General features: G+C 64.1%; 109 protein-coding genes and 2 tRNA genes (1 of these 111 only partly in view). 66 read left to right on the forward strand and 45 right to left on the reverse strand.

Translation table 11 applies throughout. The features are described from left to right. The first annotated feature begins 346 nt into the window (after positions 1-346). From JL811_RS10160 to JL811_RS10170, 3 genes are all read left to right on the forward strand, one after another. Positions 347-1561: a hypothetical protein gene (locus JL811_RS10160; RefSeq protein WP_202688533.1), complete on the forward strand. Its 1215-nt coding sequence runs from the start codon at positions 347-349 to the stop codon at positions 1559-1561. A 189-nt stretch (positions 1562-1750) separates the two neighbouring features. Further along, complete coding sequence (locus JL811_RS10165) at positions 1751-3418, forward strand: hypothetical protein (protein WP_202688534.1); 1668 nt, start codon at positions 1751-1753, stop codon at positions 3416-3418. A gap of 323 nt (positions 3419-3741) precedes the next feature. Beyond that, positions 3742-4632, forward strand: a complete 891-nt coding sequence (locus JL811_RS10170; RefSeq protein ID WP_202688535.1) for an alpha/beta fold hydrolase — start codon at positions 3742-3744, stop codon at positions 4630-4632. A 262-nt stretch (positions 4633-4894) separates the two neighbouring features. Here the strand turns inward: JL811_RS10170 and JL811_RS10175 are convergent, their stop codons facing one another. Then, positions 4895-5107 carry a ribbon-helix-helix protein, CopG family gene (locus JL811_RS10175; RefSeq protein ID WP_237684918.1) on the reverse strand — a complete coding sequence of 71 codons (213 nt, stop codon included), beginning with the start codon at positions 5105-5107 and terminating at the stop codon, positions 4895-4897. A 76-nt stretch (positions 5108-5183) separates the two neighbouring features. Here JL811_RS10175 and JL811_RS10180 point away from each other — a divergent pair, with 76 nt between their 5' ends. The 3 genes from JL811_RS10180 (at position 5184) to JL811_RS10190 (ending at position 8657) form a co-directional block, all read left to right on the forward strand. Beyond that, the gene (locus tag JL811_RS10180) at positions 5184-5717 is read left to right on the forward strand and encodes a hypothetical protein (protein ID WP_202688536.1); all 534 of its coding nucleotides are present in this window, start codon (positions 5184-5186) and stop codon (positions 5715-5717) included. Positions 5718-5840: 123 nt separating this feature from the next. After that, a complete protein-coding gene (locus JL811_RS10185; protein ID WP_202688537.1) occupies positions 5841-6404 on the forward strand; it encodes a PDDEXK-like family protein in 564 nt (187 codons plus the stop codon). A gap of 96 nt (positions 6405-6500) precedes the next feature. Then, the gene (locus tag JL811_RS10190; protein WP_202688538.1) at positions 6501-8657 is read left to right on the forward strand and encodes an AAA family ATPase; all 2157 of its coding nucleotides are present in this window, start codon (positions 6501-6503) and stop codon (positions 8655-8657) included. A gap of 170 nt (positions 8658-8827) precedes the next feature. On the opposite strand, the gene JL811_RS10195 is transcribed toward JL811_RS10190, so the two are convergent. Both JL811_RS10195 and JL811_RS10200 read right to left on the reverse strand, forming a co-directional pair. Beyond that, on the reverse strand, positions 8828-9079 hold the full coding sequence (locus JL811_RS10195) for a hypothetical protein (RefSeq protein ID WP_202688539.1): 252 nt from the start codon (positions 9077-9079) through the stop codon (positions 8828-8830). Between the two features lie 103 nt (positions 9080-9182). Next, positions 9183-9638 carry a hypothetical protein gene (locus JL811_RS10200; RefSeq protein WP_202688540.1) on the reverse strand — a complete coding sequence of 152 codons (456 nt, stop codon included), beginning with the start codon at positions 9636-9638 and terminating at the stop codon, positions 9183-9185. On the opposite strand from JL811_RS10200, the gene JL811_RS10205 reads away from it, so the two are divergent. The 6 genes from JL811_RS10205 to JL811_RS10225 all read left to right on the forward strand — a co-directional run bounded on the left by JL811_RS10205 (position 9637) and on the right by JL811_RS10225 (position 12237). Then, positions 9637-10227, forward strand: a complete 591-nt coding sequence (locus JL811_RS10205) for a hypothetical protein (RefSeq protein WP_202688541.1) — start codon at positions 9637-9639, stop codon at positions 10225-10227. The genes JL811_RS10200 and JL811_RS10205 overlap by 2 nt on opposite strands. After that, a complete protein-coding gene (locus JL811_RS10210; RefSeq protein ID WP_202688542.1) occupies positions 10197-10373 on the forward strand; it encodes a hypothetical protein in 177 nt (58 codons plus the stop codon). The genes JL811_RS10205 and JL811_RS10210 overlap by 31 nt, the downstream gene beginning before the upstream one ends. Further along, positions 10373-10657 (forward strand): hypothetical protein, encoded by a 285-nt coding sequence (locus JL811_RS10215; protein ID WP_202688543.1) that lies wholly within the window; start codon positions 10373-10375, stop codon positions 10655-10657. Before JL811_RS10210 ends, JL811_RS10215 begins: the two co-directional genes overlap by 1 nt. Before the next feature lie 23 nt (positions 10658-10680). Next, complete coding sequence (locus JL811_RS19950) at positions 10681-10938, forward strand: hypothetical protein (RefSeq protein WP_237684919.1); 258 nt, start codon at positions 10681-10683, stop codon at positions 10936-10938. Further along, positions 10939-11415, forward strand: a complete 477-nt coding sequence (locus tag JL811_RS19955) for a lysozyme (RefSeq protein WP_237684920.1) — start codon at positions 10939-10941, stop codon at positions 11413-11415. A gap of 237 nt (positions 11416-11652) precedes the next feature. Beyond that, a complete protein-coding gene (locus tag JL811_RS10225; RefSeq protein WP_202688544.1) occupies positions 11653-12237 on the forward strand; it encodes an HNH endonuclease in 585 nt (194 codons plus the stop codon). Positions 12238-12673: 436 nt separating this feature from the next. On the opposite strand, the gene glnA is transcribed toward JL811_RS10225, so the two are convergent. Together glnA and JL811_RS10235 are read right to left on the reverse strand one after the other, a co-directional pair. Then, entirely contained in the window at positions 12674-14083 is a 1410-nt protein-coding gene (gene glnA / locus JL811_RS10230) for a type I glutamate--ammonia ligase (RefSeq protein ID WP_202688545.1), read from the reverse strand. Between the two features lie 68 nt (positions 14084-14151). Next, positions 14152-14490, reverse strand: coding sequence for a P-II family nitrogen regulator (locus JL811_RS10235; RefSeq protein WP_202688546.1), 339 nt, complete (start codon positions 14488-14490; stop codon positions 14152-14154). A 175-nt stretch (positions 14491-14665) separates the two neighbouring features. On the opposite strand from JL811_RS10235, the gene JL811_RS20260 reads away from it, so the two are divergent. Continuing rightward, positions 14666-15448, forward strand: coding sequence for an NAD(P)H-hydrate epimerase (locus tag JL811_RS20260; protein WP_202688547.1), 783 nt, complete (start codon positions 14666-14668; stop codon positions 15446-15448). Positions 15449-15588: 140 nt separating this feature from the next. Then, positions 15589-16305, forward strand: a complete 717-nt coding sequence (locus JL811_RS20265; RefSeq protein ID WP_337924745.1) for an ADP-dependent NAD(P)H-hydrate dehydratase — start codon at positions 15589-15591, stop codon at positions 16303-16305. Between the two features lie 79 nt (positions 16306-16384). Here the strand turns inward: JL811_RS20265 and JL811_RS10250 are convergent, their stop codons facing one another. Next, the gene (locus JL811_RS10250; protein ID WP_202688548.1) at positions 16385-16963 is read right to left on the reverse strand and encodes a Hint domain-containing protein; all 579 of its coding nucleotides are present in this window, start codon (positions 16961-16963) and stop codon (positions 16385-16387) included. A 203-nt stretch (positions 16964-17166) separates the two neighbouring features. After that, positions 17167-17251 (reverse strand) — tRNA-Leu (locus JL811_RS10255). A 207-nt stretch (positions 17252-17458) separates the two neighbouring features. Between JL811_RS10255 and tig the strand changes: the two genes are divergently transcribed. Together tig and JL811_RS10265 are read left to right on the forward strand one after the other, a co-directional pair. Continuing rightward, positions 17459-18793, forward strand: coding sequence for a trigger factor (gene tig, locus JL811_RS10260; RefSeq protein WP_202688549.1), 1335 nt, complete (start codon positions 17459-17461; stop codon positions 18791-18793). A 178-nt stretch (positions 18794-18971) separates the two neighbouring features. After that, positions 18972-19598: an NYN domain-containing protein gene (locus JL811_RS10265; RefSeq protein ID WP_202688550.1), complete on the forward strand. Its 627-nt coding sequence runs from the start codon at positions 18972-18974 to the stop codon at positions 19596-19598. Between the two features lie 190 nt (positions 19599-19788). Here JL811_RS10265 and rplI read toward each other — a convergent pair whose 3' ends face one another. Genes rplI through rpsF form a run of 3 tightly spaced genes read right to left on the reverse strand, consistent with a single transcriptional unit; the run spans position 19789 to position 21089 of the window. Then, the gene (gene rplI, locus JL811_RS10270) at positions 19789-20364 is read right to left on the reverse strand and encodes a 50S ribosomal protein L9 (RefSeq protein ID WP_202688551.1); all 576 of its coding nucleotides are present in this window, start codon (positions 20362-20364) and stop codon (positions 19789-19791) included. Positions 20365-20376: 12 nt separating this feature from the next. Next, positions 20377-20604: a 30S ribosomal protein S18 gene (rpsR, locus tag JL811_RS10275; RefSeq protein WP_189410033.1), complete on the reverse strand. Its 228-nt coding sequence runs from the start codon at positions 20602-20604 to the stop codon at positions 20377-20379. 26 nt (positions 20605-20630) lie between these two features. After that, positions 20631-21089: a 30S ribosomal protein S6 gene (gene rpsF / locus JL811_RS10280; RefSeq protein ID WP_202688552.1), complete on the reverse strand. Its 459-nt coding sequence runs from the start codon at positions 21087-21089 to the stop codon at positions 20631-20633. Positions 21090-21460: 371 nt separating this feature from the next. On the opposite strand from rpsF, the gene JL811_RS10285 reads away from it, so the two are divergent. The 8 genes from JL811_RS10285 to JL811_RS10320 all read left to right on the forward strand — a co-directional run bounded on the left by JL811_RS10285 (position 21461) and on the right by JL811_RS10320 (position 28781). Next, positions 21461-22045 carry a YceI family protein gene (locus JL811_RS10285; RefSeq protein WP_202688553.1) on the forward strand — a complete coding sequence of 195 codons (585 nt, stop codon included), beginning with the start codon at positions 21461-21463 and terminating at the stop codon, positions 22043-22045. A 287-nt stretch (positions 22046-22332) separates the two neighbouring features. Then, a complete protein-coding gene (locus tag JL811_RS10290; protein ID WP_202688554.1) occupies positions 22333-23220 on the forward strand; it encodes an SPOR domain-containing protein in 888 nt (295 codons plus the stop codon). A gap of 22 nt (positions 23221-23242) precedes the next feature. Further along, complete coding sequence (locus JL811_RS10295) at positions 23243-24421, forward strand: D-alanyl-D-alanine carboxypeptidase family protein (protein WP_202688555.1); 1179 nt, start codon at positions 23243-23245, stop codon at positions 24419-24421. A gap of 1 nt (position 24422) precedes the next feature. Continuing rightward, the gene (gene tmk / locus JL811_RS10300; protein ID WP_202688556.1) at positions 24423-25070 is read left to right on the forward strand and encodes a dTMP kinase; all 648 of its coding nucleotides are present in this window, start codon (positions 24423-24425) and stop codon (positions 25068-25070) included. Further along, a complete protein-coding gene (locus JL811_RS10305) occupies positions 25067-26209 on the forward strand; it encodes a DNA polymerase III subunit delta' (RefSeq protein ID WP_202688557.1) in 1143 nt (380 codons plus the stop codon). The genes tmk and JL811_RS10305 overlap by 4 nt, the downstream gene beginning before the upstream one ends. Before the next feature lie 9 nt (positions 26210-26218). Continuing rightward, positions 26219-27028 (forward strand): TatD family hydrolase, encoded by an 810-nt coding sequence (locus tag JL811_RS10310; RefSeq protein WP_202688558.1) that lies wholly within the window; start codon positions 26219-26221, stop codon positions 27026-27028. Then, positions 27028-27846, forward strand: a complete 819-nt coding sequence (locus tag JL811_RS10315; RefSeq protein ID WP_237684921.1) for an MBL fold metallo-hydrolase — start codon at positions 27028-27030, stop codon at positions 27844-27846. Before JL811_RS10310 ends, JL811_RS10315 begins: the two co-directional genes overlap by 1 nt. Further along, positions 27843-28781 carry an AEC family transporter gene (locus tag JL811_RS10320; protein ID WP_202688559.1) on the forward strand — a complete coding sequence of 313 codons (939 nt, stop codon included), beginning with the start codon at positions 27843-27845 and terminating at the stop codon, positions 28779-28781. Before JL811_RS10315 ends, JL811_RS10320 begins: the two co-directional genes overlap by 4 nt. A 242-nt stretch (positions 28782-29023) precedes the next feature. Here JL811_RS10320 and JL811_RS10325 read toward each other — a convergent pair. Both JL811_RS10325 and JL811_RS10330 read right to left on the reverse strand, forming a co-directional pair. Then, a tRNA-Leu gene (locus JL811_RS10325) sits at positions 29024-29110 on the reverse strand. Between the two features lie 214 nt (positions 29111-29324). Continuing rightward, a complete protein-coding gene (locus JL811_RS10330; RefSeq protein ID WP_202688560.1) occupies positions 29325-30701 on the reverse strand; it encodes a peptidoglycan-binding domain-containing protein in 1377 nt (458 codons plus the stop codon). 137 nt (positions 30702-30838) lie between these two features. Between JL811_RS10330 and lipB the strand changes: the two genes are divergently transcribed. From lipB to JL811_RS10355, 5 genes are all read left to right on the forward strand, one after another. Beyond that, entirely contained in the window at positions 30839-31501 is a 663-nt protein-coding gene (lipB, locus tag JL811_RS10335; protein ID WP_202688561.1) for a lipoyl(octanoyl) transferase LipB, read from the forward strand. A 118-nt stretch (positions 31502-31619) separates the two neighbouring features. Next, positions 31620-32030, forward strand: a complete 411-nt coding sequence (locus tag JL811_RS10340) for a c-type cytochrome (protein WP_202688562.1) — start codon at positions 31620-31622, stop codon at positions 32028-32030. A 246-nt stretch (positions 32031-32276) separates the two neighbouring features. After that, on the forward strand, positions 32277-33947 hold the full coding sequence (gene ctaD / locus JL811_RS10345) for a cytochrome c oxidase subunit I (protein WP_202688563.1): 1671 nt from the start codon (positions 32277-32279) through the stop codon (positions 33945-33947). 124 nt (positions 33948-34071) lie between these two features. Continuing rightward, positions 34072-34659: a hypothetical protein gene (locus JL811_RS10350; RefSeq protein ID WP_202688564.1), complete on the forward strand. Its 588-nt coding sequence runs from the start codon at positions 34072-34074 to the stop codon at positions 34657-34659. A gap of 12 nt (positions 34660-34671) precedes the next feature. Then, a complete protein-coding gene (locus JL811_RS10355) occupies positions 34672-35169 on the forward strand; it encodes a DUF2244 domain-containing protein (protein ID WP_202688565.1) in 498 nt (165 codons plus the stop codon). Positions 35170-35287: 118 nt separating this feature from the next. Here JL811_RS10355 and JL811_RS10360 read toward each other — a convergent pair whose 3' ends face one another. Beyond that, complete coding sequence (locus tag JL811_RS10360) at positions 35288-35767, reverse strand: GatB/YqeY domain-containing protein (protein ID WP_202688566.1); 480 nt, start codon at positions 35765-35767, stop codon at positions 35288-35290. A 234-nt stretch (positions 35768-36001) separates the two neighbouring features. Between JL811_RS10360 and carA the strand changes: the two genes are divergently transcribed. Further along, on the forward strand, positions 36002-37168 hold the full coding sequence (gene carA, locus JL811_RS10365) for a glutamine-hydrolyzing carbamoyl-phosphate synthase small subunit (protein ID WP_202688567.1): 1167 nt from the start codon (positions 36002-36004) through the stop codon (positions 37166-37168). Positions 37169-37474: 306 nt separating this feature from the next. Beyond that, positions 37475-39337, forward strand: coding sequence for a glycosyltransferase (locus JL811_RS10370; RefSeq protein ID WP_237684922.1), 1863 nt, complete (start codon positions 37475-37477; stop codon positions 39335-39337). 74 nt (positions 39338-39411) lie between these two features. Here the strand turns inward: JL811_RS10370 and JL811_RS10375 are convergent, their stop codons facing one another. Continuing rightward, on the reverse strand, positions 39412-40047 hold the full coding sequence (locus tag JL811_RS10375) for an FCD domain-containing protein (protein ID WP_202688926.1): 636 nt from the start codon (positions 40045-40047) through the stop codon (positions 39412-39414). Positions 40048-40153: 106 nt separating this feature from the next. Here JL811_RS10375 and JL811_RS10380 point away from each other — a divergent pair, with 106 nt between their 5' ends. Next, on the forward strand, positions 40154-40810 hold the full coding sequence (locus JL811_RS10380) for a pyrimidine 5'-nucleotidase (protein ID WP_202688568.1): 657 nt from the start codon (positions 40154-40156) through the stop codon (positions 40808-40810). A 222-nt stretch (positions 40811-41032) separates the two neighbouring features. Beyond that, the gene (locus tag JL811_RS10385; RefSeq protein ID WP_202688569.1) at positions 41033-42247 is read left to right on the forward strand and encodes a UbiH/UbiF family hydroxylase; all 1215 of its coding nucleotides are present in this window, start codon (positions 41033-41035) and stop codon (positions 42245-42247) included. A 66-nt stretch (positions 42248-42313) separates the two neighbouring features. Here JL811_RS10385 and JL811_RS10390 read toward each other — a convergent pair whose 3' ends face one another. The 3 genes from JL811_RS10390 to purQ all read right to left on the reverse strand — a co-directional run bounded on the left by JL811_RS10390 (position 42314) and on the right by purQ (position 46409). Further along, entirely contained in the window at positions 42314-43645 is a 1332-nt protein-coding gene (locus JL811_RS10390) for a sigma-54-dependent transcriptional regulator (RefSeq protein WP_202688570.1), read from the reverse strand. A 7-nt stretch (positions 43646-43652) separates the two neighbouring features. Next, positions 43653-45458 (reverse strand): ATP-binding protein, encoded by a 1806-nt coding sequence (locus JL811_RS10395; RefSeq protein WP_202688928.1) that lies wholly within the window; start codon positions 45456-45458, stop codon positions 43653-43655. Between the two features lie 282 nt (positions 45459-45740). Then, positions 45741-46409, reverse strand: coding sequence for a phosphoribosylformylglycinamidine synthase subunit PurQ (gene purQ / locus JL811_RS10400; protein ID WP_202688571.1), 669 nt, complete (start codon positions 46407-46409; stop codon positions 45741-45743). A gap of 215 nt (positions 46410-46624) precedes the next feature. Between purQ and JL811_RS10405 the strand changes: the two genes are divergently transcribed. The 3 genes from JL811_RS10405 (at position 46625) to JL811_RS10415 (ending at position 48446) form a co-directional block, all read left to right on the forward strand. Next, entirely contained in the window at positions 46625-47245 is a 621-nt protein-coding gene (locus tag JL811_RS10405) for an FMN-binding negative transcriptional regulator (protein WP_202688572.1), read from the forward strand. 176 nt (positions 47246-47421) lie between these two features. Next, complete coding sequence (locus JL811_RS10410; RefSeq protein ID WP_202688930.1) at positions 47422-47940, forward strand: flavin reductase family protein; 519 nt, start codon at positions 47422-47424, stop codon at positions 47938-47940. A gap of 227 nt (positions 47941-48167) precedes the next feature. Further along, positions 48168-48446 (forward strand): ArsR/SmtB family transcription factor, encoded by a 279-nt coding sequence (locus JL811_RS10415; protein WP_237684936.1) that lies wholly within the window; start codon positions 48168-48170, stop codon positions 48444-48446. Positions 48447-48486: 40 nt separating this feature from the next. Here the strand turns inward: JL811_RS10415 and JL811_RS10420 are convergent, their stop codons facing one another. From JL811_RS10420 to guaB, 3 genes are all read right to left on the reverse strand, one after another. Continuing rightward, the gene (locus JL811_RS10420; protein WP_202688932.1) at positions 48487-50829 is read right to left on the reverse strand and encodes a hybrid sensor histidine kinase/response regulator; all 2343 of its coding nucleotides are present in this window, start codon (positions 50827-50829) and stop codon (positions 48487-48489) included. Between the two features lie 154 nt (positions 50830-50983). Continuing rightward, a complete protein-coding gene (locus JL811_RS10425; RefSeq protein WP_202688574.1) occupies positions 50984-52165 on the reverse strand; it encodes an RsmB/NOP family class I SAM-dependent RNA methyltransferase in 1182 nt (393 codons plus the stop codon). A 34-nt stretch (positions 52166-52199) separates the two neighbouring features. Continuing rightward, a complete protein-coding gene (guaB, locus tag JL811_RS10430; protein ID WP_202688575.1) occupies positions 52200-53648 on the reverse strand; it encodes an IMP dehydrogenase in 1449 nt (482 codons plus the stop codon). A 176-nt stretch (positions 53649-53824) separates the two neighbouring features. On the opposite strand from guaB, the gene JL811_RS10435 reads away from it, so the two are divergent. After that, positions 53825-54529, forward strand: coding sequence for a type 1 glutamine amidotransferase (locus JL811_RS10435; protein WP_202688576.1), 705 nt, complete (start codon positions 53825-53827; stop codon positions 54527-54529). A 38-nt stretch (positions 54530-54567) separates the two neighbouring features. Here JL811_RS10435 and JL811_RS10440 read toward each other — a convergent pair whose 3' ends face one another. The 3 genes from JL811_RS10440 to JL811_RS10450 form a co-directional block, all read right to left on the reverse strand. Beyond that, positions 54568-55551: a TDT family transporter gene (locus JL811_RS10440; RefSeq protein ID WP_202688577.1), complete on the reverse strand. Its 984-nt coding sequence runs from the start codon at positions 55549-55551 to the stop codon at positions 54568-54570. A gap of 109 nt (positions 55552-55660) precedes the next feature. Next, positions 55661-56449, reverse strand: a complete 789-nt coding sequence (locus JL811_RS10445) for a phytanoyl-CoA dioxygenase family protein (protein ID WP_202688578.1) — start codon at positions 56447-56449, stop codon at positions 55661-55663. Positions 56450-56710: 261 nt separating this feature from the next. Further along, positions 56711-57229, reverse strand: a complete 519-nt coding sequence (locus tag JL811_RS10450; RefSeq protein ID WP_202688579.1) for a BA14K family protein — start codon at positions 57227-57229, stop codon at positions 56711-56713. A 203-nt stretch (positions 57230-57432) separates the two neighbouring features. Between JL811_RS10450 and mobA the strand changes: the two genes are divergently transcribed. The 3 genes from mobA (at position 57433) to JL811_RS10465 (ending at position 60823) form a co-directional block, all read left to right on the forward strand. Next, positions 57433-58062, forward strand: coding sequence for a molybdenum cofactor guanylyltransferase MobA (gene mobA, locus JL811_RS10455; protein WP_202688580.1), 630 nt, complete (start codon positions 57433-57435; stop codon positions 58060-58062). A gap of 195 nt (positions 58063-58257) precedes the next feature. Then, positions 58258-60204: a threonine--tRNA ligase gene (thrS, locus tag JL811_RS10460; protein ID WP_202688935.1), complete on the forward strand. Its 1947-nt coding sequence runs from the start codon at positions 58258-58260 to the stop codon at positions 60202-60204. A gap of 412 nt (positions 60205-60616) precedes the next feature. Beyond that, positions 60617-60823 (forward strand): cold-shock protein, encoded by a 207-nt coding sequence (locus tag JL811_RS10465; protein WP_202688581.1) that lies wholly within the window; start codon positions 60617-60619, stop codon positions 60821-60823. Positions 60824-60893: 70 nt separating this feature from the next. Here the strand turns inward: JL811_RS10465 and JL811_RS10470 are convergent, their stop codons facing one another. From JL811_RS10470 to JL811_RS10500, 7 genes are all read right to left on the reverse strand, one after another. Beyond that, entirely contained in the window at positions 60894-61223 is a 330-nt protein-coding gene (locus JL811_RS10470) for an arsenate reductase family protein (RefSeq protein ID WP_202688582.1), read from the reverse strand. 98 nt (positions 61224-61321) lie between these two features. After that, entirely contained in the window at positions 61322-61723 is a 402-nt protein-coding gene (locus JL811_RS10475) for a DUF2177 family protein (RefSeq protein ID WP_202688583.1), read from the reverse strand. Positions 61724-61826: 103 nt separating this feature from the next. Further along, a complete protein-coding gene (locus JL811_RS10480) occupies positions 61827-62309 on the reverse strand; it encodes a dihydrofolate reductase (RefSeq protein WP_202688584.1) in 483 nt (160 codons plus the stop codon). After that, positions 62309-63124: a thymidylate synthase gene (locus JL811_RS10485; RefSeq protein WP_202688585.1), complete on the reverse strand. Its 816-nt coding sequence runs from the start codon at positions 63122-63124 to the stop codon at positions 62309-62311. The genes JL811_RS10480 and JL811_RS10485 overlap by 1 nt, the downstream gene beginning before the upstream one ends. 216 nt (positions 63125-63340) lie before the next feature. After that, positions 63341-63769: a VOC family protein gene (locus JL811_RS10490; protein WP_202688586.1), complete on the reverse strand. Its 429-nt coding sequence runs from the start codon at positions 63767-63769 to the stop codon at positions 63341-63343. A 104-nt stretch (positions 63770-63873) separates the two neighbouring features. After that, on the reverse strand, positions 63874-64704 hold the full coding sequence (locus tag JL811_RS10495; protein ID WP_202688587.1) for an inositol monophosphatase family protein: 831 nt from the start codon (positions 64702-64704) through the stop codon (positions 63874-63876). A gap of 161 nt (positions 64705-64865) precedes the next feature. Beyond that, a complete protein-coding gene (locus JL811_RS10500) occupies positions 64866-65228 on the reverse strand; it encodes a helix-turn-helix domain-containing protein (protein WP_202688588.1) in 363 nt (120 codons plus the stop codon). A gap of 352 nt (positions 65229-65580) precedes the next feature. Between JL811_RS10500 and JL811_RS10505 the strand changes: the two genes are divergently transcribed. Then, on the forward strand, positions 65581-66549 hold the full coding sequence (locus JL811_RS10505; protein ID WP_202688589.1) for an NADPH:quinone oxidoreductase family protein: 969 nt from the start codon (positions 65581-65583) through the stop codon (positions 66547-66549). Between the two features lie 6 nt (positions 66550-66555). On the opposite strand, the gene JL811_RS10510 is transcribed toward JL811_RS10505, so the two are convergent. After that, positions 66556-68820: a hypothetical protein gene (locus tag JL811_RS10510; protein WP_202688590.1), complete on the reverse strand. Its 2265-nt coding sequence runs from the start codon at positions 68818-68820 to the stop codon at positions 66556-66558. A 205-nt stretch (positions 68821-69025) separates the two neighbouring features. Here JL811_RS10510 and JL811_RS10515 point away from each other — a divergent pair, with 205 nt between their 5' ends. The 5 genes from JL811_RS10515 to rarD all read left to right on the forward strand — a co-directional run bounded on the left by JL811_RS10515 (position 69026) and on the right by rarD (position 75391). Continuing rightward, complete coding sequence (locus JL811_RS10515) at positions 69026-71476, forward strand: glycosyltransferase family 2 protein (RefSeq protein WP_202688591.1); 2451 nt, start codon at positions 69026-69028, stop codon at positions 71474-71476. A 124-nt stretch (positions 71477-71600) separates the two neighbouring features. Next, positions 71601-72020 (forward strand): Fur family transcriptional regulator, encoded by a 420-nt coding sequence (locus JL811_RS10520; RefSeq protein ID WP_202688592.1) that lies wholly within the window; start codon positions 71601-71603, stop codon positions 72018-72020. Further along, positions 72017-72913, forward strand: coding sequence for a DMT family transporter (locus JL811_RS10525; protein ID WP_337924740.1), 897 nt, complete (start codon positions 72017-72019; stop codon positions 72911-72913). The genes JL811_RS10520 and JL811_RS10525 overlap by 4 nt, the downstream gene beginning before the upstream one ends. A 47-nt stretch (positions 72914-72960) precedes the next feature. Then, positions 72961-74238: a phosphopyruvate hydratase gene (eno, locus tag JL811_RS10530; RefSeq protein WP_202688593.1), complete on the forward strand. Its 1278-nt coding sequence runs from the start codon at positions 72961-72963 to the stop codon at positions 74236-74238. 253 nt (positions 74239-74491) lie between these two features. Beyond that, entirely contained in the window at positions 74492-75391 is a 900-nt protein-coding gene (gene rarD / locus JL811_RS10535) for an EamA family transporter RarD (protein ID WP_202688594.1), read from the forward strand. Here the strand turns inward: rarD and JL811_RS10540 are convergent. Next, a complete protein-coding gene (locus JL811_RS10540) occupies positions 75372-76472 on the reverse strand; it encodes an anhydro-N-acetylmuramic acid kinase (RefSeq protein ID WP_202688595.1) in 1101 nt (366 codons plus the stop codon). The two genes, rarD and JL811_RS10540, sit on opposite strands and share 20 nt — an antisense overlap. Positions 76473-76553: 81 nt before the next feature. Between JL811_RS10540 and tyrS the strand changes: the two genes are divergently transcribed. Further along, entirely contained in the window at positions 76554-77810 is a 1257-nt protein-coding gene (gene tyrS, locus JL811_RS10545) for a tyrosine--tRNA ligase (protein WP_202688596.1), read from the forward strand. A 116-nt stretch (positions 77811-77926) separates the two neighbouring features. Here tyrS and JL811_RS10550 read toward each other — a convergent pair whose 3' ends face one another. Further along, complete coding sequence (locus tag JL811_RS10550; protein WP_202688597.1) at positions 77927-78502, reverse strand: peptidylprolyl isomerase; 576 nt, start codon at positions 78500-78502, stop codon at positions 77927-77929. Beyond that, a complete protein-coding gene (locus JL811_RS10555; protein WP_202688598.1) occupies positions 78495-79001 on the reverse strand; it encodes a peptidylprolyl isomerase in 507 nt (168 codons plus the stop codon). Before JL811_RS10555 ends, JL811_RS10550 begins: the two co-directional genes overlap by 8 nt. A 126-nt stretch (positions 79002-79127) precedes the next feature. Here JL811_RS10555 and JL811_RS10560 point away from each other — a divergent pair, with 126 nt between their 5' ends. From JL811_RS10560 to JL811_RS10590, 7 genes are all read left to right on the forward strand, one after another. Next, positions 79128-80321 (forward strand): phosphoglycerate kinase, encoded by a 1194-nt coding sequence (locus JL811_RS10560; RefSeq protein ID WP_202688599.1) that lies wholly within the window; start codon positions 79128-79130, stop codon positions 80319-80321. Positions 80322-80324: 3 nt separating this feature from the next. After that, positions 80325-81110: an SDR family NAD(P)-dependent oxidoreductase gene (locus tag JL811_RS10565; RefSeq protein ID WP_202688600.1), complete on the forward strand. Its 786-nt coding sequence runs from the start codon at positions 80325-80327 to the stop codon at positions 81108-81110. Between the two features lie 73 nt (positions 81111-81183). Next, a complete protein-coding gene (locus JL811_RS10570) occupies positions 81184-82074 on the forward strand; it encodes a fructose bisphosphate aldolase (RefSeq protein WP_202688601.1) in 891 nt (296 codons plus the stop codon). A gap of 180 nt (positions 82075-82254) precedes the next feature. Next, a complete protein-coding gene (locus JL811_RS10575) occupies positions 82255-82557 on the forward strand; it encodes an FtsB family cell division protein (protein WP_202688602.1) in 303 nt (100 codons plus the stop codon). Positions 82558-82704: 147 nt separating this feature from the next. Beyond that, entirely contained in the window at positions 82705-83694 is a 990-nt protein-coding gene (pdhA, locus tag JL811_RS10580; protein ID WP_202688603.1) for a pyruvate dehydrogenase (acetyl-transferring) E1 component subunit alpha, read from the forward strand. Positions 83695-83708: 14 nt separating this feature from the next. Next, positions 83709-85094: a pyruvate dehydrogenase complex E1 component subunit beta gene (locus JL811_RS10585; RefSeq protein ID WP_202688604.1), complete on the forward strand. Its 1386-nt coding sequence runs from the start codon at positions 83709-83711 to the stop codon at positions 85092-85094. Between the two features lie 12 nt (positions 85095-85106). After that, positions 85107-86420 (forward strand): pyruvate dehydrogenase complex dihydrolipoamide acetyltransferase, encoded by a 1314-nt coding sequence (locus JL811_RS10590; protein WP_202688605.1) that lies wholly within the window; start codon positions 85107-85109, stop codon positions 86418-86420. Between the two features lie 102 nt (positions 86421-86522). Here the strand turns inward: JL811_RS10590 and JL811_RS10595 are convergent, their stop codons facing one another. Genes JL811_RS10595 through JL811_RS10605 form a run of 3 tightly spaced genes read right to left on the reverse strand, consistent with a single transcriptional unit; the run spans position 86523 to position 89417 of the window. Continuing rightward, positions 86523-87584, reverse strand: coding sequence for an Ldh family oxidoreductase (locus tag JL811_RS10595; protein WP_202688606.1), 1062 nt, complete (start codon positions 87582-87584; stop codon positions 86523-86525). 15 nt (positions 87585-87599) lie between these two features. Further along, complete coding sequence (locus tag JL811_RS10600) at positions 87600-88379, reverse strand: SDR family NAD(P)-dependent oxidoreductase (RefSeq protein ID WP_202688607.1); 780 nt, start codon at positions 88377-88379, stop codon at positions 87600-87602. Positions 88380-88397: 18 nt separating this feature from the next. After that, on the reverse strand, positions 88398-89417 hold the full coding sequence (locus JL811_RS10605) for a Gfo/Idh/MocA family protein (RefSeq protein WP_202688608.1): 1020 nt from the start codon (positions 89415-89417) through the stop codon (positions 88398-88400). Positions 89418-89578: 161 nt separating this feature from the next. On the opposite strand from JL811_RS10605, the gene JL811_RS10610 reads away from it, so the two are divergent. From JL811_RS10610 to JL811_RS10645, 8 genes are all read left to right on the forward strand, one after another. Then, the gene (locus JL811_RS10610) at positions 89579-90550 is read left to right on the forward strand and encodes a TRAP transporter substrate-binding protein (protein ID WP_202688609.1); all 972 of its coding nucleotides are present in this window, start codon (positions 89579-89581) and stop codon (positions 90548-90550) included. Between the two features lie 94 nt (positions 90551-90644). Continuing rightward, the gene (locus tag JL811_RS10615; protein WP_202688610.1) at positions 90645-91127 is read left to right on the forward strand and encodes a TRAP transporter small permease; all 483 of its coding nucleotides are present in this window, start codon (positions 90645-90647) and stop codon (positions 91125-91127) included. Next, positions 91127-92431: a TRAP transporter large permease gene (locus tag JL811_RS10620; RefSeq protein ID WP_202688611.1), complete on the forward strand. Its 1305-nt coding sequence runs from the start codon at positions 91127-91129 to the stop codon at positions 92429-92431. Before JL811_RS10615 ends, JL811_RS10620 begins: the two co-directional genes overlap by 1 nt. Before the next feature lie 61 nt (positions 92432-92492). After that, on the forward strand, positions 92493-93188 hold the full coding sequence (locus tag JL811_RS10625) for a GntR family transcriptional regulator (protein WP_237684925.1): 696 nt from the start codon (positions 92493-92495) through the stop codon (positions 93186-93188). 182 nt (positions 93189-93370) lie between these two features. Continuing rightward, on the forward strand, positions 93371-94675 hold the full coding sequence (gene purB, locus JL811_RS10630; RefSeq protein WP_202688612.1) for an adenylosuccinate lyase: 1305 nt from the start codon (positions 93371-93373) through the stop codon (positions 94673-94675). A gap of 206 nt (positions 94676-94881) precedes the next feature. Next, positions 94882-95037, forward strand: coding sequence for a hypothetical protein (locus tag JL811_RS10635; RefSeq protein ID WP_202688990.1), 156 nt, complete (start codon positions 94882-94884; stop codon positions 95035-95037). Positions 95038-95109: 72 nt separating this feature from the next. Then, on the forward strand, positions 95110-96201 hold the full coding sequence (locus JL811_RS10640; RefSeq protein WP_202688613.1) for a flagellar motor switch protein FliG: 1092 nt from the start codon (positions 95110-95112) through the stop codon (positions 96199-96201). Positions 96202-96583: 382 nt separating this feature from the next. After that, positions 96584-97453 carry a lysophospholipid acyltransferase family protein gene (locus tag JL811_RS10645; protein ID WP_237684926.1) on the forward strand — a complete coding sequence of 290 codons (870 nt, stop codon included), beginning with the start codon at positions 96584-96586 and terminating at the stop codon, positions 97451-97453. A gap of 84 nt (positions 97454-97537) precedes the next feature. On the opposite strand, the gene JL811_RS10650 is transcribed toward JL811_RS10645, so the two are convergent. Continuing rightward, the gene (locus tag JL811_RS10650) at positions 97538-98305 is read right to left on the reverse strand and encodes a DUF1223 domain-containing protein (protein WP_420496777.1); all 768 of its coding nucleotides are present in this window, start codon (positions 98303-98305) and stop codon (positions 97538-97540) included. Positions 98306-98549: 244 nt separating this feature from the next. Between JL811_RS10650 and acnA the strand changes: the two genes are divergently transcribed. Further along, positions 98550-101321 carry an aconitate hydratase AcnA gene (gene acnA, locus JL811_RS10655; protein ID WP_202688615.1) on the forward strand — a complete coding sequence of 924 codons (2772 nt, stop codon included), beginning with the start codon at positions 98550-98552 and terminating at the stop codon, positions 101319-101321. Positions 101322-101390: 69 nt separating this feature from the next. Here acnA and yghU read toward each other — a convergent pair whose 3' ends face one another. Then, on the reverse strand, positions 101391-102248 hold the full coding sequence (gene yghU, locus JL811_RS10660) for a glutathione-dependent disulfide-bond oxidoreductase (RefSeq protein WP_202688616.1): 858 nt from the start codon (positions 102246-102248) through the stop codon (positions 101391-101393). Positions 102249-102437: 189 nt separating this feature from the next. Between yghU and JL811_RS10665 the strand changes: the two genes are divergently transcribed. Next, positions 102438-103028 carry a nucleotidyltransferase family protein gene (locus JL811_RS10665; protein ID WP_202688617.1) on the forward strand — a complete coding sequence of 197 codons (591 nt, stop codon included), beginning with the start codon at positions 102438-102440 and terminating at the stop codon, positions 103026-103028. 91 nt (positions 103029-103119) lie between these two features. Here the strand turns inward: JL811_RS10665 and JL811_RS10670 are convergent, their stop codons facing one another. Beyond that, positions 103120-106107: a Hint domain-containing protein gene (locus JL811_RS10670; protein WP_202688618.1), complete on the reverse strand. Its 2988-nt coding sequence runs from the start codon at positions 106105-106107 to the stop codon at positions 103120-103122. Positions 106108-107103: 996 nt separating this feature from the next. Then, positions 107104-107592 carry a GNAT family N-acetyltransferase gene (locus JL811_RS10675; protein ID WP_202688619.1) on the reverse strand — a complete coding sequence of 163 codons (489 nt, stop codon included), beginning with the start codon at positions 107590-107592 and terminating at the stop codon, positions 107104-107106. Positions 107593-107738: 146 nt separating this feature from the next. On the opposite strand from JL811_RS10675, the gene JL811_RS10680 reads away from it, so the two are divergent. Next, positions 107739-108602, forward strand: coding sequence for an S-methyl-5'-thioadenosine phosphorylase (locus JL811_RS10680; RefSeq protein WP_202688620.1), 864 nt, complete (start codon positions 107739-107741; stop codon positions 108600-108602). A 16-nt stretch (positions 108603-108618) separates the two neighbouring features. Further along, entirely contained in the window at positions 108619-109149 is a 531-nt protein-coding gene (locus JL811_RS10685) for an adenine phosphoribosyltransferase (RefSeq protein ID WP_202688621.1), read from the forward strand. A 19-nt stretch (positions 109150-109168) separates the two neighbouring features. On the opposite strand, the gene JL811_RS10690 is transcribed toward JL811_RS10685, so the two are convergent. From JL811_RS10690 to JL811_RS10705, 4 genes are all read right to left on the reverse strand, one after another. Beyond that, positions 109169-110584: an FAD-binding oxidoreductase gene (locus JL811_RS10690; RefSeq protein ID WP_202688622.1), complete on the reverse strand. Its 1416-nt coding sequence runs from the start codon at positions 110582-110584 to the stop codon at positions 109169-109171. A gap of 82 nt (positions 110585-110666) precedes the next feature. Then, positions 110667-111470 carry an MBL fold metallo-hydrolase gene (locus tag JL811_RS10695; RefSeq protein WP_202688623.1) on the reverse strand — a complete coding sequence of 268 codons (804 nt, stop codon included), beginning with the start codon at positions 111468-111470 and terminating at the stop codon, positions 110667-110669. A gap of 164 nt (positions 111471-111634) precedes the next feature. Continuing rightward, positions 111635-112219, reverse strand: coding sequence for a GNAT family N-acetyltransferase (locus JL811_RS10700; RefSeq protein ID WP_202688624.1), 585 nt, complete (start codon positions 112217-112219; stop codon positions 111635-111637). Further along, positions 112219-112254, reverse strand: partial view of a M16 family metallopeptidase gene (locus tag JL811_RS10705; protein ID WP_202688625.1) — the 3' end only. The gene runs 1224 nt beyond the window's last position; 36 of the gene's 1260 nt are visible here — the last part of the coding sequence; the start codon falls outside the window, past its right edge; the stop codon is at positions 112219-112221. Before JL811_RS10705 ends, JL811_RS10700 begins: the two co-directional genes overlap by 1 nt.

Consider the following 112254-nt stretch of genomic DNA (forward strand, 5'->3'; position numbering starts at 1 on the left):
CCCGCTGGTCAGTGCAATTCGCACCGCGTCTTTGCGAAATTCATCCGTTCTTCCCGTGCCCATAGTTCGTCTCCTTTGCTGCACATTATGCTATCAAAGGAGCGGCACCAAACCGCGACAGGTCCAGTCCACGCGGTTCTCCCCTCGGTGCGACTCGGTCTCTGGCATTTCTGGTCAGTAGTCCATGCACTTTCAATGCAGGCCATCCGCCAGCCTGGGGTCGAGATTAGTAACGAGACTACCCAGGACCTAAATAGCAGTCACGAACTGATCATTGTGGGTGCTGTCTCTGGGCTGGGACTTGCCGCAGAGGAATCGTCGGGTCCATATTGGAGACGATATCGCAATGTCGCTGTCCGACGTCGACGGGAAACGCCTTGAGGGATGTATGCAGAAGTCAATTAGAGTGGCGCTTAACAAGTTTCCGACCGTGCCGCCTTCACTCCAAAATCCAGCAAATCCGGCAAGTCCCGTACTGGAAATCATGGTCAATCTAGCCGACTTGTATCACTACTATTATCTGCAGAGCTACGACAGGGCCCCGCCGAATCCTGACCCCGCCGAGTTCGAGCACGTTCGCTATCTGGAGCCATGCACCACTTTTCGGTTCCAGCGGAACGGCCTCGGCGCCAACAAGACGAAGAAGCAAAACAACTCGAATGAGCTCGGCGAGGCTTTCTGTCGTTGGTTCCTGGCGGAGCACCTTGAAATCACGCACGTCGCCCGGATCGAAGACGTGCGAAATCACGGCGCGCTTTCTTGGGCGCATGGCGTCACAGTCGAATACAATCCCAGCACCGAAGGAGATGCGCCCGACTATTTCTGCGTGGAGCCGACTGGCCAAGTGTCTCTCGCGGAGGCGAAGGGTACGATCCAGGCAGTCGGTTTCAAGGCTAAGAAATTCGCAACCTGGCGCAATCAGTTCAATCGGGTGCGCGTTCTTGATCGGCTCGGAAACGCGATGAGCGTAAAGGGCTACATCGTAGCGATGCGATGGGCAGTCCACACTCACAGCCGCGCCATCTTCACGACTCTTTCCGCTGAGGACCCACAAACCCCAGGTGAGCGCCCCTTTTTCGATGAAAGCGGGGCGTTCGCGGCCGCAGTGCGCTCCGTCCATTATGCGTCGAGCCTTGCGAAGATCCGCCAGCCCGTCCTCTCGGCCGCGCTCGCGACAGGTACGACGATCGCTGACGATCTGAGCTTCCAGATCATAATATGGGAATGCCTGCTACCGGCGCTGAAGGGACTGCGGTTTGTGGGAGGCTATTTCCCGACCGATCCCGAGGGCGTTCAGCCCTTCAGGTTCCATGCCGGAAAGTTGGTCGCCGTGCCGAACGATCCCTTGAGACTTGATCGGAGCTCAGGCACATTTATCGGCATTGAAGAGAAGACGTTTCGACACCTTGTCGGCACCGCACGAAACGGACCGATGACGATCAACGATCTGCCGCGCCTCGAGCGCCGGATCGCTGGATTCAGTGGCGCAAGCTATCTTCCGGACGGCCATGTACTGGGTTCGATCGATCTGTTCCGCCCGATTGACGCCGATCTGGTCTGATCGACGGCGAGCGTTGGGATTGTTGGCAGGACATAGCTAAACCGGTGCCGCCAGTCTCTTCGCTTAGCTACGTACACAGGCGAACTAGCGGCTAAGGGCATTCGTTTTCATGAATGGCAATCAGATTGTATCGTGGCGTCGCCCTCTCGCAATGGCCAGCCGCGAACTTTACGAGCGAGGATTAGCCCTATGCTTAAGTTTTCCGATCTGAACCCGGAACTGCTCAATCCTGGCAGCGATCAGACGGTGTTCGAGGCGACCATCGACGCGCACGGTACATACACGACGGAGCATTTCGTGCTGCGTTTGAGCCCACGCGCGCACGAGCTGGTCGATGCCATCACCCGGCAGGAAACAGACGGCTATGAAACAGCGGAACTGTATCAGGCCTATTCCACCTATCTGCATGAAACGATCCACTGGTGGCAGCACGTCGGATCGACGGCAGGCTTGATCCTGAGCCTATCATATCCTGCGCAGGTGTACGGCAGCATGCAATTCCTTCGGGATTTTGCACGAGAGGTCGGTGCAGTGAAGCCGGTAAAGGCATGGGCAGATCGCGCACTGATCGATGGCACGCCGACCCTCGATCCAAGGCTTATTGCCGGCAATGTCGCTGTCAACAATGCCCTCGATATCAAGTACTACAAGCAACTCGCCTTGTCTCCCAAGTCGGTGCTCGAACATGAGCGCTCGCCCTTTTTCCTCGGTGTGGGCCACAGCTATCTGAAGGCCTATGGCGACACCATCAGCGCCATTAACGGCTCATGCGACTTCGTTGACGGCCAGTTTCCCGATCCCGAGAGGTGGGATGCGGACACCCGTCGGCTGCATGCCGGACGCAACGAAGGCTTCCCTTATGGTCCGCGGCCGCCCTATGCCGAGATCGGCCTGCACCACATCTTTGAAGGTCAGGCCCGCTTCTGTCAGATCCAGTTTCTGGCATCGGCCGGCGGCCCCGAACTGCTTCAGACTTATCGCGACGATGGCTATTTCTCGCCGCTCTACGGGAATGCCTTCGAGCTGTTTCTCAAGCTGACGGCCAAAGAATGGCCGGAGCGCTATGACGACCCGCTGGTCGGCCTCTTCCTCCTCATCTGCGATCTGGCGATCAACCCCACGCGCGGTTTTCCGCTGGATATTGAGCATTTCGACTACCTCATCAGCGACGTGGATGCCGGGGCTCGGTTCACGCTTCTGTGTCTGGCAGCGGCAGAGGCGCCGGAACTTGCGAAAGGCGTGCAGACCTATTCCGCCCTCGAGTATGATTATATCGCGGGTCGGCTGACCGACCGTTGCGGCTATGATCATCCGCATGCCGCCCTAGAAGCGGTCGTGGGTCTTTTGGGAGATGGTGGTCCAGTCGATGCGCTAATGGAGGAACATCGCACATTTAGCTTTCAGGCCGTGAACACGCCGGTGCGCGTCATGGTCGCGCACTATATCGCCTTCTGCCGCGACAAGCTGAAGCGGCCCGAATTCTTCTGCTGGCCCGGCATGTGGCTGGCCGGGGAGAAGGCAACGCCGGAGGGGAGCGCTCTCTTTGTCGATCATCTGTCCCTCTTTCAGGACCGAGCCGATACTGAGCAGATCTTTCCGCGCGCTATGCCCGGTCGCAGCGATCAGAACACCAAGATGCTCGTGCAGACCTTTTTCACTAGCATGCTCGTATATGATCTTGCGCTGCAATGGACCTTGCAATCGGGACCTTTCCGCTACGACTTCAAATGGCTCACCGGGAAGAGCGAGAATGGCGCACTCATCGCGCTCGCAAAGCGTCAGTTCAGACAATATTACGGGATCGATCCTGATACCTGCGACCTGATCGATCCGCCGGAGATCGGGGCGCAGGCCTAGACCATGATCGCGCGTTTGCGGTGGCGATGAGAGGCTGAGTGCTGTTTCTGCATACTCGCCTGAGACGAACGGCAGTTTCGTACTGCATCGCTACGATACCTCCCCGAGTTTGCTGCAGCACCCGCCGAAGGGCGGCTTTGGAGAATACGGCTATGCAGCATTCTAAGCAGGTGACCGGCGGCTTTAGGCCGAGTGCGCTGGTCAAGGGGCTGCCGCACGCCCGTGCCGTCGCTAGGGGAGGCAGATCGACGCGAGGAGCCTATTGCAGCCATTTGGCCCGCTGGCTTAGTCTTCCAGTTCGCGCAATCCGGAGGAAGCATCGGGTGAAATCGATCAAAGCGGGATACCTCAATATCCACTACCATGAGACCGGGCCGGAATGCGGAGATCCGGTGATCCTGCTGCATGGCTTTCCCTATGACGCCCGCGCTTACGATGCAGTCGCCTCCACCCTCGCCGGGCGTGGGTATCGCTGTCTTGTCCCGTATCTGCGTGGCTTTGGCCCCACCAGTTTTCTTTCTCCCGACACGATGCGCTCAGGCCAGCAGGCCGCCCTCGGGGCCGATCTTCTGGCCTTCATGGATGCGCTCTCCATTGGCACTGCCTTGCTGGGTGGATACGATTGGGGTGGTCGTGCTGCATGCATCGCCGCTGCGCTTTGGCCGGAACGCGTGCGCGGCCTTGTAAGCTGCGGACAGGGCTACAATATCCAAAACATTGCGAATGCCTCCACCCCTGCTCCAGCAGTCGAGGAAGCCCGTTACTGGTATATGTATTACTTCCATACCGAGCGCGGTCGGGCCGGATTGACTCATAACAGGCGTGATATCTGTCGCTACATCTGGTCGCTCTGGTCGCCAAGCTGGCGGTTTGACGATGTGGCATGGGACGCAACGGCCCCCTCCTTCGACAACCCCGACTTCGTGGAGATCGTGCTCCATTCCTATCGCCACCGTTTTGGCGGTATAATCGGTGATTCAGCCTATGACGGTATCGAGGCGTGGCTGGCCTCCCAGCCCAACATAGCCGTCCCTACCATTGTGCTTCAGGGTCGCGATGATGGGGTAGACCCGCCTATAGCAGAAGATCTTGACCGCCCACATTTCACCGGGTTCTATGAGCGCCGGATCATCGACGGAACGGGCCACAATCTGCCGCAAGAAGCGCCTGAGGACTTTGCCGCTGCGATGCTGACTTTGGCAAAGAACCAGTAGGCCATCCGAGCGGCAACGTCAGCAATGTCCCGCATAGCAGACTGTGACCCGACGATCTCGCTGCGCCAAGCACAAACGTCCGGTCTGGGGACGCTGCAAGGCAGCGACAGATAGGAGCCGAGCGGCAACAATGGGCCGATCAGGTCAACTCGGGTGTCAGCCTCTCCCAGTACAGGGAGCAGATAGGCTAGCTCAGGCACCTCGCAACGCCGGCCGGAGCAGGAAACTCCCGCCGACGGCGCTTCAAGACACCCCCGGCACATCAGCCTTCATCATCAATCTTCAGATGCGACACGAGGATCCGCCGGATCATCTCAGGCCGGGAGGGGATGTCCTTCTCCTGCCGTCGCAGGTCGTCAAGGGTCTCGATCATCTGCCGAGGCAAGCGAAGCGTAACCGGCTCTGTATCGGTTTTTGGTCGGCCGACTCGGGGCATGGCAATTTCTCCATTGACATTATGGATTTTCAGTGCCATAATTATCGGACGGAAGCAAGAGCGGCAACTCCCACCTCCGTCCTGACCACCGAAATTCCTGTCGAGAGGAACTCCCATGGCTACCACGACCCTTACCACGCCCCTCTGGGCGATGGAAACTGCGTCTTTCGACGCCCGTTTCACCCCCGCAAGCGCGATCCCCCCTCTTTTCCAGCAGTTGGTCGAAAGGCTGGCGGATCTCCTGCGCGCCGAGCGGGCGCTGGTCGATGAATGGACCTATTTCCCGGCGGTCAACATCGATCCCGACGAGATCACCCATGCCTTCGCCGCCACCGATGCCGCTGCCCAGATGGTGCTCAGCACCCCGCCGGCCTCGCCGGGGGACAGGGCGTTGCAGATCGGCGCGCTTCTCGTGCGCCTGGCGATCGGGATGGAGGATGCGGTGGATCGCGCCGGCGTGCATCAGATGATCGGCGAGGCCCGGGCGCGGCTCTTGCTGGAGCCGGGCCATCCTGAAGCGGGTCCGGTCAATCGGCTGCTGTCCATCGCGTTTGCCCGGCTGGACTCGCTGGCAACGCTGGAGGCCGAGGTGGCGGAGCTCCCCGACGAGGCGGAGACCGCCGGCGACGCGCTGGCCGCCTATCTCTGAGCCCCGTTCTCAACCCTTTTTCCTGATCCGGAGCGACCCCGGGCGCGCGCCATGCGTCCGGGCCGCGACGCCGCGCGCGTCCTCACCCCCGCGCCCCGGATCCATCCATCTGAAGGATGCCCAATGACGTCTCAGCCCCTTCTTTCCGGCCTGCGCCTGCCGCCCGTCGACCTTCCGGCGCCCGCCGCGCATGACCTGCGGCACTGGCCCAACCTCACTTCCGCAGCTGTCTGTCATCACGCAAAGCAGCTCGGCGCCGCGGGCGAGGCGCTCTTCGATGCCCAGACGCTCTGCTTCGGTGAACTTTCCCTTGCCGTGGGCGAGTTCTTTCCTTTCGACCGCCTCATTCTGCGCGCGCCGCGGCCGCTACGGGTGCAGGTCAAGACCGTCACCTTGCCATCGCCCCGGGGGTATTCTGTCGAGCCGCGCAAGGGCTACCGCGGAAGCCCCCAAGGTATGCGGCGTTACGAAGACGATGATTTCGACCTCCTCGCCATCGTCATCCTGCGCGAGTCTGTCATTGCCTATACCGCCGACATGGCCCCGCGGCATCATGTGCCCCTGTCCGCCATCACCCACCTGCGGCGCGATCCGCGGGCGAGTTTCGACGCCGCCCTCGCGGCAATCGAAGAGGCCGCTCTCGGCAGCACGCTCCCGGCAGCGCCATCGATATCGGCTGAGGCCTGACCCCGGCACGCCTGCTCTTTGCAGAACTCCTCCCAGCCCCGGCGCCGGGCCTTCCGGCGCCGAACGCCCCCAATTTCGCTCCGCGAGGCCCCCGACATGACCCATTCCAGTCTCCCTGCGCAGTTTTCTGCGCCCTCCCTCCCTGACCCCAAATCCGTCCCGGGCTTCAGCCTGGCCCAGCACTGGCTCGACCGGCACCGGCCCGACACCGCCGCGCTCCTGGCCGCGGCCGGCGGCCCGCCCCCCGACGAGGACGAGCCCCAGGATGCGCTGGCCGAGGCCGCCGCCGCGGAAACCCTGCGCTGGCCGCGCATCGGCGCGCTACCGTCGCAGGCGCTCCTGATCCTGACCCTTGCCGCCGCCATTGAGCGCCAGGGCGGCGCGAAACCGGGGGCGCCGGCACAACTGGCGCTGATCCATGGTTGGTGCGGGGCCGAGCTTGCCGCGGCGCAAGGGCTCTGGGACCGTCTGGAGATCCTCAGGGCGCTGTTTCACAGCGAGAGCGAAGCGCCCCTGCGCCAGACCGGCTCACCCGCGGGCGCCTTGGCCGATCAGCGTCGCAAGCTCTGCAAGCAGATTGAGGACAGCCTGATGACGGGCCGCGGCGTGGTGGCGATCAACCTCACGCCGGCAGATCTACCGTCCGCCCTGCAGCCTCTCTGCACGCACGAGCTGCGCCTGCCGCGGCCGGACCGGAGCCGGGTTGCGGCGCTGATGAGGCTGCTCTTCCCGCAAGCGCGGGACCTTGCGGGCGTGCTTGCTCAGCTCCCGGGCGAGGAGGCGCTCGCCCGCCTGATGCCGCTCGAACTCGTTACCGCACTGCATGCCGCCACCCCGGGTGCGGCGCTCGACATCCTGCGCCGGCGGGCCATGCCAGCACCCGTCACCGCCGGGCAGGTTGCCGGGCTGGAAACCGTGGCCGGGCAGCCGCAGGCCGTCGCGGCCTTCCGCCAGCTGGCCGCCGATATGAGCGCCTGGCGCGACGGCAAACTGGCCTGGTCGGCAGTGCCGCGCAGCTTGATCCTGCACGGCCCGCCGGGCACCGGAAAGACCCTGCTCGCCGGAGCCTTTGCCGCGGAAGCCGGGCTGCCGCTGATCGCCACCGGCTTCAGCGAGTGCCAGAAGGCCGGGCATCTCGGCGACATGCTGGCCGCTCTCGAAGCCGCGGTGGCCGAGGCGATCAGCCGGGCGCCCGCAATTTTCTTCCTCGACGAACTCGACGGCTTCAGCTCGCGGGAAGCCGGCGCGGGATCGCGCAATGGCACCTACATGCGCGCGGTGATCACCGGCTTGTTGCGGCAGCTTGACCGGCTGATGTCCACGCCTGGAGTCGTCCTGATTGGTGCCACGAATGACCTGCGCGCCATCGACGGGGCGATCCGCCGCCCGGGCCGCTTCGACCGGCTTCTGCGCCTCAACGCGCCCAACCGGGCGGGGATCGCGCAGATCCTGCGGCACCATCTCGACGCGGCGGAACCGGGGCAGGATCCGGTCCTCGATGAGGCCATTGCCGAGGCCGCCGGCCGACTGGTCGGCACCAGCGGCGCCGCGGCGGCAGCCCTGGCCCGCGCGGCGCTCGCCCGGGCGCGGGGCGACGCTCTGCCCCTCGCCGCCGCCCTCGCCGCCGAAGCCGAGGCCCGCCATCAGGCGCTGACCCTTGCCGAACAGCGCCGGGTGGCGCTGCACGAAGCCGGGCATGTGCTGGTCGGCGTCCTAGGGGGCATGCCGGACCCGGTAGCCATGCGGCTCACGCCCTCCTGCGGGCAGGTGGAATGGCGCCCGCGGGCCATGCACACCCGCGAGAGCGCGCTGGCCGAACTGCGCATGAACCTCGGTGGACGCGCGGCGGAAGAAGTGCTGTGCGGAACCATCTCCACCGGCGCCGGGGCCGGCCCCAGCTCAGACCTCGCGCATTCGACGCGGCTCGTCCTGGCGATGGAGCTCGAATGGGGCTTTGGCGACGGCGGCCTCCTCTGGCACCCGGGCCTGCCAACCGGCCTGCAGGCGCCGAATTGGCTCCGCGCGAAGCTTGACCACCTGCTGACCACCGCCGCCGCCGAAGCCCGCGCGCTGGTGGCCACGCATCGCGGGACCGTGGAGGCGCTGGCCGAGGCGCTGATCGTCGAGCGCGAGATCGAGGGCGAGGCGCTGAGCGCCTGGGTCACCCGTATTCGTGACCTTGGTCAGCAAAGAGAAGACCGGGACTATTGCACCGAGGATGTCGGGGACGTCCTCACCCTCAAGCCCAAGTAGAGACGCTCACAATTGCCGGCCGCGTTCTCCGCAGCTTTCAGCTTGCAAGCCGCGCCGGCGATGCTACCGTTGTGACACCCGCACAAAAGACTGAAACAATCGGATTTCCGCCGCGAAAATTCTTGTTGAAAAACAACGGCCTGAAAGCTCGGCGCTCGGAGCCTCGCTCCCTACCGCCGGAGCCATAAGATCCTGAAACCATTAGGTTTCTTTAGTATCCCTTGGCATACCGTCCGCGCGTCCACCGCGGACGCGGGCTTTTTGCTGCACAGGCCCTGCCGCCTTGTCTGGCGTTGTGCCATCAGGGCCTGTTGCGGGGTCATTTCGCGGCCGCTGATCGTGTGACTGGCCCGGGCGGGCATCACGCGGGCGGAGAGCGGGCGCAGCAGATCGGCCAGCGGGGGCAGCGGCTTGTCGGTCATGCCTGCCCCCTGCATGGATCGCACAGGCGGTTGTGCCGCCCTGCGGACAGGAAGCGCGCGCCGCAGCAGAGGCAGGGCCGTGGACCGCGCCGGGTGCGTGCTGTCAGCGGATCCAGGCGGGACGCAAGCCAAGCCTCGGCCGCGTGGCGATCGGGGAATATCGGATCCTCGATGTCGTGCGGCAGGCCGACGATCTGCATGTTGCCATTGGATAGGCGCGGCCCACGCGTTCCTCGATCAGGAGCGGGCTGTCATCGCCGCGCGGGGCCTTGGCGCTGCCGGTTTCGGCCAGGGCGGCGCGCAGGGCCGGGATGATTTCGGCATGGAGCGGCAGCAGGCCTGCGGTCTGGCGCTGGCCGGCATAAAGCGCCAGCAGGATCGCCAGCGCCATCAAGGGCAGGCCTGCATCGCGCGCCGCCTGCAGCATGGCGTTGATTTCATCCCATGTCGCCACGCGGTCGCGCGGGTGCGGGGACTGGACGCCCAGCCGCAGGCAGGGGTTGGAATTGTTCAGCCGCCAGCCGAGTTTTTCCGCCCGTTCAAACAGGATCGACATCATGCGGATCACCATCAATGCCCGGATGCCCGAGCGGCGGCATCCGCTGGACGGGGTGATCAGGCCGAGGGTGACCGGATGTGATCCGGACCGGGACCGGCAAACGATGATCCGCGATGAGGTGACGGGCGATTTCGTCATCATCGTGGTCCCACCCGATCTGAAACCCGAACCCACCCCCGAACCCGAATTACCCTCCGAAGCAGACGCCCCCGAAAAGGGTGCGGAGGGTCAAAGTTGGCAGCCCGGCCCGGTCGATCCCCTCCCCGGCGATGATCCTGTGCAGGACGATGCCGGGGAGGGTGACATTGTTCTGATCGAGCCTTTGGCCGAGGCCGCGCCGGATGCTGCCGGCGCGAATGGCGATGCTTCCGCCCAGCCGGCCGAGGCCCCCGCCGGGGCGTCCGAGGCGCGCCCCGGCGGGGAGCCGGATGCCGAGGCGCCCGCCAAGTCCGCGCGCTGGACGGATGAGGAAGATACCCGCGCGGTGGTGCTGGTCACCAATGGGGTGATGAATGGCCAGACCAAGGCGGCGGCCATTCCTATGCCGGCGATCTGGATTTGTTCGCCACCGATTTCGGCTTTTCCCTGACGGCCTTCGATCCCGAGGAAAAGAACTGGAATGTGATTGGCGCGCCGTTCCGATCCGCGCTGAACGCCCTGCTGATGGTCGCAAACTACCCGAATTTCTGGGCGCATGCTTGGGATCTGTATGACGCAAGGATAGGAGTGGCCTGATGCCAGTGCCGGAAGTCGATAATCGCATCAGCTTTGGCAATGTGATCGTGATCGCCACGATCCTCTTCAGTGGCGGTATCGCCTGGGCGACCATGGGCGTGACCGGCCGGCAGAATGCCGAGGACCTGCGCAAATCGATCGGGGTGAGTGAGCAGCACGAGGCGCGGATCCACGCGCTGGAGATGCGCGAGGCCGCGCAGATCGCCCGGATCGAGACGCAGCTTTTGCAGATCAACCGCACGCTGGACGGGCTGGCGCGCAGATTGGAAGGAGGCAGGGGATGAACTTGATACCGGAATGAAAGACGGTGCTGCTGCGCGCGCATAGCAGTTGGGCGTTTTTCCTGTCGCTCGGGCTGCTGTTGGCGCCCGATCTGATTTACTGGCTGTGGCTGGTGGACACAAACCCCCGCTTGTGGTGGGTGGCGGGCGTGGCGGCGCTGGTCTACGGATTGATCGGTCGCATCATCAATCAGGGCATCTCCCGCGACCGGACACATAGCCCCTGGGCGGTTGCATTGCTGGCAGTGCTGGCGGTCGGCTGGGGTGCCGCGCAGGACGTCTGATTGCCACCACCGCAGCAGCAGGTGCAGGCCTCGCATGATCCTGCGGCCGCAACCATGCAGATCGCCGTGCCGCTGGTCGCGAAATGGGAAGGGCTTGAGCTGTTGGCCTATCGCGACCCGGTCGGGATCTGGACGGTCTGCTATGGCGAGACGCGCAATGTGAAGCCGGGAGACCGCCATACCGAGGCGGAATGCAGGATCATGCTGGCACGGCGGCTGCTGGAATTTCACGCGGCGCTGCATCGCTATTTCACGGCTGAAACCAGAACCGCCCGCCTGCCGCCGACGCGTGACGCTGCCTATGTCAGCTTTGCCTATAACGTCGGCGTGTCTGGCGCGGGAAGATCGACCGCTGTTCGACGGTTGAACGCTGGCGATATCCGTGGCGGATGCGAGGCTCTTGGCTGGTGGAATAAAGCAGGCGGCAGAGTGTTGCGCGGGCTGGTCAATCGCCCGGGTCGCATTGTTGCCCCATGAACAGGTCGCCGTCGGCCTTCGCGCGGGCCGCGTCTATCCGCGTCTATCCGCGCGGCGGACCTTCAGTTGCGGCATGCGTCATCCTTTTGTCACCAGCCATTGGTAGCGACAGTCAGCATCTCCATAGATCGGGGGGCTTGCCAGATGGAGAACGCGATATATAGTCGGGGCAATCGGGGCGGGACTCCCCGCCGCGCTGCCGCATCGGCCAACGGGGTGGAACGGGAGTCTCTGATCATGGATGGCGATTTCAGGACAAGTTTCGTGCGGGATCCGGGCGCGCTGAAGCAGTTTCCTGCGCTTGTGCTGAACGCCGATTATCGCCCGCTATCCTATTACCCGCTCAGTCTCTGGCCCTGGCAGGAGGCGGTGAAGGCCGCCTATCTGGACCGGGTGACGATCGTGGCGGAATATGACCAGATCGTCCGAAGCCAGAGGTCCGGGATCCGCATCCCTTCGGTTGTGGTGCTGAAAGACTTCGTAAAACCCCAGAAGCGCGTGGCCTTCACGCGCTTCAATCTTTTTCTGCGGGACGAATTCTGCTGCCAGTATTGCGGATCCCGCGGGGATCTGACCTTTGACCATGTGGTGCCGCGCGCCCGGGGCGGGATCACCAGCTGGGAAAACGTCGTTGCGGCCTGTTCCCCCTGCAATTTGCGCAAAGGGTCACGCTCCTTGCGGCAATCAGGCCTGCATCTGGCCCGGACCCCGCGTGCGCCGACTGCCGTGGAAATGCAGTCGCATGGCCGCCGCTTTCCACCGAATTATCTGCATGAAAGCTGGACGGACTACCTGTATTGGGACGCCGAACTGGAGGCCTGACCGCCAAAGCTGTCCCCCTGTCTTGTGAGACGATGCCGGGCTATGGGCTGGGACTGGCCATCGAGGCCAACCGCGCTGCGGCCCATCAGGGTGCGCTGGAGCTTGGACCGGTGCCTGCGGGCGGGTTCTGCCCCTGGTGCGCCTGCCCACGCGCGCATGCGGTCAGTCCCGGCCTGCGGTCCCCGGGACCCCAAGTCTTTCCACCGCAAGCTGAACGGACCCGACCAGCACGGTCCTGATCAGCATGGGCCTGATCAGCACGGGCCTGATCAGCACACGGGCCCGGGCCGCACAGGACCGCCCTGCCCCGGCATCCCCGGACGGCTTTCACCGCAGGCAGTCTTGGGCCTGCGGGGGCTTGCGGGCGGTTCAGTCCTGAAAAATGAATGAACCCGGCCTGAAAGGCCGGGTCCGGGCAGATCGGATCAACCTTCGATCAGCAGGAGTAATACATCTGGTATTCAACCGGATGCGGCGTGTGTTCATAGGCGTAAACCTCTTCCCACTTCAGCGCCATGTAGCCTTCAAGCTGGTCCTTGGTGAAGACGTCGCCTGCCAGCAGATAGTCGTGATCGGCCTCCATTGCCTCCAGCGCCTCGCGCAGCGAACCACAGACGGTCGGGATCGCGGCCAGTTCCTCGGGCGGCAGATCGTAAAGATCCTTGTCCGAGGCAGGACCCGGGTCGATCTTGTTCTTGATGCCGTCCAGACCGGCCATCAGCAGCGCCGCGAAGGCCAGATAGGGGTTGGCCGCCGGATCGGGGAAACGGGCCTCGACGCGCTTGGCCTTCGGGCTTTCGGTCCACGGGATCCGGACACAGCCCGAGCGGTTGCGCGCGGAATAGGCGCGCAGAACCGGAGCCTCGAAGCCCGGGATCAGACGCTTGTAGCTGTTGGTCGCGGGGTTCGTCAGCGCGTTCAGCGATTTCGCATGTTTCAGGATGCCGCCGATGAAATAGAGCGCCTCTTGCGACAGATCCGCATATTTGTCGCCTGCGAAGAGCGGCTTGCCGTCCTTCCAGATCGACATGTTCACATGCATCCCCGACCCGTTATCGCCCTTCATGGGCTTGGGCATGAAGGTGACGGTCTTGCCATAGGCATGCGCCACATTGTGGATGACATATTTGTATTTCTGGATGTTGTCGGCCTGTTCGACCAGACCGCCAAAGATCATGCCCAGTTCGTGCTGGCAGGTCGCGACCTCATGGTGGTGCTTGTCGACCTTGATGCCCATGCGCTTCATGGTGGACAGCATTTCACCGCGAATGTCCTGCGCCTCATCCACCGGATTGACGGGGAAATAGCCGCCCTTGTGACCGGCGCGATGCGCAAGGTTGCCGGATTCGAATTCGGCATCCGTGTTCCAGGCCGCCGCTTCGGCGTCAATCTGATAGGACACTTTGGCCGGCGTCACCGAATAGCGCACATCGTCAAACAGGAAGAATTCGGCTTCGGGGCCGAAATAGGCCGTATCGCCGATGCCTGAGGCTTTCAGATAGGCCTCGGCCTTGCCGGCCGTGCCGCGCGGGTCACGGCTATAGGCCTCACCGGTGTCGGGCTCAACCACGTTGCAATGCACGCAAAGCGTCTTTTCGGCATAGAACGGGTCGATATAGACCGAACCCGCATCGGGGATCAGCTTCATGTCGGACTGGTCGATGGATTTCCATCCGGCGATGGAAGACCCGTCAAACATGAATCCTTCCTCGAAGAAGTCTTCATCGACCAGATCGGCCACCAGCGTCACATGCTGAAGCTTGCCTTTCGGGTCGGTGAAGCGGATGTCGACGTATTCGACCTCCTCATCCTTCATCAGTTTAAGGGCGTCCTTGACCTTGCTCATGAAGCGTCATTCCTTCTGCTGCTGTGGCTTGCGGTCCGGTCGCGCGGGTCACGCGCGGGGACCGGTTCTCAGATCGCGTCCTCGCCGGTCTCACCGGTGCGGATGCGAATGGCTTGTTCGACGGGCGAGACGAAGATCTTGCCGTCCCCGATCTTGTCGGTGCGCGCGGCCGAGATGATGGCTTCGATTGCAGCCTCGACCATATCGTCGGACAGCACGACCTCGATCTTCACCTTGGGCAGGAAATCCACGACATATTCCGCGCCGCGATAGAGTTCGGTATGGCCTTTCTGGCGGCCGAACCCCTTGACCTCGGTGACCGAAAGACCTTGAATTCCGGCCTCCTGAAGCGCCTCCTTCACCTCGTCGAGCTTGAAGGGCTTGATGATCGCTTCAATCTTCTTCATGGGCCGAGTCTCCCCCGTCTTCACCGTTCCTTTGGCCAGTGACCATTTCCGGCGCGCGGGAACAATCGGTTAGGGTGGGCGGCAGGGCTGCAGTCAGGGGGATTCGGCATGTATGCCTATTTTTTAGGCATAATGTCCTCTGAATGTGCAGATGGAGAACGGTATGGGCGCGAAAATGCAGCAAGTGATCTCATCTGCCCAAATGCGCGCCATTGAGCACGCCGCAATCACCAGCGGGCAGTTGACCGGGCTGGCATTGATGGAACGCGCGGCTCAGGGCGCGGTCGCGGCGATGCTGGCGGAATGGCCAGAGCTTGACGTAACGCGGGAGCCTGTGACGGATCCGGGCGGGGGCGCTGCCCCCGCACCCCCGAGGTATTTCGGCCAAGATGAAGGAACACCGCAGGCATTGGTGCTTTGCGGGCCCGGCAATAATGGCGGCGACGGGTTTGCCATGGCGCGGATCCTGCAGGGTCTGGGCTGGAGCGTGCGGGTAATGTTTTTCGGCACCGAGGCAAGCCTGCCCGCCGATGCGCGAAACATGTGGCGCCAGTGGCGGGCAATCGGGGCAGTGCCGGACTGGACGACCGGGACCGCGGCCCGGATTGCCGCCCATCTGTCCCCCGGCCGGCCGCTGGTCGTGGTCGATGCACTGTTCGGGATCGGACTGTCGCGGCCTTTGGGGGCCGAGGTGACCGGGGTCTGGCGGGCCTTCTGCAAGGCCGCCGCCCCGTTGATGGCACCGGGCGCGCGCTATCTTTGTGCGGTCGATACGCCTTCGGGCCGTTCGGACAATTGCCCCGAGGCACCAAGGCTGGACTGGTTCGACGACCCCGCCCTGCCCCGGCTGACCGTCACCTTTCACGCCGCCAAAACCGCGCATCGCGCGATGATCGCGGCGGCCGAGCGGTTGCGCGTGGTCGATATCGGGCTGGATGGCTGGCAGGGGGACGCGTGATGAACGGGCGCGCAGCGAGGGAGATCACCCCGGGGCCTCGGCTGCTGGAAACCCTGCGCAAGGCGGCGGATGCCCATTAAGACCGGCATGGGCATCTTCTGGTTCTGGCAGGCGACAGCGGCGCGGGCGGCGCGGCGCGACTGGCCGCGCGGGGCGCCTTGCGGATTGGTGCGGGTCTGGTGACGCTGGCCCCGCCGCCCGAGGCGCTGGCCGAGAATGCGGCGCGGCTGGATGCCATCATGCTGCGCGCCCTGCCCGATGCGACGGCACTGGCCGACCTGCTGCAGGATACGCGGTTCACGGCACTTTGCCTTGGGCCGGGCCTTGGGCTGCAGCGCGCGCAGGCCCTTGTGCCGCTCGCCTGCCGGTCGGGGCGCGCCGTGGTGCTGGATGCAGATGCGTTCTCGGCCTATGGCGGTGCGCCCGCCGCGCTGACGGATCTGTGCCATGCGCGTTGCGTCCTGACCCCGCATGACGGCGAATTCGCGCGGATCTTTCCCGATCTGGCGGCGGCCCCGGCGGTCGCCCGTGAGGATAGGGTGCGCGAGGCCGCGCGGCGCAGCGGTGCGGTGGTTCTGCTGAAAGGTCCCGACAGCCTGATCGCCTGCCCTGCGGGCCGTCTTGCCGTGAATCGCGCCACTGGTGCCAAGGCCGCGCCCTGGCTGGCGACAGCCGGATCGGGCGATGTGCTGGCGGGGTTCATCGCCGGGTTGCTGGCCCGGGGGGCCGATCCGTTCGACGCGGCCTGCAGCGGGGCATGGCTTCATGCCGAGGCTGCGCGCCGCTTTGGCCCCGGGCTGATTGCCGAGGATCTGCCCGACGAACTGCCGGGACTGTTTCGCACATTGGGGGTCTGATGCTGGAGGTCTGAGCGGGATGATCAGAATAAAGCGGACCGGACGGCCCGCTTGTTTCTGTCAAGTGATGGGCGGATGCTCAGCCCTCAACCGAGGCGAGTTCCAACCCGCCTGCATAGAGAACGACCGGACCGTCGAATTCCAGACGGAAGATGCGCTGCCCGACCACGGTCACCGGGCGGATGTATTCCCCGTCAATCAGCGCGCCGACGGGAATCACCGCCTGTGGCTGACCTTTCAGCGCCTGCGCGCGCCAGTCACGGACCAGAACCGGCTGCTCGGGCGACAGGTACAAATCCTCCTCGGGCTGGTCGACGCCAAGGGCCGAGGCGCTGACGCGGATCATCTCGGCCCGAAGGATCACTTCGCTTTGAACCGCGCGCAGCGCCCTTGTGCCGGCGCGGGTAATGACCCGGTCGCCTGCAACCAGATCACCAACCGGCACCGTGCCGCGCAATGTCAGCACTGTCATCCCCGCAAGCAGCCCACCGGTGCTGGTGACGGGCAGCACCCGTTCGGCCGCATCCGGCGCCAGCAGAACTGCGGGATCAAACCGCCGCCCCCCTTCCGGAAGACCGTCCGCTAGACCGCTGGTCAGACCACCGCTGGCCTGAAACCCGTCGGACTGTTTGAATTCTGTGCTGAAAGCCGGACCCATCGGAAACCCTTTCGCTGTCTCAAGAGCAGCCTTCCGCTGAATTGTGGCAGGATTACGGTCGGCTCCAGTCGAATTTGCGACCAGTGCGGGAAAAAGTCTACTGAATTCACGCATAGGGCGAGTTAAAACTGCCTGGCGGTCCTGCCCCGTGACCCCGGAAACGGCCATCAGGCTCGTTTATACGGGGGGTTACGGACCGGCTCTGGTGCGGGCGAAGGGACTCGAACCCCCAAACCTTGCGGCGGCAGGACCTAAACCTGCTGTGTCTACCAATTCCACCACGCCCGCACCCTGCCCGGATATCCTGTGGCGCGGCCCGGGTCAACGCGGCTGCAGCCCTGTCACGCACCGCTTTCGTTTTCCCTTTCATCCCCTTTGTTTCTTGGTTAGAAGCCAGCCCCAGAGATTGCGGGCCGGACTGCATGCTCCGGCGTCGCGAGGCCCGGGGGAGGCAGAACTTTCCCCGGCGGCGAGGACAAGGAAAAGGACGGATACATGCAGGTCAACGAGACCCTGAACGAAGGTCTGAAGCGCGGCTATACCATCACGGTGACCGCGGCCGAACTTGATGCGAAAGTGCAGGAAAAGCTGGTCGAGGCGCAACCCGAGATCGAGATGAAGGGCTTTCGCAAAGGCAAGGTCCCGATGGCGATGCTGCGCAAGCAGTTCGGTCCGCGCCTGATGGGCGATGCGATGCAGGAAGCCATCGACGGCGCCATGAAGTCGCATTTCGACGCTTCCGGCGACCGTCCGGCCATGCAGCCCGACGTCAAGATGGTCGGGGGCGAGAACTGGCAGGAAGGTCAGGATGTCGTTGTCGAGATGTCCTATGAAGCGCTGCCCGAGATCCCCGAGATCGACGCAAGCGCCGTCACGCTGGACCGTCTGGTCGTGAAGGCCGATGAGGCTGCGGTGGATGAGGCGCTGAAGAACCTTGCCGAAAGCGCGCAGAATTTCGAGGACCGCAAGAAGGGCACCAAGGCCAAGGATGGCGATCAGGTCGTGATCGACTTCAAGGGTTCGGTCGATGGTGACTATTTCGAAGGCGGCACTGCCGAGGATTATCCGCTGGTGCTGGGATCGAATTCCTTCATTCCGGGCTTTGAGGAACAACTTGTCGGCGCCAAGGCTGGTGAGGAAAAGAAGGTCGAAGTGACCTTCCCCGAATCCTATGGCGCGGCGCATCTGGCCGGCAAGTCGGCGGTGTTCGAATGCACGGTCAAGGCCGTCAAGGAACCGAAACCCGCCGAACTGAACGATGAACTGGCCAAGAAATACGGGGCCGAGGATCTGGCCGCGTTGAAAGGCCAGATCGCCGAGCGTCTGGAAGCCGAATATCAGGGCGCCGCACGGGCCGTGATGAAACGCGCGCTCTTGGATCAACTGGACGGTATGGTGAAATTCGACCTGCCGCCCTCGCTGGTCGAGGCCGAAGCCGGGCAGATCGCGCATCAGCTCTGGCATGAGGAAAACCCCGAGGTCGAGGGCCATAACCACGACGCCATCGAGCCGACCGAGGAACACAAGACCCTGGCCGAGCGTCGCGTCCGTCTGGGCCTTCTGCTGGCCGAAGTGGGCCGCAAGGCCGATGTGACGGTAACCGATCAGGAAATGACCCAGGCCGTGCTGACGCAGGCCCGTCAATATCCGGGTCAGGAGCGCCAGTTCTTCGAATTCGTGCAGAAGAATCCGCAGATGCAACAGCAACTGCGGGCGCCGATCTTCGAAGACAAGGTTGTCGATTTCATCGTTGCGGGCGCCAAGGTGACCGACAAGGAAATTGACAAGGACGAACTTCAGAAGGCCATCGAGGCGCTGGACGAAATCTGATCAGAAACTCCCTGACGGGGCCGAAACGGGGGCCGCGCCTTGCAAGGCGCGGCCCCTTGCATTTTCTGCAGACTGCGTTTCGGGTCGTGCACAACAAGGGCGTTTCGCCATTCTTCCGCCCGGATCGCACCCTATGCTTTCGGCATTTCGCGATCGCAGCTGCCCTGCCGGAGGACCGATGTCCACCCCCCTTTCCCTGACAGTGACCTGCCTCGCGGGCCTCTTTGCCACGATGATCCTGCCCGGATTACAGGATTATGCCCTGATTGCCGCTTCGGCCCTGTCCGCCGCGCTCTGGCTGTTGGTCACGGATTTCCGGCGCAGACCTGCCAGAAACCGCCGCGAACACCGCACCCGGCCGCCTGTCGTCGTGGATGGTTCCAATGTCCTGCATTGGCGGGATGGAACACCCCAGTTGGACAGCTTGAAAACCGTACTGCGGGAACTTGAACTGAGCGGCTATCAGCCCGGTGTCGTTTTTGATGCAAATGCCGGATATCAGATCGCCGGGCGCTATCTGCATGACGGCGCGCTGGGACGGAAACTGGGATTGCCGAAGGACAGGGTGATGGTGGTGGACAAGGGAATGCCTGCCGATCCGGTCATTCTGCGCGCCGCGCGGGACATGAATGCAATCATCGTGACGAATGACCGCTATCGCGACTGGGCGGCGGACTGGCCCGAAGTGCGCCAGCCTGAACGCTTCATCCGGGGCCGGTTCTCGGAGGACGGCAAGGCATTGCACCTGCATTTGCCCGAACAGAGGCCAAACCAGATGCAAGGGCAACCGCAGTTGGCCGGATGATCCCTATGCACCTGGCCCGCCCCTTTCTTCTTTTCCCAAATATCCTTAGGGTCGAATATCCTTAGCGAGCGGTCCCCCCTGCCTGTCCGTTCCATCCCTGCCCATCAGGATCCGTCCCGCCGTTACCGGCATGAAAAAACGCGCGGAGTTTCCTCCGCGCGTTTCAATTTCCGGCCATTGGCCCCGAAGATCAGAGGTCTTCGCCATCCTGGGCTGCGCCCATTTCGTCGAAAAGCTCGGAGATTTCGAATTCGGCCTCGGCTTCGGCTTCGGCGGCAAGCTCCTGAATGGACTTGCCCGAGGCCTGCAATTCGGCCTCTTCGTTCGAGCGCGCCACGTTCAGCGTGATCTTCACGCTGACCTCGGGGTGCAGAACGACCGTCACCACATGCAGACCAAGATCCTTGATCGGCTTGTCCAGCACGATCTGACCCCGGTTGACGGTGAATCCGGCCTCGGTTGCCACATCGGCCGCGTCCCGCGTGGTGACCGAGCCATAAAGTGCGCCCGAATCCGAAGCGGAGCGGATGATGACAAAGCTTTGCCCGTCAAGCTTGGCACCCACGGTTTCGGCTTCCTTGCGGGTCTCGAGGTTTTCGGCCTCAAGATGCGCCTTGCGCGACTCGAACGACTTGATGTTCGTGTCATTGGCGCGCAGCGCCTTGCCCTGCGGCAGCAGGAAGTTGCGCGCATAGCCGTCCTTGACGTTGACGACTTCGCCCATCTGGCCCAGCTTGGCCACGCGCTGAAGAAGGATCACTTGCATGTCATGTGCTCCTTATTTCACGGCATAGGGCAACAGCGCGAGAAAGCGGGCGCGTTTGATCGCGGTCGCCAGTTCACGCTGCTTTTTCGCCGAAACGGCGGTGATACGCGAGGGAACGATCTTGCCGCGCTCAGAGATGTAGCGCTGCAGAAGACGCGTGTCCTTGTAGTCGATTGCCGGTGCATTGTCGCCCGAGAAGGGGCAGACCTTGCGGCGGCGGAAAAACGGTTTGGTCGCCATGATATTCGGTCCTTTCCTGTCTCAGATCAACGCCGACGGTCGCCGCCGCGGTCACCACCACGGTCGCCGCCCCGGTCACCGCGGTCACCACCACGATCGCCCCGGTCACCACGATCGCCCCGGTCACCACCACGATCACCCCGGTCGCCACGCTCACGGTCGTCGCGCTTTTGCATCTGCACCGACGGGCCTTCGCCATGGGCATCGACCTTGATGGTCAGGACGCGCATCACATCGTCATGCAGGCGCATCAGGCGTTCCATTTCCTGAACGGCAGCGGCGGGCGCATCCGTTTTCAGAAAGGCATAATGGCCCTTGCGGTTCTTGTTGATCTTGTAGGCCATCGTCTTGACGCCCCAGTACTCGTGCTCGACGACCTTGCCGCCGTTATCCCCGAGAACCGTGGAGAAATGTTCGATCAGCCCTTCGGCCTGCGTGTTGGACAAGTCCTGACGCGCAATCATGACATGCTCGTAAAGCGGCATGTGAACTCCGTATCCGGGTGCATTTCATAGGCCGGCCCATCCTGTCCGCGGGCCGTCCACGAGAGTCTGCACCGATGAAAAGGGGGGTGCGGCAGGAAGGCTGCCTTATAGAGGCGCTTTACACGCCCTGCAAGCCCGGATGCTGGGCCGGTTCGGACGTGTCGCGCGGCCCTTTCACCGGCCCGGACTGCCCGGCTTCGCGACGCTTGCGCTGCGCCCCGCCCGCCCTGCCCCCGGCAATGGTCCGTCAGGACGCCGGACACCCGCATGTGATGTGCATCTCCACTCAACCCTTGTTGGATTTTGCCGGATTGCCCCTGTTTCGCGGTCGCAGCATAGGAAGGCACATATATGATTTCAAAGGAGTCTCCATGAAACCCTTCGCCCTGTCCGCCCCGGTCCTTGCGCTTTCCGCGCTTCTGGCCAGCCCCGCCCTTGCCGCGCCCGAGGCTTGGGTGATCGACCCCAGCCACAGCCAGATCGTCTTTTCCTACAGCCATCTGGGCTATTCCACGAACTGGGGCATGTTCGGCGGTTTCGAAGGCGAAATCGCGTTCGATCAGGAAGATCCGGCGGCATCCTCGGTTTCGGTCGCCTTCCCGGTGCGGTCCATGCTGACCGGATGGGAAGGCCGGTTCGAGCATTTCATGTCGGCGGATTTCTTCGGGGCCGATGAGAATGATACGGTCAGTTTCTCCTCGACCACCATCGAGGTGACGGGTGACAATACCGCGATGATCACCGGTGATCTGACGATGAACGGCATCACCAAGCCGGTCGTGCTGGACGCTGTGATGAACCAGCTGGGCGATCACCCGATGGAAAACAAGCCCTGGGCCGGGTTCAGCGCGACCACCACGCTGCTGCGTTCGGATTTCGACATGGGCGCCTTTGCGCCCTTCGTGTCGGATGAGGTCGAGGTGCAACTCTCGATCGAGGCCACCAAGGCCGAGTGACGCCATCCGCCCTGTCCGCAGGGAGACAGCGACACAACTGCAAAGGCCGCCCGGCAGGGGCGGCCTTTCGTCCAGAAAGGACCAGGCAGATCGGGAAGACGGGCCGGAAAGCGGCGGCTGCATGATCTCGCCGGGCGGATGTCCGGCCGCTGCCCTTGGTCTTTCCTCTGCGCGGTGTTGCCGGTATGATAGATGCAATCCGGGGGAAACAAACCCGGGCCGGTCCTTGCGGGACCATCGGGCAAAAACGGGGCGCGGCACAGAATTCGCGCAGGCATGGGGCGAGAATGAAACGGGTGAACCATAGCGGGCTGATCGTCGCGGCATTGGCGGGGCTGATGCTTTCGGCATGCAATACAGAGAATAACCCCTTCACATCAAACGCAGATTCCGCTGATAGCGAAGGGGCGACAGCCGCCACTTCGGTGCGGCTGGTGGATCGCGATGTCGAGGCACCGCAGGTGTTTCAGGTCACCGATCAGGCGCTTTGGGACGGACGCCCCTCGCTTGGCGGCGTCTGGGTCGCGTCACCCGACGCGGTCGATCCCGAGCGGGTGATCCTGCGCAACCCGGCCAATGGCAAATTTGTGATCGGCGCACTGTTCCGGCGTGAACGGGTCAATCCCGGCCCGCCCTTGCAGATTTCATCGGATGCGGCGGCGGCCCTGGATATGCTGGCAGGCCAGCCCGCAAGCCTGAATGTCACCGCTTTGCGGCGTGAGGAAGTGCCGGTCGAGGCGCCTGACGCCTCGCGCCCGATCCTCGATGCGGCCGAAACGGTCGAAACCGCCTCGCTGGACGCGCCCGCCGCCGCCTCGGCGGCGCTGAACCGGGTCGAGGCGCAACAGGGCGTGACAGCAGAGGCGCCCACAACACCGGCTGCCCCGACGGTGACGGCTGCAGCCCCGGCCCGCCCGGCGGCCCCTGCCGCTGCCCCCACCAACGGCGCGCGCAGCCTGATCCAGATCGGCATTTTCAGCGTCGAGGCCAATGCCAAACGCGCCGCCGACACCCTGTCCAAGGCCGGGATCGCCGGGAACGTCCTGCGCGAAACCAGTCAGGGCAAGACCTTTTGGCGCGTAACTGCCGGGCCTGCAACGGCAGGCGGACGCGATGCCATGCTGACACAGGTAAAGGGGCTCGGCTTCACCGATGCCTATTTCGTCTCACGCTGACCGCGACAGAAAGGACCAATCCATGTTCAACCGTCTGCGCGCCCCTTTCGCGGCCACCACCCTTGCGGCCCTTCTGGCCAGTCTTGCGCTGCCGCCTGCGGCGCTGGCCTTCGAGACCAATGCCAGTGCCGCATGGGTCTATGACATGACCACCGGCACCGTGCTGATGGACAAGAATGCCGATGAGGCCCTGCCGCCTGCGTCGATGTCCAAGCTGATGACGCTGAACATGCTGTTCGAGGCGCTGCGCGACGGGCGGGTGACGATGGAAACCGAGTTTTCCGTCTCGTCCAATGCCCGCGCCATGGGTGGCTCGACCATGTTCCTGAATGAACGCGACCGCCCCACGGTGCGCGATCTGATCTACGGCATTATCGTTAATTCCGGCAATGATGCCTGTGTCGTCGTGGCCGAAGGTCTGGCGGGGACCGAGGCCGCCTTTGCCCAGCAGATGACCGAACGCGCGCGCGCGCTTGGGATGTCAAACTCGGTCTTTGCCAATGCCTCAGGCTGGCCGCATCCCGATCACCGCATGTCGATGCGCGATCTGGGCATCCTGTCGCGCCGCCTGATCGCGGAGTTCCCCGAATATTACCCGATCTTTGCCGAAACCGAATTCAACTATGCCGACCGCGCCCCGGCGAACCGCTTCAACCGCAACCCGCTGCTGACGCTTGGCGGCGGGGCGGACGGGCTCAAGACCGGGCATACGAACGAAGCGGGCTATGGGCTGGCGGGATCGGCCAAACAGGGCGACCGGCGGGTGATCTTCGTCATCACCGGACTGCAAAGCGAGACCGCGCGCGCCGAGGAAAGCGAACGCATCGTCAACTGGGCCTTCCGGCAATTCGTGCTGAAAACCGTCGTCAAGGCCGGGGTGCGGCTGGCCGAGGCCGAGGTCTGGCTGGGTTCCGCCCCGAGCGTCGGACTGGTCGCAGCCGAGGATGTCACGATGCTGGTGCCCGCGCTGGTGCAGGAGGGGGTCGAGGCCGAACTGAGCTATAGCGGCCCCTTGCAGGCACCGATGCGCGCCGGAACGCAAGTGGCCGAACTGGTGGTCCGCGTCCCCGATCTGCCCGAACGGCGGATCCCGTTGTTCACCGAGTCCGATATCGGGGCGGGCAGCTATCTTCAGCGGCTGGGCGCTGCGGCCGAATTGCTGCGCGCGCGCTTTGCCGATGCGGGCGAACCGGCCTCCTGAAATGGCGCAGACTTCGGCCGGGCGCGGCCTGTTCTTCAGCTTCGAAGGCATTGACGGCTCGGGCAAAAGCACGCAGGCGCGGCTTTTGCACAGCGCCCTTGCCGCGCGCGGGCTCGACACCGTCCTGACGCGTGAACCCGGTGGCAGCCCGGGCGCCGAGGAAATCCGCAGGCTGGTGCTGGAGGGCCGGGCCGACCGCTGGTCGCCGCAAAGCGAGATGCTGCTGTTCACCGCCGCGCGCCGCGACCATCTGGAAAAGACCGTCCTGCCCGCGCTGGACCGGGGCGCGGTGGTCATCACCGACCGCTTTGCCGACAGCACCCGCGCCTATCAGGGCATCGCGCGCGACGGGGGCGCGGAACTGCGCGGTCTTGTCGATGACCTGCACCGCCTGATGATCGGGATCGAACCCGACCTGACCTTCCTGATCGACATTCCTGCCGAAACCGGGCTGGCCCGCGCCGTGGCGCGCGAAACGGCGGAACTGCGGTTTGAGGGCATGGGACTGGACCTGCAACGCCGAATGCGCGCCGGGTTCCTTGATCTTGCCGCGCGCGACCCGGACCGCTTTGCCTGTTTCGACGGCGACCGCGACACCGACCGCATTGCCGCCGATGTGCTGGCCCGCGCACTGGAGCGTCTGGCATGAGCCGCGCGCCCAAGGCCGCCCCGCCCGAGGATTTGCCCGAACCCGACCGCGTCACCGGCGCGCCCCATCCGCGCGAAACCCTGCGGCTTTACGGACAGGAGGCCGCCGAAGCGGGCTTTCTGTCCTCCTTCAATTCCGGGCGGCTGCATCATGGCTGGCTGATCACCGGGCCGCGCGGTTTCGGCAAGGCGACACTGGCCTGGCGGATCGCGCGCTTCCTGCTGGCCACACCCGATGATGATGGTGGCATGTTCGCCCCGCCGCCCCCCGACCGGCTGGACATTCCCCCCGACCACCCGGTGATGCGCCGTTCGATGGCCGGGGCTGAGCCGCGCCTGTTTCATCTGCGCCGCGCCTGGGATGACGAGAAGAAAAAGCTCAAGACCGTCATCACCGTTGATGAGGTCCGCAAGATGAAAGGCTTCTTCACCCTCTCGGCCAGTGATGGCGGACGCCGGGCCGCGATCATCGACAGTGTGGATGAGATGAACCCGCAGGCCGCCAATGCGCTGCTGAAACTGCTGGAAGAACCACCCGAAGGCGCAACCCTGCTGCTGGTCTGCCATCAGCCCGCGCGCATCCTGCCCACGATCCGGTCGCGCTGCCGCGAGTTGCGGCTGGCCCCGCTGTCGCCCGGGGCGATGGCCGATGCGCTGGCCGATGCCGGAACTCCGCCAGAAGATCCCGCCGCCCTTGCCCAGCTTTCCGGCGGCTCGGTCGGTGAGGCGATCCGTATCCTGAACCTTGACGGGTTGAACCTTTACCGGGGGCTGGTGCAACTGTTCGCCACCCTGCCCCGGCTGGACCGGATGCGCGCCGCCGCCCTTGCCGATCTGGGCGCGGGCCGGGGTGCAGAGGAAAGCTTTGATTTGATCCTGACGCTGATTGATCTGTTCCTTGCCCGGCTTGCGCGTGCGGGCACTTTGGGCCAAACCGCGCCCGAGGCCGCCCCGGGCGAGGCTGCCCTTCTGGCCCGGCTGGCCCCCGATCCGCGCGCGGCGCGTGGCTGGGCCGATCTCGCGCAGGGGCTGGCCGCCCGGGCCAGACGCGGACGGGCGGTCAACCTTGACCCTGCCGCCCTTCTCATGGATATGGTGCTGAGCATTGACGAGACGGCGGGACAGCTCGCCCGAGGGTAAGCCCGAAGCATGACTGCCGAACCAACGACCCAGCCACCGCACCTGACCGACAGCCATTGCCATCTGGATTTTCCGGATTTCGAGGGTGAGGTCGATGCCGTCATCGCCCGCGCCCATGCCGCAGGCATCCACCGCATGGTCACGATCTGCACCAAACCCGGTCAGGAGCCCGCCGTGCGCGCGCTGGCCGAGGCGCATCCGTCACTGTGGTATGCTTACGGCCTGCATCCGATGCAGGTGGGCAAGCAGCCCCCCGTCTCGGTTGCGGATCTGATCGCCGTCGCGCAGCATCCGAAAATGGTGGGGATTGGCGAAACCGGTCTGGATTACCATTACACCGCCGAGACGGCAGTGGCGCAACGCGACAGCCTGCGCATCCATATCACGGCGGCGCAGGAAACCGGCCTGCCGCTGATCATCCATGCCCGTGCGGCGGATGAGGACATGGCCGAGATCCTGACCGAAGGTTTCCGCGCCGCGCCCTATACTTGCGTCATGCATTGCTTTTCTTCGGGGGAACCGCTGGCCCGCGCCGCGCTTGATCTGGGATTCTACCTCTCGATGTCGGGCATCGCGGCCTTTCCGAAATCGCAGGAGTTGCGCGATATCTTTTCGCGCGCGCCGCTGGACCGGATTCTGCTGGAAACAGACAGCCCCTATCTGGCCCCGCCCCCGCATCGCGGGCGGCGCAATGAACCGGCCTATACCGCCCATACCGCACAGGTGGGTGCTGATATCTTCGGCCTGTCACTCGCGGATTTCGCCGCCGCGACCGAGGCGAATTTTGAACGGCTGTTCACCAGGGTCAGGCCCGCCTGATGGCCCGTCCGTTGGAACGTCTGCGCTTCACCATCCTTGGTTGCGGATCCTCGGGCGGAGTGCCGCGTCTGGGGGGCGACTGGGGCGATTGCGACCCGGCCAATCCCCGCAACCGCCGCCGCCGCTGTTCGATGCTGGTCGAACGGAGCGGGGCAAAAGGCGTGACGCGCGTGCTGATCGACACCTCGCCGGACATGCGTGAGCAACTCCTGACAGCAGGCATCGGCACGCTGGACGGGGTGGCCTTCACCCATGCCCATGCCGACCATACCCATGGCATCGACGATCTGCGCCAGATCGTCTTCAACCGCCGCGCGCGCCTGCCGGTCTGGGCCGATGGCCCGACGCAAGACGCGCTGACGGCGCGGTTCGGCTATGCCTTCGTGCAGCCCGCAGGGTCTTCCTATCCGCCGATCCTCGATCTGCATGCCATCGGGACCGAGCCCTTCACGGTGGACGGGGCCGGAGGCGGGGTGACGCTTGTGCCCTTCGCCGTCGGCCATGGTGCGATCCCCTCGCTGGGGTTCCGCATCGGCGGGCTGGCCTATCTGCCGGATGCCGTGACCATCCCCGAGGAAAGCTGGGCGCTGCTGGAAGGGCTGGACTGCTGGGTGGTCGATGCGCTGCGCCGCAAACCGCATCCGACCCATGCCCATCTGGCGATGACGCTGGACTGGATTGCCCGGGCGCGCCCCGCCCGCGCGGTGCTGACCAATATGCACAATGATCTGGACCACGATGCAGTGATGGCCGAAACGCCCGATCACATCATCCCGGCCCATGACGGCATGGTGATCGAACTGGCAGCCCCGCAATGAACGCGCTGCTGGATGTCATCCTGCCGGTTTTCCTGATCATCGGCGCAGGCTATTTCGCGGCGTGGAAAGGTATCGTGTCCGAGGCCGCCGTCGACGGGGTGATGAAATTCGCGCAGAATTTCGCGATCCCCTGCCTGCTTTTCTCGTCTATGAGCCGTCTGGAACTGGGCACCGCCTTCGTGCCCGGACTGATCATCAGCTTTTATGCCGGGGCACTGGGGTCAGGGGCCATCGCCTTTGTTCTGGCGCGGCAGTTTTTCGGGCGCAGCGCGGTCGATGCGCTGTCCATCGCCTTTGTGGCCAGCTTCTCGAACACGCTGCTGATCGGCCTGCCGATCACCGAACGCGCCTATGGCGCCGAGGCGCTGGCGGGCAATTATGCGATCATCGCAGTGCATTCGCCGTTTCTTTATGCCGTGGGTATCACGCTGATGGAACTGCTGCGCGCCCGGGGGCATGGGCTGTCAAAGCCGGCCCTGCTGCGCCAGATCCTGCGCGCGATCTTCACCCAGCCGCTGGTTCTGGGCATCACGGCGGGGCTGATCGTCAATCTGACCGGCCTGCCCCTTCCCGGCGTCGCCTGGAACGCGCTGGACATGATGGTGCGCGCGGCAATTCCGGCGGCGCTGTTCGGGCTGGGGGGGGTGCTGCTGCGCTACCGCCCCGAGGGGGATATGCGCATGATCGCCGTGGTCTGCGCCCTGTCGCTGATCGTCCATCCCGCGATCACCTGGGGGCTGGGGCGCTTCGGTTTCGGGCTGACCACCGATCAGATGCGCTCGGCCGTCATTACGGCGGCGATGGCGCCGGGGGTCAATGCCTATCTCTTTGCCGATGTCTATGGCGCCGCGCGGCGGGTTGCAGCCTCGTCAGTGCTGCTGGCCACGGCCGGAACGATCCTGACCGCCTGGGTCTGGCTGCATATCCTGCCCTGACGCGCGCGCCCGGTCTTCTCATCGATCATATTCTCGGCGGGAGTGAATAGGGGGGTGAATTGACCGCGCGAGCGGACAAGCGGGGCAGACAGCCCCCTGCGACGCGCGGTCCGGCACACAAGCGCCCTCGGGCCATGCCCGCAGCCGAACACACAGTCACAGACTGCATTCTGCGTTCCTGCCGCTAATTTTCTGGAAAATCTCACCCTCCGCCGGGCGAAGGCTCACCCTCAGGGGGTGAATGGTGCGGTCGAGAAGACTCGAACTTCCACTCCGGTTAAGGAACAGCGACCTCAACGCTGCGCGTCTACCAATTCCGCCACGACCGCACTGTCGGTGACGAGCGGGGTCTTAGCGAAGCGCGGCGCGGAAGGGAAGATCAATTCTGAGCCTCTCCGCATTTTTCCGCAGCCCTGCCCGGCGCAATCAAAAGGGCGCCCGGCGGTTGTGCCGCGGGCGCCCTTTCTGTGGTCGCATCATCAGGTCAGAGCCAGTCGCATGCCGCCCTGTCCTGAGGGGTCAAGCGCCCTGTCCGGCTGACACTCAGGGTGTCGCAGAGGGCGTGGTGACGCCCGGCACCGCAAAACTGGGCAGGCCCGACGAGGCCGGGATCGGCGCATTCGGCACGATGGTGCCCGGCACCTGCCGCCCCGCCGCCGAATAGGCCGCGAGCCGAACAAGCGCTGCGCGATCGGCCATTCCCGGCGCAAAGACCGGGGCTGCGCCAGCCGCCTCGGCATCATGGCCCATATCGAACCACGGCAGCGCCAGATCGGCACGCTGCGCCGCCCCGATGCCCGAGATCAGGTGATGTCCCGGCAATTCGCCATAGCCCTGTTCCCCCAGCACCGAAAGAACCAGCGCCGAACCGATGGCCACATCCATATTGTCGGTCACATAGCCGACCCCAAGGCAGATCTTGGCCGTTCCCGCCAATTGGGCAGGCGCCATGCCCGACCCCAGCACGAATCCCGAAACCCCTTGCATCACCTCTTCGCGGCTTTTGACCGAAACAGCGGCAACATGATCCTTCAGCACCGGGCCCAGACCGGCACATTGCTCGGTAATCTGTTGCGGAGTGAAGCCTGAAATCTTCGCGACCAGATCCTCCCCCTGCGCGATGGCATAGGTGCGCGCCAGACAGAACTGTTCCGACAGGGTGAAGGCGGGATCGGTCATTGTGACCTGCGTCACGAAACCGCCGTTGGAATTGGTGACCAGCGACACCTTGTTGCAATGCGAGGCCAATGAGGCCTGCTGTGCCCCCTGCCCCATGAAGGATGGCAATCCCGTCCCCAATGCCGACGCTGCGGGTGTTGCTGTCGCACCGAATTGCGGGACGGCGGACGCCACCGGACCCGTGCCTGCCGCAGCGAATCCCATCGCGGCCCCCGGGGCCTGCGCTGCCGCCGCCATCTGCCCGGCATTCTGGGTAACCCCCAGCCGTTCATCACGATAACCGATCAGCAGGCCCTTGGCACCGCGCGGGTTCTGCGAGATCTGTGCCATGGTCGCAGCCCCGCCCGCCTGTGCGCGGTAATAGGAACTGACCAGCAGATCCCGCTCAAACGCGTTCAACTGCCCGTTGGGCACGAATCCCAGTGTCGCCTGATATTCCGAGATTGCGGCGCGCGATTTCGGCCCGATGGCCCCGTCGGGCGTCCCGACAGGAAAGCCGAAATAGTTCAGGGCAACCTGAACCTCACGATTCGCGGTGCGGGTCGCACTGCTGGCCGTGGAACGAGTCGAACGCTGCGTCGTCGTGCGGCGCTGGTTCTTGTTGGCATGGTTGACGATCGCCCCGCCGATGATGCCGCCGACGATACCCCCGACCAATCCGCTATCGGCCGCTGCCTGCTGCACCGGCACCACGACAAGTGCCGCCGCGGCACAAAGACTTGCAAATCCCTTGAAAGCCATTTTCAACACTCCGAAGTCAAATGAACTGAATCTGATGCGCGAAAGCGTAGCATGACCCCTTGGCCCTGCGAAGCGCAATTATCACGGGGTGGTGACGACCGCGCCCCCTGAACGGGGCGGGAAGGAAGGAAACGAAAATGGAATGGCGCGTGTTTGAGGGGCTGGCTGATTATCCCGAAACCCTTGCGGCCATGGAGGCCCGGGTTGCCGCAATCGCGGCAGGCACCGCACCCGAGGCGGTCTGGTTGCTGGAACATCCGCCGCTTTACACCGCTGGAACCTCGTCCGATCCGGCCGATCTGGTCTCGCCCGACCGCTTTCCGGTGCATGTCGCCGGGCGTGGCGGGCAATATACCTATCACGGGCCGGGCCAGCGCGTCGCCTATGTCATGCTGGATCTCAACCGGCGCGGCCGCGATGTGCGCCGCTTCGTCTGCGCGCTGGAAAACTGGGTGATCGCGACGCTTGCCGAGTTCAACGTGACGGGGGAACGCCGCTCGGGCCGGGTCGGCGTCTGGGTGGATCGCCCCGACCGCCCCGGCCCCGATGGCCGCCCCGCCGAGGAGAAAATCGCCGCCATCGGGGTGAAACTGCGCCGCTGGGTCAGTTTCCACGGCATTTCCATCAATGTTGAGCCTGATCTGTCGCATTTTGACGGGATCGTGCCCTGCGGTATCCGCGAACACGGGGTTACAAGCCTTGTCGATCTGGGCCTGCCGGTGACGATGGCCGATCTGGATGCGGCGCTGATGCGCTGCTTTGCCGATCACTTTCCCGACCCGCCCCCCGCGACAGATTGAACCCGCATACGAATCGCGCTGGAAAGCGCCGGGTGGCGCGCTTATCTAGCGCGGTGAGAGCCCGTTCCGGCAGCGGCTCTTCTCCCTGTCGTGACGGCCGGTGCCAATGAGGTAAGTGATGTCCAGAGCCCTTGTGATTTCCTGTGTTGTCCTGTCCGCGCTCGGCGCTCCGCTCCATGCCGGTGATCCCGTCGCGGGAGAGAGGGAGTTCGGCAAATGCCGGTCCTGCCATGCCGTCGTCGCCCCCGATGGCACCGAAATCGTCAAGGGCGGGCGCACAGGCCCCAATCTTTACGGTGTGGTAGGCCGGGCCGTCGGCAGCACCGATTTCCGCTATGGGGCCTCGATGGCATCGCTGTCGGGGTCCGGTCTGGTCTGGACCGAGGCCGAGATCGACACCTATATCGTCGACCCGCAGGCCTGGATCGCGGCCAAGACCGGTGATTCCGCTGCCAAATCCTCGATGACCTTCCGCCTGCGCAAGGGCGGTGCCGATGTGGCGGCCTATCTGGCCTCGGTCGCGCGCTAAGGCGCGGCATTTTCCACACTGAAACCCCTCATGACGGGGCCGCCTCCTGCCCGGAGGCGGCCCTTTTGCCGTTTTGCCACGGACGAATCGCCACACGGTCCGCGCAGGGGCGCATCAGCGGTGGATTTTATGGCTCTGCGTCAAAGTCACCGATTGCCGCCGCCGCAGCAGCGAACTAGAACAAGACCATCAGCGGCGGGATCCCCGGATCCCCGCCGCACGGGATCATTGCAACGGGAGGCACGTATGGCCGACGCAGCCATTCATGGCCACGACCATGACCAGCGCGGGTTCTTCACCCGCTGGTTCATGTCCACGAACCACAAGGATATCGGTATCCTTTATCTGTTCACCGGGGGGCTTGTCGGGCTCATCTCGGTGATCTTCACCGTCTATATGCGCATGGAGCTCATGGAGCCGGGCGTCCAGTACATGTGCATGGAAGGCGCGCGCCTGACGGCTGCCGCGCTGGAAGACTGCACGCCCAACGGGCATGTCTGGAACGTGCTGATCACCGCGCATGGCATCCTGATGATGTTCTTCGTCGTGATCCCGGCGCTGTTCGGCGGTTTCGGCAATTATTTCATGCCGCTGCAGATCGGCGCGCCGGATATGGCCTTCCCGCGCATGAACAATCTCAGCTACTGGATGTATGTCGCGGGCACCGCGCTGGCGGTGGCTTCGGTGCTGACCCCGGGCGGTAATGAGCAACTGGGTTCGGGCGTGGGCTGGGTGCTCTATCCACCGCTGTCGACCAATGAGGGCGGCTATTCGATGGATCTCGCGATCTTCGCGGTCCACCTGTCGGGTGCCTCCTCGATCCTCGGCGCGATCAACATGATCACCACCTTCCTGAACATGCGCGCACCGGGCATGACACTGCACAAGGTGCCGCTGTTCGCCTGGTCGATCTTCGTCACCTCATGGCTGATCCTGCTGGCGCTGCCGGTTCTGGCGGGCGCGATCACCATGCTGCTGACCGACCGCAATTTCGGGACGACCTTCTTTGACCCGGCGGGCGGCGGCGACCCGATCCTGTATCAGCACATCCTGTGGTTCTTCGGCCATCCGGAAGTCTATATCATCGTCCTGCCTGCCTTCGGTATCGTCAGCCAGGTCATTGCGACCTTCTCGCGCAAGCCGATCTTCGGCTATCTGCCGATGGTCTATGCGATGGTGGCAATCGGTGTTCTGGGCTTCGTCGTCTGGGCGCACCACATGTATACGGTAGGCATGTCGCTGACCCAGCAAAGCTACTTCATGCTGGCGACCATGGTGATCGCGGTGCCCACCGGCATCAAGATCTTCTCTTGGATCGCCACCATGTGGGGCGGCTCCATCGAGATGAAAACCCCGATGCTCTGGTGCTTCGGCTTCCTGTTCCTGTTCACCGTGGGCGGCGTGACCGGCATCGTGCTCAGCCAGGCGGGCGTCGACCGGGCCTATCACGACACCTATTACGTCGTGGCGCATTTCCACTATGTGATGTCGCTGGGCGCTGTCTTCGGGATCTTCGCCGGGATCTATTACTGGATTGGCAAGATGTCGGGCCGGCAATATCCGGAATGGGCGGGCAAGCTGCATTTCTGGGCCATGTTCATCGGTGCGAACCTGACCTTCTTCCCGCAGCACTTCCTGGGCCGTCAGGGCATGCCGCGCCGCTATATCGACTATCCCGAGGCGTTTGCCTACTGGAACTGGTGGTCGAGCGTCGGGGCTTTCCTGTCCTTCGCGTCCTTCGTGTTCTTCATCGGAATCGTCTTCTACACGCTGAAGGCCGGCAAGCGGGTCGAGCAGAACAACTACTGGAACGAATACGCCGACACGCTGGAATGGACCTTGCCCTCGCCGCCGCCCGAACATACGTTCGAGCAGCTGCCGAAGCAGTCGGACTGGGACAAGGGCCACGCGCACTGATCCCGTGACAGATGCGGAAGGCCCCGGAGCGATCCGGGGCCTTTTGCTTTGGCCTCTTTCCCATCGTCCCGCGATCCGAGGGAACGCCGATCCTGCCCCAAGCTGAAACGGAGCCCCTGCCCCGATGATCCTGTCGCTTTACCTTTCCGTTCCGCTGCTGGCGCTCTGGCTGGTTCTTCCCCTGCTGATGCGCCCGGCCTTCCGCAATGCGGGTCTGCCGCCCATGGCGGCGGCTACGGCCGTTCTGGCGCTGCTGTTCAGCGCGGTGATGGTCCTGCTGTCGGGTGACGGATCCGGGCCAGCCGATCCTGTCGCCGGGATGCCCGACAGCAAGACAACAGACCTGCCTTTTGATCATCGCGGCTCAGGGCCGGGTCTGCTGCTGGATCTGGGGCTGGTCGGGCTGGCCCTGTCGGGAACGGCGCTGCTGGCCAAGGGGTTGATGCAGGGGGCAGCGCCCGGATTCGGCCTGCGGTTGCGGCGCTGGATGGCGGGGCTCGGGGCCTATGCCTTCCATGCCGGAACCGGGCTGATCGCCTTTCTGGCCTTGCGGCCCGCCGATCCTGCTGCGGCAGATGAGGCAGCACTGCAGACGGGTCTTCACTGGACGGATCAGACGGGAACAATTGCCGGGGCGCTGCTGTTCGCAGGGGCGGGGCTGGTGGTGCTGGCGCTGCTTTTGGCATTGCTGCGGCGGCTGCGCCGTAACTGAACAGGTGCTTTGATGCCCTATGAATGGCTTCCCCCCGAACCCGGCCCGGACGGCCCGCATCACCGCCTGCATCTGTGGCCGCACCGGTCCTTGCCCCGGCGCGGTTTCGTGCTGTTCATCGGGGCCACGGCGGCGCTGATCGCGCTGCCGCTGCTGGTGGTCATCGGCTCACCCGTCCTTTGGGGGCTGCTGCCCTTCTTCTGTCTGGCGCTGGCCGGGATCTGGATCGCGCTGAGGCGCAGCTATCGCGATGGTCAGATCCTGGAAGAGCTGCGCCTGACCGGCGACCGTCTGTTCCTGACCCGCCATGGCCCGCGCGGCGCAAGGCAGGACTGGGAGGCGAACCCCCATTGGGTGCGGATCGAACGCCATGAAAAGGGCGGTCCGGTGCCGCATTACCTGACACTGAGCGGCGGGCCCCGCCGGGTCGAGATCGGCGCCTTCCTGTCCGAAGCGGAACGTCTGCGGCTGGAACCCGAACTGCGACAGGCCCTGTCTGCGCGGCGTTGACCGGACCCTCCGGTATCTGTGCGTCTGCCATGCCTGCACCCCGGCGCGTCTTTGCCGCCTTGGAGAGGCCTTCCTGCGGGAGGCCTTCACCCCGCCGGAAATCAGCCCCGCCCGGGGATCAGCTCAGCCGGGATTTGACCATCGGGCCGACAGCCGCGAAATCCATCTGCCCGGTGTAATGCGATTTCAGCTCACCCATCACCTTGCCCATGTCCCGGATGCCCGAAGCCCCAACGGCCGTGATCGCCTTGCCGATCGCGGCGTCAACCTCTTCGGGGGAAAGCTGCCGGGGCAGGAATTCCTCGATCACCTTGATCTCGTCCAGTTCCTTCTGCGCCAGTTCCAGACGGCCGCCCTCTTCATAGACGCGCGCACTTTCCTGACGCTGCTTGACCATGCGAGACAGGATCGCGGTGATCGCGGCCTCATCGACGCCGCCTTCACCTTCGGCATTTCCGGTGCCACCCTCTTGCCCGCGTAGCGCTATTTCACGGTCCTTGATCGCGGCATTGATCAGCCGCAGCGTCGAGAGCCGGTCCGCCTCCCGCGCGCGCAGGGATTCCTTCAGGGCGATCTGAAGTTTCTCGCGAAGTGTCATTCTGGGACCTCTGGCTGACATCATGATGTGCACCCCGGCAACAGGCCGGGTTTGGGGCCGGACCCGCAGCGGACCCGGAAAGCCATGATCCTATCCGATGCACCGATCCGTCGCAACCATCGGCATTGTCGATAAGGCATTGATTTTTATATATATTCCATTTCACCCCCTGGCCTTGACCCCAGCCGCCCCTGCCCGTAGTGTCCGCGAAATCCGGCCAGAGAGAGTCGTCCCATGCCCCATTCTTCCGATAGTTCTGCAATTCCAACCGCTTGCCTTGCGCTGGCCGATGGCACGCTGTTCTATGGCAAGGGGTTCGGCGCGGTCGGGGAAACGGTGGCCGAACTGGTCTTCAACACCGCGATGACCGGCTATCAGGAAATCATGACCGATCCGTCCTATGCCGGGCAGGTCGTCACCTTCACCTTCCCGCATATCGGCAATACCGGTGTGACCCCCGAGGATGACGAGACGACCGATCCGGTTGCCGCCGGAATGGTCGTGAAATGGGACCCGACCGAGCCGTCGAACTGGCGCGCTGCGGGAGAGTTGACGCAATGGCTGGCCGCCAAGGGCCGTATCGGCATCGGCGGGCTGGACACGCGCCGCCTGACGCGGGCGATCCGGCAGCAGGGCGCGCCGCATGTGGCACTGGCGCATGATCCGTCCGGCAAGTTCGATATCGAGGCGCTTGTGGCCAAAGCACGCGGCTGGAAAGGTCTGGTCGGGCTGGACCTTGCCAAGGATGTGTCCTGCACCCAAAGCTATCGCTGGGATGAAAAACGCTGGGCATGGCCCGAAGGCTATACACGGCGCGAAGGTCCGGGTCTGCGCGTGGTGGCCATTGATTATGGCGCGAAACGCAATATCCTGCGCTGCCTTGCCAGCGCAGGATGTGAGGTGACCGTGCTGCCCGCGACCGCCACGGCGGCCGATGTTCTGGCGCAGAATCCCGAAGGCGTGTTCCTGTCCAATGGTCCCGGCGATCCGGCGGCGACCGGCGATTACGCCGTGCCGATGATCCGCGGTGTGCTGGAGGCCGATCTGCCGGTATTCGGCATCTGTCTGGGCCATCAGATGCTGGCGCTGGCGCTTGGGGCCCGGACCGTCAAGATGAATCACGGTCATCACGGCGCGAACCACCCGGTCAAGGACATGGAGACCGGCAAGGTCGAGATCACCTCGATGAACCACGGTTTCACCGTGGACAGCCAGACCCTGCCCCAAGGCGTTCGCGAAACCCATGTCAGCCTGTTTGACGGGTCGAACTGTGGCATCGCGGTCAATGGCAGGCCGGTGTTTTCGGTGCAGTATCACCCCGAGGCAAGCCCCGGCCCGCAGGACAGCTATTACCTGTTCGAACGATTCGCCGAGGCGATGCGCGCCCGCCGCGCGGCCTGATCCCCGCCGGGACAGACGCGGGCGCCCGTATCACGCAGGCGCGCACCTTTTCACCCTCTTTCCAGATCTGGTGGCCCATTCCGCCCCTTCCGCAACCTGTGGAAGGGGAGCTGGTGGGCCAAACTAAATTCCTGTGGATATCTCTGGGGTTAACTATCCGTTAACTCCGCGCCCCCGAGGCTGGGCCTCTGGCCGGGCTCTCCGGTGTTTGATCCCGGGGATGCCATGGTTGCCCTGAAATACGGTTTCCCGCCTTCTGGCGCGAAGGTCCAGGGTGCCGTTGCCCCGGCGTCCCTGACGGCTCCGATGACAGGAACTGACGCCACGGCGACAGGTGAAACCGCGCGCAGGCTGCGCCGGATGCCGGTTCCCCCGGCGCATGGCTTCGGTGTCTCGCTGCTGAAACAAGGACTTGTTTCCGCGCAAACGCTGGTTCTGGCCCTGACATTGCAGCGGCGTCATGGCGGCAGGCTGGCCGATATCCTGCTGGCGCAGGGTCTGATCGCCCCTGACCTTTTGCATATGGCCATGTCGCGCTACTGGTCGCTGCCTCTGATCGACGCCGATCGCCACCCGCCCGATCCGGGTCTGGTTGAGCGGCTGGGGCCGGTCGATTGCCTGCGTGAGGGGCTATTGCCGATCCGCAGCAACGGACAGGTCACGCTGGTCGCTACCGCCCGGCCCGAGGATTTTGCCAGGCATCACCCCTGGCTGACCGCGCGGCTTGGCCCTGTCATGGCGGCGCTGATGCCGGCCGATCAGATCGAAACCGCGCTGCGGGTCGGTTTCGGCGCAAGGCTGGCGCGGCGGGCCGAGGAACGGGTGCCTGCCGCCGAAAGCTGCCGCAACTGGCGCAGCGGGCCGATGGCGCTGCGGGCCGGGCTGGTCCTTGCGGTTCTGGCGATGGCAGTATGGCTTGCGCCGCTTTCATTGGGGCTTGCCCTTGTGATCTGGGCCAGTGTGACACTGCTTCTGACGACGCTGTTGCGACTGGCGGCCCTGATCGCCGCATTGCGACCGGCCCCATCCGCCCCCCCGCCCGTGCCGATCCTGCGATTGCCTATGGTCTCGGTCATGGTGGCCCTCCATCGCGAGGATGATATCGCCCCGCGCCTGATCCGGCGGCTGGAGCGGATAGATTATCCCCGCGATCTGCTGGATGTGCTGCTGGTGGTTGAGGAAAAGGACAGCGCAACGCGCGCAGCACTGGCCGGGTCAGGCCTGCCGCAATGGATGCGCGTGGTTGTGGTGCCCGACGGGGTGCTCAAGACCAAACCCCGCGCGCTGAACTATGCGCTGGACCTGTGCCGTGGGTCCATCATCGGCGTCTATGATGCCGAGGACGCACCCGAACCCGCGCAGATCCACAAGGTGGTCACGCGGTTTCACCAGCGTGGCCCCGAGGTGGCCTGCCTGCAAGGCGTGCTGGATTTCTACAACAGCCGCACCAACTGGCTGTCGCGCTGTTTTACGCTGGAATATGCGACATGGTTCCGCATCATCCTGCCGGGTCTGGCACGGCTGGGGCTGGTCATTCCGCTGGGCGGCACAACGCTGTTCTTCCGCCGCGCCGCCTTGGAAGGCTTGGGCGGATGGGACGCCCATAACGTAACGGAAGATGCCGATCTGGGCGTGCGGCTGGCCCGGCATGGCTATCGCACCGAATTGCTGGATACCGTGACCGGCGAGGAAGCGAATTGCCGCACCCTGCCCTGGATCCGGCAGCGGTCCCGCTGGCTCAAGGGCTATATGGTGACATGGATGGTGCATATGCGCGATCCGGCCCTGCTGTGGCGGCAATTGGGGGCATGGCGCTTTGCCGGGTTCCAGATCCTGTTTCTGTGCACGCTGTCGCAATTCCTGCTGGCGCCGCTGTTGTGGAGTTTCTGGATCATCGCCTTCGGCATGGATCATCCACTGGCAAACATCATGCCGGGCGGGTCGATGGGTTGGCTGCTGCTGTTCTTTCTTGCAACCGAAGTGATCGGAATGCTTGTCAATCTCGAAGGGCTGCGCCGGATCGGATACCGGATCAGCCCGTTCTGGGTGCCCAGCCTGCATTTCTATTTTCCGCTGGCCGCACTGGCCTCATACAAGGCTTTGTGGGAACTGGTTCTGCGCCCGTTTTATTGGGACAAGACCAGCCACGGGCATTTCGATCCGAAATGACGACGCCCGCTGCCCATGCCAGCGCCCCGCCGCAAGGACCGGCTGCCACGCGGGCCCACCCGACCCCTCCCGGCTCAGCGCGTGCGCAATTCCCCGGCATCAATCCGCAGCCGTGTCTCGAATGCGCGCGAGATATGGGTGCGCAGCGCCTGATAGGCGGCCTCACCGTCGCGCGCCTCGATCGCATCGACGATCGCCTCATGTTCGGCCAGACCGGCCATATCACGTCCCTCGGCGGCAAAGGACGTATTGGCCATCAAGGCCATTGACCGATGCACCAGATCCAGTTGCTGGACCAGAAAGCGGTTATGCGATGCCAGATGGATCTGTTTGTGAAACCGCTTGTTCGCACGGCTCAGCGCGCGGGGATCACCCCCCAGCAGGGCCTTGTCCTCATTGACCATGGCGCGCAGGACGCGCTGTTCCTCATCACTGGCATGGCGGGCGGCCAGACGTGCGGCCAGCCCTTCAAGCTCGGTGCGCACGGCATAAAGTTCGGCCAGCTGGTTATGGTCGAGCGAGGCCACGATCAGGCTGCGCCCGTCCCGCGTCAGCATCGACTGGGTTTCCAGCCGCTGCAGCGCCTCCCGCACCGGCGTGCGCGAAACCCCCAGCCGCTCGGCCAGTTCCGACTCCACCAGCCTGTCGCCGGGCTTGTAGGTGCCCGCGTCAATGGCTTCGAGGATCAGACTATAGGCATCTTTCTGCACGACGCGCATGCTCCCTCCGCTTTGCGCGGAGGTTAGCCCCGCCCTGCCCGCCGCATCAAGCGGCAATCCGTTGCAAGCCAGCCCCGGCCCAGGCTAGGATCGCGCCATGACAATGCCAGAATTCCACAATGTCCGCGCCTGGGTCTTTGATCTGGACAATACGCTTTACCCGCCCTCGGCGCGGCTTTTCGACCAGATCGAGATCCGCATGACCGATTGGGTGATGCAGGCGCTGCGTGTCGAACGCGATGAGGCCGACCGCCTGCGCCGCCATTACTGGCAGCTTTACGGCACCACGCTGGCGGGGCTGATGTCTGAACACGGGGTTGATCCGGCACCCTATCTGACCTCGGTGCATGATATCACGCTGGACCATCTGGAACAGGATCTGCCGCTGGCCCGGGCGATCTCCGCCCTGCCGGGGCGGCGCATCGTCTATACCAACGGATCGCGCCCCTATGCAGAACGCGTGATCGAGGCGCGGGGGCTTTCGGGCCTGTTCGATGCGGTCTACGGCGTCGAACATGCGGGCTTTCGCCCCAAGCCCGAACGCGCGGCCTTTGAGACGATCTTTACCGCCGATGGCATCGACCCCGCCACTGCCGCGATGTTCGAGGATGATCCGCGCAACCTTGCCGCCCCACATGACATGGGGATGCGCACCGTCCATGTCGCTCCGCTGCCAGCCCCCGCCCCGCATATTCATCACCATACCGATGATCTGGCGGGTTTCCTGTCGCGGCTGCTGCCGGGCCCGGGCTGAGACCATCTGCCGCAGCGCATCATCCCGCCGGATGGGGCCGGACTGTGACCCCGCGCGAAAGCGGGGCGAATCGCAATCATGCTTGCCTCGGCAATCCTCGCAGGCCTGAGCCCGATCCTGCCCCCCCTAACTCTGCAGTTGCGTAAATCTGCCGCAACATCGCTTTACCGCTTGGATCTGGCCCCCAGTGGCCGCTAGATGAATGCGGAAAGGTGGTTCGGAATGGTTGAAAAGACCGATATCCTGATCTCGGGCGGTGGTGTGGCCGGGCTGATGGCGGCGGCAGGTTTCGGGGCCAGCGGCTTTCGCGTGATCTGCGTCGATCCCGCCCCCCCGGTGACGGATGCGACGACCGAAGGCGCCGATCTGCGATCCACCGCATTTCTACAACCGGCCGTGGCGCTGCTGGATGATCTGGGCATCTGGCCCCGTCTTGCCCCCCATGCAACCCCGCTTCAGACCATGCGCATCGTCGATGCCGGCGGAGCGGGCAACGCGACCGCCGAGACGACCGAGCCCCGCCTGATCCGCGATTTCGACGCGGCCGAGATATCCGAGGCGCCGTTCGGGCAGAATCTGCCCAACTGGCTGTTGCGGCGGGAACTGGTTGCGCATCTGGCGGGGCTGGAAACCGTCGATTTCCGCCCCGGCATCGCCACCACCGCCCTTGCCACGCGCGAGACCGAGGCGCGGGTGACATTGTCGGACGGCGCGCGCATCTCTGCCCGGCTGCTGATCGCCGCCGACGGGCGCACATCGCCCATGCGCGTGGCGCTTGGCATCGGCGTGCGGACCCGGCGCTATGGGCAGAAGGCGCTGGCCTTTGCCGTGACCCATCCCGAACCGCATCGCAATATCTCAACCGAGGTGCATCGCAGCGGTGGCCCTTTCACATTGGTGCCGCTGCCTGACCATGCGGGCCATCCGGCCTCGGCCGTGGTCTGGATGGAGACGGGCCCTGAGATCGCGCGGCTGATGGCCCTGTCCCGCCCGGAATTCGAGGTGGAAATGACCCGCCGTTCGTCAGGGGTCCTGGGGCCGCTGAAGCTCGCAACCCGCCTGACCGCCTGGCCGATCATCACGCAGGCCGCCGAGCGCATGACCGGACAGCGCGCGGCCCTGATGGCAGAGGCCGCGCATGTGCTGCCGCCCATCGGCGCGCAGGGCCTGAACATGAGCCTTGCCGATCTGGCCTGCCTGCTGACGCTTGCGCGCGAACGGCCCGACACTCTGGGCGATGCCCGGATGCTGGACGACTATCACCGTCGCCGCCATCCCGAGATCACGGCGCGGATCACAGGGATCGACCTTCTGAACCGCGCCTCGATGGCCGGGGCGCAGCCCCTGCGCGACCTGCGGATGGAAGGCTTGCGCGCGCTGCACGGGCTGGCACCGCTGCGGCATCTGCTGATGAAGGCCGGGCTGGGCGCGACCTGAGCAGGGCGGGGGTCCGCCCCCGCACTGCGCAGCCCGCGCCCTTTGACCAAGTCGATGCGCGTCGGATCAGACGTAATCGGCGCGCGTCAGGCCGTATTTCGCCATTTTCTCATTCAATGTGCGGCGCGGCAGGCACAACTCTTCCATCACCGAAACGATCGAGCCGCGATGCCGCCGCATGGTATTGTCGATCAGCATCCGCTCAAACGCCTCGACATAATCCTTCAGCGGTTTGCCTTCGGTGGTCAGGGCCGGTCCCGTCGCCTCATTATCCGCCATCAGAAGGGACGCGATGGAGCCCGTGCCCCGGCGGTTCTGCAGAATCGCCCGTTCGGCGATATTGACCAGCTGGCGCACATTGCCGGGCCAAGGTGCCTGCAACAGTTGCGCAGCCTCCTGTGCGGCGATCTGCGGCGCGTCGCAGCCATATTCCTCGGCAAACTGTTCGCCCAGACGGGTGAACAGCGTCAGGATATCCTCACCGCGCGCGCGCAGCGGCGGGCAGACAATGGTCATGGCACCCAGCCGGTAGAACAGATCGGGGCGCAGGATATCTTCCAGCGTCTTGTCGGGCGCATGTTCGTTGCAGATCGCGATGATGCGGGTTTCGGGCGGGCTGCCCTGTTCGTTGATCATCGTCAGCAGCCGTGACTGCAGCGCGTGGCTCAGGCTTTCGATATCCTCAAGGCACAGAGTGCCGCCGCGCGCCTCTTCGGCCAAGGGCAGGGTGCCGCCCTCTTCCATCGGGCCGAACAGCCGTGCGGCCAGTTGATCCTCGGACCATGCGGCGCAAGAAATGGTGACGAATTTTTTCGACCCGCGCGGCCCCACGGCATGCAGCGCATGGGCGGCAAGCGTCTTGCCCGTGCCGGTCTCACCGTCGATCAGCACATGGCCATCGGCCTGCCCCAGATCGAGGATGTCCTCGCGCAGACGCTCCATCACCGGAGAGGTGCCGATCAGCTTCTTCATCAGGACCGAACCATCCGACAATTCCCGCCGCAGCGCGCGATTGTCCAGCGTCATGCGCCGCAACTGGGTGGCCTTCTTGGTCAGCTCCGTCATCCGGTCCGGATTGAACGGCTTTTCCAGAAAGTCATAGGCCCCGACCCGCATCGCCTCGACCGCCATCGGCACATCGCCATGGCCGGTGATCATGATGACGGGAAGACCGCTGTCGAGGCTCATCAGCCGCTTCAGGAAAGCCATGCCATCCATGCCCGGCATCTTGATATCGCTGACCACGACACCGGGATAATCAGGGGCGATGCCCTTCAGCGCATCTTCGGCCGAGGCGAAGGTTTCCGTCTCGAAACCTGACAGGGCCAGCCATTGGCTGATCGACTGCCGCATATCCGCCTCGTCATCGACGATTGCCACTTTCATCGCTCGCGCCATTCCATTCCTACTCTGCTGCCGCCACTTCGGACCCCAATATGGGAAGCTGCACCTCGAAAACAGCCCCGCCCCCGTCACCATTGCGTGCGGTCAGCCGCCCGCCCAGATCGGTCACGATGCCCGAGGAAATCGCAAGGCCGAGGCCTACACCCTCACCGGGTTTCTTGGTCGTGTAGAAGGGCTCGAACAGGTTATCGAGGTCCGAGATCCCATGCCCGTTGTCGCGCACTGCAAGGCGCACTGCCTGATCCACCGTCACGGTCAGGTCGATGCGCGGCTCTGCCACGCCCTTGGTCGCATCCAGCGCATTTCGAAGGAGGTTGATGAACACCTGTTCCAGCCTGATGCGGTCCGCCATCACCATAACCGGGTTGCGCGGCACGTTTCTCGTTATTTGCACAACGCGCGCCTTGAGTTGTGGTTCCATCATCGACAGCGCCGAGGACAAAGCGGCCCGAAGATCCACAGGTTCAAAGGCCTCGCCCCCCTTTCGGGCATAGGATTTCAGCTGCCGCGTGATCGCCCCCATCCGCTCGATCAGGTCGTCGATCCGCTGGAACGAGGACAGCGCCTCATCGGGGCGACGCCGCTGTACCAGAAGCTGCGCCCCCGCCAGATAGGTTTTCATCGCGGCAAGGGGCTGGTTCAGTTCATGGCTGACCGCCGCCGACATTTCCCCAAGGGCCGCCAGTTTCGACGATTGCGCCAGTGTCAGTTCCGCAACGGCCAGATCCTTCTGCATCTTTTCGCGCTGCGCGATCTCGCGTTGCAGCCGCGCGTTCAACAGCCGCAATTCCGCGCTTTCGCGCTGAAAGGATATGCTTTGCGACCATGCCCGGCGCGACAGGAAATAGAAGGTCAGCGCCAGCAGGATGGCAAAACCCATGATTTCCAGCGCCAGAACGGCATTCACCCGTTCGCGCACCGAATCATAGGCGGTGAAGGTCACAAGCCGCCAGCCGCGAAACGGCACCCGCGTTTCGGTCTGCATCACGGCCTGCCCGCGCAGATAGGCATCGGGCGGCTCCTGCGCCCAGTCGGCGGTCGCCTGAATCGCACGTCGGATCGCCGAAGGCGGGGATTGCACCGCCATCGCCTCGGCCATGGTCAGCCCGCGCCAGCGCGGTTCGGTCGCAAGGATCACCCGTCCCTCGCTGTCGGTGACCAGAACCGCATCGGTCAACCCGGCCCAGGACCGTTCATATTTCATCAGATCGACCGCGACCACGATCACGCCGACCATGCGGTTTTCCGACAGGATGGCGCGGGAATAGGTGAAATCCATAGCGCCGGTCTCGCGCCTTGCGGCAGTGAAGACCGTGTCGCGGTTACGCTGCGCATCGACGAAATACGACGACTGCCGATGGTTTGAGCCCAGAAGATTGCGGTTTGTCGCGCCGACCGCGCGCCCCTCCCGGTCCAGCAGCAGGATCGAGGCCGCGCCGATCTCGGCCTGAAAGGAAATCAGCCGCGCCGAGGTGCTGGAATAATTCCCGTCGGTCAGCGCGCGCACCAATTCGGGATCGCGCGCCAGCAGCAGCGGCACCACCGAATTGCGCTGCAATTCCGAAATCAGGTTGCCGCTGTAAAGCGCCAGCCGGACCTCGGCGCGGTTGCGGGTCGATTCAGAAAAGCGTTCGGTCATCCAGCTGTTGGTGACCAGCACCACCGCCACGGCAAGGATGAACAGCAAAAAGACAAGGATCCGCGTCCACCAGGGCTGCCGCGCGGCAAGGGTGCCGGTCGTGGTTTCCGGCGATGCGGACAGCGGGCGCGGCCTGCTTATCGTTTCAGGACGGGGGAAGCCGCCCATGCCGCTGCGCAGGCGGGTGCGGCCCTGCGACAGTCCCGGCACGGTCGTTTCTACAGCCCCGGACGAAGGCGGCGGCACGGGCGCGCTGCCCGCAGGCGCCAGCCCTTCGGAATTTGGCGTATCGGATGCCGACGGATCGGTCGGCGCTGCGGCCATACCGTTTTCCGCATCCGTCCCGGTTGGGGCGGGTTCATCGGGCCGTGGCATGCGGTCATCCTGCGTCATGGCGCAAGTCTAGGCGGGGTGCCTTGCGATCTCAAGCCAGCGCAGATGCGGCGCGGATCAGGCCGCGACAAGTCCCGCCACCAGCGAGCGGAAAAGCACCGAACCATCGGCGGAACCCTGCGCAGGATCAACCGCGCGTTCGGGATGCGGCATCATGCCCAGAACCCGGCGGTTTTCCGACAGGATCCCTGCGATGTCGCGCGCCGATCCGTTGGGGTTGTCAAGGTAGCGGAAGGCCACGCGCCCCTCGCCCTCAAGCCGGTCCAGCGTCGCGGCATCGGCATTGTAATTGCCGTCATGATGGGCGACCGGAAGGCTGATGCTGTCCCCTTTGCCCCAGCCTGCGGTAAAGGCGCTTTGCGCTTCGGCCACCTCCAGCCCCACCGGCTTGCAGATGAATTTCAAACCTGCATTGCGCATCAGAACGCCGGGCAGCAGCGCCATTTCGGTCAGAACCTGAAATCCGTTGCAGATGCCCAGAACGTAGCCCCCCCGCGCAGCATGGGCGCGCACTGCCGCCCCGATGGGCGATTGCGCGGCAATGGCCCCGCAGCGCAGATAATCACCAAAGGAAAATCCGCCCGGAACCCCGACCAGATCAATGCCTTCGGGCAGCGCACTGTCCTTGTGCCAGACGCGGTGAACCTCGGCCCCCGCCGCGGTCAGCGCAAGCGCAAGGTCGCGGTCGCAATTGGACCCCGGAAAGGTGATTACGGCGGCTTTCATCGGCGCTGTCCCCGGCTGGATCGGATGGCGCATCCCTTAGCGCATGTCGCGCGCGCTTTCCAGCCCGCCGCGCCCGCCTTGGCACATCAATTTGCGGCGCCCGCGCGGCACCCGCCCGGCTCTGGTCTTGCACTGGCGCGGCGGGGCGGGGATAGTCCTTTGCGGGGCCGCCCACGCCCCGGATGCCCCTTGCCCCTGCCCCCGGATCCCGCGCAATGTATATGCCTCCGCATTTTGCCGAAACCGACCCTGACGCGATTGCCGGGCTGATCGCGGCCTATCCGCTGGCCACGGTCATCGCCACAACGCCCGACGGGATTCTGGCCAATCACCTGCCGCTTCTGCGCGCGCCCGATGGTGACCTGATCGGTCATGTCGCACTGGCCAATGACATGCACCGGCTGATCGCGGAGGGACAGCAGGTGCTTGCGATCTTCCGGGGGGAGGATGCCTATGTCACACCGAACGCCTATCCCTCGAAAGCCGAACATCACAAGGCCGTGCCGACGTGGAATTACCGTGTGGCCCATGTTCACGGACCGATCACCTTTTCGCATGCAGAACACGACCGCCGCGTGGCGGTGGCGATGCTGACGCGGGATCATGAACGACGGGTGAACGGCGGGCGGGCCTGGAAGATGGCGGAGGCTCCGGCCGATTTCATCGCCGGCATGCTGCAGGGAATCGTCGCCTTCCGCATCGTGCCATTGCGCGTGATCGCCAAGGCGAAGATGAGCCAGAACCGCAGCGCCGAGGATCGCGAAGGGGTCGCGGCGAATATGCGGGCACGCGGAGAAACGGCCATGGCCGAGGCATTGACGCGCTCTGAACCCTGAGCGCGCAAAAGAGGCTCTGCCCCTCGCGGCAATCACACCGCCGTGAAAACGACCTGAGCCGGTCTGCCCCGGCGGACTCTGCGCCGGCAAAAGGTCGACATGACGCGCCGGACGTGATTTGAGCGGTGTCGCGCCGACCAATGTGCAACCGGATGACAGAAACGATGCCAAAGCGGATGGATGAAAAAACGCCCGACGCCGCCACCGGCCCGCTGCGTGACCCAAGCGATGCGCGTCTGTTCCGCGAAGCGCTGGGGCGTTTTGCGACCGGGGTGACCGTGGTTACGACGGCGGGGCCCGAGGGACCGCTGGGCTTTACGGCCAACAGTTTCGCCTCGGTCTCGCTGGATCCGCCGCTGGTTCTGTGGTCGCCCGCACGGGCCTCGGCGCGCTTCAGGATCTTCGCCACCGCGCAGCATTTCGCCATCCATGTTCTGGCCGAGGAGGACGCAGAGCTTTGCGCCCGCTTCGCCCGCCAAGGGGCGGGATTCACCGGGCTGGACGCCGCGTTCAGCCCCGAAGGGATTCCGCTGATCCCCGGCACGTTGGCGCGCTACGAATGCGTGCAGCATGCCACCCATGACGGCGGCGACCATCTGGTGATTCTGGGCCGGGTGCTGCGCTTTGCGGCACGCGAAGGTGCGCCGCTGCTGTTCAGTCAGGGGCAGTATGGCGGATTTTCCGGCGCGGAGTAAGCAGGGCGCAGGAAGGCCGGGGGCCTGCCGGCGGCAGGCAATTCCGGCAAGATGCGGGGCTTTTGCCGGTTGCGCCCCGGTTTTCTTGTTTCCGCCCCCCCCGCCGACTAAATCAACCTCCTGACCAACCGGATCCGGGGATAAACATGTCTATCGACGGCAAACCGAGCACTTTCAGCGCGCAGATCCTGCCCGCAATCCCCTGCGACGCCCTGCCCCCGGATGAGATGATGCGCAAGGCCGAGGCGGCGGCGGGCTTTCTCAAGACGCTGTCGCATGAAGGGCGGCTGATGATCCTGTGTCATTTGCTGGAGGGGGAGAAATCGGTCGGGGAGCTTGAAACCATGCTGGGGTCGCGTCAGGCCGCCGTAAGCCAGCAACTGGCGCGGTTGCGGCTTGAAGGGCTGGTTTCCTGCCGCCGCGATGGCAAGACGATCCACTATTCCATTCAAGATCCCAAGGTGATCCGCACCATCACCCTTATGCATGAGATGTTCTGCCGCTGACCGCCGCCGCGCCGCGCAATCGGCAAGGAACGGGCCGCCTTCAGGGGCCCGGGGCTGCGGCGGCGACAAGCTGGTTCTGCACGGTCAGTGTCAGATCGTTCAGCGAGAAGGGTTTGGGCAGGAAAACCGAATTCGGAATCGCATCCTGCTCCTCTGTCAGGCAGTCCTCGGAATAGCCCGAGACGAAAACCACGCGCACGTCGGGGCGGTCGCGCCGCGCCTCACGCACCCAGCTTGGCCCGTCCATGCCCGGCATCACAACATCGGTGACAAAGACATCCACCTCCAGCGTGGCATCCCCAAGCGTCTCCAGCGCCTCTTCGGCGGTTCCGGCCTCGATCACCGTATAGCCGCGCAACCGCAACGCGCGGGAGGCGAAGGCCCGCACCGGAGCCTCATCCTCGACCAGCAGGATGACACCCTCGCCGGGGCGGGTTGTGGTGGCGGTGGCGGCGAGGAGCGGATCGGGGGCCGGAAGCAACTCGGCCCGGGGCATTGCAACCTCTGCCCGGCGGAGGCCCGAAGCCGCCTCTTGAGCCGGATCGGACCGATGGGCCGGAAAATAAAGATCAAAGCGGCTGCCCTTGCCCGGAGCACTTTCGACGAAGATGAAGCCGCCCGATTGCTTGACGATGCCGTAAACAGTGGACAGCCCCAGCCCCGTGCCCTTGCCCACACCCTTGGTGGTAAAGAAAGGTTCAAAGATCTTCTCGATCCGGTCAGGCGGGATGCCGCAGCCGGTATCGGTGACGCGGATCACCACATAATCCCCGGCTGGCAATTCGACATGATTGCGTTTCTGCGGCTGGTCCAGACTGGCCGCCTCAGTCTCGATCCGGATCGTGCCGCCCTCGGTCATCGCGTCGCGGGCGTTGACGACAAGGTTCATCACCACCTGTTCCAACTGCCGCCGGTCGGCCCGGATCGGCCCCAGATCGGGCGCATGCGAAAACTGCAGATGCAGCTTTTCCCCCACCAGACGGTTCAGCAGATGGGTCATTTCCGACAGCACATCCTGAAGATCCACGACTTCCGGTTTCAGGGTCTGCTTGCGTGAAAACGCCAGCAGCTGCCCCACCAGACTGGCGGCCCGGTTGGAATTCTGATGGATCTGCACCAGATCGGCATATTCGGGATCGCCGGGCGCGTGGCGCAGCAAAAGCAGATCGCAATGGCCTGAGATCGCGGTCAGAAGATTGTTGAAATCATGCGCGATCCCGCCTGCAAGCTGCCCGATTGCCTGCATTTTCTGACTTTGCACGAATTGCGCCTCAAGGGTTTTCAGCGCCGTCGCGTCCTGCAGCACCGCCAGAACGCCGGGACGGCCGCGCTCCACCACACGGCGCAACGTGACCTGCACAAAGGTTTCTTCATCCTTGCGGCGCAGGCGCAGCACTTCGGCGCGGCATGGCACGCGCTTGGCCAGCACATCCCCCATCCAGTCCGAGATCGAGCGGCCCGGCCCTTCAAACAGCTCATGGATGCGCAGAACCGCGTCACCGGGGCCGATTCCCGTCAGGTCCCGCGCGGCGCCATTGGCGGCGCGGATGCTGCCATCGGCGCGGAACTTGATCAGCGCGACCGGAACATGTTCGAAATCGGCCAGCATTTCCGGCCCGCCTTCCCGCTCGGACATCGGGAGCAGGTAGATTTCGCGACGCTCACCGATCCCCGGCACCTCGGCAAGGATGGCGCGCACCGGACCGTCCACGCCTGCGACCGACACTTCCTCACCCGAATGCAGCGCGGGAGTGGTGAAAACCCGGTCCAGCCGTTTCGGACGTGCGCCCAGCAGGCGTCGCATCGCCTCATTGGTGAACAGGACCACTCCGGCCTTGTTCACGACCAGCATCGGCAGGCTGAGCGTCTCAGCCCCCCGCCCGGCACCCGAGCGTTCGTTGAATTCCTCAAGGCGCCAGAGGAAATAGCCCGGGGCGACCACATGAACCGAAAGGCGGACATGGCCGCGCCGGGTGACGACATCCTCGCGCGCGCTGCCCTGATGGCGGGCGCGCGACTGCAGGCGGAACAGGACTGAGGCGGGGCTGGCAAAGAAATCCTTCAGCGTGGACACCAGCGTTTCCCCGGGTGCCGGGCCAAAGCGTTCTGCCGCAGCGGCGTTCTGAAAGGTGATTTCCCCCAGATCATCGGTCATGAAACAGGCCGAGGCATCAGCACCCGCCATACGGCCCAGCCGTCGCGCAAGCCCATGGCGGCGCAGGCGCTGCAGCAGACCGATGCCGCGGATGACAAGGATCAGCGCGACAAAGGTCGCCCCCGCCACCAAGGCCGCAAGCCGGGTTTCGGGATGGGTTGCAAGTGCTGCCACGACAAGTGCGGCCCCCGCCGCCCCAAGCAAAAGCCAGATCCGGGCCGAAAGCATGCGCGCGGTCTGCGCAACCTCCCCCGCCGAATTCCAGACCTGCCGCACCCGCGCCTCCTGACCAGTCAAGGGACATTGAGAGGCAGAAAAGTTAACCCGGACTTAACCGAAATCGAGACACCGCCCCGAAATCAGCTTCAGGTTGACCCTCTCTTTAGTCAACTCTTCTGAGAATCGCGGCAAAGAAACCGTCCGCCCCGTCCAGCGGCGTGAACTGGCGGCTAAGGTCACAGCGCCAGTCCGGGTGCCTGTCCAGAAAGGCTGCGATACGGTCGGAATTCTCGTCCTCCAGCAGCGAACAGGTCGCATAGGCCAGCACCCCGCCCGGGGCGACAAGGGCTGCGGCGCGGGTCAGTATACTGTCCTGTATCGCGCAAAGCTGGGTCAGCCGTTCAGCGGTCAGTCGCCATTTCGCCTCGGGCGCGCGGCGCCAGCTGCCCGACCCGGAACAGGGTGCATCGGCCAGAACCAGATCGAAGGGCGCCATCCGTTCGGGACCTTCGGCATCATCAAGGAGATGCAGCGGCGCCCCGGCCCGCCCGGCCCGGGCCGGAAGATCCGACAAGCGCCCGGCGTCAATGTCATGGGCAAAGATCTGCAAGGACATCCGGGCGGCCATGGCCAGTGATTTTCCCCCGCCCCCGGCACAAAGATCCAGCACCCGCGCGCCCGCTGTCAGCGGCAGAAGATCCACCACCGCCTGTGACGCGGCATCCTGCAATTCCACCAGCCCTGCGGCAAAGGCCGCACTGGTCTGGACGCGACGCGCATTTCCCGTCACCTCAAGCGCCCTGGGCGAAAGTGGCGCGGGCCGGGTGTCGATGCCTTCCGCCTGCAATGCCGCCACCGCTTGATCCACCGTTGCGCGCAGGCTGTTCACGCGCAGAAAGACCGGGGCGCGGTGACGCAAAGCCTCCAGCACCGCCAGAGCCTGATCGCCAAGCGCACGATCCAGAAGCGGGCGCAGCCAGTCGGGGCAGTCCAGTGCGACATTTCCCGAAGGGGCGGGCGGCAATGCAGTTTCGGTCGCGAATTCGGCGTCGGTCAGCGGGGCCGGTGCGAAGCGGTCACCGGTGAAAACCGTTGCCGGATCGGTCTGCGCCGCCCGAAGCGCGCCAAGGATCAGGCCGCGCCCGGTTTCCGCGCCACTCAGATGCGCGAAGGACCGCCTGCAACGGATTGATTGAAAAACGATATCCCGGATCGCCGCTCGGTCGCCAGATCCGGCATAGCGGTTGGTTCGCGCCCAGTTGGTCAGCGCCTTTTCTGCCGCCTCTCCGGCAAGCCAGCGGTCAAGGATACCGATTGCGGCGGCATGTCGGGCGGCGGGGGTCATCGCCGCCCCATGGGCAAAAGAAACGCCACCCCGGTCACATCACACGGTAATTCGGGCTTTCGCGGGTGATCTGCACATCATGGACATGGCTTTCCTTCAGCCCTGCCCCGGTGATGCGCACGAAAGTGCAGTTGCTGCGCATCTCGGCCACGGTGCCATTGCCGGTATAGCCCATGGCGGCACGCAACCCGCCAACCAGCTGATGCACGACCGCGGCGGCAGACCCTTTGTAAGGCACCTGCCCCTCGATCCCCTCGGGCACCAGCTTGTCGGACGCGGCATCCTTCTGGAAATACCGGTCGGCAGATCCGCGCGCCATGGCGCCCAAAGAGCCCATGCCGCGATAGGATTTGAAGCTGCGTCCCTGATACAGGATCACCTCACCGGGGGATTCGTCCGTGCCCGCGATGGCCGATCCGACCATGGCGCAAGACGCCCCCGCCGCGATGGCCTTGGCGAAATCGCCGGAATACTTGATGCCGCCGTCGGCGATGACGGGAATATCGCCCGCCGCCCCGGCCGCATCCATGATTGCCGTCAGTTGCGGCACGCCCACACCGGCCACGATGCGCGTGGTGCAGATCGACCCCGGGCCGATCCCCACCTTCACCGCATCCGCGCCTGCCCCGATCAGCGCGCGCGTTGCCTCGGCCGTCGCCACATTCCCCGCCACGACCTGCACGGCATTGGACAGTTTCTTGATCCGCTCCACCGCCCGTGCCACGCCTTCGGAATGGCCATGCGCGGTGTCGATCACCACCATGTCCACCCCCGCCTCGATCAGGGCCTGAGACCGCTCAAACCCCGCATCGCCGACGGTCGAGGCCGCCGCCACCCGCAGCCGCCCCAGATCATCCTTGCAGGCATTGGGGTTCAGCACAGCCTTTTCGGTATCTTTCAGGGTCAGAAGCCCTGTCAGCTTGCCCGTCCCGTCGGTCACCAGCAGCTTTTCGATGCGGCGCGCCTTCATCAGGCTGATCGCGGCCTCACGGTCGGCGGGTTCCTGCAGGATGGCCAGATTGTCCCCGGTCATCATCACCCGCACCGGCGTGCGGTCATCCGAGGCAAAGCGCATGTCGCGATTGGTCACGATGCCCAGAACCCGGCCCTTGTCATCGACGACCGGGAAACCGGTGACGTTGTAGCGTTCCTGCAGCGCCTTGGCATCGGCCAGTGTCTGGTCGGGGGTAAGGGTGATTGGCGAATAGACGATACCGGATTCGAAGCGCTTGACGCGGCGCACCTCACGGGCCTGTTCCTCGGTATTCAGGTTGCGGTGGATCACGCCGATCCCGCCTGCCTGCGCCATGGCGATGGCCATGCGCCCCTCCGTCACCGTATCCATCGCCGAGGACAGAAGCGGGATGTTCATGCGGATCGAGCGGGTCACGAAGGTCGATGTATCCGCATCTGCGGGCAGGACCGAACTTGCCGCCGGCACCAGAAGCACATCATCAAAGGTGAGAGCCTCGCGAATCTCCATGGGAACCTCCTTGGACCGCATCGTTTGGCGGTTTGCTGTTTCACGGGGACGCGCCGAAGGCAAGGCAAAACACATCTCTTGCGGGTGGAAGGACGGCATGATCGGATGCGGGCAAAGCCGGGAACGGCCCGGACGGGCGGCCCGGCACCGGATCGCAGCAAAAAGGACAGACCGGAATGCGCGTCGCCCTGATCGAGAACACCGCCGTCACCCATCATGGCCAGATCGGAGTGGCGCTGCATGAACGCGGCGCGCTGGTCGATATCCTGCGCCCGTTCCGGGGTGATGCGCTGCCGCTGGATTTCTCGGGCTGGGACGCGGTCATCGTCTTTGGCGGAGAACAATCGGCGCGGGACGATGCGCGCCACCCCTATCTGCCGCATCTGGCGGATGCGATGCGCAAGGCGGTCGAGGCCGGGCAGCCGGTTCTGGGCATCTGTCTGGGCAGCCAGTTGATGGCGCGCGGCTTCGGCGCGGAAAACCAGTTGGGCACTGCGCCCGAATTCGGCTGGTGCCGGGTCGATCTGACCGGGGATGGTGAGGCCGATCCGGTGCTGTCGGCGGCGGGGTCAGCGTTTCGGGTGTTCCAGTGGCACAGCGACACCTTCACCCTGCCCGCCGGGGCCCTGCATCTGGCGCGCTCGGACCGGGCGGCGCATCAGGCCTTTCGTGTCGGGCGGGCGGGCTATGCCACCCAGTTCCACTTCGAGGCGAACCGCGCCGTTGTCGCCGACTGGGCACGGCGCTTTCCCGATCTGATCGAAGGGATGGAGCCCGGTTGGCTGAGCCGCCATGCAGCGCTTGCCGAACGCGACGGGGCTTTGGCGGATGCGGCGGGGCTGCGGCTGGCCCGCGCCTTTCTGGATCTTGTCCCGCGCTGAGGGGCCGGTGGCCGAACCTGCCCGATCAGGCCGCCCGGTCAGGCCGTGGCCGCGTTGGTCTTTGCTGCCAGCCCGCCCCCGGCCCAGGCCCGCAGCACCTTCACCGCGACATAGGGCACCAGCAGCAGCGCCCCGGCCAGAACCGCAAGGCCCGGCCAGACCCAGCCGCCCCCCAGCAACAGCAAAAGCGACGCATAAGCCGCCAGCGGAAAGGTGAAAGCCCCCCAAAGCGCCGAAAACCCCGCCGCGGTGATCCAGCGCCCAGCCAGCAGCAGCGCCAGCAGGATCGCCCCTCCGATCAACGCCATGACCTGCGCCACACTGACCAGCCCCGCCAGCGCCGCGACAAGGCCCAGCAGGCTGGCCGGAGCCAGATGGATGGCCAGCAAGGGGCGCAGCGGGGCGGGCGGCCTGCCCTGCACCAGTTGATAAAGGCTGACGCCCCAGATGCCCGCCGCAACCGCCCCGGTGCCGATCACCAAGCCGGTTGCCAGCCCGGTCAGCCCAAGCGGGGCCGCGACCAGCCCTGCGATGATGAAACCCACGAAATGCAGATGCCATGCCGGGGTGACGGACTTCGCCTCATCCGGGGCGCGTTGCAGCCACAGGGTGACCAGCAGCGCCAGAACCAGATGCAGAACCAGCCCCGCCAGCATCAGGATCAAGGCCAGCCCCGGCCGGTGGGGCAGGACCGTGGCCGCCAGCAGCAAAAGCCCCAGTGACCCCGCCGCCAGCCCCGTCCGGCCCGGCAGGGCCGCCAGTTCCTGCATCACCACGCCGGGTCGCTGCGCGACCTTCACCAGATAGCCGAAAGCCGCGAAAATCCACAGCAGGCTGACCGCGCCCAGCAGGATCTCACCGAAACCCGGATGGATCAGGCCGCCATCGGCGGCGCGGCGCAAGGCCAGACCCAGCCCGAACAAGCCCATGATCGTGGGAAAGACCGCTGGCGGCATGCGCTGAAACGGGCGCAGCCGGGCAGGCGGAACCGGAGGGGGCGGGTTGGGGGCAGTTTCTGTCATGGCCGATCCATCACCGCCTGCCGCCACAGCGGACCTGTCCCGTGCCCGTCATCCGCACGGCGGCCCGCCGACGGAACTGCCCCGGCTGCGCTTAAAGCGCAGGCGCGGATCATCCGCGCAGCACCGGAAACCAGTCTTCGCGCAGGTGCTGGCCCGCCTGCATCCCGTGGCCCGGAAAGGGCGGCGAGGTCGGCCCCGGACGCTCGACATAGCGCGCATCATCGCCGACCAGCCGCAGCGAGAAGGCGCGGCGGCGGCGATCGGTCACATTGCCGCGCGTGCCATGCAGGGTGCGGTAATGGAAGGCCACGGCATCGCCCGGCTCCATCTCCCATTCAAGGATGCGCATGCCTTCGGCCTCGGGGTCGGGCACGGGAATGTAATCGTGATCGCCCGGATAGAAATCGGTCTCGGACATCCAGCGGGTCGGCAGCACGTCCTTTTCCCAAAGATGGCTGCCCGCGACGCAGCGCAGGGACGCCTCGCGCACCGGATCAAGCGGACACCAGAAACTGACCGTCTGCCGCCCCTCGACAAAGTAATAGGGCCCGTCGGTGTGCCATGGCGTCGGTTTTGACGTTCCGGGTTCCTTGACCAGCACATGATCGTGGAACAGTTGCACCCGGTCACTGCTCATCAGCCGCGCCGCCGCCTCCGCCACGCCCGGATCACGGATCGCAGCCTCGAATTCGGCAATCCGGTTCCAGTTGCAGTAATCGTCGAAAAAGCGCCCGGCCTCACCGGGTTTCAGCGTTGCCATGGGCTGGCCGGGATCGGCCATGTTCTTCTCGACGCCCTGGCGCAACTCCTCAACCCGGTCGGCAAACAGCCCCCGGACCAGCACCGCGCCATCGCGTTGATAGGCCTCTGCCTGTTCCTGCGTCACCTGAACCGTCATCCGCGTCTCCCTGCTGTTGTCGCAGAGCCTGCCGCCTTCTGCCGCGCTTGCCAAGGGGCCAAGTGACCCCCGTGCTGCGGCAATCCGACAGATGGCCGGAGGAAGGTCGCCAGCACTGTGGATCGGAGGAGAGCGTCAGATATCCCTGCCCGTTCGGACGCGCGCGGATATTGCCTTTCCCCGCAGGGCCTGCCGGAAAACCGGCAAGCCCGACGAGGAGGATAGACGGTTGCGGCGCGTCAGGTCACGCCGTCCCTCAGATCACGACGGCCCATAGGGCGAGCTGCAGACACGACGCGGGCCGTTATAGGGCTGATAGCTGTTATCCGACGCGCGATAGGACCGCCAACGGTCGTGGCACCAATTGACATGGTTCTGCGACAGATAGCGCCCGGCATTGCCCTGCGGCACCTGAACCGGTTGCGGGCGGTTGAACTGATCGACCAGCACCCCGCCTATGATCGCCCCGATCAGCGCCGAACCCAGATCGGGACCCCTATCCCGGTCAGCCTCGCGGCGCGGCCGGTGATGCACGGGCGGGCGGCGGTGACGGTTGTCAAAGCCGTGCCGTCCCCGGTCACGGCGGTCAAAGCGTCTGCGGTCGCGATTGTCGCGATAGCCACGCCGTTGCTGGACCTCGACAAGATCCGCCTGCAACGTCAGTTCACCAATGGATCCGGTCAGAGCGAGCGGCGCGACCGGGGCCGCATTGGCAGGCGCGACCGTGATCGGGGTCAGCGACAGGACAACAGCGGCGAGTGTGGATGTGAACAGTTTCATGGTCCTCTCCTCGTCAGATATGCGCGCGGCAGCTTTGCGCGCCTGCAGACCCAACGCATCGGGGGGCAGATTCTGTCGCGCTTTCGTCATAACAAGGGCGTGAGCGGTGCCGGGCCACGGGGCGCTGGCCTTGGCACGGCGGCTGGCATAGCAATCGCAAGACCGGGCGGCCCGCGCGGGGTCGCCAGAGCAGGAGCGGCAGGATGACGGAAGGGCAGATCCTTGGCGTGGTGCTGGCGGGCGGTCAGGCACGGCGCATGGGCGGCGGGGACAAGGGCAGCCTTGATCTGGGCGGAACGCGCCTGATTGATCAGGTGATCCACCGCCTGCACCCGCAATGCGCCGCACTCGTGATCAGTGCCAATGGTGATCCGGCGCGGTTTGCCGGGCTGCGACTGCCGGTGATCGCCGACAGTATCGCAGGCTTTGCCGGGCCTTTGGCCGGGGTTCTGGCCGGGATGGACCATGCAGCCGAATGCGGGCTGTCCCATGTGGTGACGGCCGCAGCCGACAGCCCCTTTCTGCCGCCCGATCTGGTGCTGCGGTTGTGCCGGGCGGCGCAGCGGGACGGCAAGCCGATCGCGCTTGCCGCCTCGGAAACCGCGGCAGGGCTGATCCGGCAGCCGGCCTTCGGCCTATGGCCGGTGGTGCTGCGCGAGGATCTTCGCGCGGCGCTTGGCGAGGGGGTCGCCAAAATCGTGATCTGGGCCGGACGGCACGGGTTCGCGCTGGCCGGTTTCGACGCGACAGGGCGCGATCCGTTCCTCAACGTCAATACGCCCGAAGATCTGGAAACCGCCCGCCATCTGTGGCGGGACCAGCAGCAGGGCTGAACCGCCCTGCCCCGCAATGCGGCCCTGTCCCCGGCGCTGTGGCCCTGACCGCCCGCCCCCGGCGAAATTGCACAACGCCCCCCGGCAGGCGCTTGACGCTGCCACTGCGGCGGTCCACAGACGGGGCCACATAACCCGCAACCGGGCGTTCCGTGGGCGCCGAAACGACGAGGAGCATGGCCGATGAGCCCTGACCTGACCCAGATTTCCCTGACATTTCCCGATGGATCGGTCCGCAGCTACGCCGCAGGCGTGACCCCGGCCGAAGTGGCCGCCTCGATTGCCGTCAGCCTTGCGAAAAAGGCGATCTCGGCACAGGTGAACGGCGTGCATTGGGATCTGCAATGGCCGATCACCACTGACGCGACGCTTGCGATCAACACCATGGCGGATGAGGCGGCGGCGCTGGAACTGATCCGCCATGACCTTGCCCATGTCATGGCCCGCGCGGTGCAGGAACTCTGGCCCGATGTGAAGGTGACCATTGGCCCGGTGCGCGATCATGGCTGGTTCTACGATTTCGACCGCGCCGAACCCTTTACGCCCGAAGATCTGGGGATCATCGAGGCAAAGATGAAACAGATCATCAACGCCCGCGATCCGGTGAAAACCGAACTCTGGAGCCGGGAAGACACGCGCCGGCATTACGAAGAGCGCGGCGAACCCTACAAGGTGGAACTGCTGGACCGGATCCCGGGAGATGAGGATATCCGCATGTACTGGCACGGGCCCTGGCAGGATCTGTGCCGGGGGCCGCATCTTCAGCAGACCGGGCAACTGCCCGCCGATGCTTTCAAGCTGACCCATGTGGCGGGGGCCTATTGGCTGGGCGACAGCAGCCGCCCGATGCTGCAGCGCATCTATGGCGTGGCCTTCCGCAACCGCGACGACCTCAAGGCCCATATGACCATGCTGGAGGAGGCCGCCAAGCGCGACCACCGCAAGCTGGGCCGCGAAATGGGCCTGTTCCACATGCAGGAAGAGGCGCCGGGACAGGTGTTCTGGCATCCGAACGGCTGGACGATCTACACGACCTTGCAGGATTACATGCGCCGCCGCCAGCGCGCCGATGGCTATGTCGAGGTGAACACACCGCAGGTGGTGAACCGCAAGCTGTGGGAGGCATCGGGCCACTGGGAAAGCTATCAGGAGAACATGTTCATCGTCGAGGTGGACGAGGATCATGCGCGGGAAAAGACCGTCAACGCGCTGAAGCCGATGAACTGCCCCTGCCATGTGCAGATCTTTAACGTTGGCCTGAAGTCCTATCGCGATCTGCCGCTGCGGATGGCGGAATTCGGGTCGTGCAACCGCTATGAGCCGTCTGGCGCGTTGCATGGCATCATGCGGGTGCGCGGGTTCACGCAGGATGACGGGCATATCTTCTGCCGCGAGGATCAGATCGAGGCGGAATCGAAGAAGTTCATCGAATTCCTGAGCCGCATCTATGCCGATCTGGGCTTCGACAAATGGCGCGTGAAACTGTCGACCCGGCCGGAAAAGCGGGTGGGGACGGATGCCAGCTGGGATCTGATGGAAACCGCTCTGGCCAATGCCTGCACCGCGGCGGGCTGCGCCTATGAACTATTCCCGGGCGAGGGCGCGTTCTATGCGCCCAAGCTGGAATTCGTGCTGACCGATGCCATCGGGCGGGACTGGCAATGCGGCACCTTGCAGCTGGACCCGAACATTCCGGCGCGGCTGGAGGCCAGCTATATCGGTGAGGATGGCGCCAAACACACGCCCTATATGCTGCACCGCGCCTGTCTGGGCAGTTTCGAGCGGTTCATCGGGATACTGATCGAGAATTGGGCGGGCAAGCTGCCCTTCTGGCTGGCGCCGCGTCAGGTTGTGGTCGCCTCGATCGTGTCGGATGCGGATGATTACGCCCATGAGGTCGCAACCGCCCTTGTCGAGGCCGGGATCCGCGCCGAACTGGACCTGCGCAATGAAAAGATCAACTACAAGGTGCGCGAGCATTCCATGGGGAAAGTGCCTGTAATCCTTGCCCTTGGCATGCGTGAGGTCGAGGAGCGCACGGTTTCCGTGCGTCGTCTGGGCGAGAACCGCACCGAAACGCAGGATCTGGCCACAATCATCGCGGCACTGGCAGCCGAGGCGACACCGCCCGATCTGCGCTGATCGTGGAAAGTGCCACGTATCGGGCCTCATCGCAGGGGGTAACCCGTGCAAACGGGGGGCTTGGCGCGCCCCCGCCCCGCGAGGTATTTTCGCCAAGATGAAAAGGCAACGCAAGAGGCGCCATCCGTGAGGCGCAAACAAGGTTTCTTCCAGGGCCGCTCCTGACGGTTGAGGCTACCCTCTTGCAAGGGAATCGCGTGGGCACGCGCAGGCGATTCCGGCGGTTTTCGGCGGGTCAGTCCGGGATGCAAGCACAAGGTTCTTGATTTTTGTCTGTGATTTGGCATCCTTTGCGCTGTGACGACAGCCTTTCCGACCTGATCCTGACTGCCCGGCAGCCGGACGACTGGAAGACCTGGCAGCACGGCCCGCGGCATGTCGCCCCGGGAGGACAGACTGAAGGAGAGACGGCATGCCGACAGGCACCGTGAAATGGTTCAACGCCACCAAGGGTTACGGCTTCATCGCCCCCGACAATGGCGGCAAGGACGTGTTTGTACATATTTCAGCGGTGGAGCGCGCAGGCCTCACCGGGTTGAGCGATAACCAGAAGATCGGGTTCGAACTGCAATCGGGCCGCGACGGTAAAGAATCTGCCGGCGATCTGCGTCTGCTCTGACAGCCGCGCGCCGGAACCGGCAGCAAAATTCCGATGAGGGGGCCAAGGTCAGGCCCCCTTGTCAACCGCGTTAGAGATAGCGCGCCTGAACCTCGGCATCCCATCCAAGGGTCAGTCCTGTGGGCGAACGGATGACCGGGCGTTTCATCAGGGTGGGTTCAGCCTTCAACTGGGCGTCGGCCTCACTGGCGCGCAGCCAGTCCGAAACACCGCGCCATGTGGTGGATTGCCGGTTGATGATCCGGTCCCCGAATTCCGTGACAAATTCCGCGATTTCAGCCTCGGTCAGCGGGTCGCGGCGGATATCGCGCAACTGCGCCTCATGCCCGGCTTGTTGCAATGATTTCAAGGCCTTCTTGCAAGTATCGCAAGTCGGGATTCCGTAGATGATATGGGTCATTGGGCCTCTCCATGCCGGACTGTACCCGATCTAACGTGCAAAGCGCGGAATGTCACCTGCCCGGTCAGATTGCACGGTCCGATGGCCCGGTCCCCCGGTCAGCCGGTCAGCGCGCGGGTGATCGTGACCCCGGCCCAGGCCGAAACCCCGGTCAGCACCGTGCCCCAGACCAGATCGGTCACCACCATCTGCCAGTGCCAGTCGCGCATCACGGCGTATGAGGTGAATTCATAGGTGCCATAGGCCATCGCCCCCAGAACCGCGCCGCCGATCAGCGCCTGCAACGGCGCGCCGTCACGCAGGGCGGGCAGGGACACCAGCCACAAAAGCCCCGCGATATAGGCCAGATAGAATGCGGCCGCCGGGCCCCAACGCAGGTTTTCCAGCAGTTGGTCACCCAGATGGCGGCGGAACAGCGGACCGATATGCCAGCCCAGCATCAGCGCATCGAGCACAAGGAAGACAAGTGCGGTCGAGAGATAAAGAACAATCAGGGTCATGGGGCAATTTCCGTTCCGACAATCCCTGATTCCACCTAGCACGCCGGATCGCGGCGGCCAGAGCCGAAGCCACGATTATCGGTCGCGGCGGACGAATCAGCCTTCAGCGCCGCCGCAGCCATTCCTGCAGGATACAGGCCGGATCCGCCGCCCGCAGCGGGCGCTGCAGCGTCAGGTGCCACTCGGCAGGGTCGAATTCGGGAAAGAAGGCATCGGCATCGGCGATGTCCAGATCGACCTCGGTCAGCAAGAGCCGGTCAGCCAGCGGCAGCAGCGCGCGATAGATCCCCTCGCCTCCGATCCCGTAAATCCGCGCATGGCCCGCCGCCCCGGCCACGGCAAGCGCGCCGTTCAGAGTCACGGCCTCGGCCCCGTCATCCGCTAAGGGCTGCGAGGTCACGACAAGGTTCAGGCGGCGCGCCAAGGGCCGTTTCGGCAGGCTGTCCCAGGTGCGCCGCCCCATGATGACCGCGCCCCCGGTGGTTTCGCGCTGGAAAAACGCCAGATCCTCATGCGCATGCCAGGGGATCGTGCCCGCCTTGCCGATGGCCCCGTTGCGCGCCCGTCCTGCAATTAGTGTCAGCATCAGACCGCCACCGGCGCGCGGATCGCGGGATGGGGGTCATAGCCGTCCAGCGTGAAGTCCTCATAGCGGAAGGCGAAAAGATCGGTCACGTCGGGGTTGAGCCGCATCACCGGCAGTGCGCGGGGAGCCCGCGAAAGCTGTTCGGTAACCTGATCCATATGGTTGGAATAGATATGTGCATCGCCGATGGAATGGATGAAATGGCCGGGCCGGTAGCCCGTCACCTGCGCCAGCATCTGCGCCAGCAGCGCGTAAGAGGCGATGTTGAACGGCACGCCGAGGAACATGTCCGCCGAGCGCTGGTAAAGCTGCAGATGCAGTTTCCCCCCGAGAATGCGCACCTGCCACAGCGTGTGACAGGGCGGCAGCGCCATCTGGTCCACCTCACCCGGGTTCCAGGCCGAGACGATCAGGCGGCGGCTGTCGGGGCTTTTGCGGATCATCTCCAGCAGTTTGGCGATCTGGTCCACGGAACCGATCACCGGCCCGTCCTCACCGGCCTCGACCGAGGGAAAGCGCCGCCATTGCGCGCCATAGACCGGGCCGAGATCGCCGTTTTCATCGGCCCATTCATCCCAGATCGAGACGCCATTGGCCTTGAGATAGCCGATATTCGTATCGCCCGCGAGAAACCACAGAAGTTCATGGAGAATGGATTTCAGATGCACCTTCTTGGTGGTGACCAGCGGGAATCCCTTCGCCAGATCATAGCGCATCTGAAGCCCGAAATGGCTGATCGTGCCGGTGCCGGTGCGGTCAGATGACGGCACGCCCTGGGCCAGGATCTGCCGCAGCGCATCAAGATAGGTCTGCATCGCGCTGGCCCTCCGTTTCGATTCAGCGGTAACCGCTTTGCCACCCTGACGCAATATCTATGACGCCCCGGCGCATCACCCACGACATGCGGGGTATGGCAGACTGTCTGCCCCCCGTCCTTTGATGAAGAACCCGGGGGGCAGTCTGCCCCCCGGTCTTTTATTGAAGAATCCCGCGCCCCCCGATGATACTTCCGAAGAGAGGAAACGGTAGGCTTACCAATGGCCGATATTGGGGGCGCTTTTCCACGGCTCGGCCGGTTCCAGCGCCGGGCCCATCTGCAGCAGTTCGACCGAAACATTGTCGGGGCTGCGCACGAAGGCCATGTTGCCGTCGCGCGGGGGACGGTTGATCGTCACGCCATTGGCCTGAAGATGGGCGCACATCTCATAGATATTCTCGACCTCATAGGCGAGATGGCCGAAATGGCGGCTGTCGGACGGCAGGCCGTCATCGCCATCCCAGTTCCAGGTCAGTTCGACCGGACATTCCTTCTGGCCCGGAGGCGCAAGGAAGATCAGCGAGAAGCGCCCGCCTTCATTGTCGACGCGGCGTGTCTCCTCAAGCCCCAGAAGCTTGTAGAAAGCCATGGTTTTTTCGAGATCGAGCACCCGGACCATCGTATGCAGGTAACGGATCTTCATTGCGGGTTCCTTTCGGTTTGCTATCGGTGCGGAACCTAGCAAGGCTTGCGCCGGACTGCCATACCAGAGCGGCATCTGGTCTGCGTCTGTCGGCGCTTCCCGCCTCAGCCCGCGTTGAGCAGCGCCAGCGCCTCGGCATGGATCGCGGGATTGGCGGCGGCCAGAACGCGCCCGCCCTGCGGGCAGGGGCGCCCCTGCCAGTCGGTGACGATGCCGCCTGCGGCCTCGATCACCGCGATGGGGGCCTGCACGTCATAAGGCTGCAGGCCGGCCTCGATCACCAGATCGATCTGCCCGGCCGCGATCAGCGCATAGGCATAGCAATCCATCCCGTAGCGCACCAGCCGCGCCCCGGGCGCAACCCGTCGGAAGGCAGCAGCCTCATCCGGGGTTCCGACCTCGGGGAAAGTTGAAAACAGGATCGCCTCGGACAGCGGACGGTGCGCGCGGGTTTTCAGCAAGGCGCGCCCCCTTGGACCGTTGACCTCGGCGCGGCCAAATCCGCCCTCGAACCGCTCACCGATATAGGGCTGGTCGATCAGCCCGTAGACCGGGCCGGTTGCATCGGCGACCGAGATCAGCACGCCCCATGTCGGGGTGCCGGACAGATAGCCGCGCGTGCCGTCGATCGGATCCAGCACCCATGTCAGGCCGGAAGTCCCCGCCACGGGTCCGAATTCCTCACCCAGAATCCCGTCCTGCGGGCGGCGGCGTGCAAGGATCTCACGCATGGCCGCCTCGGAGGCGCGGTCGGCCACGGTAACCGGATCGAAACGGTCGCTTTCCTTGGTCTCGGCACCCAGACCCGCGCTGCGGAAATGCGCCAGCGTTTCACGCCGTGCGGCATCGGCAAGCTCTGCCGCAACCTGCCGCAGGTTGTCCTGTTCGGCCGTACTCAGATGCTGGGGGTCAAGATTCTCGGAGTCGAGATGCATGGGGGGTCGCCTCACTTGTCTGATGATCCGGCGCTACAGGCTTGGCTTGTGCCGGTCAAGCGGGCCGAATGGGAAAGGGCCCCGCACAGGAGGCCCTTCCGTTCAGTCCGTCACGCCGTCCGGGCAGCCGCATCGGGCGGTTGCAGGGAACAGTCTGTCATTCAGGCCGCGTCGCTGAGCACGCGGGCAAGGTCGAAGAGACGACGGCGCTGTGCCTCGGGGATTGCGTAATAGGAGCGCACAAGCTCCAGCGCTTCCTTGTCGGCCATCATGTCGCCAAGAACGGTTGCTTGCGACCCGGCGGCATCTTCCAACCCTTCGAAGAAGAAGGCGATCGACACGTCCAGCGCATCCGCGATTTCCCACAGGCGCGAAGCCGAAACCCTGTTCATGCCGGTTTCATATTTCTGGATCTGCTGGAACTTGATGCCAACATGATCGGCCAGCTGCTGCTGCGTCATGCCGACCATCCAGCGCCGATGACGAATACGTTTGCCGACATGTGCATCTACAGGGTGCTTCATCTTCTACTCCACCAAGATAATCTTCAAAGAGCCGTCATGGCTCCACCCATCAATGAAGCAATTTTCGTGCCAAACACAGTGCAGGTTGAAAAAATCCGATTCGCGCTGGATCAACCGTGGCAACCTGTCTAATTGGACAGGTCAAATTATACGGTCGTACAGATCCGCGGGTGACATTCCGGTATACCCGCGAAAGATGCCGGTGCCCGCTCTAACTCGCGAAATTGGTGTTTTCCGTTATGCATTGCAAATTGCAAACATCGCCGGGAAATCGTTGCGTTTTGCAATTACTTGCAACCCAGAGCGGTTTCACGACACGCAACAATCTCCCTCTATTTGCCGGAACCCCGCTATGAAAGCTTTCCGACTGCACGCTATCGGCGAAATGCCACAACCTGACGACATCGTCCTGCCGCCGCCGGGGCACGGGGAAGTGCGGATTGCGATCCGGGCCTGCGGTCTGAATTTTGCCGATCTTCTGATGATCGACGGCCGGTATCAGGAACGCCCCGCCCTGCCCTTCACCCTTGGGATGGAGGTCGCGGGCGTGGTCGAGGCGACCGGTCCCGGGGTGCAGGGGCTGCAGCAAGGCGCGCGCGTCGCGGTCTTTGCCGGGTCCGGCGGATTGGCCGAATATGGCAATTTTCCCGCCGATGCCTGCCTGCCGATCCCCGAAAGCATGGATTTCGAAACCGCCGCCGCCTTTCAGATCGCCTATGGCACCAGCCATCTGGCGCTTGGACACCGGGCACGGTTGCGGGCCGGTGAAAGGCTGCTGGTTCTGGGGGCTGCGGGCGGTGTCGGGCTGACGGCGGTGGAGATCGGCAAGCTGATGGGGGCCGAGGTTATCGCCTTGGCGCGCGGCCCTGAACGGCTGGCCGTCGCACAAGCGGCAGGGGCCGATCACCTGATCGACAGCGCGGCGCCCGATCTGCGCGGGCTGTTGAAAGCCCTGGGCGGGGTGGATGTGGTCTATGATGCGGTGGGGGGGCCGGCCTTCATGGAGGCGCTGCGCGCCGCCCGGCCCGAGGGGCGGTTGATCCCCATCGGTTTCGCCGGGGGCGAGGTGCCGCAGATCCCGGCCAATCTGCTGCTGGTCAAGAACCTGACGGTGATCGGGCTTTACTGGGGCGCTTATCGCCGCTTTGCGCCGCAGGTGCTGCGCGACAGTCTGGCCGAACTGACGCGCTGGCATGGCGAGGGAAAGCTGCGCCCGCATATCAGCCATGTGCTGCCGCTGGACCGCGCGGCCGAGGCGCTTGCGCTGCTGCGGTCCAGAACGGCGACGGGCAAGGTTGTGGTCACGATGGACCGGTCCTGACCCCGGCTAAAGTGCGGCCAGTTTCTTGCGGATATGGCGGTTGTCGCCGCGCGTCAGTACGAAACGCCCCATCCGGCGGGCCAGCGTGACATGGCCCTTGTCCAGCGCGCGCTGGAAGAGTTCCTTCTGATAGCGCGTGAAGCCTTTGCGCGCGCGCAGAATGCGGTAGAACTCGGCCTCGGTCAGGGTGCCGTTCAGCGCGCCCAGCGTGATCGGCGCAAGGATACCCATCTGCTGCAGGCTTGAACCCAGCCGGTGCCCCAGCAGCGGCGCGCGCAGTTTCAGCACATTCGCACCGGTGAACCGCGCGACATGACCCGCATCCAGTGGCTCATAGGGATCAAAAAGGATCGTGACACGTTCCGCCGCACCGGAAACCTGCGCCGCATCGCCGTAAGGCCCTGAGAAATCCCGTCCCCAGGCGGTGCGATAGCGCGTCTCAAAGGGAACGAGGCTGCGATCCAGCGTCGATTGTGGTGAGATCGCCAGAACCGAGGCCCCCGGACAGGCGCCGGAAAAGGCACAGGCGGCATAGCCCCCCATCGAGGCGCCGTAGAAAACCACGCGGCGGAACCCTTTGAAAAAGCCCGAGGCCGCCAGATCGTCGAACTGATCGGAAACCCAAGCGTCACGATACCATGTCCAGCCATTGGCCATGACGCCCAGCATCGACCAGCCCTGTTTTTCGATGAAGGAAAAGCCCCAGGGGCGGCGATCCTCGCGCTTGGTCATGGCGATGTCGAGATTGTCAAAGGTGACAACCAGCGTGTCGCCGCGCGGGATGTAAAGAAAGGAATGATCGGCGCTTTCCCGGGTCCAGCCGCCGCCTGTGGCCAGCGTGGCGGCAATCGCCCCCCAGGTCTGGCTGTTGTCGCCGGATGCCGGGGCCGGTTCGGCGGCGGGTGCGGCGGTCTTGTCCTTCCCCTGTTCACGCCCCTGCCCCGGCTGGCCGTGAACCGCAACAATGACCCGAGCGATCTCAAGCCCGTTATCGGATCGGGTGGACAGCAACTGCCGCTCCCCCTTGCTGCGAAACAGCGGATAAGCGCCCGAGCCCTTGCGGATATCGGTCAGCAGCCGCGCCCCCGGCCCGATCAGCGGACCGAACAGCGCCTCAAGGGGTGCCAGACGATTGACATCCCCAAAGCCTGACAGATTGGCCACCAGCGACGCCTGCCGGAGGTCTTTTGCAACCGAAACGACGCGGATCGCATCATCCGGCACGCCATTGGACAGCAGGAATTCCCGATAGGGCGCGACCCAGTCCGAGGCCTGTCCGGGCCAGTTGCCCTTGTGGTCGATATCCACAAGGTCGATTTGCGACGACCACCGCCCCCAGGCCGCCAGTGCCACCGATTGCGCATTGCCGCCGATATCAGCCATCACCGGCACCTCGGCCAGATTGACGGCATTGACCAGCCCCGCATCGAAAACCCGCTTGCCGCGCCCGGTGATCGGGGCCGCCTCGGGCCGGATGTCATGGCGCGCCAGCAGATCGGCCAGATAGCTGCCCTTGGGCGGCAGGCCCGCATGGCGCAGCCCCAGTTCGCGCTTGTTCGAGGCCCAGAGATGCAGTGCCGTCGTGTCAGACGTCAGAAGCCGTTCAACCAGCGCCGAGCGCTTCAGGAAGGTCAGCCGGTCGGGAAAGGGAATCGGGTAGAAGGCAGGCAAGGGCTGCACCCGGTCCAGAAGCCTGTGTTCAGCCACGAAATGCGTGATCATCATCGGCCCCCAAACCCCCCAGGGCTGCTGGCTGACATGCACGGGGTGCCCCTCTGCCGCCGCATTGCGATATTCCTCGCGCAGCGATTTCTTCAGAAAGGGCGGGATCGCATGCCGATCCTCCATGAAGGCAATCATGTCCGACAGAATCGCACTGTCTGCTGGCAATCCCAGAACGGCATTGTTGACCCGTCGTGAATCGGGCAGTTCGAACCCCATGACATGGTCGTCATCATAGGTCATCGGACGGTGGCAATAGACATCCGTATCGACCCAGATCATCCCCGGGCAGGCGCGCAGCATATGAATGCGGAACAGATCGGCGAAAAGCGCGAAACTGTCCTTCTTTTCGTATTTTATGAAATCATCCGTGTCATAGATCTCACGCCCGTCCCGACGGATGACTCCGTCGGGGACATTGGGGATGTCCTCATAGGAAAACAGCGTGATTTTCTGGCCCTGATCGACAAAGGATTTGAGACAAAGCTGCTCCAGCCAGCTTAGCGACCCCCCGATCCAGAGTGTGCCCACCTCACGCTGACGTGCCATTTGACTCGTTCCCTTTACACTCGTCTGACGCCCGTTCCGACCGCACCGGTCGCTGGCGTCCGTATCACAGTTCAGGCTGCAATCTGTCCAATTCCTTTCCATTTGCCAATAGATATCGCAGATTGCGGCACGATACGGCGGCAGGGTGACGGCGGGGTGACGGCGGGGCTCCGGTGCGTAAACAGTATGAAAAGGACAGGCAGGCATGACGAAAGCACCGGCAAAGCGCGGCAAAGGGGCCGGGGCCGATGACACGGGCAGTCAAGACACGGGCACTCAGGACAAGGGCACCCATGTCACGGGCACCCAGCTGCAGGCTTTGTCCGCGGCGGTCAGCCTGATCCGCCGCAGCCTGCGCGAGACGGGGCGTCATGCGAGCGGACCCGGCCCGCTGCTGGATTGCCTGCGCATCGCGCCTGACCGGGTTCTGGCCTTTTTCGGCACCGGAACCGATCCGGCGGTCTTTGTCCCGGACGGGGCCGCAGACTGTGCGCTGCCACTGGACCTGCGCGCGATCTCGGGCGGCACGCTGGCGACGTTCGAGGCCCCCGCCCCCGAATCCCCCGAAACCCGGGGCCCCGAAGCGGACCAGATCGGCGTGGCACTGGCCACCGGTGATGTGCTTGAACTGACCGCCGAGCCGACCGAGACAGAACCGCTTGCCGGACGGAACTGCCTCCTGGGATTCCGGCTTGAGGAAAGCGCCGCCCAGACCGCCGAATGGCTGGCCCATCATGCCCGCCATCAGGGCATCGGCGGCGCGGTTCTGGTGAACCGCCTGCCCGATGACAATTTTGCGGGCGCGCTGGAAGCCGCCCTGACCGATGCTTTCGCCGGCACATCCGATGCGGATACGCTGGGAATGCGGGATTTCCGGCTGATCCTGCTGGACAGTCCCCTGCCGCTTGGCAAACCCGGCATGCCGCCCGAGAACCACCCGATCCTTGCCCCCGACGCCCCGGGCAAGGACCGGATGGAGCAGCCCGAGCCCGATCCATGGCGCGCGCCGCTGGGGGAAGGTCTGCTGTATGAACTGGTGAAGTGGCGCTTCCTTGCTGCCGCGCGCACGGTGATGTGCCTTGATCCCAGCGACTACCTGCCTCCGCCGGGCGAGGGACCGACCGCAGCCGACCAGTGCGCGGCCTCCAAAAGCGGTGTGATCTGGCTGGCCGGGCGGCGCGTCTATCCGTGGCGGGTGCGCCCCGGCGCCGAGCCGCGCATGGCCGATCACATCTGCGCGCCCTTCGACCTGGGCCAGCCGATGCTCCGCTGGGCCGTCGCGCCGGAAAAGGCGGGGCTGGTCAATACATGGCGGATGACGCGTATCGCCTATATCCGCCCCGATCCCGGCCCTGCCCCGGTCTTTTTCCGCGCCATGGCGATCCGGGTTCCGGGACGCGCGGCCTCCGAACTGGCCCCCAAGACATCGCTGGTCGAGGATCCCGCGTTGCTGACGCTGTCGGAACAGGTTTTCGGGCATAAACCCGTGCGCCCGCCCGTCTCGAAGCCCCGCAAGGCCCCCAGGGCCGCGACCGAGGCCGGGCGCACCGCCATCGTGACCACGATGAAGAACGAGGGCCCCTTCATTCTGGAATGGCTGGCCTATCACCGTGCCATCGGGGTGGATGATTTCCTGATCTATACCAATGATTGCAGCGACGGCACCGATACGATGCTGGACCTGCTGCAGCGCAAGGGCATCGTTCAGCATCGCGATAACCCGTTCCGCGACAGCGGTCTGAAACCGCAGCATGCCGCCCTTCAGGCCGCAGAATCCGAGCCGGTGATGCATGATTGCGGTTGGGGTATCTGCATGGATGTGGATGAGTTCATCAATATCCGCATCGGCGACGGCACGCTGGCGGCGCTTTATGATGCCATGGGCAATGCCAATATGATCTCGCTCACTTGGCGGCTTTTCGGCAATGCCGAGGTGCATGATTTTCAGGACCGCTTTCTGCTGGACCAGTTCACCCGCTGCGCGCCCGAGGTGATCCGCAAGCCGCATCAGGCCTGGGGCTTCAAGACGCTGTTCCGCAATATCGACATCTACAAGAAACTGGGCGTCCACCGGCCCAAGGGGCTGATCCCCGATCTGTGGGACCGGGTGACATGGCTGAACGGATCCGGGCGTCCGATGCCGCGCACGATGTTCCGCAATGGCTGGCGCTCCAGCCTGGAAACCTATGGCTATGATTGGGTGCAGCTCAATCATTATGCCGTGCGCTCCGCCGAAAGTTTTCTGGTCAAGCGCGACCGGGGCCGGGTCAACCATGTCGACCGCGATCAGGGGCTGAATTACTGGTTCCGCATGAACCACAATCTGGAGGAGGACCGGTCGATCCAGCGCATGATCCCGCGCTTGCAGGTCGAATTCGACCGGTTGATGGCCGACCCGGAAATCCGCGCCGCGCATGAGCACTCCGTGCGTTGTCACTGCGACAAGATCACCGAACTGCGCGCGACCGAGAATTATGAACGCTTCTACGGCGAATTGACCGGCGCGCGGATGGAACGGCTGTGCCGGATGCAGCGCCATTTCGGATCGGCGGTGTTTTCCGCAGGGCCCGGTGTAATCCCGCCCGATTTGCATCTGCAGGACCTGCCCGAGGATTTCTTCTTCACGGTCGAGCATAGCGGCGAGCAGGAGCATTGAACGGACCGGCCGCCGGGATGCCGCAAGGACCCGGCCCCGGCTCCGGCCGCTTGCCGGGGTAAAAGCTCTGGTGCCGCGCGGCCGAAACCCCTAAACCGTCAGAACGCGACGGACGGACCAGACCATGACCAAGGATATTATCGCCCGCTGCGAGGCAAAGGGCTTGCGCATGACCGATCAACGCCGCGTCGTGGCGCGGGTGATCGGCGCTGCCGACGACCATCCGGATGTCGAGGAACTGTTCGCCCGTGCCGCAGCCATCGACCCGAAAATCTCGATCGCGACGGTTTACCGCACGGTCAAGCTGTTTGAGGAATCGGGGATTCTGGAACGGCTGGAATTCGGCGACGGCCGCGCGCGCTATGAGGATGCCGAGCGTGACCATCACGACCATCTGATCGACATGCAGAGCGGCGAGGTGATCGAATTCGTCGATCCCGAGATCGAGGAATTGCAGGAACGCATCGCCACGAGGCTTGGCTATCGCCTCAAGGGGCACCGTCTGGAACTTTATGGCGTTCCCATCAAGAAGCCCGCCTCGTGATCGCCACCGACAATACCCGCGCGACGCTGCTGATGGTCGGCTCGATGCTGGCCTTCGCCTTTGAGGATCTGTTCCTGAAACGCGCGGCCAGCGTCATCCCGCCCGGACAGGTGATCGCGATGATGGGGGCGGCGGGGGCGGCCTGTTTCTGGCTGGTAGCCCTGCGGCGGGGTGAGCCGATCCTGTGCCGGGCGGCGCTCTCGCCCGCGGCCCTGATCCGCGCCCTGTCCGAGGCCGTGGCCACGATGCTGTATGTCACAGCACTGGCGCTGATCCCGCTTTCGGTGAATTCGGCGCTGTTGCAGGCCTCACCGCTGGTCGTGACCATGGGGGCCGCGCTGTTTCTGGGTGAACCTGTGGGCTGGCGGCGCTGGTCGGCGATCCTTGTCGGCTTTGCCGGGGTGATCGTGATCCTGCGCCCCTTCGGCGCGGGATTTGAGGCCGCGGGCCTACTGACGGTGGCCTGTGTCGTGGTGCTGGCGGCGCGCGATCTGGCCACAAGGGTGATGCCCGCCAGTATCGGCACCTTCCAGCTGACGACATGGGCCTATCTGGCCATGGTTCCCGCCGGGATCATCCTGATGGGGATTGCCGGCACCGCGCCGCAAACGATGGAACCTGCGCGCCTGCTGGATCTGACCTTCGCGCTGATGACGGGGCTGGTCGGTTACTGGGCCGTCACCGCCGCGATGCGGCTGGGGGAAGTTTCGGTCGTCGCCCCCTTCCGGTATACAAGGCTGGTCTTTGCAATGATCCTTGCCATGCTGTTTCTGGGAGAGCGCCCGGATTTCCTGACCTATGCCGGATCGGCCCTTGTCATCGGGTCGGGGCTTTACACCTTCTGGCGTGAGACGCGGCGCAAATCGCTTTCAAAGCGGGGCCGTGCGGGGTAAACCGGGCCCGACCGCGCCCAAGGCGCCGCGAACCAACCGGAGGCCCCATGACCACGATCATTGACATCCATGCCCGCGAGATCCTTGACAGCCGGGGCAACCCGACGGTTGAGGTCGATGTTGTGCTTGAAACCGGCGAGATGGGCCGCGCCGCCGTGCCCTCGGGCGCCTCGACCGGCGCGCATGAGGCCAATGAGCGCCGTGACGGCGACAAATCCCGCTACATGGGCAAGGGCGTGCTGGAGGCCGTGGCCGCCGTGAATGGCGAGATCGCCGAGGAACTGGTGGGCTTTGACGCGACCGAACAGGTCGGCATCGACCGCACGATGATCGAGATGGACGGCACCCCGAACAAGTCGCGTCTTGGCGCGAATGCGATCCTGGGCGTGTCGCTGGCCGTGGCCAAGGCCGCCGCCGATGCGACCCAGCAACCGCTGTTCCGCTATGTCGGCGGCACCTCGGCCCGCATCCTGCCGGTGCCGATGATGAATATCATCAATGGCGGCGAACATGCCGACAACCCCATCGACATTCAGGAATTCATGATCATGCCGGTGGGCGCGGAGAATATCCGCGACGCGATCCGCATGGGCGCCGAAGTGTTCCACACGCTGAAAAAGGAACTGTCCGCCGCCGGTCACAACACCAATGTCGGCGATGAGGGTGGCTTCGCACCCAACCTGAACTCTGCGCGTGATGCGCTTGATTTCATTCTTAAATCCATTGAAAAGGCCGGGTATCGTCCGGGTGAGGACATGTTTCTTGCCCTCGACTGCGCCGCGACCGAATATTTCAAGGGTGGCAAGTATGAGATGAAAGGCGAGGGCAAATCGCTGTCCATCGAGGAAAACGTCGATTTCCTTGCAAGCCTTGCCGCCGACTACCCGATCATCTCGATCGAGGATGGCTGTTCCGAGGATGACTGGGATGGCTGGAAACTGCTGACCGACCGCGTGGGATCATCGGTCCAACTGGTCGGGGACGATTTGTTCGTGACCAATCCGCGCCGTCTGGCCGAAGGCATCAAGGCGGGCTGCGCCAATTCCATGCTGGTCAAGGTCAACCAGATCGGCACGCTGACCGAAACGCTGCAGGCCGTCGAGATGGCGCATCGCGCGCGCTATACCAATGTCATGTCGCACCGCTCGGGCGAGACCGAGGATGCGACCATCGCCGATCTGGCCGTGGCGACGAATTGCGGGCAGATCAAGACCGGGTCACTGTCCCGCTCCGACCGGCTGGCGAAATACAATCAACTGATCCGCATCGAGGAAATTCTGGGCGAGACCGCCGAATATGCGGGCCGCTCCGTGCTGCGCGGCTGATTTCATCCTGGCAAGAATTCCGCCGCCGGAGGCATCCTCCGGCGGTCAGGGGCGTGCCATGACGGAAGCGGACCGCAACATCGAAACACTCGGCCTTGCCCCCAGCCCGAGGGCGGCTGCTATCGCCAGAGATGGGCCGCGCCCGCGCCGCCCGCAATCGCCGCCACATCCAATAGACGCACAACCATAAGGCGAATGTAACCGATACAAGTTTTCGATGGCAGCCGCTTTCTTGAGCGGCTAAGCCCGTTTCATGAGCGAGACAGCCCTGCCCCGCAATAATGACAGCCTCAGCGGATTCGGATTCGCGCTCGGGGCCTATCTGCTTTGGGGCTTCCTGCCGCTTTACATGAAGGCGCTTGCCCATATTCCCCCGGTTGAGATCATCGCCCATCGCGCGATCTGGTCGCTGCCTGTGGCAGGGATGGTTCTGATCCTGTCGCGCCGCACCGCCGATCTGAAACGCGCGCTGGCCACCCCTTCGATGATCGGCATGGCTGCCGTCACCGCCACCATCATCTCGCTGAACTGGGGCATCTATATCTGGGCCATCGCCACCGATCACGCGCTGGATGCGGCACTTGGCTATTATATCAACCCGCTGTTCTCGATCTTTCTGGGCGCAATGCTGCTGGGCGAAAGCCTGTCACGCCTGCAGAAAATCGCCATTGCGCTGGCAGCGCTGGCGGTGATCGTGCTGACCGTGCAGGTCGGCCGCCTGCCCCTTGTCGCGCTCAGCCTGACGCTGACATGGGCCGCCTATGCCTATTGCAAGAAACAGCTTCCCATCGGCCCCAATCAGGGCTTCTTTCTGGAAGTGTTGCTGATGACGCCTTTCGCGCTGGCCTTCATTCTTTGGCTGGGCTGGACCGGTCAGGGGCATTTCATGGCCGGTAATGCGATGGACAGCGCGCTTTTGTTCGGATGCGGGCTGGTGACGGCGGTGCCGCTGATCCTTTATGCCAACGGGGCGAAACTGCTGCGGCTTTCGACCATCGGGATCATGCAATATATCGCGCCGACGATGATCTTCCTGACCGCCGTGTTCCTGTTCAATGAACCCTTCGGCACGGCACAGGCGATTGCCTTTGCGATGATCTGGGCGGCGCTGGCGCTTTATTCGGTCTCGATGTTCAGGCGTCGGGGCGGCTGATCTGCCCGCCGCCGACCGCAACCCGCGCCCCCGTCGTCGCAGGGCAGGATGTCGGCAATCCCCGCGCCACCCTCACCGCCAGATAGGCAAAGGCCTGCGCCTCCAGCATGTCACCATCCAGCCCCACCGCCTCGACCGGCTGCACGGGGCAGCCCATGCCTTGCGCGATCATCGCCATCAGCGTCCGGTTGTGCCGCCCGCCGCCCGTGACCAGAAGACGTTCCACCGGGGCGGGGAAATGTTCGGCCCCCCGGATCACCGAGGCTGCCGCCGCCGCCGTCAATGTCGCCGCCGCATCGGCATCGGACAGGCCCGCAACCGCCTTTGGCAAACCCGGAAAATCATTCCGGTCCAGTGATTTGGGGGGCATCCTGAAGAAATAGGGATGGGTCAGGAACGCATCCAGAACCGCCGCATCAACCCGGCCCTCTGCCGCCAGCGCACCGCCCTCATCATGGTCCAGACCCAGACGCGCGCGCATCAGATCATTGACCGGCGCATTGGCAGGCCCGGTATCGAAGGCAAGGCAGGCACCCGGCGTCTCGGGTGCGGGCCGGGACGGATCCAGCCATGTCAGATTGCTCACACCGCCCAGATTCACAAAGGCGAGCGGCGCCTGCGCCCCGATCCATTTCGCGCAAGCAAAATGATAGAAGGGCGCCAGGGGCGCGCCCTGCCCGCCCATGCCGACATCCGCGCTGCGGAAATCCCAGACCACCGGCAGGCCCAGAACCTCGGCCAGCACCGCGCCGGATCCGGCCTGATGCGTGCCCTGCCCGTCCGGGTCATGCGCCAGCGTCTGCCCGTGAAAGCCCACCAGTTCCGCCCCCCGGAACAGCGCCAGAAGGGCGGCATGGGCGGTTTCCACCACCTCCGCCGCCGCCTCCACCCCAACCTCACCGGGCCAGCGGCCAAGGGCTGCGCGGATCACCTCCCGCTCGGCCTCGGAATAGGCGCGATAGGCGGTATGGCCGAAGTCAAAGATCCGCTCCCCATCGGTCAGGATCATCGCCCCGTCCACCCCGTCCAGCGAGGTGCCCGACATCGCGCCAAGCGCCCAGACCGCATCTGTCCTTGCCATCACCCGCCCCCGTCCTTCCGCCTTTGACGCCACCCGCTGCCGCCGCTATACCGGCCCCGTTCCTTAAAGCACGAGACAATCATGACCTACCATGCGAAATCGGACTTCATGCGCGTGATGATGGAGCGCGGCTATCTTGCCGATTGCACCGATTATCAGGCGCTGGATGAGGCTTTGGTCAAGGGGGTCGTGCCCGCCTATATCGGCTATGATGCCACGGCCGCGTCCTTGCATGTCGGGCATCTGCTAAACATCATGATGTTGCGCTGGCTGCAAAAGACCGGGCACAAGCCGATCACCCTGATGGGCGGCGGCACCACCAAGGTGGGCGATCCGTCCTTCCGCGCCGAAGAGCGCCCGCTGCTTTTGCCCGACCAGATCGGCGCGAATATCGCGGGCATGGGCAAGGTCTTTGCGCGCTACCTGTCCTACGGTGAGGGCGCGACCGATGCGGTCATGCTCAACAATGCCGAATGGCTGGACCGGCTGAACTATCTCGAATTCCTGCGTGATATCGGGCGGCATTTCTCGGTCAACCGGATGCTGTCCTTTGAAAGCGTGAAATCGCGGCTGGACCGCGAACAGTCGCTTTCCTTTCTTGAATTCAACTACATGATCCTTCAGGCCTATGACTTTCTTGAGCTTTACCGCCGCCATGGCTGTCTGTTGCAGATGGGCGGATCGGATCAATGGGGCAATATCGTCAACGGGATCGACCTGACGCGCCGGGTGCTGGACCAACAGATTTTCGGGCTGACCTCGCCTTTGCTGACCACATCGGACGGGCGCAAGATGGGCAAATCGGCGGGCGGCGCGGTCTGGCTGGATGGCGGGATGCTGTCGCCCTATGAGTTCTGGCAGTTCTGGCGCAACACGACCGATGCCGATGTGGGCCGGTTCCTGAAGCTTTACACCGAATTGCCGGTCGAGGAATGCGACCGTCTGGGCGCGCTGTCAGGATCCGAGATCAATGCCGCCAAGGTTATCCTTGCGCGCGAGGTGACAACGCTGCTGCATGGGGCCGAGGCTGCCAAGGCCGCCGAGGCCACCGCGCGCGAAGTGTTCGAAAAGGGCGGCATCGGGGACGACCTGCCCACCCATCGCGTCACCCGGGCCGAACTGGCGGCAGGCATCGCCAATACAGCACCATTCGTGGCTTTGGGTCTGGTCGGATCGGGGAAAGAGGCCAAGCGCCTGATGGGCGAAGGGTCGATCCGCCTCAATGATACGCCGGTCACCGCCGCAGCCCATCTGACCGAGACCGATTTCGACGCCGATGGCATCGCGAAACTGGCCGTGGGCCGCAAGAAATTCGGCCGCGTCCAGCTGGCCGACTGAAAAGGCAAAGGGCGCGGACAAATCCCGCGCCCTTTCATCTTGGTCCAAATACCTCGGGGGTCAGGGGGCAGCGCCCCCTGCCTTGATGAGTTCGGAGGGGCAGCGCCCCCACGCCATCATTCCGAAACGGTCACGCGCACCATCCGGTCAGGATCCTGGACAGACCCGTTCTGCCCTTGGCCGCGCTTGATCGCATCGACCACCTCCATGCCCTCGATCACCCGGCCAACGACCGTATATTGGCCGTCCAGAAAGGGTCCGGGCGCGAACATGATGAAGAATTGCGAATTGGCCGAATGCGGATCCTGCGACCGCGCCATGCCGACAACACCGCGGTCGAAACTCACATCCGAGAATTCCGAACGCAGATCGGACCGGTCCGACCCGCCCATTCCGGCGCGGGACAGATTGTCGCCCTTGCCGAAGGCGACATCGCCGGTCTGGGCCATGAACCCTTCCATCACGCGGTGGAAGGCCACGCCGTCATAGGCGCCTTCGCGCGCAAGGGCCGTGATCTGTTCCACATGGTTCGGGGCCAGATCGGGCAGCATGTCGATGACGACCGTGCCATTCGCCTCACCCGCGACCTCGATCACAAGGTTCGGGCCCGGCCCGTCCGTGGCCTGTGCCGAAACCGGAGAGGCCAGCCCCAGTGCCAGAAGTCCGGCCGCGACAATCCCGGCCTTACGCATCGGCAGCCACCTTGACCGAGATCATCCGGTCGGGACTTTGCGGCGGCTCCCCCCGCGTGATCGCATCGACATGTTCCATGCCCGAAATCACCCGGCCATAGACGGTATATTGACCGTTCAGGAAGTGGTTATCCTTGAAATTGATGAAGAACTGGCTGTTGGCGCTGTTCGGGTTGGACGACCGTGCCGCCCCCAGCGTGCCCCGGTCATGCGGCAGTTTGGAAAATTCCGCCGGAACATCCGGCAGGTCCGAACCGCCCGTGCCCGCACGGCGCAGGTTGAATTCCTTTTCCATATTGCCGTTCTCGACATCGCCGGTCTGGGCCATGAAACCGTCGATCACGCGGTGGAAACAGACATTGTCATAGGCGCCCGACCGCGCCAGCGTCTTCATCCGCTCACAATGCTGCGGCGCGACATCTGCCAGCAGTTCGATGGCGACGGTGCCGCCCTTCAGTTCCATCAGGATGGTGTTCTCGGGGTCTTTGATCTCGGCCATCTGGCGCTCCTCGCATTTCACTTCGGGGCGCAACCTAGTGCTTGGGGCCGCGTTTTGAAAGGGCTATGGTGGGCGCGACGCCGCCGATCGGCAGGATCGGCGACCCCAATACCGGAGGCTGTAGACATGGCGTGGAAAACGCTCGACGATCTGAAACTTGATGGCAAGGTGGTGCTGTGCCGTGTCGATCTGAACGTGCCGATGGAGGATGGCCGGGTCACCGATGCGACGCGGATCGAAAAGATCGTGCCCACCATCGAGGATGTGATCGCCAAGGGTGGCAAGCCTGTGCTGATGGCGCATTTCGGCCGCCCCAAGGGCAAGCCCGTGGCAGAGATGAGCCTTGCCGCCGTGGTTCCCGCGCTGACCGCAGCCCTTGGCGGGCGGCGGGTGATCTTTGCCGAGGACTGCATCGGGGCGCCAGCCAAGACGGCCGTATCGTCCATGACACCGGGCGATGTGGTGCTGCTGGAAAACACCCGCTTTCACCCCGGTGAGGAAAAGAACGACCCGATGCTGGCGGCCTCATTGGCGGCCTTGGGCGATGTCTATGTGAATGATGCCTTTTCCGCCGCGCATCGCGCCCATGCCTCGACCGAGGGGATCGCGCGGCTGCTGCCCTCAGGTGCCGGTCGGCTGATGGAGGCGGAACTGAAGGCGCTTGAGGCCGCCCTTGGCACGCCGGAACGCCCCGTCGTGGCCGTGGTCGGCGGGGCCAAGGTTTCAACCAAGCTGGACCTGCTGGGCAATCTGGTGGGCCATGTCGATCATCTGGTGATCGGCGGCGGCATGGCAAACACCTTTCTGGTGGCCCAAGGCATCGAGGTCGGCAAAAGCCTAGCCGAACGGGACATGGCCGATACCGCGCGTGACATCCTTGCCAAGGCCGGGGCAGCAGGCTGCACGATCCATCTGCCGCTGGATCTGGTGGTGGCGCGCGAATTCAAGGCGGGCGCCGCATATGAGGTGGTGGCACAGGATGCCTGCCCCGCCGATGCGATGATCCTTGATGCAGGCCCCGCCACGGTCGCGCATCTGCAAGAGGTCTTTGCAAGCGCGAAAACCCTGATCTGGAACGGCCCGCTGGGGGCGTTCGAGATCGAACCCTTCGACGCCGCGACCAATGCCGCCGCCGAGGCAGCGGCCCGTCTGACCGCTGCCGGTTCGCTGATCTCGGTCGCCGGCGGGGGGGATACGGTGGCCGCGCTGAACAAGGCGGGCGCGGCGGATCGGTTCAGCTTCATCTCGACCGCGGGGGGGGCCTTTCTGGAATGGATGGAAGGCAAGGATCTGCCCGGGGTCGCCGCATTGAAAGGATAGGGCATGGCCATCTGGGCGCTGGTGACCGGGGCCTCCGAGGGGCTGGGGCGCGAATTCGCGATCCTTGCCGCGAAATCGGGCTTCGACGTGATCCTTTCGGCCCGGCAGGAGGAGAAGCTCCAGCGCCTCGCCCATGAGCTTCACCGCGCCTATCATGTCGCGGTGGAGGTCATCCCCGCCGACCTGTCAGACCCGGCCGAGGCCGAACGGCTGTGGACCGAGGTCGTGCAGGGGCGTGAAATCGGGGTTTTCATCAATAATGCCGGGCTGGGCCGCAATGGCGCCTTTGCCGATCCCGAGGGCTGGCCGCGCGAAGCCGCCAGCATTGGTGTCAATGTCGTCGCGGCAACGGCGCTGCTGAAAGGTGCGGTCACCCATATGTCGCAAACGGGATCGGGCCATATCCTGAATGTCGCCTCGCTGGCGGGGGTGATGCCGGGGCCGCAGATGGCGGTCTATCACGCGACCAAGGCCTATCTGCTGTCCCTGTCCGAGGCGCTGTCTTCGGAACTGAAGGGCAGCGGCATCCGGGTGACAGCCCTTTGCCCCGGCGTGACCGATACCGCCTTCTTTGACGCCGATGGCGGGACGGGGGCGACGATCATCAACCGCATCCTGCCGATGGCCAATGCCGAGAAGGTGGCACTGGCGGGATGGCAGGGCATGGAAAAGGGCCGCCGCATCGTGGTGCCGGGCGTTCTGAACAGGATCGCATTTGTCATGCCGCGCGTCCTGCCGCGCCAGATGGTCGCGGCGCTGACAGGAATGCTGCTGCGCCGCCGCTGGTAGCGCAACCATGATTGAGCCTTCTTTGCCAAGCCGCTATGCCCAGAGGCATCAAGGACAAACCCGGGGATCGACCATGCCGAACAAGGACCAGACCGCCCGCATCGCCAAAGGTGCCGGTTTCATCGCAGCGCTGGACCAGAGCGGCGGCTCCACCCCCAAGGCGCTGAAACTTTACGGTCTGACCGAGGCGGACTGGTCCGGCGAAGAGGACATGTTCGACCTGATCCATGCGATGCGCGCACGGATCATCAAATCCCCCGCCTTCACCGGCGACAAGGTGGTGGGCGCGATCCTGTTCGAACAGACCATGGACCGCGCAATCGACGGCATCCCGACCGCGACTTATCTGTGGGAGCAGCGGCAGGTCGTTCCCTTTCTCAAGATCGACAAGGGGCTTGAGGCCGAAGATATGGGCGTGCAGGTGATGAAGCCGATCCCGGGGCTTGAGGCGCTGCTGGCCCGGGCCGTGGCAGCGGGGATTTACGGCACCAAGGAACGCTCGGTCATTTCGGCCGCCAATGCCGAAGGGATCGCGGCCTGTGTCACCCAGCAATTCGATCTGGGCGCGCAGGTTCTCGCGGCCGGTCTGGTGCCGATCCTTGAACCCGAGATCACCATCTCGATCCCCGACAAGGCCGAGGCCGAGGCGCTGCTGCGGGCGGAACTGATCCAGAAACTGGACGCGATGCAGGGCGAGGCGCAGGTGATGCTGAAACTGACCCTGCCCGAGGAGGACGGATTCTATACCCCGCTTGTTGACCATCCGCGTGTCCTGAAAGTGGTGGCCCTGTCGGGCGGCTACAGCCGGGATGAGGCCAATGCCCGCCTGTCGCGCAATCCCGGCATCATCGCCAGCTTCAGCCGTGCGCTGACGGAAGGGCTGAGCGCCGGACAGGATGATGCCGAATTCGACCGGGTGCTGGGACAGGCCATCGACGGCATTCACGCCGCCTCGGTCGCCTGAGACGAGGGCAGCGGCGCGCGGGGCAAGGCGGCCCGATGCGGGCCGGTCACGCCTGCGCGAGATCGCGCCTTTTGCGGAAAAATCGTTGAATCCCCCGGCTTTGGGGGATTCCCTTTCCGAATCGGTTATGTCATCCTGCCGACATGTCCCCGTCAGAGGGATCCGAATGAGGCAGAGGGAATGACCATCCAGAAAACAAGGCCCGCACTGGCCTCCTTACTTCTGGTGACGCTGGCGGTGATGCTGGGCGGCTACTTCACCTTTGCCGCCGTGCAGGGCGATTACGGCGTGTTCCGGCAGGTCGAACTGGCGGTGGAAAAGCGGGAACTGACCGAGACCCGCGACCGCCTGCGCGTAGAACTGGCCGAAATGGAAAATCTGACCCGGCGGCTTTCTGACGAATATCTGGACCTTGATCTGCTGGATGAACAGGCGCGCGATATTCTGGGCTATGTGCGCAGCGATGAAATCGTGATCCGCTGATCCGGCCTTCCCGGCCCTTGCCCCCTGCCCTTTCTCTCTGGTTTTCAGCGCCTTCCGCGCCGCATCCGGATTCCCGGCCTTGTTTTTCCGTATCCCCTTGGATAGTTTAACATTGAACTATTCCACCGTCGGGGAGGGAGACACCCAATGGCCGCAGCCAGAAAAGCCGCCAAATCCAATATATCCAAGGAAGAACTGCTCAAATACTACCGCGAGATGCTGCTGATACGGCGATTCGAGGAAAAGGCCGGGCAGCTTTACGGCATGGGTCTGATCGGCGGCTTCTGCCATCTCTATATCGGACAGGAAGCGGTCGTCGTGGGGCTGGAAGCGGCCGCCAAGGAAGGCGACAAGCGCGTCACCTCCTATCGCGACCATGGGCATATGCTGGCCTGCGGGATGGATCCCAAGGGCGTGATGGCCGAACTGACCGGGCGTGAGGGCGGCTATTCCAAGGGCAAGGGCGGCTCGATGCACATGTTCTCGAAAGAGAAACATTTCTACGGCGGCCATGGCATTGTCGGCGCGCAGGTTCCGCTGGGGGCGGGCCTCGCCTTTGCCGACAAATATCTGGGCAATGACAATGTGACCTTCACCTATTTCGGCGATGGCGCGGCCAATCAGGGCCAGGTCTATGAGACCTATAACATGGCCGAGTTGTGGAACCTGCCGGTGGTTTTCGTGATCGAGAACAACCAGTATGCAATGGGCACATCGGTCAAGCGCTCGACGAAATCGCCCAGCCTGTGGGAACGGGGCGCCGCCTACGGCATCAAGGGTGAGGCCGTGGACGGCATGGACGTTCTGGCCGTGAAGGCCGCAGGCGAAAAGGCGGTTGCCGCCTGCCGTGCGGGCGAAGGCCCCTATATCCTTGAAATGATGACCTATCGCTATCGCGGCCATTCGATGTCGGATCCGGCGAAATACCGCACGCGCGAAGAGGTGCAGAAGATGCGCGATGAAAAAGACGCGATCGAGCATGTCCGCGACCTGCTGATTCAGGGCGGCCATGCGACCGATGAGGACCTGAAGGCCATCGACAAGGACATCAAGGCGGTCGTGAACGAAAGTGCTGAATTCGCCAAGGAGAGCCCCGAGCCCGCGCTTGAGGAACTCTGGACCGATATCTACGCCTGAGGGGGGAACACAGAATGGCTATTCAAGTACTCATGCCCGCGCTGTCTCCCACGATGGAGGAAGGCACGCTTGCGAAATGGCTGGTCAAGGAAGGCGATACCGTCAAATCCGGCCAGATCCTTGCAGAGATCGAAACCGACAAGGCGACGATGGAATTCGAAGCCGTGGATGAAGGCATCATCGGCAAGATCCTTGTCGAGGAAGGCGCCGCCGGGGTGAAGGTGAACACCCCCATCGCGGTGCTGGTCGAGGAAGGCGAGGATGCCTCGGCTGCTGCCGAAGCGCCCGCCGCCGATGCCGGAAAATCCGATGAGGCGCCCGCCGAAACCGAATCCGGCGCGCCCAAGGCCGAGGCGCGCAGCGCCGCCCCGGTAGAGGTGGTGTCCAAAGCCTCGCCCGACTGGCCCGAAGGCACGGCGATGAAGACCATGACCGTGCGTGAGGCCCTGCGTGAGGCCATGGCCGAGGAAATGCGCGGCGATGGCACCGTGTTCCTGATGGGCGAAGAGGTCGGCGAATATCAGGGCGCCTACAAGATCAGTCAGGGCCTGCTGGATGAATTCGGGCCGAAGCGTGTGGTCGACACCCCGATCACCGAACATGGCTTTGCCGGGATCGCGGTTGGCGCAAGCTGGGCCGGATTGCGGCCCATCGTCGAGTTCATGACCTTCAACTTCGCCATGCAGGCCATTGATCACATTATCAATTCGGCGGCAAAGACGCTCTATATGTCGGGCGGGCAGATGGGATCACCCATCGTGTTCCGCGGCCCGAACGGGGCGGCGGCGCGGGTGGGCGCGCAGCACAGTCAGGACTATTCGGCATGGTATTCGGCGATTCCTGGCCTGCGGGTCGTTATCCCCTATTCGGCATCCGACGCGAAGGGCCTGCTCAAATCGGCGATCCGCGATCCGAACCCGGTGATCTTCCTTGAGAATGAAATCCTCTATGGCAAATCCTTCGAGGTGCCGCAGATTGATGATTTCACCATTCCCTTCGGCAAGGCCCGGATCTGGCGCGAAGGGACGGATGTCACCATCGTGTCCTTCGGCATCGGCATGACCTATGCGCTGGAAGCGGCAGACAAACTGGCCGCCGAGGGCATTTCGGCCGAAGTGATCGACCTGCGCACCCTGCGCCCGCTGGATTACGACACGGTTCTGGCATCGGTCCAGAAGACCAACCGCTGCGTCACGGTCGAGGAAGGCTTCCCCGTGGGGTCCATCGGCAACCATCTGTCGGCGGTGATCATGGAACGCGCCTTCGACTATCTGGATGCGCCGGTGATCAACTGCACGGGCAAGGATGTGCCGATGCCCTATGCGGCCAATCTTGAAAAACACGCTTTGGTGACGACCGCCGAGGTGGTCGAGGCCGTCAAATCCGTCTGCTACCGTTAAGGAGGACACGCTATGGCAACGCAGATCCTGATGCCCGCGCTTTCTCCGACGATGGAGGAAGGCACGCTGGCAAAATGGCTGGTCAAGGAGGGGGATGAGGTCAAGTCGGGCCAGATCCTCGCCGAGATCGAGACCGACAAGGCCACGATGGAATTCGAGGCGGTGGATGAGGGGGTCATCGGCAAGATCCTTGTCTCCGAAGGTACCGCCGGCGTGAAGGTCAATGACCCGATCGCCGTGCTGCTGGAGGAAGGCGAGGATGCCTCGGCGGCCGAGGCGGCACCGGCGGCGAAATCCGCCCCCGAAGAAGCCCCGAAGTCCGAGGCCCCCAAGGCCGAAACCAAAAAAACGGGCGATGCGAAACCCGCAAGCCCTGCCCCGAAAGCGGCAGGCGCGCGGGTCTTTGCCTCGCCGCTGGCGCGGCGGATTGCGGCGGAAAAGGGCCTTGATCTGTCCCAGATCACCGGTTCCGGCCCGCATGGCCGCATCGTCAAGGCCGATCTGGAAGGCGCGAAACCGGCAGCCGCCGCCCCGGCCAGGGCCGCCGAGGCCCCTGCGGCCAAACCGGCAAGCCCTGCCCCGGCCATGGCCAGCGGTGCATCTGCCGAAACGGTCATGAAGATGTTCGCCGACCGCAGCTATACCGAGGTGCCGCTGGACGGGATGCGCAAGACCATCGCCGCCCGCCTGACCGAGGCCAAGCAGACCATCCCGCATTTCTATCTGCGCCGTGAGGTGCAGCTTGATACGCTGATGGCCTTCCGTGCCACGCTCAACAAGCAGCTTGAAGGGCGCGGGGTCAAACTGTCGGTCAATGACTTCATTATCAAGGCCTGCGCCAATGCGCTTCAGGCGGTGCCGGATTGCAATGCGGTCTGGGCGGGCGACCGCATTCTGAAGCTGAAACCGTCGGATGTGGCGGTGGCCGTGGCGATCGAGGGCGGGCTTTTCACCCCCGTCCTGCGCGACGCGCATCAGAAATCGCTTTCGACGCTGTCGGCGGAAATGAAGGATTTGGCGACCCGCGCCAAGACCCGCAAACTTGCCCCGCATGAATATCAGGGCGGCAGTTTCGCGATCTCCAATCTGGGCATGATGGGGGTCGAGAACTTCGACGCCGTCATCAACCCGCCGCATGGGTCCATCCTTGCGGTCGGGGCCGGGATCAAGAAGCCGGTCGTCGATGCCACAGGCGAAATCAAGGTCGCCACAATGATGTCGATGACGCTGTCGGTGGATCACCGGGTGATCGACGGCGCCTTGGGGGCAGAGTTCTTGAAGGCGGTGATCGACAATCTGGAAAACCCGATGGCCATGCTGGCCTAAGTCAATCCGAAACAAACAAAGCGCCCGCAATCAAAGGATTGCGGGCGTTTTCTTATGTGATGGGTGAAGTATTCCAAGGCCCCAAACTACAGGGCCTCGGGATCAGAACGGCAGTTTCAGCCCATAGGTCGCGGCCAATGTGCGGAACCCGTCCTGCGTGACCGGATCAAGCGGCAGCCCGTCAACGCGCCGCCGCGCGGCCTCGGCCCATTCGCGATCGCCGGGGGCCATGACGCGGCAATCGGGCCGCGCAGGAGAGTTGCGCAAGAGATCCAGATAGCGCCGCATCCCTGCCTCGACGATCCCCGCCCCGATGAACCCGTCAGGATCCATCGCCAGAACGAATGCCCCCATTTCACGCGGGGTGGACATGTCCGGCCCCCCCATCGGCAGAATCTCGGGCGAGAGCCGCATCCCCGTCAGCACCGCCGAGAAAATCTCGGCCACGCCGCCGATGGCGGCACCCTTGAAGCCAAATTCACCCCCAACCGGGGCCAGCATTTCGGCCAGATGCGGATCGGTGGTGTTCACACCCTTGGCATCCGAGGCAACCCCGACAGGCAGCGTCACACCAAGCGAACGGTACAGCTCGACCCGGTTATAGGGCACGGCACTGGTCGCCATGTCCAGCAGCCACGGATCAGGCCCGCCCGAGGGCGCCGCGACCGAAAACGGGTTGGTGCCGTGAAACCGTTCGGTCCCGTCATGCAGCCGCACGAAACTGTCGGAATTCGCGACGACCAGTGCCAGAAACCCCTTGTCGGCGGCATATTTGGCATAGGCCCCCGCCGGGCCGAAATGCGAGGAGTTGCGGATGCCGACAGCGGCGATGCCGCTTTCGCGGGCCATCTCCATCGCGTGATCCATGGCGCAGTAGGTCGCGCGTGCGCCCTGCGCATGATCGGCTTCCAGCAGGCCCGAACCTGTCTTGATACGCCGAAGCTCGGGCTTGGGCCGTTTGTTCAGCCGCCCGCCTTCCAGCGCGCGGATGTAATGCGCTGTCAAGCGCACGCCATGGCTGTCCACACCATGCACCGAGCCGTGCATCATCGACCGCGTCGCATCGCGCGCGGTTTCCGCATCCGCCCCGCAGGCGGTAAAGGCGCTGACACAGAACGCCTCTACCGCCGCGACAGGCGCGCGGATCACTTCATTTGCCGTCATGTTCCGCTCCCCGCCTTACGGCATCAACTGACCGCCATTGACCTCGATCACCTGTCCGATGACATAGGCCGAAAGGCTTTCGCAGGCGAGGAACAGATAGGCCCCGACGCAATCTTCCGCAACGCCCAGGCGGCCCTGCGGCACGGTCGCCAGCATGGCGTCAAGCTGCGCCTGCGTGGAATAGCGTTCATGGAAGGGCGTGGTGATGACTCCGGGCGCGACACCGTTCACGCGGATGCCTTTGCTGATCCATTCCTTGGCCATGCCGCGTGTGACATTCGAGACGAAGGATTTGGACGAGCCGTAAAGCCCCGCACCGCCGCCCGCACCGTTGCGCGCCGCGATCGAGGTGGTGTTGATGACGAAACCGCCCTGTTTGGCCAGCCAGGGATAGGCGGCCTTGCTTGCGGTGATGACCGACCGCGCGTTCAGGTCCATGATCTCGTCATAGATCTCATCGGTCGCCTCGGCATAGGGGATGCGCGTGACCATGCCACCGGCATTGTTGATCAGCCCGTCCAGCCCGCCGAATGCCTCGGCCACATCCTTGACGGCGGCGATGATCTCATCGGATTTCAACATGTCGGCCTTGACCAGACGGACGGTGCCGCCCGCGGCCTCGATCTCGGCGGCCAGCGCCTCGGCGGCCTCACGGCTGGAATTGTAATGCAGGCCCACCTTGGCGCCCTGTGCGGCAAAGGCACGGGCAAGCTCAGCCCCGATGCCCGTCGATGCGCCGGTGATGAGCACCGATTTTCCCGCAAGCTCGGGCAGTTTGATGGAAGTCAATGACATGGTATCCTCCTCTGGATGTCAGGTGACGGAACAGCGCTGTCCGGTTTCGGATGAGCGCAGGATCGCGTCGATAAGTCTGTGGACATGAAGCGCGCTTTGCCCGTTTGACCGGGGTGCGCGGCCTGTCTGCACCGCGTCGATGAAGTCGGCGATCTGGGCGCGGTGCCATTCATGGGGGAAATCCATGATATTGGCCCCCCCGCCCGAGGCGGTGACCGCCCCGAAGGTTTCGGTCCCGCCGTCAATCCAGTCCACGCGCAACACACCGCCCGCAAAATGCGCAGTGCCCTTTTCGCAGTTCAGCGTCAGAATCTCCTGCCCGCCGGGATAGCTGGCCGTCGTCGCCATGACCGATCCCATCGCCCCGTTTTCAAAGCGGATCGCGGCAGCGGCGAAATCCTCGGTTTCCATGCGGTGACGGGTGGTGGCCGTCATCGCCTGCACCTCGGCTGCAGGGCCGGTGACCGACAGCATCAGATCCAGCATATGGATCGCCTGCGTGATCAGCACCCCGCCCCCGTCACGCGCCTTCGTGCCGCGCCCGGGTTCGTCATAATAGCTTTGCGGCCGCCACCACGGCACCTGCAGCGAGACCGACCCAAGCCGCCCAAGCCCGCCCTTGTCCATCAGATCGCGCAGCGCAAGCGCGCCCTCGCGGAACCGGTGCTGGAAGATCACGCCAAGGGGCAGACCCGCCTGCGCACAAAGATCGACGATTTCACTCGCGGCGGCGGTGTCACGTTCCACCGGCTTTTCCACCAGCAGCGCCTTGCCTGCTGCGACGGCGGCGCGCACGACCTCCATCCGTTGATCGGGCGGGGTCAGAACCAGCAGCGCATCGACCGCCGGATCCTCCAGCAGATCCTCCAGCCGCGACACGACGGGAACTCCATAGCGCTCCTGCGCGGCCTTCCGGCCTGCCTCGGTGCGACAGAAAACCCCGCGCAGATCAACATCCGGAGCCAGATCCGCAAGCGATCGGAAATGCGGCGCTGCGGCCAGTCCCGCGCCCAGAACACCGATTCCGAACTTCGCCATATTTCCCCCTCCGGTCTCCGCGCAATCATCGCGCGATTCGCCTCTTTGCTGCGGCGATCTGCCTTTTGAAAAGGCTTGATTGACAGCAGGCTATAATACCATACTACCATACACAAGCCGGAGATCGGGAGAATCCCCGGCGCAACGTGGAGGAGATACAAATGAAGAGACTCGCACTTGGCGTCAGCCTTGCCGCCCTCATGGCCGCACCGGTCGGCGCGACCGAACTGGTCGGCGCATCGCAATTCAACGAGGACCACGCCTTTACCAAGGCAATGCGCGAATTCGAACGTGTGGCCAGCGAATGCTCTGGCGGCTCGCTGACCTTTGATCTGCACCTGAACTCGGAACTCGGCCTCGAAAAGGACTATTTCGAGAATATGAGCCAGGGCATCGCAGTCGATTACGCCATCGTTTCGCCCTCGCATATGTCCACCTTCTCGCAGCAGGCGCCGCTGATGGACATGCCCTTCCTGTTCCGCGATCTCGATCACTGGAACAAGGTTCTGGACAGCGACGCGATGCAGCCCCTGGCCGATGACGTTCTGGAAAAGGCCAATGTCCGGATTATCGGTTATTCGGGCGGCGGCACGCGCAACATGATCGTGAACAAGCCGATCACGAACATGGCCGAACTTGCGGGCCTTCCGATCCGTGTCATGGGCGCACCGATCCAGATCCAGATTTTCGAGGCGATCACGGCCGCCCCGTCGGTCATCGCCTATGCAGAGGTCTATAACGCCATCCAGACCGGCGTGATTGATGCCGCCGAGAATGAGGCGGCGGGCCTTGAGCAGATGAAGTTCTATGAGGTCGGCCCCCATATCTCGCTGACCAATCACGCGATCACGGTGCGTCCGCTGGCCATTGCGGAAGCCACCTTCCAGCGTCTGACCGAGGCCGAACAGGCCTGTATCATCGAAGCGGGCCGGATCGGTGGCAAGCTTGGCCGTGAGGTCGAAAGCACCGAAGACGCGCAGAAGCTGAAAAGCATGGAGGATGCGGGACTCTTGACGACCCATGTCTTCACCGAGCGTGACCAGTTGCTGGAACTCGCAGCCCCGGTGAAGCGCGCCTATGCCGAAGAACTGGGTGCCACGGCCGTTCTCGACGCGATCGAGGCGGTTCAGTAACCACGGACAAACCGGATCCGGCAGGTGGCGCTCCCGCGCCTGCCGGACCCGGCTTTCCGGGATAATCCAACCCCAAATTCAAGGGTCCGAAGTCATGCGCGTGCTGATCCACGGCTATTACCGGCTGTTGCAGATCATTCTGACAATCCTCATCGCGGTTCTGATCGTCCCTGTGACGATGCAGATCGCAAGCCGCTATTCTGTCATGATCCCCCGCTACATCTGGACAGAAGAGCTTGCGCGCTTCTGCTTCATCTGGATCATCATGATCGGCGCAATGATCGCTGTGCGCGACCGGACACATTTCGACGTGGATCTTCTGCCTCGCAGTGAAAGCCCGAAGGTCAATTTTCTGGCGCAGCTTGTCGTCCATGGCGCAATCATGGTGATGGCGCTGTCTTTCCTGTGGTGGGGCATCGACTTCTACAGGCTTGGCGCAAGACAACTCTCCGAGATTTTCGGCCTGCCGATGCAATGGATCTATGTCGCCTGGCCGTTGGCCGGGGCAACCTGGGCCCTGTTCACGCTGGAAAACATCTGGAACGACTACCACGCTATCAAGGCAGGAAACGAATAATGGGTCCCGCAGAAGTTGCATTCATCCTGTTCAGCACGTTCGCAGTGCTGGTCGTCCTGCGCGTGCCCGTGGCCTTTGCGCTCGGCCTTGCCGTGGTGCCGGTGTTCTTCATCGACCCGCGCCTGACGCCCTCGCTGCTGATGCGCGAGATGTTCAAAAGCTACAACGCCTTCGTCCTGCTGGCGGTGCCCTTCTTCCTGATGGCTGCCAATCTGATGAACTCGGCCGGGATCACCGACCGGTTGATCCGGCTGGCCAAGGCGCTGGTCGGCCATCTTCCGGGCGGTCTGGGCCATGTGAACGTCACCGTCTCGATGCTGTTCGCCGGCATCTCGGGCAGTTCGACCGCCGATGCCGCGGGCATCGGGTCGCTCCTGATCCCGCAGATGAAGAAGGAAGGCTATGATGCCTCCTTCGCCGTGGCGATCACGGCCTGTTCCTCGGTCATGGGGGTCATCATTCCGCCCTCGATCCTGATGGTGATCTGGGGCGGGCTGATGTCGGTTTCCATTGGCGGTCTGTTTCTGGCCGGTGTCGTGCCGGGCATCCTGATCGCGCTCAGCCAGATGATCACTGTCTATATCTATGCCAAGCGGCGCGGCTATCCGGTCTATGACCGCACCACCTTCCGCGAGTTGATGAGCGCGGTCGCAGGCGCCAGCCTTGCGCTGATGACCCCGATCATCATCGTGGGCGGGATCGTCGGCGGCTTCTTCACCCCGACCGAGGCTTCGGTCGTAGCGGTGATCTATTCGCTGTTCCTCGGGCTGTTCGTCTACCGCACCATCAAGCCGCGTCAGCTGGCCGGTGTGCTATATGACAGCGCGCGCTTTGCCGCGATCACGCTCTTCTGTATCGGCACGGCCTCGGCTTTCGGCTGGGTTCTCGCGTATTTCAAGATCCCTGCCGCCCTTGTTAACCAGATTGAAATGCTGGGGCTTGGCTGGGTCGGCACGGGCATCATGATTGCGGTGGCCTTCCTGATCATCGGGATGTTCATCGACGCGATCCCGGCCATCATCATCCTTGGCACGGTGCTGATGCCCGTGGCGGCCCATGTCGGTATCCATCCGATCCATTTCGCCATCATCGGGGTAATGAGCCTGTCCTTCGGCCTTGTGACGCCGCCTTACGGGCTTTGTCTGCTGATCTCGGCCTCTATCGGGCAAATCCGGCTGGTCAATGCGATGAAGGATGTCGGGATCATCCTGCTGCCGATGTTCGGTGTGCTCTTGATGATCGTACTGATGCCGCAGATCATCCTGTGGCTTCCGAGGCTCATCATGCCGCAATTCGTGCAGTAGCTTCCGAAAGGTCGGGAAAGATGCAAGAAGCGACGGAGTGACCAGTATGGGACAAGCCCCTTTGACACGACCGACGTTGAATTTCCGCATCGAACCCGACCGCATGGCCCAGACGCAGGCAATCTCGCTCCTGCGCGATTCGATCCTGACGGGGGAACTGAAACCGGGCATGCGCCTTTCCGAACAGGAAATCGCCAATGCCATGGGCATCTCCCGTCAGCCCGTGCGCGAGGCCTTCATCCGCCTTGCCGGCGAGGGGCTTCTGGAGGTCTGGCCGCAACGCGGCACCTTCGTTTCCAAGATCTCGGCCGAAGAGGTGCTGGATGCCCGTTTCGTGCGCGAAGCGGTGGAGGCCGATCTGATCCGGCTGGCCACCGAACGCGGCGGCGCGGAACTTGTCGCAGTCCTGCGCGACAATCTTGCCCAGCAGCATGAGGCCCTGACGGATCCCGCGCGCTTTCTGCGGCTGGATGAGGTGTTCCACCGCACCATCGCCGAGGCCGCAGGCAAGGGCCGGGCATGGGACCATCTGCAAAAGCTGAAATCGCAACTCGACCGGGTGCGCTTTCTGGCAACGCAGGATTTTCCCGTGAATGTGCTGATCACCCAGCATGCAGGCGTGATCGACGCGCTGGCCACCGGCAATCCCGACCGGGCCGAAACCGCGATGCGCGTTCATCTGTGTCAGATGCTTGAGGATCTGCCGCGCATCAATGCCGCCTATCCCGATTACTTCGCCCCTCCCCGCCCGGACTGAACGATCCGGACAGAATGACCGAACCGATTCGCCACGGCAGAAGCGGCGCGGAAATTCCCGGATTGGCGGTCCGATGCGGCCGCCCGGTCGATCCCCGCATCCCGGGCGGCTTGCCCCCGGGGCGTTCGCGCCGTAAGGGAAAGGCGCATTTTCCGCCCGTCCTGACGAAAGGCCCCTGCCCCATGATCCCGCGCTATTCCCGCCCCGAGATGGTCGCCATCTGGTCGCCCGAAACCAAGTTCCGGATCTGGTTCGAGATCGAGGCCCATGCCTGCGACGCACAGGCCGCCCTTGGCGTGATCCCGAAGGAAAACGCCGAGGCCGTCTGGCGCGCAAAGGATGTCAAATTCGACGTGGCCCGCATCGACGAGATCGAGGCCGTGACCAAACATGACGTCATCGCCTTCCTGACCCATCTGGCCGAACATGTGGGGTCCGATCAGGCGCGTTTCGTGCATCAGGGCATGACCTCGTCGGATGTTCTGGATACCACGCTGAATGTGCAGCTGGTCCGGGCATCGGACCTTCTGCTTGCCGGGATGGACCGGGTGCTGGCCGCGCTGAAGACCCGCGCGCATGAGCACAAGGATACCGTGCGCATCGGGCGCAGCCATGGCATCCATGCCGAACCCACGACCATGGGCCTGACCTTTGCGCGCTTCTATGCAGAAATGGCGCGCGGCCGGGCCCGGCTGGTGGCTGCGCGGGCCGAGATTGCCACCGGCGCGATTTCTGGCGCGGTCGGCACCTTCGCCAATATCGACCCGGCGGTGGAAGAACACGTTTGCAAGATGCTGGATCTGACGCCCGAGCCGATTTCGACGCAGGTCATTCCCCGCGACCGACATGCGATGTTCTTTGCCACGCTGGGGGTGATCGCCAGCAGCATCGAGAATATCGCCACCGAAATCCGCCACATGCAGCGCACCGAGGTGCTGGAGGCCGAGGAATTCTTCTCCCCCGGCCAGAAGGGCTCCAGCGCCATGCCGCATAAGCGCAATCCGGTGCTGACCGAAAACCTGACCGGGCTGGCGCGGCTGGTGCGCATGTCGGTCATTCCCGCGATGGAGAATGTGACCCTCTGGCATGAGCGTGACATCTCGCACAGCTCGGTCGAGCGGGCGATCGGGCCGGATACGACCGTCACGCTGGATTTTGCGCTGCACAGGCTGGCAGGCGTGGTGGAAAAGCTGGTGATCTATCCCGAGACAATGCTGGCCAACATGAACAAGTTCAGGGGATTGGTGATGAGCCAGCGCGTCTTGCTGGCACTCACCCAGGCCGGGCTCAGCCGCGAAGACGCCTATCGTCTGGTCCAGCGCAATGCGATGCGGGTCTGGGAACAGGGCGCCGATTTCAAGACCGAACTGCTGGCCGATGCCGAAGTGACTGCGGCATTGAGCCCGGCCGAGATCGAGGAAAAATTCGACCTTGGCTATCACACCAAACATGTGGACACGATCTTTGCGCGGGTTTTCGGGGCCTGACTTCAGGACTGGACGGGCCGCACCTGCGTGCGAAACAGGCAGAACCGGCCCGAAGAAGGGCCGGTAACGGATCGGTGAAGCGGCCGGGCGCGGAAATGCGCCCGGCCTTTTTGATTCGCATGTTACGCTGGGTCAGGCCCGGAGATCCGCCCTTTGGCAGAGTTCTGCGCCCGACAGGTCAAGATCAACACAGGAAAGGACGGCCCATGAAAACCAAAGCTGCGATTGCCCTGATTGCCCTGATGCTTTCCCCCGGAATGGCGGCAGCCTATTGCGCGGGCTCAAAGCACAGCGCGATGAGCTGTGGTGACGGCACCACCTATGATGCCGAAACCCGCGCCTGCGTGCCCGTCACCGGCTGACAGAAGGCCCAGACCGTAAGCCCGCGTTAACCGGCGCATCCCAGACTGGTCTCAGCCAGAATCGGGGGTCAGATGACGCAGGCAGTGATGAAAGGCGGGCAACGCCCTGTTTCGCCCGCTCAGGCGGCTGTGGCCGATCCGGGCAGGCGCGTGCTGCCCCGCAGCCTGAACGGTCGCGAAAAGGCGGCCGTGATTGTGCGGCTGCTGTTGTCCGAGGGAACGGCGCTGCCCCTTGCCGCCCTGCCCGACCACCTGCAGGCCCGCTTGACCGAGCAGATCGGCAAGATGCGGCTGGTGGATCGCGCGACGCTTTCCGCCGTCATCAACGATTTCCTGACCGAACTGGAAGAGGTCGGCCTGTCCTTCCCAGGCGGGATTGAGGGCGCACTGACCATCATGGATGGCCATATCAGCCCCGGCGCCGCCGGACGGCTGCGGCGCATGGCGGCGGGATCTTCGCGCGCCGATCCCTGGGAACGGATTGCCGCCCTGCCCCTGGATCGCCTGCTTCCGGTGATCGAGGAGGAAGGAACCGAGGTCGCTGCGGTGCTGCTGTCCAAGCTGCCGGTGCCCAAGGCGGCCGATCTGCTGGGCCGTATGACCGGGGACCGGGCGCGCCGCATCGCCTATGCGGTTTCGCTGACCGGCAATGTCGATCCCGAAACCGTGCGCCGGATCGGGCAGGCATTGGCGGCGCGGCTGGACAATCAGCCGCTGCGCGCCTTTGAAACCGGCCCGGTGCAGCGCGTGGGGGCCATCCTGAATGTCGTGCCGCAGATCCGGCGCGACGATGTATTGGAGGGTCTGGAGTCCGAGGATGCGGGTTTTGCCGAAGAGGTGCGCAAGGCGATCTTCACCTTCCTGCATATTCCCGCCCGAATCGCGCCGCGCGATGTGCCGAAGGTCATCCGCATGATGGATCAACCCGTTCTGGTCACCGCACTGGCCGTCGCCATGACCGCCCCCGAAACCGCACTGGCGGCCGAATTTCTGCTGTCGAACATGTCGCAGCGCATGGCGCAGGCCCTGCGCGAAGAGATGGAAACCCGGGGCAAGGTGCGCGACCGCGATGCCGAAACCGCGATGAATGCGGTGATCCTGACAATCCGGGATCTGGAAAATGCCGGCGAACTGGTTCTGGTCGATCCCGAGGAGGAGGGCTGAACGCACAAAGCCCCGCGCGCATCCGGTCCCCTGCCATGCGCCAGCCGGACATTGCGGGGGTGCAATGCGCAGACCCGGCGTCAGAGCCCCGGCCTTGGGCAGGCGGATTCCGCCCGCGCACCGGGTTATGGCGGCGGGGCAGTCGGATCCATCAGGCGCTGCCGGATCCTGACAGCGGAATCGCGCCTTGTCGCGCCGGTCCCGGCCCGCCCCCCCCTGCAAGCCCCCTCTGCGCCAGTTCCAAGCGCGCCCTGCGCCAGCGCCAAGCCCCCCCTTGCACCAGCGCCAAGCCCCCCCTGCGCCAGCGCCAAGCCTTGTGATCGGGGCGGGCTGACTTTATGTCGGTTGGCAGAACCCGCGCAGGCCACCAGACAGGTGTCGATTGTCAGACGAGAACAGCAGAAGCATCGGCAAACGACTGGAAAGCCTTGCGCTCCGGGGGCTGATTTCCGGCCTGTTGCTGCTGCCCTATGCCTGGCGAGTGCCGCTTTGTGGCTGGGTCATGGCGCGGATCATCGCCCCGATTGCGGGATATGACCGCCGGGTGCGGGAAAACCTGGCGCTTGTGCTGCCCGACCTGCCTGAGGCAGAGGTGCACCGTCTGGTGCGGGATGTGCCGCGCAATGTGGGCCGCACCCTGATCGAAATCTATTCCGGCCCCGAATTCACAGCCCGTGCCACCGCCACGCCGCTGGAAGGCGAAGGTCTGGCCGCGCTGGATGAGGCGCATCGTGCAGGCCGGCCGGTGATCCTTGTGACCGGGCATTTCGGCAATTACGACGCCTCGCGCGCCGCATTGATCGCCAAGGGCTACCGCGTTGGCGCGCTTTACCGTCCGATGGGCGATCCGCATTTCAACGCCCATTACGTCGCCGCCATTTCACGCATCGGCACCCCGGTCTTTCCGCGCGGGAGGGCGGGGCTGGGCGATATGGTGCGATTTCTGCGATCGGGCGGGATGCTGGGGCTGCTGATGGATCAGCATATGCGCCATGGCGCGGCGCTGTCCTTTTTCGACCATACCGCGATGACCGCGCTTTCGGCCGCCGAACTGGCGCTGAAATATGATGCGCTGCTGGTGCCGACTTATGGCATCCGCATGGAAAACGGGCTGGATTTCCGCATCGTGGTCGAGGCGCCGATCCCCAGGGGCACGCCCGAGGAGATGACGCAGGCGCTGAATGACAGTCTGGAACGACTGGTGCGCGACCATCTGGACCAGTGGTTCTGGATTCACCGCCGCTGGAAGTGACGCCGACCGCCACCGCGCTCTGCCGGAACGGAACGTCAGTCGCGGGCCCTTACCCCCCGGGCGCGCGACTGAAACAGGCAGCTCTCAGGGCAGGCGCTGCGCCGCGACAATTTCGGACGGGCCTTCGCTTTGCAGGATCACGACGGCCGGTTCACTTCCCGCCGCCTCGGCCTCCATCACCAGCGGGCTCTGGCCGTTCCATTCGCCCAGAACCTGCCATGAGGTGACTATATTGTGGTAGATCATGCTGCGGCCCGAATTTTCTCCACGGCCGATTTCCACCTCTTCCGAGGGGCGGTAGCGCACAAGCTGCACCCGCAGGGCAGATTTCGGCGGCGGATCGGCCTCGGCCCGGATGATGATCCGGCCCGTGCCGCCCGTCTCACGCTCCACCACCAGATGCACGGTGCCGGGCCGGTCGATATGGCGCAGGATTGCAGCCTCGACCTCTTCGACGCGTGACCCGACAACACGCTCTTGCCCCTGCACGATCATCTGCGGCGTATAGACCATGCGATCCCGGATCGCCTTGGCATAGGATTTCTGCCGCGCGGTGAATTGCGCATCGGCAAAACGATCCTTCCAGCCAAGATAGTCCCAGTAATCGACATGCAGTGCCAGCGCGATCACGCGCGGATCCTCGGCCAGCCGGGCCATGAATTCATCCGCCGGCGGACAGGAAGAACAGCCCTGCGAGGTATAAAGTTCAATCACCACGGGCGCGGGCATCACGGGCTGTGCTGCGGGCGCAGTCACCCCCTCCTGTTGGGTGGTCCCCTGTTGGGCGATGGCAGTTCCGGCCAGCGCCATCATGCCTGCGACCGCCGCGACGAACCTGCCTGCCATATCCATCAATCCTGCCCTCTTGCCGATCTACGTCTAGCCAATCCGATCCGCCCCCGCCAATCAAGGTTTTGCGAGCCTCGTTTCGCCCGCACTCGCCGCGCCGTGACCGCAATGCCGCTGCCGATTTCGGGGCTGGATTTTCGGCATACAAATGTATACAAAGGCGCGACTCCCTTGCCCCGCGCCCCCCTTTCAGGGCATGACGCAAGGTGAGAAGCGCTTTACCGCCCATCCAGCCAGGAGGCCAGATATGACCGTCACCGTCGGACATGACAGCACCAAGACCCGCCGAAACCTGACCGCAGGCGGCGCAACCGTCGCCTATTACTCGATCCCGGCGGCCGAGGCTGCGGGACTGGGCGATTTTTCCCGCCTGCCCGCCGCGCTGAAGGTCGTGCTGGAAAACATGCTGCGCTATGAGGATGGCAAGACCGTTTCGGTCGATGACATCCGCGCCTTTGGCGAATGGGCAAAACAGGGTGGCCAGAACCCGCGTGAGATTGCCTATCGTCCGGCCCGGGTGCTGATGCAGGATTTCACCGGGGTTCCGGCGGTGGTCGACCTTGCCGCGATGCGCGACGGGATCATCGGTCTGGGTGGCAATGCCCAGCAGATCAACCCGCTGGCCCCGGTCGATCTGGTCATCGACCATTCGGTGATGATTGATGAATTCGGCAATCCCCGCGCGTTCCAGATGAATGTGGACCGCGAATATGAACGCAATATGGAGCGGTATACCTTCCTGAAATGGGGGCAGAACGCCTTTGACAATTTCCGCGTCGTGCCGCCCGGCACCGGGATCTGCCATCAGGTGAACCTTGAATATCTGGCCCAGACCGTCTGGACCGACAAGGACCAGCACGGTGAAGAAGTGGCCTATCCCGACACGCTGGTGGGCACCGACAGCCATACCACCATGGTCAACGGTCTGGCCGTTCTGGGCTGGGGTGTGGGCGGGATCGAGGCCGAGGCCGCGATGCTGGGCCAACCGGTGTCGATGCTGATCCCCGAGGTCGTTGGCTTCAGGCTGACCGGCCGCATGATGGAAGGCACCACCGCGACCGACCTTGTGCTGAAAGTCGTGCAGATGCTGCGCAAACATGGCGTGGTCGGCAAGTTCGTCGAATTCTATGGCGAAGGGCTGGACCATCTGCCGCTGGCAGACCGCGCGACCATCGCCAATATGGCCCCCGAATATGGCGCGACCTGCGGCTTCTTCCCGATTGACAATGAAACACTGAAATATCTGCGCCAAACCGGGCGGGATGAGGACCGGATTGCGCTGGTCGAGGCCTATGCGCGTGAAAACGGCATGTGGCGTGGTGCGGATTACGACCCGATCTACAGCTCGACGCTGGAACTGGACATGGGCACCATCGTGCCCGCCATTTCCGGCCCCAAGCGCCCGCAGGATTACCTGCCGCTGGATACGGCAGCGCATGCTTTCGGCGACTATATCCGGGGACTGCGCAAGATCACAACGGTTTCGGACGAGGAAAAGGCCGAAATGGTGGACGAGGGTGGCAGCCCCGCCCCGTTGGTCCTGCCGGGCAATACGACCGGATTTTCCCGTGCCATGGTGCAGGGCGAGGATTACGAACTGCATGACGGTTCGGTTGTCATCGCGGCGATCACCTCCTGCACCAATACGTCCAACCCCTCGGTTTTGATCGGGGCGGGGCTGGTGGCGCGCAAGGCGCGCGCCCTTGGCCTGACCCGCAAGCCCTGGGTCAAGACCTCGCTGGCCCCCGGATCCCAGGTTGTCAGCGAATATCTTGAGGCGGCGGGCCTGCAGGAAGATCTGGACGCGCTTGGCTTCAACCTTGTCGGCTATGGCTGCACCACCTGCATCGGCAATTCCGGCCCCCTGCAGCCCGAGATTTCGGCGGCCATCAACGAGGGCGATCTGGTCGCCACCGCCGTTCTGTCGGGCAACCGCAATTTCGAAGGCCGCATCAGCCCCGATGTGCGCGCCAACTACCTTGCCTCGCCGCCGCTTTGCGTGGCCTATGCGATTGCAGGCGACATGAATATCGACATTTCCAAGGATCCGCTGGCAATGTCGAAGGATGGCAAGCCGGTCTATCTGAAGGATATCTGGCCCACGAATGAGGAAATCGCCGATCTGGTGCAGCAGACCGTGACGCGGGCCGCCTTCCAGAAGAAATATGCCGATGTCTTCAAGGGGGATCCGAAATGGCAGGGCGTGCAGACCCCGGATTCGGAAACCTATGACTGGCCGGCCTCCTCGACCTATATCCAGAACCCGCCCTATTTCAGGGACATGGACAAGGAACCCGGTGTCATAAGGGACATCGCGGGCGCGCGGGTGCTGGCCCTTCTGGGTGACATGATCACCACCGACCATATTTCGCCCGCAGGGTCTTTCAAGGACACGACCCCCGCCGGGCGCTATCTGACCGAGCGTCAGGTTGCCCCGCGCGAATTCAACTCTTACGGGTCGCGTCGTGGCAATCATGAGGTGATGATGCGCGGCACCTTCGCCAATATCCGCATCAAGAACGAGATGCTTGACGGCGTCGAGGGCGGCTATACCAAGGGTCCGGACGGCGAACAGACCTCGATCTTCGATGCCGCGATGGCATGGCAGGACAAGGGCGTTCCGCTGGTCATCTTTGGCGGCATCGAATACGGGGCCGGGTCCAGCCGCGACTGGGCGGCCAAGGGCACGGCGCTTCTGGGCGTCAAGGCCGTGATCGCCGAAAGCTTTGAGCGGATCCACCGTTCGAACCTCGTCGGCATGGGTGTCATTCCCTTTGAGTTCACCAACGGCGATACCCGCAAATCGCTGGGGCTGAAGGGTGACGAATCCATCGACATCAAGGGCTTGGAGGGTGATCTGAAGCCGCTGTCCACCGTGCCTTGCACGATCACCTATGCCGATGGCTCGGTGAAGGAGATCGGCCTGAAATGCCGGATCGATACCGCCATCGAGAAGGAATATGTCGAGCATGGCGGCGTGCTGCACTATGTGCTGCGCGATCTGGCCAAAGCAGGCTGATCCGCCCCTTGCGGCAAAGACAAAGGCCGCCCGGCAGGGCGGCCTTTTTCGTTTTAGATCTAGAGCTTATCAGCCGATCTTGTCTTGCGTTCTCAACTCAAAATCCGACGCATCATGGCGTTCATGCAGTTGCATGGCGGCATCGCCAAAGCTGCGATTGACCATCAGGCCCCGCTTGACCGCAGGACGTTCGGCAATGCGTTTTGCCCAGTCCATCGCATTCGTATAGCTTTCAACATTCAGGAATTCTGCCGCGTTATAAACATTGCCCAGCAGAACCTGCCCATACCAGGGCCAGATCGCGATATCAGCGATCGAATAATCCTGTCCCGCAATATAGGGCCGGTCGGCAAGCTGCCGGTCCAGAACGTCAAGCTGGCGCTTGGCCTCCATCGTGAAACGGTCGATCGCATATTCGATCTTATCCGGGGCATAGACGTAGAAATGCCCGAAACCGCCGCCCAGATAGGGGGCTGACCCCATCTGCCAGAACAGCCAGTTCAGTGTCTCGGTCCGTCCGGGGCCGGATTTCGGCAGAAATTCCCCGAACCTCTCGGCCAGATGCAGCAGGATCGAGCCGCTTTCGAACACCCGCACCGGGCTGTCCCCGGACCGGTCCATCAGCGCCGGGATCTTGGAATTCGGGTTCACATCGACAAAGCCCGATCCGAACTGATCGCCATCGCCGATCTTGATCAGCCAGGCGTCATATTCCGCGCCCTTATGGCCAAGGGCCAGCAGTTCCTCCAGCATCACCGTGACCTTCACCCCATTGGGCGTGGCCAGTGAATAAAGCTGCAGCGGGTGCTTGCCGACCGGCAGTTCCTTTTCATGCGTGGCCCCGGCAATGGGGCGGTTGGTCGAGGCGAAGGTGCCGCCATTGCCCTGTTTCCATTCCCAGACCTTCGGGGGGGTATAATCGCTCATTCTGTCCTCATCGGTTGGCCTTGTTTCCCAAGATGTAAGCGGCCCGCCCCGACCTGCCAAGGCAGGACGGCGCACAGGCGGGTTTACCCTGCCGCACCCTCGGGCGGGCCGTTGGACGCGGCGCCGGGGCTTGACCCGCGCAGGGGGCCGGGGCCAGATGGGCGGCGCAACCAGTGCCGGAACCCGCCCATGCCCGCGATCCTGATCCTTGCCGCCGGTTCCTCATCCCGGATGCGGGGGGGGGACAAGTTGATGGAACAGATCGACGACCGCCCCCAGATCGCCCGGGCGGTCATGGCGGCAGCGGCGACGGGTCTGCCGGTGCTGGTGGCGCTGGATCCGGCCCGCACAGCGCGGATTGCGGCGCTGGCGGGGCTGAATTACCAAAGCGTCGCGGTGCCCGATGCGGCAAGCGGCATGGCGGCGTCCTTGCGACGGGGGCTGGTGGCGGCCCCACCGGGCGCGGTGTTGCTGCATCTGGCAGACCTGCCCGAGATCGACAGCGCCGATCTGTCCCGGATGATTGCAGAACATCACGCAACGCCGGATCTGATCCTGCGCGCGACCGATGCTGCGGGCCGCCCCGGCCATCCGGTGCTTATCCCGGATTGGGCGCGCCCGGCCCTTGCCGGGATCACCGGCGATAGCGGCGCGCGCAATCTGTTGCGGACCGAGGCTGCGCGGCTGCGCATGGTGCCCCTGCCCGGCCTGCGCGCAACCACCGATCTGGACACGCCCGAGGACTGGGCCGCATGGCGTGCCGCAAGGCTGCAGTCCTGAAAAAGGAAAAGGGGCGACAGGATCGCCCCTTTTCCTCGATACGCGCGCCCCCAAGACGACGCATCAGCTGCAACTGGTTAACCGTCCGGGGTCAGCGCGTCAGCAGACGGGCCTCATGCTTTTTCAGGGTGCGGCGCGCCGCCATATAGCCTTCCATCCCCTGTTCGCTTTTCAGTTCGGGGAACAGCTCAAAGATCTCATTGCGCTGCGCATTGCCCATACCCTTGAGCGTGTAATCACCGGGCTGGAAGCTTTCGGTCCACGCCCCGTCCGACAGCACAACCTCATGCTGGTCGAACATGAAGTGGAGATAGGTGGTGCCAAGGCTTTCGACCTCGAAGATACCGCGCGCACCCACCAGATGCTTGGCCGCAACCAGCACCTCATGCTCGTCAAAATAGAGCGAGGTGCGGTCATTGGCGACCAGAACCCGGTGGTTCGGGCTGACCATCATATCGCGTTCGGGCAGGCCGTTCCCAAGGCTACCCTGACGGATCATGATGGGCCGCAGATGCGGATTGGCGACAAAGGCGCCCCCGTCCATGACCTTGGCACCAGTCCAGCGGATTTCCTGAATGCCGTTATCGCGGGTGATGACCCGATCCCCGGCGCGCAGGCGCTCCACCGGAACCTCACCCTTCGGCGTCGCGATCAGCGTGCCGGGGGTAAAGCAGGGGATGACATTCTCGATATTGACGAAGCGCATCTGCCCCGTCGGATTGCCCTCGGCATCGAGGAAGTCGACGATGCCGTTCTCGACATTGTCCTCGTCATAGGTCACGCGCAGCGGGCCGGAACCGCGCAGGTCAAGGGTGTCGTAATCGTCACCCTCTTCACCGCCATCAATGAAGGTGCCGGGACCGCCCGCCACATCATCAACGATGAAGAGGTCGCGATCCGCGCCGCCCGAAAGCTCATTGACGCCCGGCCCGCCATGGATCGTGTCATTGCCGTCGCCGCCATAGATGGTGTCATTGTCGACGCCACCGAACAGCAGGTCATTGCCTTCATCGCCGAAGATGATATCGGCATCGTCACGACCATAGATCGTATCGTCGCCCTCACCGCCGAACAGAAGGTCGGGGTTGTTTTCGGGGCGCAGATCGACATCGTCGGGCAGATCCAGCGCATCGCCGATCGTGTCATCGAGGCCGCCATAGATCAGGTCATTGCCCGCGCCGCCAAAGACGGTATCGGCCCCTTCACCACCGATCAGCGTGTCATTGCCGTCACCGCCATAGACCAGATCCGCGTCGATCCCGGCATTGACGAAGTCATCCCCCGCCCCGGCATGGATCGTATCGGCATCGTCGCCGGTCAGGATCGTGTCATTGCCAGACCCGCCAAAGACCAGATCGCGGTCATTCTCGGGATCGGTATCGGCCGGATAGACACCCGGATAGTCGATATCGGGCAGCGGACGCGTGCCGGATGTGTCGATATAGTTGTCACCCTCGCCGCCATAGACCGTGTCGCTTCCGTCGCCGCCGAAGATCCGGTCATCGCCCGCATCGCCATGCAGCAGGTCATCACCGGCCCCGCCATAAAGCTGGTCCTCGCCATCCCCGCCGATCAGCGTGTCATGACCCGCACCGCCATAAAGCGTGTCATTGCCAGCCTCGCCATGCAATTCGTCCCGGCCCGCGCCACCATAGACAAGGTCATTGCCCTCACCGGCCAGAACTGTGTCATCACCCGCACCGGAATAGACGGTGTCATCCCCGGCCCCGGCCTCGACCCGGTCATCATTGGGCGCGTCGCCGGGGATGATCGCATCCTCGGCGTCAATGCGGTCGCCGTCATAGGGGTCCACATAGGTCTCGTCGATCAGGTCGGCGCCTTCGGTGCCGCGCACGATGCCATCGCGGTCGACGTCAGGGGACACGGTCACAACAACCGTCGCCTCATCGGTCAGGCCGTCAGGATCGGTCACGACATAGGTGATCGCGGCCTCACCGGCGAAATCATCGGCGGGGGTGAAGGTCAGGGTGCCGTCGGAATTGACCGCGACAACACCGACCGCCGCACCGCCCACTACGACCGGAGAGCCCGCGACGCGCAGCGCATCACCATCCACATCGCTGTCATTGGCCAGAACGTCGATCACGACCGGCGTGTTCAGCGTGGTCGATGCCGTATCGTCATTCGCCACCGGCGCGTCATTGACCGGGTTGACGGTGACCGTGACGGTGGAGGTGGCGGTATTGACGTCCGTGTCGGTCACGTCATAGGTGATCGTATCGGTGCCGTTCCAGTCCGGGGCGGGCGAATAAACCAGCGTGCCATCCGGGTTGACGGTCACTGTGCCGTTTTCGGCAACCGGCGTGCCCGTAACGGTCAGCGGCTGGCCCTGCGGATCGCTGTCATTGGACAGAACGTCGATCACGACGGGCACATCCTCATCGGTTTCGGCACTGTCGGGATTGGCGACCGGCGTCTGCGACCCGTTATCAACCGTGTCGGACAGCGAGAAATGCTCGACCGAGCCGTTGAAGTACTGATCGATATTGTTCAGCTGCGCCGGGTCGGAATTTGCCTGCCCCGCCCCGATGATCCAGGGTTGGCTGCTGTCGCCCTGATCCATCGTCAGACCCGCCGGAACATCCGCCGAATAGGCCGCCCCGTCGGTCAGGTTCGTGATCTGAACGCTGCCGCCCTCCTCCGCATCCCAGGAATAGCTGAGATTGACCTCATCCCCGGGGCTCAGAAACCCGGCCTCGGTCTGGAAGGTCGTCGTCTCCCCTTCGGATTCATGCGAGATCAGAACCGAACCATCGGCCAGCACCTCGATGCGGAAGCCGCCCGGGTTTTCTCCGGCCGTGTCGCGTGACAGGATCGTATTGGCGCCGTCGCCCTGATGCGCGGACTGGGCAAACTGGATTGCCAGCGTGCCGCGCTGCATCTGGAAGGTCGGATCGGCATAGATCTTGACCTTGTCATCCACCCCGTCCAGCACCGCGCGCCCGTCGACAGCGCTGGCCCCGTCCAGATAGACCCCGTCCTGTGCGCCGTTTCCGACTGCGGAATCGGCCGCGACAGTGCTGGTGTCGTCAAAATTAAAGAGCGCAAATACCGGCATGTGCTTCCTGTCCCCAAATCGGCCGGAACCGCCTCAGCGGTGCCGCCATTCCATCAACCGCGACTGCAGCGCAGCCGCACGACCAGAGCGGTGACCAGAGGGCACAACCGCAAAATTCCGGCACATCGAAGGAGTGAGGCATACCGCCGGAACGCGGGCAAAGACCCGCGGGCGGAACAGCAGGATCGTCCCGATAACCGGGACCAGGGTCGAAAGGACCCAGGCTTTGGCAGCATCCATTACCCAAATGCACATATCGCGCACCACACTCAGTTCGACCGCCCCCACGGCCATAGCCCTCCCAGAAGGGCCTTCACTGAATACTCCCGCAGCGCTGCGCACGCAAAGGGGAATAATGGCGAACTTGCGTCAAGAAAATACAAGACCCATGGATCAGCGCCAGATTCCGGTCGTGAAACAAGGCTGACTGTTTCGAAACTGGAAACCGTGCTCACCTCATAACTGGCGCAGTTTCGCAGGTTTTCGCCGCAATCAAGGCAGATCATCCGCTCGGCCTGCCATCGCTTCAGGGGTGATTGTCGTCGGGTCAGCAACAAATCGCCGTCCTGAACTGATGGGTGACCCCGGGCATAATTTGCCCACAATTTCGTTGCAGCCCGATCCGGGGTTGTTGCCCCTTTGGATGCAAACCTGTCGAAAAGTCAGGTTTCAGTTCCTTTCAGACAACTGTGCCCGGGCAAGAGAGAATCAATTTGATGCAAAAGTGATTCGAATTTTCCGACACCGGAACGCCTGAAATCCAACAGAAATTCCCGATCCGTGCCTTATCAGACTCCGTCAGACTGCCCCTGCCATGGCCGGAAACGGACAAATCCGATGCCGGGGACTACACCTAAGGGACGTTTGTCAAGTATTTTTTACACCTCAGGGTTGTGCGCAGTGTCGGACTGCCCCGACAGGAGGCACCGTTTCTGCCTCTGGATCCGGCCCTGTTTCCACGCATCCTGCCTGCCGGATAGGGCTGCGGCCCTCTCGTCAGCCATTGGCACGGGTCACGGCCCCCTGCACGCCCTGCCAGCCGTCGCGCACCAAGGCGATCCCCAGCACCCGCTCGGGATTGGTGGGGGGCGGCATTTCCACCCCTTCCAGCTTGTGAAATCCGAAGCGGGAATAATAGGGCGCGTCGCCCACCAGCATCGCCCGTTCCCAGCCAAGCCGGCGCGCGGCTGCCAGACTTTCAGTAATCAGCAATGCGCCTAACCCCTCTCCCTGCCGGGTCGGATGCACCGCGACAGGGCCCAGCAACAGCGCATCCTGTCCGCCCACCTCAACCGGCCAATAGCGGATGGCAGCGGCCAGAACGCCCTCGGCATCGCGCAGCACCAGGCAAAGCGAGGCCACCGTCGGAACCCCCTCCCGCAGCCGGTATGAGGACAGCGCCGTGCGTCCGGGCGCGAAGCAAAGGTCGTAAAGCGCCTCCACCTCCCACCAGTCGGCTTCGGTCTCCTCCTCCAGACGATACATGGCGCCCCCCATCCCGAATCCAGCGGCTAGGCCGCGTAACATGCAGGAGGAACAGGGGCAAATGCCGAAATCGCATCGCGCCGCGATAGCGCTTTCCCCGGCATGGCCCCGCGACTATCCTGCCCAGGGCAGCAAGGGATAGAGCGATGAAAACCATGATCGGCGTGATCGGCGGCTCGGGCCTGTATGAGATCGACGGGTTGGAAGGCGCAAGCTGGGTCAAGGTGAGATCACCCTGGGGTAAACCTTCGGATGAGGTGCTGCTGGGCCGCCTTGACGGTGTTCCCATGGCCTTTCTACCGCGTCATGGCCGCGGCCACCGGCTCGCCCCCACCGATGTGCCCTACCGCGCGAATATCGACGCGCTCAAACGGCTGGGCTGCACCGATATCATTTCGGTTTCGGCCTGCGGCAGCCTGCGCGCCGATTACCGGCCCGGCGATTTCGTGATCGTGGATCAGTTCATCGACCGCACCTTCGCGCGTGAGAAGTCCTTTTTCGGTGCAGGCTGTGTTGCGCATGTCTCGATGGCCGATCCGACCTGCCCGCGTCTGGGGGAGGCCTGCGCCCGGGCCGCATCAGGTGTGACCGTGCATCGCGGCGGCACCTATCTGGCGATGGAGGGGCCGCAGTTTTCCACCCGTGCGGAATCGCGGCTTTACCGGCAATGGGGCGCGGATGTGATCGGCATGACCAATATGCCCGAGGCGAAACTGGCCCGCGAGGCCGAGCTTTGTTATGCCACCGTTGCCATGGTCACCGATTATGACTGCTGGCATGACGATCATGGCGCCGTGGATGTGGCCGCGGTGATTGCGGTGCTGAAGGCCAATTCCGGCCGCGCCAAGGCGCTGCTGGCCGCCCTGCCCGCAATCCTTGGCCCTGACCGGCCGCTTTGCCCCCATGGCTGCGACCGCGCGCTGGATCATGCGATCATGACCGCCCGCGATGCGCGCGACCCCGATCTGCTGGCCCGGCTGGATGCCGTGGCGGGCCGTCTGCTGTCCTGACCGAACCGGAGCCGTCATGAAAACCGTCAAGGATTACATCCGCACCATCGTCGATTTCCCGCATGAGGGGATCCTGTTTCGCGACGTGACCACGCTTTTCGCCGATGCGCGCGGGTTCCGCATGGCGGTCGATCAGTTGCTGGCGCCCTATGCCGGGCTGCGCATCGACAAGGTGGCGGGGCTTGAGGCGCGCGGTTTCATTCTGGGCGGCGCGGTGGCGCATCAGTTGTCCACCGGTTTTGTGCCGATCCGCAAGAAGGGCAAGCTGCCGGGCCAGACGATCAGCCAGTCCTACACGCTGGAATATGGTGAGGCGGTGGTGGAAATGCATGAGGACGCCCTGCAGCCCGGGGAACGGGTGCTGCTGGTCGATGATCTGCTGGCCACCGGCGGCACAGCCGAGGCGGGCATCCGCCTGCTGGAACGGCTGGGGGCCGAGATCGTGGGCTGCGCCTTCGTGGTGGATCTGCCCGATCTGGGCGGCCGGAAGAAACTGGAAGGCATGGGCATGGCGATCCATACCCTGTGCGAATTCGAGGGGCTGTAAACGCCGGGTGCCTGCCCTGCTACCGCATCCGCAGCACCGCGCCCGGGTTCAGGATGCCCAAAGGATCCAGCGCATCCTTGATCGTCCGCATCGCGGCCAGTTTCGCCGGATCGCCATAGCGTTCCAGATCCTCGACCTTCAGCCGCCCGATTCCGTGTTCGGCAGAAACCGACCCGTCGCGCGCATGCACAAGGTCATGCACCATCGCCATGATCGACGGCGCTGCGGCCTGATGCTGCGCGCGGCTTTCGCCCTGAACAGGAAAGACGTTGTAATGCAGGTTGCCGTCGCCCAGATGGCCGAAACAGTTGATCCGCCAATTGCCAATTGCGGCCAGCGCCGGCCCCGCCTCGGCGATGAAATCCGCGATCCGGCCCAAGGGCAGCGAGATGTCATGGCTTGAAATCGCCCCGATCCGCTTGTTCGCCGCCGGGATGGTTTCGCGCAAGGCCCAGAATTCGGCGCGCTGTGCCTCTGATTGCGCGATCACCCCGTCGCTGACCAGTCCCGCCTCAAGCCCCGCCTCGAACAGCCCTTCCAGTGCTGCGGCAGGGTCCAGCCCCTGCGGAAGGCCCAGCTCGACCAGCACCATCCAGTCGGGCCGGGGGCTGAAGGGCTGGCGCGTATCGGGCAGTTTCTCGGTCAGGAAATCAAGCCCGGTGCCACCGATCAGTTCAAAGGCCGAGATCAGCCCGCCCAGCCGGTCCTGCGCCAGCGCCAGAAGCGACAGCGCCGCCGCCGGATCCTCGACCACGAAAAACGCCGTGCCTTCTCCTGCCGGGCGCGGCACCAGTTTCAGGCTGGCCGCCGTAATGACGCCCAATGTGCCCTCGGACCCGATCAGCAGGTTGCGCAGGTCATAGCCGGTATTGTCCTTGCGCAGCCGCTTCAACCCGTTCCAGATCGTGCCATCGGGCAGCACCGCCTCAAGCCCCAGACAGAGATCGCGCGCATTGCCGTAGCGCAGCACATTCACCCCGCCCGCATTGGTGGCCAGATTGCCGCCGATCCGCGCCGTGCCCTCGGATGCCAGCGACAGCGGGAACAGCCGGTCCACGCCTTCCGCCGCGGCGCGGATTTCGGCCAGTGTGGCCCCGGCCTCGGCCACCAGCACGTTTTCCTGCGGATGCAGCGCGCGGATGGACCGCATCCGTTCCAGAGACAAAAGGATCGGCACCGGCCCCTCAGGCATGACTTGCCCGCCGACCAGCCCGGTGCCACCGCCCAGCGGAATGACACCGACCCGGGACGCCGCGCAGGTGCGGATCACCTGTGATACCTCGGCAACCGTCGCCGGGCGCACGACCGCCGCCGCGCGCCCCTGATAGCGGCCGCGCGGCTCTTCCAGATCACGGGGTTCAGGCGCGCGCAGACTGCCCTCGGGCAGGCAGGATTCCAGCTGGCGGATGAAGTCCCCGGTCGCGTCATTGAGCATGATCGGCCTCCCCTTTGCCCCTGACTACCGCGACCGACAGGCGGGGGGAAAGATCAATTCCGCAAGGCGGGTGCGGCAAATCTCAGGGCAGCCATTCGGGATCCAGCACCATGATCGTCGGTCGTCCGGGCAATCGCGCCAGCGACAGGTCAATCTGGCTGTCTTCCAGCCGGACCACGTCAAACTCGGCCTCCATATCGGTCAGAAACCGGTTCAGCGAGGCGCCCGAGAACCAGTGCATCGGCAGCACGACCGAGGATCGCAGCCGCTGCACCACCTGCATCATCGAAGGCAGATCCAGCGTATAGCCGCCATCGACTGGCACCATCAGCACATCGACCCGCCCGATGGCCGCGAATTGTTCGTCATCCGGTATGTGATGCAAATGGCCTAGATGCCCGATGCACAGACCTGCCACCTCGAAGATGAAGATGGAATTGCCATGCGGGCGCACCGAACCATAGCGGCGCACATCGGTCGCGACATTGCGCACAAGGATCTCACCCAGATCCAGCTGATGCACCGGCTCTCCCCCCGCCTCATCCCAGCCTTTCAGGACATGCGGGATGCGCGGATCGGGGCGGTCGGTCCAGTGGGTGCCATGGGCATTGTTCATCGTCACCACCTCGGGGACGATATCGACCGGGCCGATATATCCGGTGTAGTCGGTCACGATCACCCGGCCCGAGGGCGCGCGCAGCGCGAAACTGGCATGATCGAGATAGCGGATGCGCACTTCGCCCTCGGTCACAGGCGACTCAAACCGGGCGCGATGGAGGCGTTCGGAGCCCAGATCGGCCAGCGCGATGCAATGGCTGGGGATACGCTCCTGCGCAAAGAGGGGCAGTGGCAGGACCATGAGGACGGCAAGGGCAGATCGGATCATCGGCGGCACCTCCTGATGGCAGAAGGTTAGGGGGAATCGCGCAGCCCGCCGGTCACAATCGCGCCAGCAGGGCTAAATGTGCCCCGCCGAGTCCCCCCTGATGCGGCCATGTGGGCCCATTTGCCAAAAAATCAGTCAGCGCGCGCAGGCGCTTTCACCCGCGATCAGCCCACATCGGTCCGGCCGCGCCGGTCATGGCGCAAGCTGGCGTAAAGCACATGGTTGCGCCAGCGCCCCGCGATCTGCAGATAGCTTTGCGCGACGCCCTCATATTTGAAGCCGCTTTTCTCCAGCACCCCGCGCGACGCGGTGTTTTCCGGCAGGCAGGCGGCCTCGACCCGGCTGAGATCCATGACGCTAAAGGCGTGATGCACCACCGCCAGCAGCGCCTCCCTCATGAAACCCTGCCGCGCATAGGGCTGGCCGATCCAGTAGCCGACCGTTCCGGCCTGTGACGGGCCACGGCGGATATTGTCCAGCGTGATCGCCCCGATCAGCGCCTGATCGGTCCGGCGGATCAGGAACAAAGGCAGCGCCGTGCCTTGCGATTCCGCCCGCGCCGCCCAATAGACCCGGTTGGTGAAAGACCGCCGCGACAGATGATCCGAGGCCCAGACCGGTTCCCACGGGGTCAGAAACCCGGCAGATCCGGCGCGCAGATCCGACCAGAGCCGCCAATCCCCGTGCTGGGGCAGGCGCAGCGTCATGCGCTCTGTCTCCAGCCGGACCTTGCGCCGCAGGCCGAACATCAGGCGGCAAGCCGCTGGCGGATCGCCTCAAGACC

Origin of the sequence: Szabonella alba (genome assembly GCF_016765775.1) — a bacterium.
Lineage (GTDB): Bacteria > Pseudomonadota > Alphaproteobacteria > Rhodobacterales > Rhodobacteraceae > Szabonella > Szabonella alba.

What these genes read in the sequence shown, in the direction of transcription:
- JL811_RS10340 (WP_202688562.1), top strand. Translation starts at nt 31,620, where the DNA reads ATGTCCAGAGCCCTTGTGATTTCCTGTGTTGTCCTGTCCGCGCTCGGC.
- JL811_RS10550 (WP_202688597.1), bottom strand. Translation starts at nt 78,502, where the DNA reads ATGCGTAAGGCCGGGATTGTCGCGGCCGGACTTCTGGCACTGGGGCTG.
- JL811_RS10600 (WP_202688607.1), bottom strand. Translation starts at nt 88,379, where the DNA reads ATGTCATTGACTTCCATCAAACTGCCCGAGCTTGCGGGAAAATCGGTG.
- JL811_RS10700 (WP_202688624.1), bottom strand. Translation starts at nt 112,219, where the DNA reads ATGTTCGGCCTGCGGCGCAAGGTCCGGCTGGAGACAGAGCGCATGACG.
- JL811_RS10305 (WP_202688557.1), top strand. Translation starts at nt 25,067, where the DNA reads ATGAGCCGCGCGCCCAAGGCCGCCCCGCCCGAGGATTTGCCCGAACCC.
- JL811_RS10575 (WP_202688602.1), top strand. Translation starts at nt 82,255, where the DNA reads ATGACCATCCAGAAAACAAGGCCCGCACTGGCCTCCTTACTTCTGGTG.
- JL811_RS10680 (WP_202688620.1), top strand. Translation starts at nt 107,739, where the DNA reads ATGAAAACCATGATCGGCGTGATCGGCGGCTCGGGCCTGTATGAGATC.
- JL811_RS10250 (WP_202688548.1), bottom strand. Translation starts at nt 16,963, where the DNA reads ATGGGTCCGGCTTTCAGCACAGAATTCAAACAGTCCGACGGGTTTCAG.
- JL811_RS10195 (WP_202688539.1), bottom strand. Translation starts at nt 9,079, where the DNA reads ATGACCGACAAGCCGCTGCCCCCGCTGGCCGATCTGCTGCGCCCGCTC.
- JL811_RS10555 (WP_202688598.1), bottom strand. Translation starts at nt 79,001, where the DNA reads ATGGCCGAGATCAAAGACCCCGAGAACACCATCCTGATGGAACTGAAG.
- rarD (WP_202688594.1), top strand. Translation starts at nt 74,492, where the DNA reads ATGAGCGAGACAGCCCTGCCCCGCAATAATGACAGCCTCAGCGGATTC.
- purQ (WP_202688571.1), bottom strand. Translation starts at nt 46,409, where the DNA reads ATGAAAGCCGCCGTAATCACCTTTCCGGGGTCCAATTGCGACCGCGAC.
- JL811_RS10485 (WP_202688585.1), bottom strand. Translation starts at nt 63,124, where the DNA reads ATGCAGACCTATCTTGATGCGCTGCGGCAGATCCTGGCCCAGGGCGTG.
- JL811_RS10665 (WP_202688617.1), top strand. Translation starts at nt 102,438, where the DNA reads ATGCCCGCGATCCTGATCCTTGCCGCCGGTTCCTCATCCCGGATGCGG.
- JL811_RS10395 (WP_202688928.1), bottom strand. Translation starts at nt 45,458, where the DNA reads ATGGGCGGCTTCCCCCGTCCTGAAACGATAAGCAGGCCGCGCCCGCTG.
- JL811_RS10675 (WP_202688619.1), bottom strand. Translation starts at nt 107,592, where the DNA reads ATGTATCGTCTGGAGGAGGAGACCGAAGCCGACTGGTGGGAGGTGGAG.
- JL811_RS10355 (WP_202688565.1), top strand. Translation starts at nt 34,672, where the DNA reads ATGCCCTATGAATGGCTTCCCCCCGAACCCGGCCCGGACGGCCCGCAT.
- JL811_RS10465 (WP_202688581.1), top strand. Translation starts at nt 60,617, where the DNA reads ATGCCGACAGGCACCGTGAAATGGTTCAACGCCACCAAGGGTTACGGC.
- pdhA (WP_202688603.1), top strand. Translation starts at nt 82,705, where the DNA reads ATGGCCGCAGCCAGAAAAGCCGCCAAATCCAATATATCCAAGGAAGAA.
- guaB (WP_202688575.1), bottom strand. Translation starts at nt 53,648, where the DNA reads ATGGAGATTCGCGAGGCTCTCACCTTTGATGATGTGCTTCTGGTGCCG.
- JL811_RS10290 (WP_202688554.1), top strand. Translation starts at nt 22,333, where the DNA reads ATGAAACGGGTGAACCATAGCGGGCTGATCGTCGCGGCATTGGCGGGG.
- JL811_RS10615 (WP_202688610.1), top strand. Translation starts at nt 90,645, where the DNA reads ATGCGCGTGCTGATCCACGGCTATTACCGGCTGTTGCAGATCATTCTG.
- JL811_RS10435 (WP_202688576.1), top strand. Translation starts at nt 53,825, where the DNA reads ATGCGCGTCGCCCTGATCGAGAACACCGCCGTCACCCATCATGGCCAG.
- tmk (WP_202688556.1), top strand. Translation starts at nt 24,423, where the DNA reads ATGGCGCAGACTTCGGCCGGGCGCGGCCTGTTCTTCAGCTTCGAAGGC.
- eno (WP_202688593.1), top strand. Translation starts at nt 72,961, where the DNA reads ATGACCACGATCATTGACATCCATGCCCGCGAGATCCTTGACAGCCGG.
- JL811_RS10500 (WP_202688588.1), bottom strand. Translation starts at nt 65,228, where the DNA reads ATGAAGCACCCTGTAGATGCACATGTCGGCAAACGTATTCGTCATCGG.
- JL811_RS10480 (WP_202688584.1), bottom strand. Translation starts at nt 62,309, where the DNA reads ATGCTGACACTAATTGCAGGACGGGCGCGCAACGGGGCCATCGGCAAG.
- JL811_RS10470 (WP_202688582.1), bottom strand. Translation starts at nt 61,223, where the DNA reads ATGACCCATATCATCTACGGAATCCCGACTTGCGATACTTGCAAGAAG.
- JL811_RS10450 (WP_202688579.1), bottom strand. Translation starts at nt 57,229, where the DNA reads ATGAAACTGTTCACATCCACACTCGCCGCTGTTGTCCTGTCGCTGACC.
- JL811_RS10330 (WP_202688560.1), bottom strand. Translation starts at nt 30,701, where the DNA reads ATGGCTTTCAAGGGATTTGCAAGTCTTTGTGCCGCGGCGGCACTTGTC.
- JL811_RS10160 (WP_202688533.1), top strand. Translation starts at nt 347, where the DNA reads ATGTCGCTGTCCGACGTCGACGGGAAACGCCTTGAGGGATGTATGCAG.
- JL811_RS10585 (WP_202688604.1), top strand. Translation starts at nt 83,709, where the DNA reads ATGGCTATTCAAGTACTCATGCCCGCGCTGTCTCCCACGATGGAGGAA.
- JL811_RS10520 (WP_202688592.1), top strand. Translation starts at nt 71,601, where the DNA reads ATGACCAAGGATATTATCGCCCGCTGCGAGGCAAAGGGCTTGCGCATG.
- JL811_RS10420 (WP_202688932.1), bottom strand. Translation starts at nt 50,829, where the DNA reads ATGCTTTCGGCCCGGATCTGGCTTTTGCTTGGGGCGGCGGGGGCCGCA.
- JL811_RS10315 (WP_237684921.1), top strand. Translation starts at nt 27,028, where the DNA reads ATGGCCCGTCCGTTGGAACGTCTGCGCTTCACCATCCTTGGTTGCGGA.
- JL811_RS10410 (WP_202688930.1), top strand. Translation starts at nt 47,422, where the DNA reads ATGGATGAAAAAACGCCCGACGCCGCCACCGGCCCGCTGCGTGACCCA.
- JL811_RS10180 (WP_202688536.1), top strand. Translation starts at nt 5,184, where the DNA reads ATGGCTACCACGACCCTTACCACGCCCCTCTGGGCGATGGAAACTGCG.
- JL811_RS10265 (WP_202688550.1), top strand. Translation starts at nt 18,972, where the DNA reads ATGTCCACCCCCCTTTCCCTGACAGTGACCTGCCTCGCGGGCCTCTTT.
- JL811_RS10560 (WP_202688599.1), top strand. Translation starts at nt 79,128, where the DNA reads ATGGCGTGGAAAACGCTCGACGATCTGAAACTTGATGGCAAGGTGGTG.
- acnA (WP_202688615.1), top strand. Translation starts at nt 98,550, where the DNA reads ATGACCGTCACCGTCGGACATGACAGCACCAAGACCCGCCGAAACCTG.
- JL811_RS10285 (WP_202688553.1), top strand. Translation starts at nt 21,461, where the DNA reads ATGAAACCCTTCGCCCTGTCCGCCCCGGTCCTTGCGCTTTCCGCGCTT.
- JL811_RS10690 (WP_202688622.1), bottom strand. Translation starts at nt 110,584, where the DNA reads ATGCTCAATGACGCGACCGGGGACTTCATCCGCCAGCTGGAATCCTGC.
- JL811_RS10190 (WP_202688538.1), top strand. Translation starts at nt 6,501, where the DNA reads ATGACCCATTCCAGTCTCCCTGCGCAGTTTTCTGCGCCCTCCCTCCCT.
- JL811_RS10610 (WP_202688609.1), top strand. Translation starts at nt 89,579, where the DNA reads ATGAAGAGACTCGCACTTGGCGTCAGCCTTGCCGCCCTCATGGCCGCA.
- purB (WP_202688612.1), top strand. Translation starts at nt 93,371, where the DNA reads ATGATCCCGCGCTATTCCCGCCCCGAGATGGTCGCCATCTGGTCGCCC.
- rplI (WP_202688551.1), bottom strand. Translation starts at nt 20,364, where the DNA reads ATGCAAGTGATCCTTCTTCAGCGCGTGGCCAAGCTGGGCCAGATGGGC.
- JL811_RS10495 (WP_202688587.1), bottom strand. Translation starts at nt 64,704, where the DNA reads ATGCATCTCGACTCCGAGAATCTTGACCCCCAGCATCTGAGTACGGCC.
- JL811_RS10445 (WP_202688578.1), bottom strand. Translation starts at nt 56,449, where the DNA reads ATGACGGTTCAGGTGACGCAGGAACAGGCAGAGGCCTATCAACGCGAT.
- JL811_RS10185 (WP_202688537.1), top strand. Translation starts at nt 5,841, where the DNA reads ATGACGTCTCAGCCCCTTCTTTCCGGCCTGCGCCTGCCGCCCGTCGAC.
- yghU (WP_202688616.1), bottom strand. Translation starts at nt 102,248, where the DNA reads ATGAGCGATTATACCCCCCCGAAGGTCTGGGAATGGAAACAGGGCAAT.
- JL811_RS10310 (WP_202688558.1), top strand. Translation starts at nt 26,219, where the DNA reads ATGACTGCCGAACCAACGACCCAGCCACCGCACCTGACCGACAGCCAT.
- glnA (WP_202688545.1), bottom strand. Translation starts at nt 14,083, where the DNA reads ATGAGCAAGGTCAAGGACGCCCTTAAACTGATGAAGGATGAGGAGGTC.
- JL811_RS10225 (WP_202688544.1), top strand. Translation starts at nt 11,653, where the DNA reads ATGGATGGCGATTTCAGGACAAGTTTCGTGCGGGATCCGGGCGCGCTG.
- JL811_RS10175 (WP_237684918.1), bottom strand. Translation starts at nt 5,107, where the DNA reads ATGGCACTGAAAATCCATAATGTCAATGGAGAAATTGCCATGCCCCGA.
- JL811_RS10670 (WP_202688618.1), bottom strand. Translation starts at nt 106,107, where the DNA reads ATGCCGGTATTTGCGCTCTTTAATTTTGACGACACCAGCACTGTCGCG.
- JL811_RS10440 (WP_202688577.1), bottom strand. Translation starts at nt 55,551, where the DNA reads ATGACAGAAACTGCCCCCAACCCGCCCCCTCCGGTTCCGCCTGCCCGG.
- JL811_RS10205 (WP_202688541.1), top strand. Translation starts at nt 9,637, where the DNA reads ATGCGGATCACCATCAATGCCCGGATGCCCGAGCGGCGGCATCCGCTG.
- JL811_RS10505 (WP_202688589.1), top strand. Translation starts at nt 65,581, where the DNA reads ATGAAAGCTTTCCGACTGCACGCTATCGGCGAAATGCCACAACCTGAC.
- JL811_RS10320 (WP_202688559.1), top strand. Translation starts at nt 27,843, where the DNA reads ATGAACGCGCTGCTGGATGTCATCCTGCCGGTTTTCCTGATCATCGGC.
- JL811_RS10595 (WP_202688606.1), bottom strand. Translation starts at nt 87,584, where the DNA reads ATGACGGCAAATGAAGTGATCCGCGCGCCTGTCGCGGCGGTAGAGGCG.
- rpsF (WP_202688552.1), bottom strand. Translation starts at nt 21,089, where the DNA reads ATGCCGCTTTACGAGCATGTCATGATTGCGCGTCAGGACTTGTCCAAC.
- JL811_RS10295 (WP_202688555.1), top strand. Translation starts at nt 23,243, where the DNA reads ATGTTCAACCGTCTGCGCGCCCCTTTCGCGGCCACCACCCTTGCGGCC.
- JL811_RS10490 (WP_202688586.1), bottom strand. Translation starts at nt 63,769, where the DNA reads ATGAAGATCCGTTACCTGCATACGATGGTCCGGGTGCTCGATCTCGAA.
- JL811_RS10605 (WP_202688608.1), bottom strand. Translation starts at nt 89,417, where the DNA reads ATGGCGAAGTTCGGAATCGGTGTTCTGGGCGCGGGACTGGCCGCAGCG.
- JL811_RS10685 (WP_202688621.1), top strand. Translation starts at nt 108,619, where the DNA reads ATGAAAACCGTCAAGGATTACATCCGCACCATCGTCGATTTCCCGCAT.
- JL811_RS10235 (WP_202688546.1), bottom strand. Translation starts at nt 14,490, where the DNA reads ATGAAGAAGATTGAAGCGATCATCAAGCCCTTCAAGCTCGACGAGGTG.
- JL811_RS10475 (WP_202688583.1), bottom strand. Translation starts at nt 61,723, where the DNA reads ATGACCCTGATTGTTCTTTATCTCTCGACCGCACTTGTCTTCCTTGTG.
- JL811_RS10515 (WP_202688591.1), top strand. Translation starts at nt 69,026, where the DNA reads ATGACGAAAGCACCGGCAAAGCGCGGCAAAGGGGCCGGGGCCGATGAC.
- JL811_RS10390 (WP_202688570.1), bottom strand. Translation starts at nt 43,645, where the DNA reads ATGGCGCGAGCGATGAAAGTGGCAATCGTCGATGACGAGGCGGATATG.
- JL811_RS20260 (WP_202688547.1), top strand. Translation starts at nt 14,666, where the DNA reads ATGCAGCAAGTGATCTCATCTGCCCAAATGCGCGCCATTGAGCACGCC.
- JL811_RS10385 (WP_202688569.1), top strand. Translation starts at nt 41,033, where the DNA reads ATGGTTGAAAAGACCGATATCCTGATCTCGGGCGGTGGTGTGGCCGGG.
- JL811_RS10200 (WP_202688540.1), bottom strand. Translation starts at nt 9,638, where the DNA reads ATGATGTCGATCCTGTTTGAACGGGCGGAAAAACTCGGCTGGCGGCTG.
- tyrS (WP_202688596.1), top strand. Translation starts at nt 76,554, where the DNA reads ATGACCTACCATGCGAAATCGGACTTCATGCGCGTGATGATGGAGCGC.
- carA (WP_202688567.1), top strand. Translation starts at nt 36,002, where the DNA reads ATGCCCCATTCTTCCGATAGTTCTGCAATTCCAACCGCTTGCCTTGCG.
- JL811_RS10570 (WP_202688601.1), top strand. Translation starts at nt 81,184, where the DNA reads ATGCCGAACAAGGACCAGACCGCCCGCATCGCCAAAGGTGCCGGTTTC.
- JL811_RS10360 (WP_202688566.1), bottom strand. Translation starts at nt 35,767, where the DNA reads ATGACACTTCGCGAGAAACTTCAGATCGCCCTGAAGGAATCCCTGCGC.
- JL811_RS10350 (WP_202688564.1), top strand. Translation starts at nt 34,072, where the DNA reads ATGATCCTGTCGCTTTACCTTTCCGTTCCGCTGCTGGCGCTCTGGCTG.
- JL811_RS10380 (WP_202688568.1), top strand. Translation starts at nt 40,154, where the DNA reads ATGACAATGCCAGAATTCCACAATGTCCGCGCCTGGGTCTTTGATCTG.
- tig (WP_202688549.1), top strand. Translation starts at nt 17,459, where the DNA reads ATGCAGGTCAACGAGACCCTGAACGAAGGTCTGAAGCGCGGCTATACC.
- lipB (WP_202688561.1), top strand. Translation starts at nt 30,839, where the DNA reads ATGGAATGGCGCGTGTTTGAGGGGCTGGCTGATTATCCCGAAACCCTT.
- mobA (WP_202688580.1), top strand. Translation starts at nt 57,433, where the DNA reads ATGACGGAAGGGCAGATCCTTGGCGTGGTGCTGGCGGGCGGTCAGGCA.
- JL811_RS10640 (WP_202688613.1), top strand. Translation starts at nt 95,110, where the DNA reads ATGACGCAGGCAGTGATGAAAGGCGGGCAACGCCCTGTTTCGCCCGCT.
- ctaD (WP_202688563.1), top strand. Translation starts at nt 32,277, where the DNA reads ATGGCCGACGCAGCCATTCATGGCCACGACCATGACCAGCGCGGGTTC.
- JL811_RS10510 (WP_202688590.1), bottom strand. Translation starts at nt 68,820, where the DNA reads ATGGCACGTCAGCGTGAGGTGGGCACACTCTGGATCGGGGGGTCGCTA.
- JL811_RS10415 (WP_237684936.1), top strand. Translation starts at nt 48,168, where the DNA reads ATGATGCGCAAGGCCGAGGCGGCGGCGGGCTTTCTCAAGACGCTGTCG.
- JL811_RS10540 (WP_202688595.1), bottom strand. Translation starts at nt 76,472, where the DNA reads ATGGCAAGGACAGATGCGGTCTGGGCGCTTGGCGCGATGTCGGGCACC.
- JL811_RS10425 (WP_202688574.1), bottom strand. Translation starts at nt 52,165, where the DNA reads ATGACCCCCGCCGCCCGACATGCCGCCGCAATCGGTATCCTTGACCGC.
- JL811_RS10370 (WP_237684922.1), top strand. Translation starts at nt 37,475, where the DNA reads ATGACAGGAACTGACGCCACGGCGACAGGTGAAACCGCGCGCAGGCTG.
- JL811_RS10620 (WP_202688611.1), top strand. Translation starts at nt 91,127, where the DNA reads ATGGGTCCCGCAGAAGTTGCATTCATCCTGTTCAGCACGTTCGCAGTG.
- JL811_RS10635 (WP_202688990.1), top strand. Translation starts at nt 94,882, where the DNA reads ATGAAAACCAAAGCTGCGATTGCCCTGATTGCCCTGATGCTTTCCCCC.
- JL811_RS10565 (WP_202688600.1), top strand. Translation starts at nt 80,325, where the DNA reads ATGGCCATCTGGGCGCTGGTGACCGGGGCCTCCGAGGGGCTGGGGCGC.
- rpsR (WP_189410033.1), bottom strand. Translation starts at nt 20,604, where the DNA reads ATGGCGACCAAACCGTTTTTCCGCCGCCGCAAGGTCTGCCCCTTCTCG.
- JL811_RS10405 (WP_202688572.1), top strand. Translation starts at nt 46,625, where the DNA reads ATGTATATGCCTCCGCATTTTGCCGAAACCGACCCTGACGCGATTGCC.
- JL811_RS10165 (WP_202688534.1), top strand. Translation starts at nt 1,751, where the DNA reads ATGCTTAAGTTTTCCGATCTGAACCCGGAACTGCTCAATCCTGGCAGC.
- JL811_RS10590 (WP_202688605.1), top strand. Translation starts at nt 85,107, where the DNA reads ATGGCAACGCAGATCCTGATGCCCGCGCTTTCTCCGACGATGGAGGAA.
- JL811_RS10650 (WP_420496777.1), bottom strand. Translation starts at nt 98,305, where the DNA reads ATGGATATGGCAGGCAGGTTCGTCGCGGCGGTCGCAGGCATGATGGCG.
- JL811_RS10215 (WP_202688543.1), top strand. Translation starts at nt 10,373, where the DNA reads ATGCCAGTGCCGGAAGTCGATAATCGCATCAGCTTTGGCAATGTGATC.
- JL811_RS10695 (WP_202688623.1), bottom strand. Translation starts at nt 111,470, where the DNA reads ATGATCCGATCTGCCCTTGCCGTCCTCATGGTCCTGCCACTGCCCCTC.